Below are 111,936 nucleotides of genomic sequence, written 5' to 3' on the forward strand. Positions count from 1 at the left end.
CCGTACGCTGCCCGGCTTCTCCCCCGCCCTGCCCGACCGCGAGATCACCCCCGGCGAACTCCTCGACCTGCCCGGCCGCCGGCTGCGCGCGATCTGGACCCCGGGCCACACCCCGGGCCATGTCTGCCTCCACCTGGAGGAGAGCCACCCCGCCCAACTGCCGGGCCACGGCCGCCTGTTCTCCGGCGACCATGTCCTCCCCGGGATCACCCCGCACATCGGCCTCTACGAGGACCCCGACGACGCCACGGTCACCGATCCGCTCGGCGACTACCTCGACTCCCTCGAACGCGTCGGCCGCCTCGCCCCCGCCGAGATCCTCCCGGCCCACCAACACTCCTTCACCGACGCCCCGTCCCGGGTACGGGAGTTGCTCACCCACCACGAGGACCGTCTGACGGACCTGCTGTCCCTCCTGGCCGAGCCCCTCACCCCGTGGCAGCTCGCCGAACGCATGGAGTGGAACCGCCCCTGGCGGCAAATCCCCTACGGATCACGCAACATCGCGGTCTCCGAGGCCGAGGCCCATCTCCGGCGGCTCGTGAAACAGGGCCGGGCGGAAGCGGTGACGGGGAGCGATCCGGTGACGTACGCGGCGGTGTGATCCCCGGCGAACCTGGCCCGCTTCGTCGCGTACTGCGTGGCGACCTCGCTGGGCTGGGACCTCGGGCGGGCCGTCGTCACGGTCGTCCTCACCCTCGCCCTCGGCCCGGCGGTGCTCAAGGCGCTACGCAGAGCCACGCGCCGGGCGGCCTTCGAGGCCGCGGTCACATTCGAGGCCACTCAGCAGCCTCCCGATGGCCGTTGACCGGTGAACCGCCCCACATGACCCACATCACCTACTAACCGAACTAGTCGGGCATTTCGGACGGCACATGCGGGCTGCCGCGCCCCCCGACCTGCACATAGAGACCCAGGTCACACGGACGCCCGACTCCACCAAATACGACCACAACTAGCAAAAGGGGTCTTTGCGGACAGCCCTCGATCCTGCTTGTCTGGATGACGTCGCACGGCGCCGACGAGCCCCACAGGCCTCGGCGCCGACGCATGCAGAACACCACCGCACACCACGCGGTGTGGCCACGCACCACGTGGTGTGCGACATGCAGGCGACCGCCACCGTCCCCGAAGAAACAGGTTCTCCGTGTCCGTCTCCGTCATCCGCCGCATCGCCACCCCCAAGAAGGCCCTCACCGCCGTCGCCCTCGCCGCCGCAACCGCCGGCATGGCCCTGACCTCGGCTCCCGCCCAGGCCGCGACGACGTCCGTGGCCTCGGCCACCCAGGCCCAGGCGATCGCGCAGAAGATGATCCCGGACGCGGCTCAGTACAAGGCCTTCTCCAACATCGTCAAGCACGAGAGCGGCTGGGACGTCGACGCCACCAACGCCTCCTCCGGCGCCTACGGCCTCGTCCAGGCCCTCCCCGGCTCCAAGATGGCCTCGGCCGGCTCCGACTGGAAGACCAACGCCAAGACCCAGATCGAGTGGGGCCTCGACTACATGAACTCCCGCTACGGCAGCCCGGTCGCCGCCTGGAACTTCTGGCAGCTGAACGGCTGGTACTGAGCCACGCCGACTGTCTGACCCGCGTCTGACGCGCGCCTGACTCACCTCTGACACGCATCCGACTCGCGCCTCTGGCGCCTCGATACGCGCCGAAGGCGGCGGCCCCCGATCCCCGGGGCCGCCGCCTTCGGCGTTTCGTCACCCTGCCGTGCTGCACTGGGCGGATGACCGGCACTGAGCCCCCGCCCGAACGCCAGCCCGAGCCCCCGTCCAAACACCCGCCCGATCACCCTCAGGGTCCGGAAGCGCGCGGAGTGCGCCTGGTCCCCACCCTCCTCACCCTGACCGTGGTGAGCGGCCTGATCGACGCGGTCAGCTACCTCGGGCTCGGCCACGTCTTCACCGCCAACATGACCGGAAACGTGGTGGTACTCGGCTTCGCGGCCGTCGGCGCCCCCGGCTTCTCGGTCCCGCACACGGCGACCTCGCTGGCCTGCTTCCTGGCCGGCGCGGCGAGCGGCGGCCGGGTGGTCCGGCACCCCGGCAACGGCTCCCGTCGCAAGTCGGCCCGGGTGACGTTGGCGGCCGAGGCGGTCCTGCTCGCCGGGGCGTCCGCCGTGGCCTTCGCCACCTCCGAGCACGACAGGCACCGGATCTACGCGGTCATCGCCCTCACCGCCTTCGCGATGGGCCTGCGCAACGCGACCGTCCGCAAACTGGCCGTGCCCGACCTCACCACGACCACCGTCGTGACCATGACCCTGACCGGCCTGGCCTCCGACTCCCGCGCGGGCGGCGGCTCCGGCCACCGCTCACCCCGCCGCGCGGCGGCCGTCGTCGCGATGTTCACGGGCGCGGTCCTGGGCGCGGCACTGGTCCTCCACCACGACATCGCGGCCCCCCTGCTGCTGGCGGCGGTGATGTCGGCGGTTCTGGCGGTGACGGTGTCGGGACGGGAGTGAGGCCGGAGCGGCGAGGAGCCGGAACGGCGTGGACGGCGTGGACGGCGTGGACGGCCAAGCGCAGCCAGGGCAGGGACAGCCGAGGAGGACTCAGCCGCCCTGCGCCTGCTTGGCCGCGCCACCGAACTGGTCGGCGAACTGGTCGGCGAACTGGTCGCCGGGCTGGTCGCCGATCCCCTATGACTGTCCCGTCGGGTGACGTCACCCGGTGCTGACCTGCAACTCCTTCACCCCGTTGATCCAGGCGGACCGCAGCCGCCGCGGATCGCCCACCAGCCGCAACCCCGGCATGGCATCGGCGATCGCGTTGAAGATGAGGTTGATCTCGAGGACGGCGAGCGACTTGCCGAGACAGAAGTGCGGCCCGCCCCCGCCGAACCCGAGGTGCGGATTCGGATCCCGGGTGACGTCGAAGGAGTCGGGGCGGTCGAACACCTCGGGATCACGATTGGCGGAGGCGTAGAAGATCCCGACCCGGTCCCCCTTCCTGATCAGCTTCCCGCCGAGTTCGGTGTCCTGAGTGGCGGTCCGCTGGAAGGCCACGACGGGGGTCGCCCACCGCACGATCTCCTCGGCGGCGGTGCCGGGCCGCTGGGCCTTGTACAACTCCCACTGCTCGGGATGGGTGAGGAAGGCGTGCATCCCGTGAGTCGTCGCGTTGCGGGTCGTCTCGTTCCCGGCGACAGCGAGCATGAGCACGAAGAACCCGAACTCGTCGGAGCTGAGGTTGCCCTCGTTCTCGGCGGCCACCAGCGTGCTGACGATGTCGTGGGCGGGACACTGTTTGCGCTCGGCGGCGACGTTCATGGCGTACGCGAGGATCTCGGCGGCGGACTGCTGACCGACCTCGGCGGTGACGGCGAACTCGGGATCGTCGTACGCGATCATCCTGTTGGACCAGTCGAAGATCTTGGCGCGATCCTCCTGGGGTATGCCGATCAGCTCGGCGATGGCCTGGAGGGGAAGTTCCGAGGCGACGGCGGTGACGAAGTCGAAGGACCCGTCGCGCTCGCCGCTCTCGCGGGCCCGCTCGACGATGTCGACGGCGCGCGCCCGCAGCCGCTCCTCCAACGCCCGGATGGCCCGGGGTGTGAACCCGCGCTGCACGATCTGCCGCACGCGCGTGTGCTCGGGTGGATCCATGTTGAGCAGGATCAGCCGCTGCGCGTCGATCGAATCCCGTTCGATGTGTTCGTTGAACCGGATGATCGCGGTGTTGAGGTAGGAGGAAAAGATCTCGGGGTGGGTGGAGACGTACCGGACGTCGGCGTGCCGGGTCACCGCCCAGTACCCCTCGTCCTGGAACCCGGCGACATTGCCCGTCTGCGGGATCCAGCGGACCGGTTCGACCCGCCGCGACTCGGCGAACTCCGGGAGAGGCACGTGGTGTTGCAGCAGGTCGGGGTCGGTGAAGTCGAACCCGTCGGGAAGCGCTGGACAGGGCATCGGCGGCTCCAGCCATCTGACGATGCTAGCTACATCGGTATCTGACGAGTCATCAGAAATAGATGCCGTGAAGGTAGTTCAGGACCCTCGAGGCTGCAAGACCCTTGCGGTGACGCACGTCACGTAAGCAGACTACACAGAGCAGAACTAGAACACGTACTAGTTCCGAAGGGATCCGCACCCATGGCCGCCGAACCCGTGATCGTGGAAGCAGTCCGCACCCCCATCGGCAAGCGCGGCGGCGCGCTGGCCAACCTGCACCCCGCCTACCTCCTGGGCGAGACCTACCGCGAACTCCTCGGCCGCACCGGCATCCCAGCCGACGCGGTCGAGCAAATCGTCGGCGGCACGGTGACCCACGCCGGCGAACAGTCCATGAACCCCGCGAGGACGGCCTGGCTGACGATGGGCCTCCCGTACGAAACGGCAGCGACAACGGTCGACTGCCAGTGCGGCTCCTCGCAACAGGCCAGCCACATGGCGGCGAACATGATCGCGGCGGGCGTCATCGACGTCGGCATCAGCTGCGGCGTGGAAGCCATGTCGAGGGTGCCTCTCGGCTCAGGCTCGAAGCACGGCCCCGGAAAACCGTTCCCGGAGGAGTGGAACGTAGACCTCCCGAACCAGTTCGAGGCGGCCGAACGCATCGCCCGCAACAGGGAGTTGACGAGAGAGGAAGTCGACGCCCTGGGCCTGCTGTCCCAGACCCGCGCGGCGACGGCCTGGTCGGAGGAACGCTTCAAACGCGAGACCTTCGCCGTCCAGGTCCCCACGACGGAGGAGGAACAGGCGGCGGGCCAGGGCATGTGGCGCCTGGTGGACCGCGACGAGGGCCTACGGGACACCTCACCGGAGGCCCTGGCAGGCCTTAAGCCGGTGATGCCGAAGGCGATCCACACGGCAGGCAACTCGTCCCAGATATCGGACGGCGCCGCGGCGATCATGTGGTCGTCGAAGCGGATGGCCCGCGCCCTGAAACTGAAACCGAGGGCGCGGATCGTGGCCCAGGCACTCGTGGGAGCGAACCCGCACTACCACCTGGACGGCCCGATAGACGCGACGCGCGCCGTCCTGGGCAAAGCAGGCATGACCCTGAAGGACATAGACGTCGTAGAGATCAACGAGGCCTTCGCCTCAGTGGTGTTGAGCTGGGCAAAGGTCTTCGACCAGGACCTCACCAAGGTCAACGTCAACGGCGGCGCCATCGCTCTGGGCCACCCGGTCGGAGCGACAGGCGCCCGCCTCATCACGACGGCCCTGCACGAACTGGAACGCACGGACAAGGAGTTCGCCCTGATCACCATGTGCGCGGGGGGCGCGCTGGCTACGGGGACGATCATTCAGCGGCTGTAGTCCAGGCGAGGAACCGGGAGAACACGGCGGGCTTGAGCGTGAGCATCGGGCCCGCCGGGTTCTTGGAGTCACGGGTGGCGATGGCGGCGGGGTCTCGGCCCGCACACGTTGTGCACCAGGACCGGCGTGGCGTCCGCCAGCACATAGTACGTGTGCTACGCGGACCCCTCTACCTGCTTTTTCGCAGGTCAAGCGCAGTTTGCTGGTCCGGTGAAGTGCGTGGGCGTTCGTGGTTGTGCGGGGTTGTTGCCGTCGCTACTGCCGTCAGACGGTTCAGCCCAGGTACGGCTTTTCGCGCTGTTCCAGGAAGTGTTGGAGCCTGAGTCGTTGGGTGTGGTGCATCGGCAGCTGCTCGATCTCTTCCGGCGGCACGAACCGGAGCTCGGTGGACTCGTCGGAAATCTCCAGCCGGCCGCCGGTGATGCGGGCGGTGAAGCAGACGTTGAACTGTCGCCGGACCTCGCCGTCGGTGTAGGCGATGATGTGTTTCGGGTCGGTGTAGGTGCCGACCAGGCCGGTGATCTCGACGTCGAGGCCGGTCTCCTCTTTGACCTCGCGGACGGCTGTGCCTGGCAGGGAGTCGGTGAGGTCCATGCCGCCTCCGGGCAGGGCCCACAGGTCGTTGTCGCGGCGGCGCTGGAGGAGGATGCGCCCGTGGTCGTCGGTGACGACGGCGGAAGCGGCGACGACCATGCTGCTCGGCTTGGGCGCGTTGGGGTCGTCGTAGTACTCGGTGCGGGCCACGGTCAGTCTTCCTCTCGTACGGGGGTTGCGGTCGCCCACACGGCGTCGAAGCTGTCGGCGTAGGTGTCGAACATGCCGCTCTCCTGGTGTCGGCGAAGGTGCCACACGGGGGCTGCGTAGGCGTTGACGCCCCAGACGTGTGCGTTGACGAGTTGCTGGTCGTCGGCCCGGTAGAGGGAGTTGTAGAGCGTGGTGCCGTGGGTGCGGACTTCGATGCCGGGGGTGTCGGCGAGCGGCTTGTAGTGCATGAGCGCGAGGCGGCAGCGGGATTCGATGCCGTGGCCGAACCGCTCTTCCTGGCCGCGGGCTTGGACGTTGTCGCTGTCGGGGTCCCCGATCGCGATGCGGACGGTGCAGCCTTCGGCAGCGCGTTCGGTGAGGAGTTCGTTCAGCCGCGGGTACGCCTCGTGGAGGAAGACGGCCGCGTAGACGAGGATGTCGATCCGTTCACGGGCCTGGGCCATCAGGTCGGTGAAAGTCGAGACGGGGATGTCGGCCCGCTGCTCGTAGAGCGCGACCAGTTCGGGGCTGATGGCGCGGGCGGGGCGGGCCTGGCGGAGCGCCGGCCAGAGTGCGTGCACGTCTTCTCCCAGGGCCTTGGCCGCCTGGAGGGCGGTGGCACGACGTGGGATACGCCCGAGGTTCACCCAGCGCTCGACCGACTTGGGGTCGACCTCGACTTGCTGAGCGAGTGCGGCGTACGTCCAGCCTCCCGCCGCCATGACGGCTCGTAGTCTCTCGTTCGGCACGAGTCTCCCCCTTCGTCTCAGGACGGCACTAGGGACGTTCTACACGGTGCAGGACGTCCCGAAGTGGGGTTTGGTGGAGGTTCCTTCGTCCCGGTGACCGGCGTGAGGATCGGTGCCGACCCTGCGGCACCAACAGGCCCAAGGGCACGCATCAACGCCGCCGAGGAGCGTCACCGTGCGAATGAGTGCCACCCCACGTGTTCCCGCCCTGCGACTGGACGCCCGGTCCCGCGCCGCCTCGCCGGGGTGGTCACGATGACGGCCCCCACCCCTGATGCCGACGGGCACACCGTCTCGCCCGATGCCGGCGCCCTGGTGGTCGACCGGCGGAGCGGCAAGGTGGGCGTGGTGATGGGGCATGTGGGGACGTACGTGCAGCTTCGGCCGCCGCGCGGTGGTCGGGAGTGGGACGTGCCACCCGAGGACGTACGTTCGCCGACTCCGACGGAGGAGTTGAGCGCGAAGGTGGCCGTGGCCAACCGGAGGTGGGGACGGTGACCCCGCGCTCGGTCCTGCGCTACGAGACCTGGACGCTCCAGCCCGACCGCGAGCCGGACGCGGAGCCGGTCCTTTACGCGATGCAGTGCGCCGTGGACGGAGAGACCTCGCCGACAAGCGAGGACTTCGCCGAACCGCAGGACTGGGTCCTGCGGCACTGCGGCCAGAACCCGTCCCACCACACCTACCGGGAGATCATCACCCGCCCCTGGCGGACCTGGCGCCAGACGTGACCCGCCTCGCTCGCCCAGGCGCCGCACCGCGCTGACCCACCCGTCTCCCGTCCCTGCCGGGGCGAATCCGATTGAGGCTCCCCCTCCTCATCAGCCCCGGCAGGGACGGGCCCTCCGTGCGTGCCGTGCTCTTGGCTGTGGGGGTTCTGGCCTCTGCCACAGAAAGTCAGCCACGACGGCGGGCGCGCCGACCGACCACCCGCCACGTGTGTCTCGCTCAACCCCGCACCGGCATCAGCCCAGTTATCTCCATCGTCACGGCCCCCAGCCAGGCAGCAAGCATGGGCGTCCGGGACGGCGCGAGCCCGCCGGGCGGCCTCTCAGGTGCCCGGTCAGTCTGCTGCTGAGCGGTCGGACCGGGGCTTCCGATTGGTAGTCCGGCCTACGCTCCCGGGCTCTGCGCGCCGAGCGGTCGGCGGCCGTCGCCAGCGGGGCGGCAGACAGGAGCGGGCGGCGGTCGCCGACCGCCGGCGCGCGGCGGCCCGCGTCAGCGGGGCGCCCTTGATCAAGTAAAGAAACTCTGAACAGCTCACCTGCTGGTCGAGCTGCCCGGACGATGGTCAGGGCCGCTGCTGCCGGCGCAGAGCGAGCCACGACCGGCGGAGACGCTCCGGTCGACCATCAGGTCCAGCTCCGCCGGCCGCGAGGACCACGTGGTCGCGGACGAGATGTTGTTCGTGCGGACCAGATCCACCCAGCGCGGGTCGCACTGGAACGCCCACGGCTCGGTCACCCGGAACGTAGCGTCGAGAACCTTCTTGCCCTTCAGGCTCGCCGGCGAGAACTCGAAGTACAGCTTCTGCACGTATCCCGGACCGCAGTAATAGCCGTTCCAGGAACCGCACTTGCCGGCGCGGCCGTCGTCGCTCCCGTTCCCCTATGTCTGCCGCGTCTACGACGTCCGACCGTGTTTGCCCCACCCCGTGCGAACCGCACAGAACCCCGCCCCCAGAGTCATAAAATATTCAAGTAACCGCATTCAAACCCTCCTCTCACCTTGCGTCAAGGAAGTATCACCAGGCGCAGTCGTCCCTTGACGCTCTTCCCGCACGACGAAGGACCGGCTTTGACCTCCATCCCCACCCCCGGCCGCGACCGGCTGCCCTCGCTGACCGGGCTGCGTTTCTGGGCGGCTCTGCTCGTCGTGCTGTATCACCTGTCCCGGCAGGTGGGGGCCGTGCCGGGACTCAGTGAAGCCGTCTGGTACGGGCGTAGTGGGGTGACATTCTTCTTCGTGCTGTCGGGGGTTGTGCTCGCCTGGACCTACGACGGTGCCGGCGTCCCCGCCCGGGTTTTCCTGTGGCGGCGGTTCGCTCGTGTCTGGCCGTTGCTCGCCGTCAGCGTCGTGGGGTCTGTCGCCGTGTGGGGCGTCATGGGGCGTGCCGTGTCGCTCAAGGCCGTGGGCGCGACGTTGTTGCTGGTGCACGCGTGGTTCCCGGAACCTGTCATCTTCACCGGGGGCAACCCGGCGGCCTGGTCGCTCAGTGACGAGGCCTGGTTCTATGTGACCTTCCCGGTGCTGCTGGCGGTGCTCGCGGGACGGCGCTCCAGGGTCTGGGGGTGGACGGCGGTCGGTGTCAGCGTCGCCACCCTCGTGTTGTGGCCCGCCTTGTCCGGGCTGTCGCCCACCGACCGCACCTGGGCTCTCGACTATCTGCCGCTGACCCGGTTCCTGCAGTTCGCGCTCGGTGTGGTCGCGGGCCTGGCGCTCAAGCGCGGCTGGCGGGCTCCCGTGTCGCTGCCGGTGGCCCTCGGGCTCGTCGTCGCCTGGCACCTCGCCCTGATCCCCTGGTCGAACGCGGTGCCGGACGCCCTCTGGTACAGCCCCTACTCCGCCTCGCAACTGCTCTCCGCGCCCCTCTTCGCGGCCCTGATCTGCGCCGCCGCCCGCGCCGACCTGGACGGCGGGCGCACCGGTCTGGGCGGGGCCTGGATGATCAGGCTGGGGCACTGGTCGTTCGCCTGGTATCTCATCCACGAGATCGTGATCCGCGCGGCCGTCTTCCACTGGGGCAAGCCCGCCCCGGGCGGCGAGACGCTCGTGTTCTGGGCGGGAGTACTGGCCGCAAGCCTGGCTCTCGCCGCCCTCGCCTATCACTGCGTGGAACGTCCCGCCGAGCGGTGGCTGCGAGGCCGCGTGGGTCGCCGTCCCGCCCCGGACGGTGCGCGGCAGTCCGCCGCGGTCTGAACGGCCGGGGCCAGGCCCGGGGCCAGGGCCAGGGCGACAAGTGATCAGTTCGGCGCCGGGTCCTTCTCCGGGTCCTTTGACGTATCCCTTTCCGGAACCGGTGCCGGTGCCGTTACCGGTGCCGACTCGGCCACCGTCGCCGCCCCCGTCGCCATCACCGTAGCCGTGGCCATCGCCGTGGCGAACCGTGCCCGTGGCCCCATGAACAGGTACGACAGGCCGAAGCCGCCCGCCACCACCACAGCGCCGCCGGCCGCGTCCAGGATCCAGTGGTTGCCCGTTGCGACGATCGCCGAGACCGTGAAGAAGGGGTGGAGCAGGCCCAAGGCCTTCATCCACCACTTCGGGGCGACGATCGCGATGACGAGGCCGCACCACAGGGACCAGCCGAAGTGCAGGGACGGCATCGCCGCGTACTGGTTGGTGAGGGCCGTCAGGGTGCCGTAGTCCGGCTTGGAGAAGTCCTGGACGCCGTGGACCGTGTCGATGACGCCCAGGTTCGGCATCAGGCGGGGCGGGGCCAGCGGGTAGAGCCAGAAGCCGACCAGGGCCAGCAGGGTCGCGAAGCCCAGGGAGGCGCGGGCCCAGCGGTAGTCGACCGGGCGGCGCCAGTACAGGACCGCGAGGAGCGTGAGCGGGACCACGAAGTGGAAGGACTCGTAGTAGAAGTCGAAGAAGTCGCGCAGCCAGTCGACCTTGACCACCGCGTGGTTGGCCCAGTGCTCGATGTCGATGTGCAGGAAGCGTTCGAGGTCGAGGATCTGCTGGCCGTTGGCCTCCGCCCGGACCCGGCCGCCGGAGTTCGAGCCGCCCGTCGCCGCCAGCCTGACCTGCTGGTAGGCCGCGTACGTGACCCGGATGAGGAGGAGTTCCAGCAGCAGGTTCGGGCGGGTCAGGACTCGCTTCATGAACGGGAGCAGCGGGACGTGCTTCCAGCGTGTCGGGACGGGGGCCGCGTACTCCGTCGGGACCGGGGCCCGGTAGTACGGGGAGGTGCGCGGGAGGAACGGGACGACCGTCGCCGCGGCGATCGCGGCCAGCAGCACCACGTTGTCGCGCAGGGGGTACAGGGCCGGCATGTTCGGCAGCATCATCTTCGCCGGGAGGGTCATCACCAGGACCACCGCGACCGGCCAGACGTAGCGGTCCGACGCCCGCTTGCCGACCCTGCCGACGACCGCCAGCAGCACCCACAGGAGCTGGTGCTGCCAGGTCGTCGGGGAGACCGCGATCGCCGCGCAGCCGGTCAGGGCCACCGCCAGCAGCAGTTGGCCGTCGCGGGCGTAGCGGACCGCCCGGCGGATGCCGAGGACGGCCACGGCCGCGCCCAGCGACAGGAACAGGCCGATCTCCAGCGGGCCGGCGAGGCCGAGGCGCAGCAGCGCGCCGTGCAGGGACTGGTTGGCGAGCGCGTCCGCCGCGCCGCCGAGGCCGACGCCCGCCACATGGTGCACCCAGTAGGTGTACGAGTCGTGCGGCATCGCCGCCCAGGCGAGCGCGGTGCCCGCGGCGAACGTGGCGCCGGTGGCGGCCGCGGCGCGGCGGCGCCCGGTGAACCAGAGCAGGGCGGCGAAGAGCAGCACCGTCGGCTGGAGGGCGGCGGCCAGGCCGATCAGGACGCCGGCCGCCCGCCAGTCCCGGGCGACGAAGCAGCCGAGGAGGACGAGGAGGACGGGGATGATGCTGGTCTGGCCGAGCCAGAGCGTGTTGCGCACCGGCAGCGACAGCATGAGCAGGCTGATCGCGACCGGCGCGGCCAGCAGCGACGTCCGTCTGCTGATCGGCTGCGGCAGGGCGCGGGCGACGACCAGGCCGAGGGCGGCGACCAGCAGCAGGGTGCCGAAGGTCCAGCCCCAGCCGAGGGCCTGTTCGGCCGCCCGGGTGAGGGGTTTGAGGACGAGCCCGCCGAAGGGGGTGCCCGTGAACTGCGTGGAGTCGTAGAGCGAACCGTTGACGTGCAGTACGCCGTTGGGTCCGACCCACGTCTCGAGGTCTGTCAGCCGTTCTCCGCGTGGGGTGCCGAGGACCACGGCCACCTGGCGTACGGCCAGGACCGCCGCCACCAGCCAGAGGCCGAGGCGGGCCGCGCGCAGCCGCGCCCTCGCCGTGCCGGCCGCCGTCGACCCGAAGGCCTCCGCCGGCCGCCCGCTGTGCTCCGCATTCGCCACGCCTGGTCGGCCTCCGCCCCGTTCGTCCCACGCGTGCCGCGCGTGGGTTTTCTTAGCGCACCCTACGAGGGTCGCGCCTCCCCCGGACAGAGACGCAGGCCACCCCCACTTCACCTGACGTCCGCTCTCCTTTTGTCCGGAAGACGATAGTGGCCCTGAGGCACGGCCGCCTCCGCGGGGTCGGATCCCGGCCGGATCGGGGCGGGAATCGGATCACGGTGCGAACGGAACCCGTCCTTCCGCCGTACCGTCGTTGCCACCACACGCACGGCGGAGAGTGGCGAAGGGGATTCGAGGCATGGTCTGTTTCCTGCGGGGACAGCGAAAACGTTTACGTCAGCGTCTGCGTAGACGTTTACGTGGGCGGGTCGCGGCCGTTCTCCTGGCGCTGCTGGCGATCCAGCTCGGTTCGCTCGTCGCGCCGGCCTACGCCTGCGGCTGCGGCGCGCTGGTCCCGGGCGACGCGCGGCAGGTCGCGGTCGGCCGGGAGGTCTCCGTCGTGCGCTGGGACGGCGCGCAGGAGCAGATCGTCATGCGTCTGACGGTGGCCGGCGACGCCGAGCGGGCCGCCTGGATCATGCCGGTGCCGAACCGGGCGACCGTGCGGCTCGGCGACCCGGAGCTCTTCGACCAACTGGCCGGGGCGACCGCCCCCGAGCACCGCGCCCGCCGCCACTTCTGGCCGCAGGACGACGACTGGCCGCTGACCACCGGCGACGACATGGCGCCCCCGCCGCCGCCCGGCGCGGGGCCCGGCGGCGTCGGCGTGATCGGGCGCGAACGGCTCGGCCCGTTCGACGTGGCCCGGCTCACCGCCACCGACCCGGACGCCCTGGCCGACTGGCTGCGCACCAACGACTTCGCCCTCCCCGCCCGCCTCAAGACCGCCCTCCAGCCGTACGTCGACCGGCGCTGGGAGTACGTGGCGGTCCGGCTGGCCCCCGAGAACACCGGCACCGCGCTGCGCGGCGAGCTCGAACCGCTGCACCTCAGCTTCGCCGCCGACAGCCTCGTCTACCCGATGCGGCTGGCCCGGCTGGCGGCGTCGCCGCAGTCGCTGGGCCTGTACGTCCTCGCCGCCCACCGCATGGAACCGGCCTCCCGGATCGGCGGCGAGCGGCCCCGGGTGACCTTCGCGGGGCCGCTCGGGACGACGACGGGGCCGCTGGCCGAGCTGGCGAAGGGCATGCCGGACACCCCGTTCCTGACGGCCGTCGCCCAGGAGTTCCCGCGGCCCTCGGACATCTCCGGGGACCACGAACTGCGCCGGGCCCGGACCGACACCGCCTTCCGGCAGGTCGTCTACGAGGACCGGCTGCTCTCGGTGGCCGGGATCCCGGTGTGGCTGCTGACGGTGGTCGGCGGGCTGGCCGTCCTGAACACGGCCGCGGTCGTCCTGGGCGTGCGCTGGGGACGGGCCCGGCGCGCGAGCCTGTCGGGACCTCGCCATGCCGGGTCCCCCGCGCCGCACACGCCCCACACGCCCCACACGCCCCACACGCCCCGGGTGCCACCGGTGCCCTCGGCGCAACCGGGGCTCTCGGTGCAACCAGGGCCCTCGGTGCAACCAGGGCCCTCGGCGCCACCAGGGCCCTCGGCGCCGCCGACGCCGCCGAAGCCGTCCGCCCCACCCCGGACACCCCCCGTTCCGCCCCGGACACCCGCCGCGCCCTCCGCACCCCCCTCCGCGCCCACCTCCGCATCCCCCGCCCAACGCGCCGTCGCGCCCCGTGCGCCGAACGGCTGAATTCCTACCGTTGTCGTTAGCATTCCTAACGAGAAATGCCGCCCCTATCCCGTACGTCAGGCACACGAGAGGCAGAACGCATGAGCGAGTCCGAGTCGCAGGTCTGGGACGCCGTCGACGCCTACTTCACCGACCAGCTCTCCCCGGACGACGAGGTGACGGCGGCCGCGCTGCGCGACAGCGAGGCCGCCGGACTGCCGGCCATCAGCGTCACGGCGAACCAGGGCAAGCTGCTCCAGTTGTTCGCCGAGATCCAGGGCGCCCGGGCGATCCTGGAGATCGGCACGCTCGGCGGTTACAGCACGATCTGGATGGCCCGCGCGCTCCCCGCCGACGGCCGGCTGATCTCCCTGGAGTACGACCCCCGGCACGCGGAGGTCGCCGTCCGCAACATCGCCCGCGCCGGCCTCGACAAGGTGGTCGAGGTGCGGGTCGGGGCGGCCCTGGAGTCGCTGCCGCTGCTGGCCGACGAGAACCCGCCCCCGTTCGACCTCGTCTTCATCGACGCCGACAAGGCCAACAACCCCCACTACCTGGAGTGGGCGCTGAAGCTCACGAGCGTGGGCAGTCTGATCGTCGTCGACAACGTCGTACGGGGCGGCCGGGTCGTCGACGCGGACAGCGACGCGGGGGACGTGCTCGGCACCCGCGCCGCCGTCGAACTGATCGCCGCGCACCCGAGGTTGAGCGGCACGGCGATCCAGACGGTGGGGGCGAAGGGCTACGACGGTTTCGCGCTGGCACGCGTCCTGGCGTAGCAGCCTCCGCGAGGAAATGTGACACTCACCCCGGCGACTGTCACATTTCGTGATAGAAGCCCACGTTGACGCTGCGCGGCCCGGTGCGGTCGAGGACGATGATCTCGCCGGAGCCGCCGCGCGCCAGCGGCACGCTCCCGCCGTAGACGAGCGGCTGCGCGTACGCCCCGCTCACCAGCCGCACCTCGGAGGACGGCTCGTCCTGCGAGCCGCGCAGCCAGGACACCTGCCAGGTGCCCTCGGGCCCGCACAGGAACTCCAGGTGCACGCGGGAGACGAACAGCCAGTCGTCCGGGGTCGCGAGGCGGCACACGGACTTGTCCCGGCCCACCCGCAGCACGGCGCCCGGGTCACTGGGCGAGTCGGCCATCAGCATGCCGGCCGTGGCGCCTTCTTCCGTCCCGGAGACGGTGGCCATGGTCAGTTCGAGCACGTGCGCTCCCCTTGAGGTGTCTTTGACATGCCTGTCGGCGTCCTGAGTCCTAAGTGTGCTTGTACAGCGCCGCATGATAAATCGCCCGGGCCCACCGCGTCCGGCACAATGGACGCATGACCGAGCGAAGGCCACCGGGTATTCCGTTCGAGTCCTGGGTGGACAAGCAGATCCGTGACGCGGAGCGGCGCGGCGAGTTCGCCCGACTCCCGGGCGCGGGCAAGCCGTTGCCGCCGGGTACGGACACCTCGTACGACGAACTCTGGTGGATCAGACGCAAGATGGCCCGCGAGGGCCTCTCCGTCCTGCCGCCGACGCTCGCCCTGCGCAAGGAGGCGGAGGACGCGCTCGCGGCGGCGTACGCGGCGCCCTCGGAACGCATCGTCCGGAAGATCATCACAGACGTCAACGTCAAGCTCCGCGACATGATGTTCAAGCCGCCGCCCGGCCCCCCGCTGGGCATGAAGCCGTACGACGTCGAAGCGGTCGTACGGGAGTGGCGGGAGCACCGGGAGGACCGGGCGACGGCCGGGGAATCAGGTGCCTCAGGGGAGTCAGATGTGTAGCAGGCGCTCGGTCAGTTCGCGGTAGTCCCGCAGGGCCAGGCGGAGCTGCTCGGTGTCGACGGCCTCAGCGGACGTCGACGAGGTCGCGGACGATGCCGACGACCGGTCCTTGCCGCCCGCCGCCGTCGGCTGCTGCTGCTGCTGCTGCTGCTGCCAGGATCCGCGCAGGGTGCGGCGGCGCCGGTCCATGGCGTCGGTGAAGCGTGCGGCGAGTTCCTCCAGCACCTGGTCGGCCTCCGCGACGGCGTCCCGGGGCCCGTCGACGAACCCGACGACCGCGTCCCGCATGCGGGAGGCGAGACGGTCGTACTCGTCGTCCGGGAGGAGGGGCGCGCCGGGGGCGGTGGTTCCGGAAGTGGGTGTTCCGGAAGTGGGGGCCGTCCTGGTGGCCGTCGTGCGGTCCTTCTCCAGCGGCGTCGCGGCCCGCATCCGGTCCGTCCGGTCCGGCCTGTCGTCCGTCGGCCGATGCTTCTCCGGGGTCGTGCCCGGCTTGGGTGTGGTGCTCGGGGTCATGTCCGGTGTCGGGTTCGGCGTCACGTTCGGTGTCGTGTCCGGCATGGTGTTCAGCCCTCCTTCGCCTGGTGGCGGTGGAAGCCCCGGGGCAGGTGGCGGCCGGGGCGGGAGCGGTCCTGGGGCGCGGACTGCTGCGCGCGGTGGCGGCCCGAGTCCCGGTGGGCCCGGCCGACCAGGTCGTCGAAGAGGGCGCGGGCCTCGACCATGGCGGCCCGCATGTCCTCCGTACCGCCTGACGTGTCCTCCGCACCGCCGGTACCGCCCTCGCCGCCGGTCGGGCGGGCGCCTGCGGCGCGGTGGACGCGCCGGTAGCCGTGGACGTGGTCGGCGTGGTGGACGGAGAGCGCGCCGAGCTGTTCCTCGTACTGGCCGCCGTCCGGGAAGCCGCGGGCGCCGGCGACCTCCGCGAGCAGGCGGTCCGCCTCGGTGACCGCCTCCCGGGGCGAGTCGACGAACCGCTCCTGCGCGGCCGTCCAGCGGGCCGTGAACCGTTCGCGCTCGGCGGGCTCCAGGGGCCGTTCGCGCAGTCCGCCGTGCCGATGCACGAGCGCGTCGAGCTCCTGCTCGGCCGCGTCGACGTCTCCGCCGTGGCGGGCGACGGCCCGGTCGTACTCGGGCCCGAAGCGGTGCTTCAGGCCGCGTCCGCCGTGCGAGCCGCGGGCCCGCACGGCCAGGACTGCCGCGACGGCGACGATGGCCGCCACGACCACGATCAGAGCGATGATCACTCCTGTGGACATGCCTTGCCTTCCGGTGTGTCGGCCCCACGGGCCGGTTCCCGTGTCGGGTTGCCCGGACGGCCCCACCCAAACCGCGCGGCGCGGTGTGTCGATCCGGCGGCGGCCCGATCGACGCGACATTGAATCCTCCCCATCGTGAACGAGGGGGATTCCTGGCTCAGGCCGCCTCCGGAGGCAGCGCCTCCGGGGGTCTTCCGCCATCAGCACCAGCCGGGTCGAGACCAGCCCGGATGAGCATCACACGTGCGGAGTTCTTGTCCCTGGGGGAGGAGACTCCGCATGTGGTGCAGGTGTAGGTGCGCATCCCCAGCGGCAGTGCGTGCTTGGCTCTCGCATCGCAGTGCGCGCAGTCCATCGTGGTGTGCGCGGGGTGTACCAGGTACACGGCCCGGCCGTGCTTGCGGCCCATCCCGATCAGGGCCTGTTTGGTGGCGCCGATGGCGGCGTCAGCGGCCTTCTTGGCCATGGTGGACTTGGCGAGGAACTTCGGCTTGAAGTCCTCGACCGCGAGGGCGTCGTGGTCGCGGACAACCTTCTTGGCCCACTTGCGGCCGGTGTCCTCACGCTGCCGGGCGGCCTTCTTGTACGTCTTGGCCCGCAGCTTCTTCGCCTCGCGGTAGCCCTTCGAGGCGGCCTGCCCCTTCTTGGGCCTGCGCCGGGCCATCATCCGGTCATACCGGGTCAGTTCCGCCTGCGCCTTCCTGCCGTGCTCGGCGTGGGGGAGGTCGTGCGCGTCGGACGTGGTGGTCGCGGTCTCCTTCACGCCCCAGTCGATGCCGATCACCGAACCGGTCCCGGACAACGGCTGGACCTCGGCGGGAACAACGAAGGAGCAATACCAATGGCCGATACCGTCCCGGTACACCCGTACCGAACCGGGCGGCCTGGGCAGTTCCCGCGACCACACCACGGTCAGCGCGATGCCCCCGGCCAGGTACAGGAGCCCGTCCTTGAGGCGGAACCCGCGCTGTGTGTAGTTCAGGCTCGGGTCGGCCTCGCGCTTCTTCTTGCACTTCGGCATCCCCGCGCGCTGCCGCTGCGGCAGCCGGGCCTTGATGTCCTTCTGTGCTTTGGCGCGGGACTTGGCGAAGTCGCGGATGATCTGCTGCTGCGGGACCGAGCTGCCCTCACGCAGCCACGCGTTCGCGGTGCGGGCCTCGGTCAGCATCTTGTCGAGCTGAGCAGGGCCGCACGTTCGCCTGTCCGCACGTTCGGGGCGGCTCTTGTTCCACACGTGGGTCTGCTTGGACTTGGCGCAGCTCTCGTTCCAGATCCATCGGCAGCGCGCCCATTCCGCCTCAAGGGCGGCGAGCGCGGTGGACGACACGCGAAGCCGGAAAGTCCACCGGGCATACCCGGTGTCCTCGCCTTCCTTCACTGTCACCATGGCCCCATAATGGCCCTATTCTGGGGGTATGGTCAAACTGAACCTCAGGCTCCCCGACGCTCTTCATGCACGGCTGACCGCTCGCGCCGCTGCGGACCGGCGGTCCCTCAACGCCGAGATCCTGCACTTCATCGAGGTCGCCCTCGGCTCTCCCGTGGTGGACTCCGAATCGCCCGGCGGCGATTCGGCTTCTCCTGCCCCGCTACGCGGGAAGCCGGATTCCTCCCCGGCGTGAACGCCGGGGCATCCTCCAGTTTTCAGGGTGAAGGACCGCGGCAAGGAACAAGGGAACAGCGGTCCGGAACAGGAGGTTGTCATGGGTGAGGTCATCGCACGGCTGGCCGTGTCGCTCGACGGATACGTCGCGGGCCCGGAGTCGGGGCCCGAGCACCCGCTCGGCATCGGCGGGGAGCGCCTGCACGCGTGGGTGTACGGGCTGCGTACGTTCCGGCGGATGCAGGGGATGACGGGCGGGGAGACCGGGCCGGACGACGACCTGGTCGCCGAGCACGTCGCCCGGCCCGGCGCGGTGGTGATGGGCCACGGCATGTTCATGAACGGAGAGATCCCCTGGGGCGACGACCCGCCCTTCCACGCGCCGGTGTACGTCGTCACCCACCACCCGCGCACGTCCCTGGTGAAGCAGGGCGGCACCACCTTCCACTTCGTCACCGAGGGCCCCGGGCGGGCGCTGGAGCTGGCCCGGGAGGCGGCGGGCGACAAGGACGTCTCGCTGGCGGGTGGGGCCGACCTGGTGCAGCAGTTCATCCGCAACGGCTGGCTGGACGAGCTGCTGCTGCACGTCGTACCGGTGCTCGTGTGCGGCGGGCGGCGGCTGTTCGGCGACCGGGGCGAACTCGGCGACCAGCACATCGAGTGGCGGAAGACGCAGGTGCTGGACTCGCCGGAGGTCACGCATATCCGGTTGCGGGCCCCGCACACCGTCGCCGCAGAATGAGCGGATGACGCAGAGGCGCGGAGGGCACAGCGGGCCCCGGATGACGCAGAGGGCGCGGAAGACGAGAGGGCGCGGATGAGCTGGACCATTGCCCCGGAACCCGTCGACTCGCCGGTCGCCGTCGCGCTCTGGCGGGAGTACTACACGGAGGTCAGCGACCGCTGGTACCTGCTGCACGAGGGGCGCCGGACCGACCCGGACGAGCTGGAGCGGGAGATCGCCGCCCGGAACTGGGCCGAACTCACCCCGCCCGGCGGGCAGTTGGTGATCGGGCGGCATGACGGTGCGGCGGGCGGCTGTGCGGGCGTACGGCTGCTGGACGCGACGACGGCCGAGCTGAAGCGGGTGTTCGTACGGGAGGGGCTGCGGAGCAGGGGCGGCGCGCCGCTCCTCGTCCGGGCCGCCGAGGACGCCGCCCGCGCGCTCGGCGCCACGCGGATGGTCCTGGACACCCGCGGCGACCTGGTCGAGGCCCGTGCCCTGTACGCCCGGCTGGGCTACGCGGAGACCGGGCCGTACAACGACGACCCGTACGCCGAGCACTGGTTCGCGAAGCCGCTCGGCGAGCTCGGCGAGAACGTCAGGGAAGTCGGTGGTCTGGTACCACCCGGCCGTCGTACGGCTGTTCCCGGTCCGAGCCGCACAGTTCGGCGTTCAGCTCCTTGACCAGTTGGACGAGGTCGGTGGGCCGGTCCGGGCCCCACCAGTCGCCGAGCAGCTCGGCCAGCGACTCCTCGCGGGCCGCGGCGAGGCGTTCGGCGGCCTCACGGCCCTCGTCCGTCAGCACCATGTCGGGCCCGTCGCGCACGGCGAGCCGGCGCCCCTCGACCTGCCGGACGGCCTCGACGATCACCGACAGCGGGACGGTGCTGCGCTCGGCGAGCACGCTCGGCTCGACAGTGCCGTCCCGCTTGATGCGCAGCAGCAGCCAGCTCGCGGCCGGGAGGAGGTCGTAGCCGGACCGTGCGGTGATCGTCCGGTAGATCTCGCGGCGGCCCTCGCGGGTGCCGAGGACGGACAGCGCCCGGCACACCTCGTCGTACGAGGAGCGCTCCACCGGGTTGCTGGCCAGGGTCTCCGTCACATCGGGCGCGGTGACCGAGCCGCGCAGCGGGTCCTCCTTGAGGAACCACGCCAGGACGAAGCCGAGCAGCGCGACCGGGGCGGCGTACAGGAAGACGTCGGTGATGGAGGAGGCGTACGCGTGCAGGACGCGCGGGCGCAGGGCGGGCGGCAGGTCGGCGATGCCGCGCGGGTCGGACTCCAGTCCGCCGACCGAGACCCCGGACGCCCCGGACGGGAGTCTTACGCCGCGGAAGGCGTCCGTGAGCTTGTCGCCGAGGCGGCTCGCGAAGACCGTGCCGAAGATGGCGACGCCGAAGGAGGCGCCGATGGAGCGGAAGAAGGTCGCGCCGGAGGTGGCGACGCCGAGATCCTCGTAGCCGACCGCGTTCTGCACGATCAGCACCAGGACCTGCATGACCAGGCCCAGTCCGAGGCCGAAGACGAGGAAGCAGGCGCTCATCTCGCCGGTGGAGCTGTGCTCGTCGAGCTGGTGGAGGAGGAGCAGGCCGAAGGTGGTGACGGCGGTGCCCGCGATCGGGAACACCTTCCAGCGGCCGGTGCGGCTGACGATCTGGCCCGAGACCGTGGACGACAGGAGCAGGCCCCCCACCATCGGCAGCATGTGGACGCCGGACATGGTCGGCGAGACGCCGTGCACGACCTGGAGGAAAGTCGGCAGGTACGTCATCGCGCCGAACATCGCGAAGCCGACGATGAAGCTGATCACGGCGGAGAGGGTGAAGGTGCGGATGCCGAACAGCTTGAGGGGCAGGACGGGTTCGGCCGCCCGGCGTTCCACGGCCACGAACGCCACGGCGAGGAGCGCGCCCAGCACCGCGAGGCCGACGATCCGCGGCGAGCCCCAGTCCCAGGTGGTGCCGCCGAGGGAGGCCACCAGGACCAGGCAGGTGGCGACGGACGCGATGAGGAAGGTGCCGAGGTAGTCGATGACGTGCTTGGTCGACTTGCGCGGGATGCGCAGGACCGTCGCGATGACGGCGAGTGCGACGACGCCCACGGGCAGGTTGACGTAGAACACCCAGCGCCAGCTGAGGTGTTCGGTGAACAGGCCGCCCAGCAGCGGGCCGAGGACACTCGTGGCGCCGAACACCGCGCCGAACAGACCCTGGTAGCGGCCCCGGTCACGCGGCGGGACGATGTCGCCGACGATCGCCATCGACAGCACCATCAACCCGCCGCCGCCCAGGCCCTGGGCGGCCCGGAAGGCGATCAGCTGCGGCATGTTTTGCGCCATTCCGCACAGCGCCGAACCGATCAGGAAGAGGACGATCGCGGTCTGGAACAGTCTCTTGCGACCGTACTGGTCGCCCAGTTTGCCCCACAGCGGGGTCGCGGCCGTCGACGCCAGCATGTAGGCCGTGACCACCCACGACAGGTGTTCCATACCACCGAGGTCGCTGACGATCGTGGGCAGGGCGGTCGACACGATCGTCTGGTCGAGGGCGGCGAGGAACATGCCGAGCAGCAGGGCGCCGATCGAGACGAGGACGTTTCCGGACACGTGTTCCTGACGCGGATCCGCCGTCCTGCTGTGCGCGTCCAAGGCCATGGATGCCTCCTGAGGCTGGTGACCCTTTACATCGTGTTACGTCGCGATCGGACCATCTACATCGTGATCGGTGTGACGCGTTACGGCCTCTCGAGTCCCCCCGGATTTTGGCGGAAGCCGGCATTCCGGGGGCGGTGGGCAGCCGGTTGTGTGGAGGATCCGCATAATCTCGGGAGCTTGGATGGGGAGGGACGAACACGTGATCGATCCGACGGGGCAGCAGGGGCGACCGGAGCGGCACGGGCTGCTGTGCCCGGAGTGCGGAGCGCTCCGCGCGCCCGACAACACCCCGTCCTGCTCCTGCGCCCGGCGCGCCGCCGAGACCCTGCACGACACCCGCACGACGGAGGCGGCCGCGGCGGAGGACTTCAATCCGCTGCGGATACGGCCGTACGTGGAGCTGGACGGTGCGGGGGCGTCCGCGAAGGGGGCCGACAGGGGGGCGGCCGACAGTGGCGCCGGGGGCGGTGGCCCGTCGGGCTCCTCGTACTCGTCCCGCCCATCGGGCGCGTCCCGCTCGTCGGACGAGGCCGACGGTGAGCTGACCATGCCGTTGCAGGCGGTTCCGGCGGACGCGACGGCGGCGCTGCCCACTCCCTTCGCCCCGCCCGTCTCCGCGCCCAGCACCACCGACCTGCGCCTGTTCGAGGCGGCGGACGTCGGCCCCGCACGCCTCGGCCCCGCACACCTCGACGACGAGGAACCGCGACGCCCGCGTCGCCGCCGCCGGGCGCTGCTGGTGGCGTCGTCCGCCGCCGTCGTGGCCGTGGTGGCTGCGGCCGGGTTCGCGAGCGGGCTGTTCTCCTACGAGAAGCCGACGCGCGACGGGGCCGCCCCCAAGGACGTACGGGCCGCCGTGCCCGACACCTCGACCAGCAGCCCGGCCTCCGCGTCGCCGTCGGTGAGCCGTTCCGCGTCCCCGTCGGCCTCCGACGCCTCGCCGTCGCCCTCCGAGAGCGCGAGCCCGTCGCCCTCCGCGTCGGAGGAGAGCGCGTTGCCCTCCACGTCGCCGTCGGCCACGGCGAGCGAGACCGCGCCGACCGTCCGCGCCACCGGGTCCCTGGGGCCGCCCGAGAACGGGGCCGACAAGAACGGGAACGGAGGGAGCGCCGACGGCACGGTGCTGCGGCGCGGCGACACGGGTGCCGAGGTGATCGAACTCCAGTTGCGGCTGGGGCAGTTGTCCCTCTACACCGGCGAGGTCGACGGCACGTTCAGCGGTGAGGTCGAGGAGGCCCTGCGCGACTACCAGTCTTCCAAGGGGACGACGGCGGACGGGCCGGGCGTGTACGGGGCGTTGACGCGGGCGATCCTGGAGTCCGAGACCAAGGAGCCGTAGGGCGCTCTGGCCGGGCGTACCGGGGGCTGCCGCCGCCCCCCAGGCCCCCGCTTCGGCCCTTGAGGGGCCTCGTCCTCAATCGCCGGACGGGCTAGGTGATGCCCAGCCCTGAAGCGTCCTCACCCTGCGTGAATGCGTACCCCGTCCCCCACGACCTCCACCCGCACCCCCGACAGATCCCGCACCACCACATCCGGCCCGTGCGCAGCCGCCCGCGCCCCTACCCCCACGACCCGCATCCCGGCGGCGCGCCCCGCCGCGATGCCCGCGCCGGAGTCCTCGAACACCACGCAGTCCGCCGGGGCGACGCCCAGCTCGGCCGCGCCCTTGAGGAAGCCCTCGGGGTCCGGCTTGCTCGCGCCCACCGACTCGGCGGTGACGCGCACGCCGGGGAGTTCCAGTCCCGCCGCGGCCATCCGGGCGGTCGACAGGGGGACGTCCGCCGAGGTGACCAGCGCGTGCGGGACGCCCCGCAGGGCGGCGAGGAACTCGGGCGCTCCGGGCACCGGCACGACGCCCTCCAGGTCGGCGGTCTCCTCGGCGAGCATCCGCGCGTTGTCCGCGAGGTTCAGGTGCGTCGGCCGGCCGGGCAGCAGCACGGCCATCGAGGCGTGCCCCTGACGGCCGTGGACGACCTTCATGACCTCGTCCCCGTCGAGCCCGTGCGCGTCGGCCCAGCGGCGCCAGATCCGCTCGACGACGGCATCGGAGTTCACGAGGGTGCCGTCCATGTCGAGCAGGAGGGCGCGGGCGGCCAGGACCGGCATCAGCAGCTCCAGGTAGACGGAAACAAGGTGGTCCCGCCCGCCGGTCAGGGAAAACGGACGGGAGCCACTTTGTTTCCCCACGGTACAAAAAGAGCGGGCCCCGCCGCCACTCCCGCCGGAAACCTGCGCGAACCGTTCACCGGGCGTTCAGCTCAGCCCGCCCGTCGGCCCGCCCCTCAGCCCGCCCCTCGGCCCGCCCCGCACCCGGCCTCAGCCGGCGATCGCCTCCCACAGGCTCCACACCCCGAGCGCCAGCATCAGCAGCGCCGCGATCCGGGTGATCAGCTTCAGCGGCACCCGCTTCATCAGCGCCTTTCCGCCGACGATGCCGAGCCCTGCGACCGCCCACAGCGCGAGCACCGCGCCGAGCCCGACGGAGAGCGGGTCGTCGTAGCGGGCGGCGAGGTTGGCGGTCATGATCTGCGTGAGGTCCCCGAACTCGGCGACCAGGATCAGCATGAAGCCCGCGCCCGCGACCTTCCAGAAGGACTGGTCCTCGGGCCGCCGGATCTCCTCGTCGCCGTCGTCCTTCTTCAGCAGCAGCACCGCCGCGCCGCCCAGGAACAGCACGCCCGTCAGCGCCTGCACGAGCTGCTGCGGGAGCAGGGTCAGCACGCTGCCCGCCGCGACGGCCAGCGCGACATGCAGCGCGAAGGCGGCGGCGACACCTGCGAAGACGTACGAGGCGCGGTAGCGGGTGCCGAGGACGAGGCCGGCGAGCGCGGTCTTGTCGGGCAGCTCGGCCAGGAAGACGACGCCGAAGACGACCGCCGTCACGGTGATGCTGATCAAGGTTCCTCAATCGGTCGGGAGCCGCCCCACCGAGAGTCCCGGCCCTTCAGAACAGACGCCTCGGCACGGCAGCACACGTCACCCGTGCCGTACGGCACGGATGTGCACTGCTTGCCGAAGGTCTCGCTGGCCGACCCGTCACAACGGGTCCGCCTCCGGGCGCCGGCTCAGACGAGCTGAGCAGTATGTCGACGGTCCGGCGAAGAGCTACTCCCCTTCTGCGCTCCCCAGTGTACGAGATCGTTCTGCCGTAAACCTTGTCGTGTCATGCGCGCGTCACTAGCTTCTTACCCGCCGCACACTTCCCCGCAATGCGGTACCGCGAGCATTCCAACGCTCGCGCTCCAACACCCCCGCCTCCCCATGGAGTTCGCATGTCGAAGTTCTACGCGCGTGGACGGCTGAGCATAGTCGCCGCCCTCACCGGCCTCATAGCCTCGGCCGCGCTGTTCACCGCCCCGACCGCCTCCGCCGCTCTCCCCACCCCGGTCAGCGCCGCGACCGCCCGCACCTACCTCGCCTCGCTCACCGTGAAGGCCGAGGACCGCACCGGCTACGACCGCGACCTCTTCCCGCACTGGATCACCATCTCCGGCACCTGCAACACGCGCGAGACGGTCCTCAAGCGCGACGGTACGAACGTCGTCACCAGCTCCGCCTGCGCCGCCACCAGCGGTTCCTGGTACTCCCCCTACGACGGCGCCACCTGGACCGCCGCCGCCGACCTCGACATCGACCACCTGGTCCCGCTCGCCGAGGCCTGGGACTCGGGCGCGAGCGCCTGGACGACCGCCCAGCGCCAGGCCTTCGCCAACGACCTGACCCGCCCGCAGCTCATCGCCGTCACGGACAACGTGAACCAGCAGAAGAGCGACCAGGACCCGGCCGAGTGGATGCCGTCGCTCACCTCGTACCGCTGCACCTACGTCCGCGCCTGGGTCCAGGTGAAGTACTACTACGACCTGTCGGTCGACTCCGCCGAGAAGAGCGCGCTGACGAGCGACCTGGCTAGCTGCTGATCGATCCGGCCGCTGACCGGTCCGTGACCGCCGGGCACTCCCCGCGGACCTCCGTCGTTCCGTACTGTCCGTACCGTACGGGGCGACGGAGGAGGGCGATCACGTGGCCGGACTGCGGCTGGGACCACTGCTGAGATACGCCGACGGCTCGTCCGCGACCGTCTGGGTCGAGGCGAGCCGTCCGTGCGCCGCCGAGGTGCGCTGCGCGGACGGCGCCGGCGGCGCGGCCCGCACCTTCCAGGTGGCGGGCCATCACTACGCCCTGGTCCCGGTGACCGGCCTGACGGCGGGTACGGCGACGGCGTACGAGGTCCTCCTCGACGGCACCCGTGTGTGGCCGCTGCCCGACTCGCGTTTCCCGCCCTCCGAGATCCACGCCCCCGCCGCCGAGGACGACGGCCACGTGGTGCGGGTGTCGTTCGGTTCCTGCCGGTGGGCGGCGCCCGCGGCCGACGCGCACGACCCCGTGGGCCCCGACGCCCTGGACAGCCTGGCCGCCCGCCTCGCCGCCGACCCCGGACGCGAACGCCCCGACGTACTGCTCCTGTTGGGCGACCAGGTGTACGCCGACGAGGTCTCCGACGCGACCCGTGAACGGATCGCCGCCCGCCGCGGCCTCACCGACCCGCCGGGCGCCGAGGTCGCGGACTTCGAGGAGTACACCTGGCTGTACTACGAGTCCTGGCTCGACCCCGAGGTGCGCTGGCTGCTGTCCACGGTGCCGAGTTGCATGGTCTTCGACGATCACGACGTCATCGACGACTGGAACACCTCCGCCGCCTGGCTGGCCGACGTGCGGGCCACGCCCTGGTGGCACGAGCGGCTGCTCAGCGGCCTGATGTCGTACTGGGTGCACCAGCACCTCGGCAACCTCGCCCCGGCCGAGCTGGCCGCCGACCCGGTCTACGCCGCCGTACGCGCGGCCCCCGACGGCACCGACGTCCTGCGCGCCTTCGCCTGCCGCGCCGACGCCGACCCGGCGTCCGTACGGTGGAGCTACCGGCGGGACTTCGGGCGGGTGCGGCTGCTGATGGTCGACACCCGGGCCGCGCGGGTCCTGGCCGAGGACGAGCGGGCGATGCTCAACCCGGGCGAGGCCGAGTGGCTGCGCGACCAGGTCCTCGACGACCCCGGCTCCTACGACCACCTCCTGATCGGCACCTCCCTGCCCTGGCTGCTGCCGCACCTGGTGCACGACGCCGAGGAGTGGGACGCGGCCCTGTGCCGGGGTGAACGCGGGGCGCGCTGGGCCCGGTTCGGGGAGAAGCTGCGGCGGGCGGCGGATCTGGAGCACTGGGCGGCCTTCCCGACGTCCTTCACCGCACTGGCGGAACTGATCGCCGAGGCGGGGACGGGGTCGTCGGCTCCCGCGAGCGTCCTCGTGCTCTCCGGGGACGTACACCACGCGTACGTGGCGGAGGCCCGCTGGCCCGAGGGGAGCCGCAGCGATGCGGACGGCGGAACCGGGCCGGACGCGCGGGTGTTCCAGCTCACCTGCTCCCCCGTCCACAACTCCATCCCCCTGTCGATACGGGTGGGCTTCCGCTTCGGCTGGAGCGCCCTGGCCCGTGCGCTCGGCCGCCGCTTCCGCCGGCACGGGCACTGTCCGCGCCCGCCGGTCAACTGGCGCAGGACGGGCGGTCCGTGGTTCGGCAACCAGCTCATGTCCCTGACTCTGCACGGCCGTTCGGCCCGGTTGCGGTTGGAACAGGCGCGGGGGAACGGGGTGCTGGCGACCGTGAAGGAGTCCGACCTGACACCCTGAGGACAGCACTCGCGCATGGCCCGTCGGTTACGAGGCCGAAGTCACGTTCAAGGGAGAGGAGCGAGGAGACGATGCAGACGTCAGAGGTCCAGCGTGCGGTGGCCGCGGCCATGTCGACGGCCTCGTCGCTCGGCCTGGCAGTCGACGACGCGACCGTTCTCCACGACTCGAACAAGCTCACTCTGCGTCTGCTGCCCTGTGACGTCCTGGCCCGGGTGGCACCTGTGGCGGATCAGGTCGCGCAGTTCGAAGTAGACCTTGCTCAGCGGCTCGCCGAATCCGGGTGCCCGGTGGCGGCTCTCGACCCTCGAGTGGAGCCACGCGTCCATGAGCGCGACGGCTTCGTGCTCACGCTGTGGACCTACCACGAACCCGTGACCACTCGGGAGATCCCACCAGCCGACTACGCCCATGCGCTCGAGCGGCTGCACGCCGGCATGCGCGAGCTCGATGTCCCGACGACGCGATTCACGGATCGAGTCGAGCAGGCTCAACGACTCGTGGCGAACCGCGACCGCACTCCGGCGCTCGCCGACGCGGACCGGAAACTGCTCGGCGACACGCTACGAAACCTGAGACGAGCGATCGCCGAACGCGGCGCCCCCGAGCAACTGCTGCACGGCGAGCCGCACCCGGGCAACGTCCTCACCACGAAGAACGGGCTGCTGTTCATCGACCTTGAGACGTGTTGCCGTGGGCCCGTCGAATTCGACCTCGCCCATGCGCCCGAGGAAGTCGGCGAGCACTATCCGGGTGTCGATCAGGACTTGCTGCGCGAGTGCCGGATCCTCGTGCTGGCGATGATCACAGCCTGGCGCTGGGACCGAGCCGACCAACTCCCGAACGGCCGCCAACTGGGCACGGAGTGGCTCGGCCAGATCCGGGCAGCACTCGATCGCAACGGCTGAACTTCTCAGAAAGGTGACACTTCGGTGCGGGAGTGTCACCTTTCCGCACCGCAGGTACCGGGGACGCGGCGTGCCCGCATGCCGCCGGAGTCGCTGGATCGCTAGCCCGGCTCTCTGGGGTCGGGGAACAACTCCGGGTGTTCCTGGGCCAGTAGGGCGAGGATCGCCTCCTGGGTGGGGTCCACGACGTCCCGCGCGTGCCCGGACGGGTGACCGGTGAACAGTCCGCACGCGTCGCCGGTTCCGGCCTGTTGCTCCGGACACCATGCCAACTCGGTGATCCTCGCCCGGCGTTCGCCCCACCGAACCCACACGGCCCCGCCCTTCCTGTCCTCCTCCCACAACACGGACGCGTGATCGTCGTCATGCGCCTCGCCCAGTTCGCAGAGGACGTGTCCGGGTTCTGCGGGCCGTTCGGGGGTGGCCAGTTGGGTCACGCAATCCGGGGGCAGGAGCAGCGCCACGGCGGTGCACTGGTTCACAACACATCCCCCCGGCTCCGGGCGTTGCAGCGTGCGGTTTCGGCGCGAAGTCGCTCTATGGGGTCTGCGGGGCGGACGTGTTCGGGTTTCGCCTCCCACTCCCTCCCGCCGCAGACGGGGCGCAGCGACCAGTACGGGCCGGCGACTCCCCGGAACTCCCCCACCCGGTCACGGCTGGTGTCCACCACGAGCGTGCCGGATTCCGGGACGTGGACGGGGTCCTGCTCGTCCGTGGGAACGTTCTGCGCAGACACCGCCGCTCCTCTCCGTAGTCATTCCGCTACCAAGAGGGCTCAGCGTGGCCTAGAGTCAGGAAGCGTTCAACGTGTCAGTGACGAACGGAAGATTGGTGTTGAGCCTTTGAACATCAAGGAGTTGAACCCCGACAGCTCACCTCAGGCAGCCTTCGGTGCACGCCTGCGCGCCGCGCGTGAAGCGCTCGGCCTGACGCAAGAGGCCCTGGGCGAACAGATGGGCTATTCCGGCACGCATCTCTCGTCGGTTGAAACCGGTCGCAAATCTCCAACGTTGCGTCTCGCGCGCAGTGCTGACATGGCGTTGGGTACGGGCGACGCGTTCGAGCGGGCGTGGCGCGAGATCCGGCACGGCAGCCTGCTGGAAGGCTTCCCCGAGTACGTCGGGTACGAGGGCCGGGCGGTGGAGATCCGGCTGTACAACATCGGGATCATCCCCGGTCTGTTGCAGACACCTGAGTACGCAAGGGTGTTGGCGGACAGCGCTGTGCGGCGGGGGGCCATCACTCAAGAACACGCGGATGAACGCGTCTCGTTCCTGGCCGAACGGCAGTCGGCACTGGTGCGGACCCGGCCGCCCATGGTGTTCGTGACCATGGACGAGAGCTGCATCCGGCGGCCCATCGGCGGATCTGCCGTCATGGACGGCCAGTTGGCGCGTCTGGTCGAGTTCGCCGAACTGCCGAACACCCTGCTGCAGGTGGCACCGTTCGACATAGGCGAGCGTCGCACGTTCGACCTGCCCGTGAACCTCCTGACGCTGTCGGATCGGTCCGTGATCTGCTACGCCGAGTCCCAGGCCCAGGGGCATCTGGACCGCGAGAGCGTGTCCGTACTGCCCATGCTGACGGCCTACCATCAGCTACAGGCCGAAGCGCTGTCGCAGGCGGCATCGGTGGCCATGATCAACGAGGTACGAAAGGGCACCCCGTGACGACCGAATCCCCCCGCTGGTTCAAGTCCTCGTACAGCAACAACGGTGGTGACTGCGTCGAGGTCGCCGCGAATCTCACCGCCTCCCACGGCATGGTCCCCGTCCGTGACTCCAAGAACCCGGCCGGGCCGGTTCTGGATCTCCCCGCCGCCGCGTTCTCCTCGTTCGTGACGGGCGTCAAGACGGGCGAGTTCGGCACCGTCTGACCACTCGGGCGACCCGCACCGGCTCAGAGGCAGCCCCATCATGCGACGGCATGGTGGGGCTGCTCGCTGTTGAGCGGTGCGCGAGCACGCCCACCCCCCGGTAGGTGAGTTGCGGAAACGTGACACTCCCTCACCGAAGTGTCACATTCCTGCGCGGACCACCCCCAGGCAGGCACCGGACAGAGAGCCGCACCACCCATGTCCGAAGCCCCTCGAAACCAGCCAGCGCCGTCCTCACACGATGGACGGTTACATGACCGGGAAGCTGGACGTAACACAACTCCCCTACCATCTGATGGATCGTCAAGATTGGTTGCAGTCAACGGAGTTCACGTTCGAGGGTGCCCACAACGGGCGCGCCCGCCCAGGAGTGGATTCGGTCACACTTTCGGACGCGGACGCGGTGGCGAGAGCCGTTCTCCGCGCCGTCCACGTGCCACGTAGGCGGAAAACAGAGCCTCGAACGCGAGATAAGTCGTGGCTAAAAGTTGAACTTGCAACCATCTATTAGGTCCGCCTAACGTGACGCTCATTCGGTACCGCCGCCCCCACCGACCGGTCTCGTCCCCTATCCGGGACCGGTACAGACCGACACCGAAGGAGCACCCCCCACCATGTCCGCTCGCCTCAACTCCGCACAGCCCTATGCGGTCGCCCTCTTCCGCATCGTCGTAGGCCTGCTCTTCGCCTGCCACGGCGCGGCCTCGCTCTTCGGCGTCCTCGGCGGCGCCGCGGGCAGCAAGGGCGGCACCATCGACGCCGGCACCTGGCCCGGCTGGTACGCCGCCGTGATCCAGCTCGTCTGCGGCAGCCTGGTGCTGCTCGGCCTCGGCACCCGCGCCGCCGCGTTCCTCGCCTCGGGCTCCATGGCGTACGCCTACTTCAACGTGCACCAGTCCATGGGCCTGTTCCCGATGGAGAACGGCGGCGAGGCCTCGGCGATGTTCTGCTGGGCCTTCCTGCTGCTGGTCTTCACCGGTTCCGGCGCCCTCGGCCTGGACCGCCTGTTCGCAGGCCGTCGCACGGCCGACGAGCAGGAGCCCGCGGCGCAGAAGGCCCCGGTCGCCGCCTGACCGACTCCCGCACCAACGGCACAACGGCACTGCAACGGCGCTGTGTTGTACGACCGCCCGGGCTCCGACGGAGTCCGGGCGGTCGCGGTTCCCGGCACGTGGCACCGCGCGGAACGCCGCGTCGGTGAACATGGTGTGCCGAACACACGAGCCCCCCGTGAATCCCCTGTCACACCCCAGGCGTACGCTGTATGGCTGTCATGGCCGCACCTGCCGCTCCCCCGCGACACAGCGGCAACACACGGTCGGACGTCACGGGGGAGACACGGGGAGAGTCTGCGGTGTTCGAGAGTGTGGGGGCGTTGCTCGGCAGCCCCTGGATCTACGCGTTGGTGGGCCTGTCGGTCCTCCTCGACGTGTTCCTGCCGGTGCTGCCCAGCGGAGTGCTCGTCATCACGGCGGCGACGGCCGCGGCGGCGGGCTCGGGGGCGGCGGCAGCAGGCCAAGTCCCGCACGACGTCCCGGACATCATGGTCCTGATCCTCTCCGCGACGACGGCCTCGGTGCTCGGCGACCTGGTCGCCTACCGGCTGGCCTGGCGCGGCGGTGAGCGCCTGGACCGGGCGATCTCCCGCTCCCGCCGGCTGACCACCGCGCAGGAACGTCTCGGCGACGCGCTCGCGCGGGGCGGCGGCGCCCTGGTCGTGCTGGCCCGGTTCGCCCCGGCCGGCCGTTCCGTCGTCTCCCTCATCGCGGGCGCGGCCCACCGCCGCGCCCGTGACTTCCTCCCCTGGTCCGCGCTGGCCGGTCTGTCCTGGGCCGCCTACAGCGTCGCCCTCGGCTACTTCGGCGCGCACTGGCTGGGCACGACGTGGCTGGCGACGGGCGTGTCGGTGCTCGCGCTGTTCGGCGCGGGCGCGGGCGCGGGGTTCGTGATGCGGCGGCAGCCGGCGTAAGGCGCGCACCGGCCGCGGGCACCACACGTGCACCACTACGAAGGCGTCAGGCGTGCCTCACGCGGCCGGCGGCCGGTGCGCCCCGCGCACCTCCAGCCCGTCCAGCAGCTCCGCCGTGGCCGCGGCGATGACTTCGACCGCTCTGTCGAACACCTCCCGGTTGTGCTCGGCCGGCGCCCGGAACCCGGACACCTTGCGTACGTACTGCAGGGCTGCGGCACGAATCTCGTCCTCCGTGGCCTCTTCGGGCAGCACGGGCGGACGCAGCGTCTTGATACTCCGGCACATGTCCCCAGTCTCCCTCGGGACCCCGGCCGCGTGCCATGATCACGTCCGAGGCGGCCACCGCACCCCTGCGGGGCCGACCTGCGAGAGGAACACCTTCACATGACGAACGACGTGGCGAACGACGTACTCAGCGTGGCCGTGCTCGGCCCCGGCGGGGTGGGCGGCCTGCTCGCGGCCCTGCTGTCCCGGGCCGGACACCGGGTAACCTGCCTGGCCGGCGAGGACACGGCCACGGCCCTGCGCGCTCACGGCATCCGGGTCCGCAGCACCCCGTTCGGCGACTTCACGGCCCCCGTCGACGCGGACACCGAGCTGCGTGCCCCGGTCGACGCGGTCCTGATCGCCGTCAAGCACACCTCCCTCGACGCGGCCCTGACCCGCGTCCCCGCCCGGGCGCTCGGCGACGACACCCTCCTCGTCCCGTTCCTGAACGGCGTCGAGCACCCGGCCGCCCTCCGCGCCCACCATCGCCCGGACCGGGTCGCCCCGGCCGTGATCCGCGTCGAGTCGACCCGCCTCGCCCCGGGCGTGATCGAGCACGGGAGCCCCTTCGCGGAGATCGACCTGACCGGCGACACCGTGCCGCGCCCCCGCCTCGACGCGCTCGGGCGGGCGCTGACGGCGGCCGGCCCGACCGTCCGCGTCCTGCCGGACGAGACGGCCGCCCTGTGGGCGAAGATGGCGTTCCTCGCGCCCTTCGCCCTGCTCACCACCCGGCACGGCCTCCCGCTGGGCGAGGTCCGCACCCGGCACCGCGCGGAGCTGACCGCCCTGGTCGAGGAGACCGCCGCCGTCAGCCGCGCCTGCGGCGCCCCCGCCGACCCGGCGCAGGCACTCGCCCGGTACGACGCCTTCGCCCCCACCACCAAGTCCTCCATGCAGCGCGACGCCGAGGCGGGCCGCCCCCTCGAACTCGACGCGATCGGCGGCGCGTTGCTGCGCGCGGCCGAACGGCACGGGGTGCCGGTGCCCGTAACGGCGGGCCTGGTACGGGAGTTGGCGGACGCTACTCGCTAGTCCCGGTGCTCCGCAGGTCGACGTACCAGTCGTTGGACCGGATCGGGTTCCCCTTCGGGTACTCGGTGTCGACCTGCCCGAGCAGAGTGAACCCGGCCTTGCGGCACACCCCGTTGGACGCCGCGTTGTCGACCTTGGGGAAGGCGTGCAGGGCCGGGTGAGCACCCGGCGACTGCCTGACGACGTCCACGAGCGCGCGGGCCGCCAGCGCGGCGAGCCCTCTGCCCTGGAACTCGGGCAGGATCCCCCAGCCCGTCTCCCACACCGTCCCGCCCCGCCACTCGGTCTCCCAGTACCCGATCGACCCGACGCTCTCCCCGCCGTCCGCGAGCACGACCCGGTACATACAGCCGCGAGACAGCTCGACATACCGCCGGTGCCGGTCGGCGAGCTTCTCCTCGCTCTCCGGGCCACCGAGGTGCTCGGTCATCTCGGGACTGTTGGCCCGCCGCAGCAGCCAGAAGTCCCCCTCCGCCCAGCGCACCAGCCCCACCCGCTCCACACCGCTGAGATCCATACAAGCCACCGTAGAACGAGGGTCTGACATCGCGCGCCGCCCGGGCCCGTCACACTGTGATCGCCGCGGCCGTTGCGCCCAACTCGCCCCAGGCGACGGCCTCTTGCTCCTGACCGAACCGAAGGGGACTCCCCATGCCCGGCTCCGCGCCTCCCGTCCTCGCCCACGACGCGGTCTGCGGCTTCTGCCAGACCTCCGTCGCAATGCCGGTGCCGCGTGGGTGAGGACGCGGGTCGGGACCCGGCGACGCACGGGAGACCTCACGCGCCGCCTCGCCTCGCTCTTCGCCGGCGCGCTGCCCGACGGCGCCTGGGTGGTCGTCCACCGCCTCAACGCGGACCCGGACGGCACGGACGAGCTGGGCATCACGCTCCTCAGACAGAGCCGGCAGAGCGGACAGGGCGGACAGAACTGACTCGAACGCGCATGGTCGGGTGCCGCCCATCGGATTCGCCGGACCGCCGTCCCGTCGGCGGACTACCGTACGGATATGCCGCGCTACCCGCTGCGGTCGTATGCCGTATGCCGCATGAGGAGGAGTCTCCGTGTCGTTGTCGCCCTGTGACCCCAAGTACGCTCCCGTCGGCGAGGTGGGCGCAGCGCTCATGATGATCGACTCCCGGCTCAAGGCCATCTACGACGACAACACCGAGCCCGACCCCGAAGAGCAGGAGATGGTCGCGCAGTTCGCCGCGTCCCTGGGCCCCGAGGGAATCGATGCGCTGCTGGACGGCACGTGCACGCTCATCTACATGTACATGAAGTGGCTGCGGACGATGTGCGAGGAGCACGACAAGGACGTCATCGAGTACGTGGTGCCCACGCACGTGGCCACGATGCGCATGATGCCGAAGACCTTCAGTCCCGAGGTCATCCCCACCATGACCGGCCTGATCATCGCCGCAGGCACCGGACTGAGCCCCAATCTGTGGCGCGCGCAGTACGGGCCCTGGACCGACGCCGAGATGACTCCTCTGGAAGCCACGGCCGTTCTGCTCGCGGAGCGCATCAACCGGATCGCCGACGACACCGACTTCGCCACCCGCCTGATCACCGACGCCCTGTCCAGGTCGGACCAGAACCGACGCTGAAGATCACGGCCGTCGCGCGAGGAAGACTAACTCCCTTCCCGGCCGGTCAGGCGCGTCGCGCACGTCCTCCACCACGTAGCCGTGCGCGACCAGGTCCTTCCCGACCTCTTCGCGGCCCCGGAAGCGCACGGTCGAATCCGACGTCAGCGTCTGTCCGTCCACCGCGAACACGTAGGTCCAGCGGAACGTCACCAACGGCCAGGCCACGGGTTTCGCCGGGGAAGCGGCGCGCCGTCCTCCGTATGGCTCGGCACTTGAATTCGAACAGGCGTACCATTGCCGTGTGGCGACGACCTATGACTTTCCCAGCGACCTGCGCGCCGGTCAGGAGGAGCTGCATCAGGTCCGGGCCGAGCTGTCGGCCCTGCTGAAGCGGCTTCCCTGGTCGGTCGAGCCCCTGGACGGCTTCAGCGACGACGCGGGCTGGCGCAGGGCCGAGCGCCCCGCCTCCCCCGGCTGGACGGCCGACGAACAGGCCGAGGTGGAGAAGCTCCGGCGACGGGAGCACGACCTCGCGGTGTTCGTGTCCTGCCACCGCTTCTGGGCGGAGGTCGCCGCCGCGGACCGCGTGGAGGCCCGCATGAGCCTCAAACACACCCACCCCGACACCTGAACACGCCCACCCGGACACGGGAAAGGGCCCCCGGATCTCTCCGGGGGCCCTTCACTTCTCCTGGTGGGCGCGGACGGTTTCGAACCGCCGACATCCTGCTTGTAAGGCAGGCGCTCTACCCCTGAGCTACGCACCCAGGACGAGTCGACAGCCTACATTGCCGGGGGCCGTGCCCTGCAAACGCCGTGCACGTCACCGACTCCAGCGGGCCGCTGGACCTGCGCACCGACGACGGTTCCGTGCGCGCCGAGGTCTCCTCGCGCACGGTGACCGCCCACACCCAGGACGGCTCGGTCCGCCTCACCCTGAGCGCCGTACCGGACCGGGTCGAGTCGGTCAGCGACGACGGCTCGGTGACGATCGCGCTGCCCACGGCGACGTACCGGGTGACCGCGAAGACCGACGACGGCGGGGTGGACGTGTCCGTGCCGCGCGACGAGTCCAGCGCCCACGTCGTGAACGCGCGCAGCGCCGACGGCAAAGTCACCGTCAGGAACGCGAACTAACGGGCCCGTGTGTTCGTCCTTAACCGGTGGGAGAATGAGACCGGGCAGGGCGGATCACAGCACGGGAGAGGGATGTGACGGCGACACCAGCGCAGCCGAGTTCGCCGCCTGCGCCGCGCGCACGCCGTCGTCCCCCGCGCACGGCGCTCCGGGACGCCCTCACCCTCGTCGCCCTCCCCCTGGTGGTCGCCCTCGCGCTGCCCGCCGCGTACGCCGGCGGCGGCACCCGGCGCTGGTTCGGCGGGCGGGCGGAGGGGCAGCGGGCCGAGGCGCAGGCCGCGAAGGACGCCGCGGCGGCCGCGTTCTACGAACTGGACACCGCCCAGCGCGACCTGCGGATCTCGATCGAGACGATCATGGCGGTGGACGACTCGCCGGCCGCCCGGCGCGCGGTCGCCGACTTCGAGGCCGTCGGCCGGCGCATCGACGAGGCCAGTCACCAGTACATCGACGCCGTCGACGCCCATGACCTCGACCGGGACGACCTGGAGGCCTCGGTGGCCGCCCAGGCGCGCACCGAGCTGACCCGCGCCAAGGACGAGTTGGGGCGCGTCAAGCAGGAGCTGGACCGGTTCGCCGACGGACTCGGCCCGCTGCTCGGCAAGGCGGAGACGCAGCTCGCCCGGCTCGCGCCCGCCGTGGAGCGGGCCCGGCAGGCGCTGCTGGCCGCGTCCAACGCGCTGGACGCCGTACGCGAGAGCGGGCTGCGGGCGGACGATCTCGCGGCGCGGCTGGCGGCGCTCGCGCCCGAGCTGACGAAGCTCAACCAGGGCGCGGGGCAGCACGGGGTGCCACACACGCTGGAGCGCGCGGAGCGGGTCTCACGGGAGGCCGAGGCGGTCCGGGCGGAGGCCGGGAGGCTGCCGGAGCGGGCCGCCGAGATCGACCACCGGCTGGTGTCGCTGCGCACCCGCGCGCAGGCGCTGACGACCCGCTCGGGGCAGGTGGAGCCGATCCTCAGCGAGCTGCGGCGGCGGTTCTCGGCGGCCTGCTGGCAGGACCTCCAGCACGTGCCCGACCAGGCCGGGGAGCACGTCCGGCAGGCCGAGGCGAAGCTGAAGGAGGCGCAGGCCGCGCGGGACGCGCAGCGCTGGCCGGACGCCACCGCGCTGCTGTCGACGGCGCGGGCGCTGCTGAACACCACCGACGAGGCGGTCTCGGCCGCCGGTGACCGGCTGACCAGGCTGAACGCCGTGCAGAAGGATCCGCAGGCGGAGATCGACCGGACCCGGTTCGCGATCCGGGACGCCCAGCGGCTGGCCATGGCGGGCCGCAACACGCCCGATCCGCGGCACGCGCGCCCGCTGGACGACTCGGTGGCCCGGCTGGAGCGGGCGATCGCCACGCTGGAGGGCCGGCACCCCGACTACTGGCACTTCCTGACCGAGACGGAGGCCGTCCGGCGGGCGGTGGCCGACGTGGTGGCCGGCATCCGCGAGGAGCGCGGCACCGCGCACTGACGCCCGCGTACCCGTAGTACCTAGTACCCGCCGTACCCGTAGTACCCGTAGTACCCCGAGCGTCCCGGCATTGCCCCGGGCGCTCGGCGGGCGGATATTGAGAGGTACGTACGGCCTCCGTCAGTACCGTCCACCCTCAGGGAGGCGGAAATGGCCACACACGCGGTGCACAGCCGGTCCGGGCGGTCCGGGCGGTCCCGGCAGCGGATCAAGTTGGACGAGCATCTGCCCGTCGACCACCGGCTGAACCTGGTCTACCGGATCGGCGCCGGGCTGATGGGCCTGGGACTCGTCGTCTTCGGGGTCTTCGGCGTCGTCGACGCGATCGGTTTCTTCGACACCGGCGGGGACCAGGTGTGGAGCCTCAACACCAACGGCGCGCTGAGCTGGCTGTCGATCGGCGTCGGGCTGCTGCTCTTCGTGGGCATGGTGGTCGGCGGGAACTTCGCGTCCACCCTGAACATGACGCTCGGCGTCCTGTTCATCGCCAGCGGCTTCCTGAACATGGCGCTGCTGGAGACGGACTACAACTTCCTGGCCTTCAAGATCCAGAACTGCATGCTCAGCTTCGTGATCGGGATCCTGCTGATGGTCTTCGGGATGTACGGAAGGGTGGGTTCCGCCCTGCCGCACGACAACCCGTACTGGCGGGCCCGCCACCCCGAGGACGGGGTGACGGACCGGCCGACCCACCACAGCTAGGCCATCCGGGCCGGGAGGATCAGGTGCGGTACGCGTAGTAGTACGCGGTCGGGTACGACGCGACGAGGCTGTCCAGCGACCGGCGGAACGTGTTGTTCGAGTGGTACGTCAGGTACGGCACGCCGCCGCTCTTGGACGTGACGATCATCGTGTGGTCCTTGGACCCGTCGCGGTCGAAGTCCACCTGGAGGACGTCGCCGACCTCGAGCTGGTAGACGTTGGCGAGCGGCGTGGTCCGCTTGGAGTTCTGGGCGAACCAGGACCACTCGTTGACGCCGACGAACGAGTCGGACTGGATGTCGGCGTTGCCGAACCACTTGGTGTAGTCGTAGACATAGCCCGGGACGTGCTTCCAGCCGCCGGCCTTCAGGGACTGGCTGACGAAGTTGGTGCAGTCGCCGCCGGCCGTGTGGCTGTTGTAGTCCGGGTAGTCCTTGTTGTAGACGTTCCAGTACTTCTCGGCGTAGGTCGCCATCGCCTTGTAGTCGTAGGCGGTGCCCGTCTTCGGGACGGCGGCCGGGTTGCGGGTGGTCGCCGCGCGCGGGGCGTTCGGCATCGTGTCGTCGGCCGTGGCGGGCGCCTTGACGGGGGCCGGCTTGGAGAGCGTGTTGACCGCGAGACCGCCCTGGTCGGTGTCGCGGATGCCCGTGAGCTGCCAGTCGCCCCGCTGGTCGGCCTTGAACGTCAGCTCGTGCTTGGCCTGGAACCCGGTGCTCTTCGGCGCGTCGCCGCGGGCCTGCGCGTAGGTCAGGGTGGTGGTCTCGGTGACATCGGCCTTCGCCGTACGGCCCGTCACGCGCGTGGCGTTCAGGGTGACGGTGGTGGCGGCCTTGCTGTACTTCTCGCCGGCCTTCGCGAGCGTGTCCTTGCGCTGACCCAGCGAGGACAGGGTGGCGTCCTCGGTGCGGGCCGTGCCGGAGGACAGCTTGACGTCACCGGAGAAGCCGTTGGTCAGCGGCTTGACACGGTCGCCCTGCGCGCCGGTGACGAGGGCGTCCGTACGGTCGGTGAAGACCGCGTCCGCCAGCCGTTGGAAGGTGGCCTTGGTCCGCGCGTCGACGGTGGGGTCGTCGACGACCGCGGCACCGGCGGACCAGTTGGGCAGCAGCGCGACTCCGGCGGCGACCGAGGTCGCGGCTGCCCCGAGTATCGTGACGCGGCGGCGCGTCCCGCTCAATTTCCTTGACTTCACTGATGTTTCCCCTCTTGCCCCGGCGGAGGGATGCCGGGCACGGGCATCTTTGCATGGCGTGTGCAGCTCGTGTGAAGAGGGCCTACGGTTGAGGTTTGGTTACTTCACGACCGTCGACCAGTCCGGATTCTGGGCCGGATCCAGGGTGCGCAGCGCGGCCAGCGTGGCCGGCGTCTGCACGTCCATCCAGTCGGACAACTCCCTGAAGGACACGCACTTGACGTCCTTCTTGGTGCACACGTTCTCGATGACCTGGTCGACGGCCTTCATGTAGATGCCGCCGTTCCACTCCTCGAAGTGGTTGCCGATGAACAGCGGGGCCCGGCTGCCGTAGTACACCCGGTTGAAACCGGCCATGTAGGCGTCGAGGGTCTCCTGTTCCCACTGCGGGTACTTGGCGGGATCGCCCTCGGGCTGGCCGTCGGACTGGTTGGCCAGGAAGTTGAAGTCCATGGACAGGCCCTGGTACGAACCGCCGTCATAAGGGAGCGCCTGGAGCGGGAAGTTCCAGAGGCCGTTCTTCTTCGTGGGCCAGATCTGGAAGTCGCCCGCGGAGGACGCGTCGTAGCGCCAGCCGTAGCTCTTGGCGGCCTTCAGGAGGTTCGCCTGGCCCTCCAGGCAGGGCGCCCGGCCGCCGGTGACCTCCTTCTTGAAGTCGAAGGGCAGCGGGGGTATGTCCTTGTAGCCGGTGTTGGTCTTCCAGTTCTCCACGAACTCGTAGAACTGGTCGATCTCGCTCTTCCACTCGTCGACGCTCCAGTAGCCGCCGCCCTTCGCCCCGCAGAAGTGGCCGTTGAAGTGGGTGCCGATCTCGTTGCCCTCCTTCCACGCCTCGCCGAGCTGCTCCAGCGTGGTGCGGATGTGCTCGTCGGTGGGGAAGCTGATCGCGGACGAGCCCTTGGGGTGCTGCGGCGGGGAGTACAGGTCCTTCTTGCTCTTGGGCAACAGGTAGATGCCGGTGAGGAAGAACGTCATGTGGGCGTTGTACTTCTCGGCCATCTCGCGGTAGTGCTCGAAGAGGCCGTCGTCGCCCATCAGCGCGCCGTCCCAGGAGAAGACGACGAACTGGGGCGGTTTCTCACCGGGCTTGAGCGGCACCGGCTTCAACTCCCCCGTCTGCGGGCCGGTGTACGAGGTGGAGCCGTCCCCCAGGACGTGCGTCTTGCCGTCCCACTCCGGCTCCTTGGTGGCCGTCGCCGCAGCCTTCTTGCTGTCCCCCTCGGCCGCGGTCGGCTGGGTGTTGTCCGTGCGGTCGAGCACCAGGTAGCCGACCATCAGAGAGGCGACGACGAGGAGCGCCGCGACCGTCAGGAACCCCGGGTGCGTGGCGGCGGGGCGGGGCGGTGTTGTTGCCGGGGCCTTGCGGCGGCGGCCCGACGGTGACTTCATGTGCGGATCATTTCTCCGGTTTCGGTGGACGCGGGTGCCCGCGGTTCGGTGGTCAGCCGAGCGGGCTCATGGCACCTGACCAGATGCCGTACGGGACGCTGTCGTCGGTCGTGCCGGCGATGCCCTCCAGAGGAAGCGGTTCGAGGCTCTTGGTGAGGTCGATGCGGTAGACGACGACCGCCGTGGACACGGCCTTGGCCGTGCCGACGTACCAGGCGGCGGTGTCGCCCTCGGTGGTGCCCTTCTTCCCGGCCACCAGGCCGAGGGAGCCGGTGCGGGTGGACTCCCGCTGCGAGGACGGCACGTCGCCGGGGTGGGCGGTGCTGAAGGAGTCCGCCAGCGCGGAGTTGACCTCCTCGGCCACGTCGGCGCCGAACGCGCGCTCGGCGGCCGGCGTCTCCAGGGCGACCTTGGTGCCGTTCTTGGTGATCAGGCGCACCGAGTACGGCTCGGTGTGCTTGCCGCCCGCGGCGAACGTGGAGTAGCCGCTCGCCATGCGGATCGCGCTGGGCGTGGAGCTGCCCGTGGACAGCGCGGGCACCTGCGCCCCGAAACTGGAGGGCAGCAGCCCGGACTTCTCGGCGGTGGCGCGCACCATGTCCAGGCCGGTGTCCATGCCGAGCTGCATGAACGGCGTGTTCACCGACAGCGCCAGCGCCCGGTGCAGGGAGATCTGCCCGTACGACCGGCCGCCGTCGTTCTCGGCCGCCGCCTTCTTGCCGCTGCGGTCCCAGTACGGCCCCTCCGGCGTCGTCACCGGCACCAGGTCGTTGCCGTCGTAGAGCGACTGTCCGGTGACCGGTTCGGTGGCCCCGTCGCGGGTCTTGTGGATGCCGTGCTCCAGACCGGCCGCGTACACGAACGGCAGGAAGGCCGAACCGGCGGGCACCGTCGTCGCGTTGGACTCGTTGTAGCCCTGCGTACGGTGGTCGGGGCCGCCGTAGACGGCGAGGATCCGCCCGTCCGCGGCCACCGAGGAGGCGCCGTAGTGCGCGGCCGCCGCCTTCTTCGGGTCGTCCTTCAGGGCCTTCTTGCGGGCCTTGGCGACGGCGTCGGTGAGCTGCGTCTCGCGCTTCTTGTCGAAGGTCGTGTAGATCTGGTAGCCGCCCAGGTCGAAGTCCTTGTCGGAGATGTCCCCGGCCTTCTTGGCGTACTGGGTGGCGAGTTCGACCAGGTAGTCGCTCTGCTCACCGGTGTCGTACAGCGGGTTCGACTTCAGCGGCTCGGGGAACTTCTTGTAGGTCGCGCGCTCGGCCTTCGACAGCTTGCCGATGTCGACCATCCGGTCCAGGGTCCACGACCAGCGCTCGACGGCGCGGGCGCGGTTGGCGGAGTTCAGCGTCGGGTCGTAGAGGCCCGCGCCCTTGAGGAGGGAGGCGAGGAACGCGGCCTCGCTGGCGTTGAGATCGCCGACGTCCTTGCCGTAGTAGGCCTGGGCGGCGCGCTGGATGCCGTAGGTGCCGCGGCCGAACCAGCTGGTGTTGAGGTAGCCCTCGAGGATGTCGTCCTTGCTCATCTGGTTGTCGAGCTTGAGGGAGATCATCGCCTCGGTGAACTTGCGGCTGACCGTCTGGTTCTGGTTCAGGTAGACGTTCTTGACGTACTGCTGGGTGATCGTCGAGCCGCCCTGGGTGTCGCCCTGGCCGATCGTGCGGAACAGGGCGCGGCTGATGCCCTTGACGGAGATGCCGGGGTCGCTGTAAAAACTCGCGTTCTCCGCGGCGAGCACCGCCCAGCGGACGTCCTCGGGTATGTCCTTCAGCGGCATCGCCTGCCGCTGCACCCAGCCGGTGCGGGCCATCGGCGTCCCGTCGGCCCAGAAGTACACGTTGTCCTGCTGGGTGGCGTACGAGTTGATGTTGTCCGGAATGTCGGTGGCCGCGTAGGCGACGACCAGGAGCAGGCTGCTGAGCCCCATGGCCGCGAGGGCGCCGCCGAGCCACTGCCGCCAGGAGGGTATCCAGCGCCGCCAGTCGTAGCGGCCCGGGCGCGGGTACTGCGGGCGGAGCTTGCGGGCGTAGGGCGTGACACGAGCAACGTACGGCGCCAAAGCCCCGGCGAGCGGGGCGAGCGCGGGTCTCAGAACCCCGGAAATTCGGGCAAAAACGGAGGGACGGGGGGCTTTACGGCGGTTTTTCGACGAACGCGCTTTCTTTTTGCCGTGCGCCTCATTTACCGCCTCTTCACCCCCCTCGGATATGTCCGGCACGGCCGGAATATCGGACACCCGCAGTTGCATGGTCTCGTCCGCCCGGAAAGAGGCGGGCACCTTGAACTGCATGGTGGCATCCGGCTCCTGGGGCTCCTCCCCCTGCCCCGCCTGGGTCACGACGCGTCTCCCTCCGCACTCCGTATTGCTCGCAGGCAGACGTACAGACTGACGAGGGCCTGACATGGTTGCCGTTGACGCGGCCGCACATCTCGAACCCATCCGGCCTCGGGGTTCAAGACGGCGCTCTCAAATTACCAGCGCCCTTCGCAAATTCTCCACATAAGAAATCGACAGAAGTGAACAGAGGAGAAACCGCTGACACCGTGTCCGAGCTTAAGGGCCTAGCCTGGGGTCATGCCTCGCTACGAGTACCGCTGCCGGACCTGCGGCGACACCTTCGAACTGTCCCGTCCGATGGCGCAGTCCGCCGACCCCGCGGACTGCCCCGCAGGCCATGACGACACCGTCAAACTTCTCTCAACGGTAGCTGTAGGCGGCACCAAGTCCGCCCCCGCACCCGGTTCGGGCGGCGGGGGCGGAGGCGGTGGCGGCTGCTGCGGGGGCGGCTGCTGCGGCTGACGGGCGCCGAGCGACGGCCGCCGTCAGCCGGCTGACAGGCGACGGGTGACGGGTGATGACCGCCGGGCGGATTCTCAGGAGTTCTTCAGGAACTCCCGCAGGATGCGCTCGCCGGCCAGCACGCCCCGTTCGGGCAGGGCGGTGAGACCGGGAGCCGTGAACTCGGTGTCGGCCAGTTCGCCGTGCCCGGGGCGCCAGCTCCGGTCGGCGGCCAGCAGCAGGTCGGCGTCGAGCAGGGAGTCGCCCGCGGCCAGCGTCAGTTCGGCGCCGGTGCGGCGGGCCACCTCGCGCACGGCCGCGCTCTTGGTCAGCGGCTTGGGGACGGCGTACAGCTTGCGGCCCTGCACGGACACCGTCCAGCCGCGGTTCTCCGCCCAGGCCGCGAGCTCCTTCACCCACTCCTCGGGCAGCAGTTCGCGCTCCACGACGAGGTAGGCGAACAGGTCCTCGGCGACGCGCTGCTTGCGCAGCCAGAGCGGGTCCGCCGTCTCGGCCAGGTACTCCTGCACCTCGGCGAGCGGCGCGCACTCGTCGGCCAGCCGCGCCAGCACGCCCGCGTGCCAGTCCTGGTCGGTCACCCCGTCGACCAGCAGATGGCCGCCGTTCGCGCAGATCGCGAACTTCGGCGGCGGGCCGGGCAGGTTGATGCGCTGGTACTGCTTGCGGGTGCGGGTCGTCGTCGGCACGAAGACGGCCGTGTCACCGAGGTCGGTGAGCAGCCCCGCCGCCGTCTCGGTCATGAACGACAGCGGCCTCGCCTCGTGGACCTCCACGCACAGCAGGCGCGGCGCCCGCGCGTCCGGCATGGTCAGCGCCAGGGCGGCCGCCGAGTAGATGAGCGTACGGTCGAGATCGCTCGCCACCAGAACCGGCATCAGACCGTCACCGCCTTGCCGTCGGCGCCGGTCGCCCCGCGCGTGTACTGGGGGTGGATCAGCCCGACGCAGGTGTACGGCAGGTCGCCGACCTCCTCCACCGGGACTCCGCGCTGCTCCGCGAGGAGGCGTACGTGGTCCAGGTCGGCGCCCGCGCCGGCCCGCGCGAGGATCTTCCAGGGCACCCGGCGCAGCAGCACCCGGGTGGTCTCGCCGACGCCCGGCTTGACCAGGTTCACGTCGTGGATGCCGTACTCCTCGCTGATCCGCTCGACGGCGGCCCAGCCCTCCCAGCTCGGCGTGCGGTCGCCCGCGAGGAGCTCCTTCACCGCGCCGTCGACGGCGTCCGCGACCTCCGGGAAGCGGGCGGCGACGGCGTCCAGGAAGGCCACCGAGACGTCCGTGCCGGCGAGCTCGCGGTAGAACTTCGCGCCGTGGAAGTCGTCGGGGCCGACGAGGTCGGCGCGCAGGACGGTCCGCGAGATGAGCCCCGAGACGGTCGAGTTGAGGCAGGCGGACGGGATCAGGAAGTCCTCCCGGGTGCCGTACGTCCGCACGCACGAGCCCGGGTCGGCCAGCACCGCGATCTCCGCGTCGAAGCCGGCCGCACCGCCGCCCGCCTCGAACTCCTCGATGGCGGCGGCCAGTTCACGGGTGATCGCGCCCTTGCCGGTCCAGCCGTCGACGAAGACGACCTCCCGCGGGTCGTGGTGGGCGGCCAGCCAGCGCAGCGCGTTGGCGTCGATGCCCCGGCCGCGCACGATCGACACGGCATAGTGCGGCAGGTCGAGCCCGTGCCGGTACTGCGCCCAGCGCCGCATCAGCACACCGACCGGGGTGCCGGCGCGGGCCAGCGAGACGAGGACGGGCCGCGGCGACCGCTCGGCGAGCACGGCCTCCGTGACGACGCCGGTGGCCTGCGCGATGCGCGCCGCGGAGGTCTCCAGGGCCGCGTGGAACAGCTCCTGGTACTGCTCGCTCGGCTGGTACTCGACGGGCAGCGACTCGGCGTAGTGCGCGCCGCCGCTCTGGATGGCCTCCTCCCGCTCCTCGGTCGGCGCCTCCAGCGTCACGTCCGAGAGGTCCTGGAGCAGCCAGCCGACCTCCTCCGGCGGGTACGAGGAGAAGGCGGGGCCGCGGAGCGGTTCGGGCAGCATGGCGGGCCTTTCGGGTACGTACAGCGGCTCGGGGACGTACGACGGTACGACCGCGAGGACGACGTGCGGGGTGTGCGCGCCGAGCTGCGCGAGCAGCCCGTCGGGAGCGTGCAGGGCGGCGGTGTCGGCCACCGAGTCCACGACGGCGACGACGGCGTCGAAGCCGGCGCCCGCGACGTTGTAGGCGTAGCGCTCGCCGGGGCCGTCGGCCGGGTCGTCGTGCGCGGGGAAAACGATTCGGCTGCGTATCGCGTAGCCGGGGTCGTCGACCGCGAGGACGGGTGAGCGGGTGGTGGTCGAGTACCGCACCTCGGCGGCGACGCTCCGCTGGAGTTCCTGGGCGAGGCGGAGGGGGGCGTACATCAGCTCCTCGAAGCCGAGGACGTGCACGCGGCGGGTGCCTGCCGGCAGCGCGGCGGCGAGTTGTGCCGCCATCTCGGGGAGGGCGCTTTCCAGCCGTATTCGGTGTTGCGGGGTGAAGCCGTGCCGGCCGCCGTCGGGGAGGCGGTCGGGCCAGCCCAGTTCGACGCGGGTGAGGTGGCCTTGGGGCCGCGTCTGCCGGGTGCGGTCGCCTTCCGGGTGCGGGCCCGTTGTGGCTTGGCGCGCCCACGCGGCGGTAGCCGCAGATTCAACACAGCCCCGCGCCCCTAGGGGGGTGGCACTCCCGTCGGCTTCGGCGTCACCGGCCTGTTCTGGGGGCGCGGGGAACCGCTCGACCGGCCCCGACGCAGCCGCGGACGTCTGACGGCCTGTCGCGGCAGCCTCGTACCGCGCCACCAGCTCCTGGCCCTTCTCCAGTACACCCTCCGGGAGGCGTACGGTCCCCGAGGCCGTCGTGATCAGGTCGACCCTGGCGTTGATCTCGCGGGCGAAGTCCGCCAGGCGGCCCGCGTCGGACGCCGAGCGCATGTCGACCAGGGCGACGACCACGTACCGGCCTCGTGGGTAGCGCTCGTGGAGGGCGCGGATGGTGTTGAGGACCGTGTTGCCGGTGGAGAACTCGTCGTCGACCAGGACCAGGGGGCCGTCGCCGACCAGCAGCGTGGGGTCCTCCGGGAGGAGGAGGTGGGACGTGGCGTGGGAGTGGGACTCCTCGAAGCCGCCCGCCGCCGCGACGCCCGCGACCGGGCGGCGGGTGGAGTGCAGGTACGGGGCGCTGCCGAGGCCGTCGGCGACACAGTGGCCGAGCCCGGTCGCGGTCTCCGCGTAGCCGAGGACGACCGCCCGGGCCGCCTCCTGCTCGCCGAGCAGCTCCCGCACCCGGCGCCCGAGGGCGAACCCGTGGCCGTGGACGACGGACGGGGACTGCGGGACGTGCTTGCCCAGCACGTTGGACACCAGCAGATGCGCCCGCTTGGGGTTGCGCCGCAGGGCCAGCCCCAACAGGTCCGTCAGCGTGCCGTCGTCGCCCACGAGCTCGACACCGAGCCGCTCGGCGACCCAACTGCCGGACCAGACCCCGTTGTTCACTGCGTTGTTCATGCGTCCCTTGGTGGTGAGGTGAGTTCAGTGAGGTATCGCCGCGGCGAGCAGGTCGACGAAGCTGACGTCCTCGTGCGCGACGCCGAAGACCTCCGCGCGGAGCATCGTGCGCTCGGCCCAGGCGCGGTGCGGCTTCACCTCGTTCATCTTGTTCGTGTACTGCGACCGCAGTACACCCCCGCCGCCGCGTTCCGGCCGCAGGATGTCCGCCGCGTCGCTGTACTCCTCGTGACTGACGACGGACAGCGCGTGCACCGCCGGCACGTGCGAGGGGTGGATGCAGGTCTTGCCGAGCAGGCCGTTTGCGTGGTCGAGGGAGATCTCGCGCAGCAGCCCGTCCATGGCGTGCTCGATCAGCCGCTCGCGCAGCTCCACGGCCTGCCCCTCCAGGAAGGGGCTGTGCCGCAGCATCGGCTTGAACATGCGCTCGGGGACCCGGAAGTACTCCCACACCGGCCCGGTCACCGTGAACCCGGTGCCGTCGGCCCGCCCCAGCATGTTCACCACGTCGGCGATCACGGAGGCGACGATCTGGACGTCGTAGGCGGTCATGTCGGGCGCCCGGCGCAGCCCGTAGGAGGAGCAGAAGTCGGTCACACCGAGGCGCAGCGCGAGGACCCGGCTGCGGTACTTCTCGACGGCGCGGGCGATGCCCTCCAGGGCGTCCACCCGGGACTCCCGGTACATCAGCTCGGGCGTCTCCAGCACGGGCATGCCGAACAGCCGGCGGCCGCTCGCCGCCTCGGCGCCCGACAGCGCCTCCAGGAAGGGGATGCCCCGCTCCTCGGTGAACTTCGGGAACACGAACCCGCTGAGCAGCTCCGCGGTGGGCCCGAGCCGCCGGACCAGGTCGGGGATCTGCTCGGGCGTCCGCACCCGGATGAAGAGCAGCGGCAGCACTCCCCCTCGCTCGTCCTCGCGCGCCGCCAGGTCGGCGAACTGGCGGACGAGGTTCTCCTCGCCGGCCGCGACGTCCTCGTCGCCGATGGAGTCCTCCAGGCACAGCACCATCGACACCACGCCGCGCCCGGTCTGCTTGAGGACGTCGTCCGCCAGCCGGGGCCGGGTGGCCGGGCTGTAGAGCGTGGCGCCCAGGGCGGCGGAGAGCAGCCTGGCCGGGGAGTCCCGGTCGAAGACGCACGGCTCCCGGTGGAACAGGCGCTGCCGCACCTCAGGGGCGAGGTGCCCGAAGTGACGCATATATCTCCCCCGTGATGCAAGGTAAGTCTGTGGATTCGGCAAGAGGTGGCCGGTAATAGTACGTAGGGATCCGTGTCAGAGGTTCCCGTCGGGCATGAACTTCAGGTAACCCGCCCGTGAGAGTTGTCCGGACTCGCCATGCACCCCGCGTTGTCGTGAGCAGGACCGAGAAGGCAGGATGACCGCATGACGCACGCGATGCTGAAGGGGTCGAACGTCCCGCTGAGAACCACCACGGTACGCGCCGTGCTGCGCTGGACCCCCGGGCAGGGGGTCCCGGACGTCGACGCCTCCGCGCTGCTCCTCGGCCTCGACGGTCGGGTGCGCTCCGACGAGGACTTCGTCTTCTACAACCAGCCCCGGCATCCGTCCGGGAAGGTGTGGCGACTCGGCAAGAAGCGGGTCGCCGAGGGCCTCACGGACACCATCCAGACAGATCTCTCCGGTGTCGAGTCCGGCGTCGGCCAGATTCTGCTGGTCGCCTCGGCGGACGGCGTCCCGTTCGACCGCGTACGTTCCCTCACCATCCTGCTGTACGACGCGACGACCGACGGCGAGCCCCTGGCCACCTTCGACATCCGCCCCGAGACGGGCGAGGAGACGGCCCTGATCTGCGGCGAGCTGTACCGGCGCGGCGACGGCTGGAAGTTCCGCGCCCTGGGCGAGGGCTACTCCAACGGCCTCAAGGGCCTGGCCACCGACTTCGGCATCTCGGTCGACGAGTCGGAGGAGGCCCAGCCGACCCCGAGCCTCTCCCAGCCGCTGCCCCCCGAGCAGCCCACGGCCTCCGTCCCCCCACAGCAACCGGCCTACGGCTACCCCGCCAACCTCCCGACCCACGGCTACGGCTACCCGGACGGCGCGTTCCGGCTACCTCCGCAGGGCCCACAGTTCGTCGGACGGTGAGCGACCGGTTTGGCCTTCAGGGGCGCGGGGCTGTGTCAATATGCGGCTCCGCCGCGTGGGCGCGACCAGCCACAGCGGGCCAGCTGTCGCCACACAACAGAACCCCCACCCCCATAGGCGCAGGCCCTAAGACTTCTCAGCCTTCGCCTTGTACCCCCGCCCCCACTGCAACCCCCACCCGTACAACCGATCCAACTCGGCCTGAAACCCATACACGAACCGCACCTCACGCCGCACCATGAGCTCCCCCTTCACGTTCTCGATCATCACCACCGCACAGGACCGCGCCTGCGGGTGCCGCTCGTCGAGGCCTATCTCGATCCGCGGCCCGTTGCTCGGATACAGCGTGACGATCGCGTGGGTCCGGTCGAACGCCGGCGTCTGGTCGTAGATGTACACGAAGACCAGCAGCCGCTTGATCGCGTCCCGGTGGTCGAGGTTCACGTACATCGTCTCGCCGGACGCCGACCCGAACCGGTCGTCGCCGCTGAGCTTCACGAACGGCGCCTCGTTGATGTCCCCCAGCAGCCCGCCCAGCGGCTGTACGACGCCCTTCGTGCCGTCGGCCAGCTCGTAGAGGCAGCCGAGGTCGAGGTCGACGTTCACCATGCTCTGGCTGTGGCCGATGACCTCCGGGGGCCGCAGCGCCTTGAAGGGGTGGCGCAGCAGACTCTCGCGCTGCGGCCCGCCGATGTCGGACGTCCGCATCCGCCAGGTCAGGTTGACGCGCAGGTTGCCCGTCGCTGCCCCCTGCTTGGTGAGGGAGACCTGATGATGCCGCTTGGTCAGCTCGATCGCGTTGCTGGCCGCGCTGCCCGAGTCGAACTCGGCCGTGCGGCTGCCCAGGATCCCGTCGAAGAAGCCCATTCCCGCCCCCAACCTCCACACCGTCCGCCACGAAGTCCGGCGGGGCGGCCGCGGAGGACAGTTTCCTCACCGGCCGCCCCGCACAGAGCGTTCCTCACTCAGAAGGTGATCACACCCCGGACGAGACCTCAGTCTTCTCGTCCGAGCCCTGGGCTTTTCCCTCGGCGGCCGCGAGTGCCTTGTTGCGGCGCACGGAGGACCAGAAGGACCAGGCGATCAGGCAGACGCCGACGAGACCGGTGATGACCTCGTGGATCTGGTACTGGATGGTGACCATGAGGAGCACGGCCAGGGCGCCGATCGCGTAGTGGGCGCCGTGCTCCAGGTAGACGTAGTCGTCCAGGGTGCCCTGGCGGACCAGGTAGACGGTCAGCGAACGGACGTACATCGCGCCGATGCCCAGGCCCAGCGCCATCAGGACGATGTCGTTGGTGATGGCGAACGCGCCGATCACACCGTCGAAGGAGAAGGACGCGTCGAGGACCTCGAGGTAGAGGAACATGAAGAACGCGGCCTTGCCGGCGAGGGCGACCGCCGGGCGCTTCCTGCCGCTGCGCGCCGCCTCTTCCTCCTCCTCGTGCTCGCGTTCCTCCTCTTCCTCGAGTTTGTCCTCGAAGTAGCCGGAGAGACCGCCGACGACCATGTAGGTGATCAGGCCGGCGATGCCGGAGAGCAGGACCGTCTCCGCCTTGTCGGCGTGCCCGCCGCCGTGCTGGTGGGCGTGGGCGGCGAAGGTGAAGGAGGTGATCAGCAGGACGACCAGGGCGATGCAGACCGACAGCATGTCGACCTTGCCGAGCTTGGCGAGCGGGCGCTCGATCCAGCGCAGCCACTGGATGTCACGGTCCTCGAAGATGAAGTCCAGGAAGATCATCAGCAGGAACATGCCACCGAAGGCGGCGATCGACGGGTGGGCGTCGGTCACCAGTTCCTGGTACTGGTCCTTGTCGTTGAGTGCGAGGTCGACCGCGTCGATCGGGCCGATCTTGGCGCTGATGGCGACGATGACGACGGGGAAGACCAGCCGCATGCCGAAGACGGCGATGAGCACACCGACGGTGAGGAAGATCTTCTGCCAGAAGGCGTTCATCTTCTTCAGGATTCCGGCGTTGACCACCGCGTTGTCGAACGACAGCGAGATCTCGAGGACGGAGAGGATCGCCACGATGCCGAAGGCCTCCCACCCCCCGTAGAAGACCGCTGCGACCAGGCCGAGCGCGGTGACCGCGAACGACCAGCCGAAGGTTTTCAGAAGCACTGGCTACCCAATCCTGTCTGGGGGCACTCCCAGACGAAGTCTGGGGGAGGGTCTCCCCCGCGCCGTACTCGGCTTTACGAAAAGTTGACCTAGCTGAGCAAGTCTAGAGGCGGCTGCCCCGATGGGCACCGGCACCCCCATACCAGTCGGTAGCGGCACGCGCGCGGGGAGGTCCGGGGCCGGCTAGGAGACGTGGACGCCGAAGTCCAGAGCGATGCCGCGCAGACCGGACGCGTACCCCTGACCCACGGCCCTGAACTTCCACTCGCCCCCGTACCGGTACAGCTCGCCGAAGATCATCGCGGTCTCGGTCGAGGCGTCCTCGCTGAGGTCGTAGCGGGCGAGTTCCTGGCCGTCGGCCTGGTTGACGACGCGGATGAAGGCGTTGGCGACCTGGCCGAAGGTCTGGCCGCGCTCGTCCGCCTGATGGATGGAGACCGGGAAGACGATCTTGTCGCACCGGACCGGCACTTTGGCAAGATCGACCAGGAGCGATTCGTCGTCGCCGTCGCCCTCGCCGGTGAGGTTGTCGCCGGTGTGCTCCACCGAGCCGTCCGGACTCTTGAGCTGGTTGTAGAAGACGAACCACTCGTCCCCCATCACCCGCCCGCTGTCGCACAGCAGCGCGCTGGCGTCCAGGTCGAAGGGGGCTCCGGTGGTGGAGCGCGCGTCCCAGCCGAGTCCGACCATCACCTGAGTGAGGTTCGGCGCGGCCTTGGACAGGGAGACATTGCCCCCCTTGGCGAGTGTGACGCCCATTGCTGGTCCTCCCCTAGGTACTGCTTCTTCGGTTGTCCTGCACTCCCCCAGAGGGGGGACCCCCAGGCGCCGCCCGTAAACGGTGCGGCGCCTGACGATCAGACGTTCAGGTGGCTCGGATCCTCGAGGTGACTCGGATCCTTCGGGTGACTCAGACGTTGACGCCGAAGTCCTGCGCGATGCCGCGCAGGCCCGACGCGTAGCCCTGGCCGATGGCGCGGAACTTCCACTCCGCGCCGTGCCGGTAGAGCTCGCCGAAGACCATCGCGGTCTCGGTCGACGCGTCCTCACTGAGGTCGTAGCGGGCGATCTCGGCGCCGCCGGCCTGGTTCACGACGCGGATGAACGCGTTGCGGACCTGGCCGAAGGACTGCTGCCGGTTCTCGGCGTCGTAGATCGACACCGGGAAGACGATCTTGTCGACGTCGGCCGGGACCGTGGCGAGGTTGACCTTGATCGCCTCGTCGTCGCCCTCGCCCTCACCGGTGGTGTTGTCACCGGTGTGCTCCACGGAGCCGTCGGGGCTCTTGAGGTTGTTGAAGAAGACGAAGTTGGCGTCACTGGCGACCTTGCCGGCGTTGTTCACCAGCAGTGCGCTGGCGTCCAGGTCGAAGTCCGTGCCGGTCGTGGTGCGCACGTCCCACCCCAGACCGACGATGACCGCGGTCAGGCCCGGGGCCTCCTTGGTCAGCGATACGTTGCCGCCCTTGCTGAGGCTGACTCCCACGAGTCCTCCATTGGTGTCCTGGGGCGGGGAGCCCCGTGGTGCTCGGATATCGGATCTATCGGATCAACGACTCGATCCTAGTGAGGGGTTCCCGCGCCACGCAGGCCCTGGAACCGAACAATCACAGGGTGTCGAGTGCCGCGACGTACTCGCCGAGGTCGCGCGCGTCCGGCAGCGCGTTGACGACCGTCCAGCGCACGACGCCCTCCTTGTCGATGACGAAGGTGCCGCGCACCGCGCAGCCCTTGTCCTCGGCGAAGACGCCGTAGGCGCGGGAGACCTCGCCGTGCGGCCAGAAGTCGCTGAGCAGCGGGTACTCCAGGCCCTCCTGCTCGGCGAAGACGCGCAGGGTGTGGATGGAGTCGTTGGAGACGGCGAGCACCTGGGTGTCGCGGTCGGAGAACTTCGGCAGGTTGTCCCGCACCTCGCACAGCTCACCGGTGCACACGCCGGTGAAGGCGAAGGGGTAGAAGAGCAGGACGACGTTCTTGCTGCCCCGGAAGTCGGAGAGCCGCACGGCCCTGCCGTGGTTGTCCTTGAGCTCGAAGTCGGGGGCCTTGTCGCCGACCTGGATCGCCATCGCGTGGATGTCCCTTCGGGTGGGGCTGTCTGGGTGACAACACCCTACGCAGCGGGCCCCACAGGACGGCGGACGGGACGACCGGCAGCGCGGCGGCAGGACATGCCTGCGGGCCGGGCCGGATGCCGGACGGGCCGACCGGAGTCGGTCGGCCCGTCCGGTCTGAGACCGGATTACCTCGACGAGGTCACTTCTTGGACTTGGCGGCCTTGGGCGTCACCAGCCGACTGCCGCTCCAGTCCTTGCCCACGCTGACGCTCTTGCTGGCCGACAGGCCCGCGGTCGTCGAGGCTTCGGAGACGTCGCTCGGCTCCACGTATCCCGTCCGGCCGGTCTTCGGCGTCAGGAGGAGGATCGACCCGCCTTCTTCGATGTACGTGGTGGCGTCCACCAGCGCATCCGTCAGGTCTCCGTCATCGTCGCGGAACCACAGGACCACGGCGTCGGCGACGTCGTCGTAGTCCTCGTCCACCAGATCGCTGCCGATGACTTCCTCAATGGACTCGCGGAGCTCCTGGTCGACGTCGTCGTCGTAGCCGATCTCCTGGACCACCTGCCCGGGCTGGAAACCCAGCCTGACGGCAGGGCTGGTCCGCTCCTCCGCGTGGTCCGCGGTCGCGCTCACGGGTTGCCTCCTGATCATGATTCGGATGGGGGTGCCCCCGGGCCCGTCCAGGGCGTGGGGGAAACTCAGCCACGCGCGTGCGCGAAGCATTGGCCGTAGTCCACACGGGCGGGACGGATCGCGCAAGTACCCGGCGGTTCGGACCGCCGAAACGGTGACGATCCTGGCCGTGTCGACACAACTCCAGGGATGAGATCCAGACGGAAGGTGACATACACCACACCCATCTGCCCTGTTTGCGTATTTGAGAACCATCCAAGGGTACGAGATTCGAACGGGTGCCGGTTACCTCGGGGTAGAGATGACGTTTGCGGCCCCTAGGTACACGATGGGGGCTGTGCGGGTCCCCCTCGCCCCCACTGCCCCGCACGGCGCCCTACGGCCCCATACAACCCTCTGACAGGTAAGGAACAGCGTGGCTTCCGGATCCGATCGCAACCCGATCATCATTGGCGGCCTTCCGAGTCAGGTTCCTGACTTCGATCCCGAGGAAACCCAGGAGTGGCTCGACTCCCTCGACGCCGCGATCGACGAGCGCGGCCGGGAGCGTGCCCGCTACCTCATGCTGCGCCTGATCGAGCGGGCCCGCGAGAAGCGCGTGGCCGTGCCCGAGATGCGCAGCACGGACTACGTCAACACCATCCCCACCAGGGCCGAGCCGTTCTTCCCGGGCAACGAGGAGATCGAGCGCCGGATCCTGAACGCGACCCGCTGGAACGCGGCCGTGATGGTGTCCAGGGCGCAGCGCCCGGGCATCGGCGTGGGCGGCCACATCGCCACCTTCGCCTCCTCCGCGTCCCTCTACGACGTCGGCTTCAACCACTTCTTCCGCGGCAAGGACGAGGGCGACGGCGGCGACCAGGTCTTCTTCCAGGGCCACGCCTCGCCGGGCATCTACGCGCGCGCGTTCCTGCTCGACCGCCTCAGCGAGCAGAACATGGACGCGTTCCGCCAGGAGAAGTCCAAGGCGCCCAACGGCCTGTCCTCGTATCCGCACCCGCGTCTGATGCCGGACTTCTGGGAGTTCCCGACCGTGTCGATGGGCCTCGGCCCGATCGGCGCGATCTACCAGGCGCGGATGAACCGCTACATGCACGCGCGCGAGATCGCCGACACGTCGAAGTCGCATGTGTGGGCGTTCCTCGGCGACGGCGAGATGGACGAGCCGGAGTCGCTCGGCCAGCTCACCATCGCCGCCCGTGAGGGCCTGGACAACCTGACCTTCGTCGTCAACTGCAACCTCCAGCGGCTCGACGGGCCGGTGCGCGGCAACGGCAAGGTCATCCAGGAGCTGGAGTCGGTCTTCCGCGGCGCCGGCTGGAACGTGATCAAGCTGATCTGGGACCGCTCCTGGGACCCGCTGCTCGCCCAGGACCGCGACGGCACCCTGGTCAACCGGATGAACACGACCCCGGACGGCCAGTACCAGACCTACGCCACCGAGTCGGGCGCGTACATCCGCGACCACTTCTTCGGCGACGACCAGCGGCTGCGCGCGATGGTCGAGGGCATGACCGACGACCAGATCCTGCACCTGGGCCGCGGCGGGCACGACCACCGGAAGATCTACGCGGCGTTCAAGGCGGCCGTGGAGCACACCGGCCAGCCGACGGTCATCCTGGCCAAGACGGTCAAGGGCTGGACGCTCGGCCCGAACTTCGAGGGCCGCAACGCCACGCACCAGATGAAGAAGCTGACGGTCGCCGACCTCAAGGGCTTCCGCGACCGGCTGCACCTGCCGATCTCCGACAAGGAGCTGGAGGGCGGCCTCCCGCCGTACTTCCACCCGGGGCGGAACTCGGAAGAGATCCAGTACATGCACGACCGGCGCAAGGGCCTCGGCGGCTACGTCCCGACCCGCGTCGTCCGCTCGAAGCCGCTCGCGCTGCCGGACGAGAAGACGTACGCGAGTGTGAAGAAAGGTTCGGGTCAGCAGTCCATCGCCACGACCATGGCGTTCGTACGGCTACTCAAGGACCTGATGCGGGACAAGGAGCTCGGCAGGCGGTTCGTGCTGATCGCGCCGGACGAGTACCGCACGTTCGGCATGGACTCCTTCTTCCCGAGTGCGAAGATCTACAACCCGCTCGGCCAGCAGTACGAGGCCGTGGACCGGGATCTCCTGCTCGCCTACAAGGAGTCGCCGACCGGTCAGATGCTGCACGACGGCATCTCGGAAGCGGGCTGTACGGCGTCGCTGATCGCGGCGGGCTCGGCGTACGCCACGCACGGCGAGCCGCTCATCCCGGTCTACGTCTTCTACTCGATGTTCGGTTTCCAGCGCACCGGCGACCAGTTCTGGCAGATGTCGGACCAGTTGGCGCGCGGTTTCGTGCTGGGCGCGACCGCCGGCCGTACGACCCTGACCGGTGAGGGGCTCCAGCACGCGGACGGCCACTCGCAGTTGCTCGCCTCGACGAACCCGGGCTGTGTCGCCTACGACCCGGCGTACGGCTTCGAGATCGCGCACATCGTGCAGGACGGGCTGCGGCGGATGTACGGCAGTTCCGCCGAGCATCCGCACGGCGAGGACGTCTTCTACTACCTCACGGTCTACAACGAGCCGATCCAGCACCCGGCCGAGCCGGCGGACGTGGACGTCGAGGGCATCCTGAAGGGCATCCACCGCTTCAGCGCGGGCACGGCGGGCCGGATCCCCGCGCAGATCATCGCGTCCGGTGTGGCGGTCCCCTGGGCGGTCGAGGCGCAGAAGATCCTCGCCGAGGACTGGAACGTCAAGGCCGACGTCTGGTCGGCGACCTCCTGGAACGAGCTGCGGCGCGAGGCCGTCGAGGTCGAGCGGCACAACCTGCTGCACCCGGAGGAGGAGCAGCGGGTGCCGTACGTGACGCGGAAGCTGTCCGGGGCCGAGGGGCCGTTCGTGGCCGTCTCGGACTGGATGCGGTCGGTGCCGGACCAGATCGCGCGCTGGGTGCCGGGCACGTACCAGTCGCTGGGCGCGGACGGCTTCGGCTTCGCGGACACCCGGGGCGCGGCCCGCCGGTTCTTCCACATCGACGCCCAGTCGGTGGCGGTGGGCGTGCTGACCGAGCTGGCGCGGGACGGCAAGGTGGACCGGTCGGTGCTGAAGCAGGCCATCGACCGCTACCAGTTGCTGGACGTCTCGGCGGCCGACCCGGGGGCGGCGGGCGGCGACGCGTAGCGCGTACCGGTAGGGCGGACCCGTAGCACGGGGGTGAGGGCGGTGGGGCTCGTGGCCACACCGCCCTTACTGGTTCTTTACGATGCGACCATGCAAGAACAGTCGGCGCAGGGCCGGTGGGAGTCGCAGCGCCGGTGGGAGCTGTGGACGCAGCGGCCGTTGCTCGCCCTCGCCGTGGTGTTCGCCGTCGCCTACGCCGTACCGATCGTGGACACGTCGGCGGACCGCGCGGTGACGGCCGTGTGCACCGCGGTGGAGTGGGTGGTGTGGGGGGGCGTTCGCCGTGGACTACGTGGTCCGGCTGGCGCTGACGCCCGACCGGCGGCGGTTCGTCCGGACGCACTGGCTGGACCTGTTGGCGGTGGTGCTGCCGCTGGTGCAGCAGCTCAAGCTGTTGCGGCTGGTCTCGACGCTGCTGCTGGTGGGGCGGCGGGCGCGGATGGCCTCGCAGATCCGGATGACGACGTATGTCGTGGGGGCGGTCGTCGGGCTGCTGATGTTCGGTTCGCTCGCCGTGCTGTCGGTGGAGCGGGGCGCGCCGGAGGGGAACATCCGCACGCTGGATGACGCGCTGTGGTGGTCGTTCACGACGATGACGACGGTGGGGTACGGGGACCACTCGCCGACCACCGGGCTGGGCCGGATCATCGCCGTGGGCCTGATGCTGTCCGGGATCGCCCTGCTCGGTGTCGTCACCGCGAACATCGCGGCCTGGTTCATCGAGCGCTTCGAGAAGGACGACGTCGAGGAACGCGCCCAGACGCAGGCGATCCAGGCCCTGACGGAGGAAGTGCGGGCGCTGCGCCGCGAGGTGGCCGCGCTGCGGGAGCGGTCCCTCAACCGCTGACCGCAGTGGCGGTCGGACGGCAGCAGTCAGGGCCGCGGCGCGCTGTCCCCCTCCGGCAGCGCGCCGCGGCCCTGGCCGCCCTCCCATCCGGAGGGCTTGACTAACTGTGACCTGCGGCGCGTGCCGGATGCGAGGAACCTTTAGCCTTGTCACCCTGATAGGGGAAAGTTCTTGAAATCCCGTCAGATATGACCGACGCCCGCGCCCGCCTCCGCGTTCGCGCCCCGCTTGGTGAGCAGCGCGACGAACACGGCGACGACCGCCACCCCGGCGGCGACCAGCGACGCGAGGCTCATGCCGGAGATGAAGGTGTCGTGGGCGACGTCCGCGATCTTCGCGGCGACCGCCTCGGGCGTCCCCTTGGCCACCGGCGCCACGCCGACCTGGACCGCCTCGGAGGCCTGGTCCAGTTGGGCGGGGGTGAGCTCGGGCAGGCCCGCGCCCGTCCAGTTGCCGGGCAGGTCGCTGTCCACCTTGGACGCCATCACCCCGCCGAGCACGGCCGTACCGAGGCTGCCGCCGATCTGCATGGCCGCCTGCTGGAGACCGCCCGCCACACCCGACAGCTCCATGGGGGCGTTGCCCACGATGACCTCCGTCGCGCCGACCATGACCGGGGCGAGGCCGAAGCCCAGCAGCGCGAACCAGATGGACATGACACCGCTGCCGGTGTCCGTCTCCAGCGTGGACATGCCGTACATGGCGATCGCGGTGGCGGCCATGCCGCCGGCCAGCGGGATGCGCGGGCCGAGCTTGGTGATCGCCGCGCCCGCGAGCGGGGAGCCGACGATCATCATGCCGGTGAGCGGGAGCAGGTGCAGTCCCGCGTCGATCGGGCTCATGCCGTGCACGTTCTGGAGGTAGAACGTCACGAAGAACAGGCCGCCCATGAAGGCGATCGCCATCAGCACCATGAGGACCACACCAGCCGACAGCGGGACCGAGCGGAACAGTCCCAGCGGGATCAGCGGTTCCCCGACCTTCGTCTCCCAGAAGGCGAAGGCGGCGAAGAGGACGACGGAGGCGACGATGAACGTCCAGGTCAGGCCGTCGCCCCAGCCCCAGGTCGGGGCCTTGATGAGGGCCCAGACCAGGCTGAACATCGCGCCCGAGAGGAAGGCTATGCCCAGGAGGTCGAAGGAGCGCGGCGCGTTCTCGGCGCGGTGGTCGAGCAGGATCAGCACGCCCAGGACGAGGGCGAGCGCGCCGACCGGCACGTTGATGAAGAACACCGACTGCCAGTTGACGTGCTCGACGAGGACGCCGCCGAGGATCGGGCCGCCGGCGGTGGAGGCGCCGATGACCATGCCCCACAGGCCGATGGCCATGTTGAGCTTCTCGGCCGGGAAGGTCGCACGCAGCAGCCCGAGCGCGGCCGGCATCAGCAGCGCGCCGAACAGCCCCTGGAACACGCGGAAGGTGACGACGAAGGCGATGCTGTCGGACAGGCCGATCGCGCCGGACGCGGCGGCGAACCCGACGACGCCTATCAGGAACGTCTGGCGGTGGCCGAAGCGGTCACCGAGCTTGCCCGCGGTGATCAGGGAGACCGCGAGGGCGAGGAAGTAGGCGTTGGTGATCCACTGGACCTGGGCGAAGGTGGCGCCCAGGTCGCTGGCGATGGCCGGGTTGGCGATGGCGACGATGGTGCCGTCGAGGGCCACCATCATGACGCCGACGGCGACGGTGATGAGGGTGAACCACGGATGGCCGCGCAGCCCCTTGGCGGGCGGCCCGTCCGACGGATCCGCCGGTGCTGTGCCCCCCGGCCCCGCCGCGCTGATGGTGGTCTGACTAGTCATGCGTTCGAGGCTAGTGACAGCCACTGACAATTGACAAACCAGTTCACAAGTCGGTAACTGACACGTATGGAAACACTGCGCGAACGCAAGAAACAGCGCACCCGGGACGCGCTGCTGCGGGCCGCCGTGGAGCTGTTCACCTCGCAGGGGTACGAGGGGACGACCGTCGACGAGATCGCCGAGGCCGTCGACGTCTCGCAGCGCACCTTCTTCCGCTACTTCGCCGGCAAGGACGAGGCCGCGCTGGCCCTGGTGGAGATGACGGTGGCGCGGTTCGTGGCGGCGGTGCGCGAACGCCCGCCGCACGAGGCGCCGATGGAGGCGCTGCGGCACGCCGTCGTGGACGGCTGGGACGAGATCAACGACATCGTCGAGTCCGTCGTCCCGGTCGAGACCTACCTGCGGCTGTACCGGGTGATCGAGTCGACGCCGGTGCTGCTCGCCGCGCATCTGCGGCGCTCGGCGGCGGTCGAGGAGACCCTCGCGCGGGTGATCGCCGAGCGCGAGGGTCTCGACGTGGACGCCGATCCGCGGCCGCGGCTGGTGGTGGCCGTGTTCAGCGGGGTGATGCGGGTGACGGAACGGCAGTGGGGCACCGGCGGGGACTCCAGCCTGGCAGGCATCCGCACCCTGACGTCCCTGTACCTCGACGGGGTGGGCCCCGCGCTGCTGGGGAACTGGCGCGCATCCCGGGAAGAGACGGCCGGAAAAGCAACGGCCCGAGAAGAGACGGCCTGAAAAGTCAGGGCCTGAAGGGAAAGGGAGAGGCCTGAAGGGCTTTATGACCATTCCCACGTTCAGCGAAACGTGATCCCCGTCACTTGGGTCTCCCGAGACCCTCTCGTTCTCCTAGTGTGTCCTTTCAGTGACTTCCTTCGACACCTCCCCTCAACTCAGCGTCTGGCGCGCACTGGCCGCCCTGGCCGTGGTGTTCGTGATGCTGGCGACCACCGGCTGGACCGCGGTGCGCCACCACCGGGAGAGCACCGCCCTCCAGGTCTCGCGCACCGCGTGGGAGCAGGGCCGGCTCGACGGCCACCGGCTGCCGGATCCCGCGTCGGCCCCCGGCCGGCTCGCCCGCTTCTTCGCCTCGCTGACCGCCCAGCAGCGCACCGCCCTCGCGCGGGACTACCCGCTCGCGGTCGGCAACATGAACGGCGCCCCGGCCGAACTGCGCTACCGCGCCAACCGGGTCGCCCTGCGCCAGCAGATCCGCCTCGAACGCGCCCGCATGCACGACACCCGGCTCACGCCCTCCGGGCAGCAGTTGGCCGGCCGGCGCATGCAGCGCTACGAGTCGATGAGCGGCGCCGACCGGCAGATCCTCGCCTTCGACCCGGACGGCTCCGGCCGCGCCGCCGAGGTGCTCGGCAGCCTCGAGCAGGCCGAGCGGATCTCCGTCGTCGTCCCCGGCGTCGACACCGATCTGCTCACCTTCCAGCGCACCAACCGCAGATACTCCGCGCCCGTCGGCATGGCCGAGGCCCTCTACGCCGCCGAGCGCGAGGCGAGCCCCTCGACGCGTACGGCCGTGATCGCCTGGGCCGACTACACCTCGCCCGACGGTCTGGGCATCGACTCGGCCACCGCGATGCGCGCCGAGAGCGGCGCCGTCCGGCTGAACGCCCTGCTGGACGCCCTGCCGGGCAGCGCGCCCGTCTCGATGTTCTGCCACAGCTACGGCTCGGTGGTGTGCGGGGTCGCCGCGCACGCCATGCCGGGCCGGGTGACCGACATAGCGGTGGCCGCCAGCCCCGGGATGCGGGTGGAGAACGCGGCCCAACTGGGCACCGACGCCCGGGTGTGGGCGATGCGGGACGCCACCGACTGGGTGCAGGACGTGCCGCACCTGGAGGTCGGCGGCCTCGGGCACGGCGAGGACCCGATGGCTCAGGAGTTCGGCGCACGGCTGCTGTCGGCGCAGGAGGCCAAGGGCCACGGCGGCTACTTCGAACCGGGTACGGACAGCCTGCGCAACCTCGCCGGTATCGGCACCGGCGCGTACCGCTCGGTGGAGTGTGCCCACGACGATGACGCCTGCACGGCGGGTTTGTCCGACACGACGAAGGCCGGACGCGCGTAGAGACGCAGCAATTGCGGGGCGCGCGGGGAGGGGACGAAGAATGGGTGTCCCGCATACGATGAGCCGCATGGGTGACGTACTGGCCGGATTTCATGCCGCCTGGGAGTTCGATTCCGACTCCGTCCTCATCCGCTACGAACGGGGGCTGCGCACGCCCAAGCTGCTGTCGGCGCTGGGCGAGCGCCGGATTCCACTGGCGGCCATCGGCCGGGTGACGCTGGCCCCCGGCAAGCGGGGGACGGTCGTCCTGCACGCGCAGCCGCGGCCGGGAGCCGATCCGTTGACGGAGGCGGCGGCGGGGCAGCTCAAGGAAGGGTGCGACCCGTACCGGCTGGTGCTGCCCGCCGAACGGGAGACGCTCGCCGAGTACTACGCCGACGAGTTGCGGGACCGGCTGACCCACGCCGACGCCGGTCCGGCGGAACGTTTCCTGGTGGACGCTCCCGAGGTGCCGCTGTCGTTCAAGGCGTACGACGGGAAGGCCTCGTTCGACGGGAGCACGGTGCGTTTCCGGTGGTTCTGGACGGGGGCGTCGTCGGCGAAGTGGAAGGCGGGCGACCAGCGTTTCGCCGTGTCCGAGCTGACCGGCGTGGAGTGGCGGTCCCCGGAGGTCTTCGAGGGGCACCTGCGACTGCTCCGCCGAGACGGGGACGAGCAGCCCGCGCAGGCCGACCAGGATCCCGCGACGGTGGTGTTCGGCCTGGGGTACGGCCCCGTGCACGAGTCCCTGCCGTTCGCGGCGGCGGTCCTGGCCGCCGTACGCACCCGTGGGCCCGCGGCCGTGGTCACGGCCCCGAGCCCACGTCGTGATCCCGCCGACATCGCCGAACGCATCCGCCACCTCGGGGAACTGCACCGGTCCGGACTGGTCACCGACGAGGAGTTCTCCGTGAAGAAGGCGGAGCTGCTGTCGGAGCTGTGATCACTCGCGTCCGGCGGAGGTGAACCTCATGTCGGCGTAGCGGTCGCCGGCGACCTTGGCCGCGATCGGCTCCAGGACGGCCAGTTCCTCCTTCGTCAGGTGGAGGGCCGTGGACGCCGTGTTCTCCTCCACCCGGCTCGGCTTGCGGGTGCCCGGGATCGGGATCACCGGGAGGCCGTGGACCTCGGACTGCTGCTGGACCCAGGCCAGGGCGATCTGGCCCGGCGTCGCGTCGTGGGCCTTGGCCACCGCGCGGATCGGCTCCAGGAGCGCCCCGTTCGCGGCGGCGTTCTCGCCGGTGAAGCGGGGCTGCTGGCGGCGGAAGTCGTCGGCGGTGAGGTCCTGGTCGGCGTTGGCGAAGGAGCCGGTGAGGAAGCCCCGGCCGAGCGGGGAGTACGGGACCAGGGTCACGCCCAGTTCGCGGGCCGCGGGTACCACCTGCGCCTCGATGTCCCGGCTGAACAGCGACCACTCCGACTGCACGGCCGCGATGGGGTGCACGCCCTGTGCCGCGCGCAGTTCGGCGGCCGTCACCTCGCTGAGGCCCAGTTGCTTGACCTTGCCCTCGCGCACCAGCTCGGCCATCACGCCGACGGTCTCCTCGATCGGCGCGTCCAGATCGCGCCGGTGCATGTAGTAGAGGTCGATGACGTCGACGTCCAGCCGCCGCAGGCTCGCCTCGACGCAACTGCGGATGTAGGGCACGTCGTTGCGGATGATCCGCTTGGTCGGGTCGTCCGGGTGGACGGCCAGGCCGAACTTCGTGGCGATCACGAGCTCGTCGCGGTGCGCCTTGAAGAAGGGGGAGAGGAACTTCTCGTTCTCGCCCGCGCCGTACGCGTCCGCCGTGTCGTAGAACGTGACGCCGAGTTCCAGGGCGCGTTCCAGGGTGGCCCGGGACTCCTCCGCGTCCGCGGGGCCGTACGCGAAGCTCATGCCCATGCAGCCCAGGCCCTGGACGCCCACCTCTGGGCCGTTCTCGCCGAGTCGTGCCGTCGGGATCCTGCTGTCGGTCATCCGACCTTCTCCTTCTCGTACACGCGGCACGCGTCCGCGTAGAAACTGATCTTCCGGTCGAGCACGGCGAGCGTGTCCTGCAGTTCGGAGATCCGGGCCAGGACGTCCCGGCGGGTCGACACGAGGAGGTCGAAGCGCTCGGTGAACGTGCCGTCGCCCTCGCGCACCAGCTCCGCGTACCGCACCATGTCGGCGACCGGCATGCCGGTGAGCCGGAGCTTGCCGACGAACTCGAGCCAGTCCAGGTCGCGGTTGCTGTAGCGGCGCTGGCCGGTGTGCGAGCGGTCGACGTGCGGCATCAGGCCGATCCGCTCGTACCAGCGCAGGGTGTGGGCCGTCAGGCCCGTGAAGGCGACGACCTCACTGATCGTGTAGCTGTCCTGGCCGTCCGGTCGCCGATGCGGTTGCGGCGGGGCGGCACAGTTGTCGGTCCTGGTGCCCGTGGTCTCCATCACCGTCATGCCCCCAACGCTATGGCCTTGGAGTGCGCTCCAAGCAAGCCGAATCGGTAAGAAAGCCGGGGGCGCGCGGCTTGATCAGGCCGGTACCGGCGACGCCGGACCCCTTGACGGTGCCGCCGCCGTGCGCCGCATAGGCTCGGCGGCATGTCGTTGAAGAGCCTCGCGCTGATCGAGAACTGGCCGGTTCCCTCCGCCTCGGCGGGTGTCGTACGGGCCGACGGTGCGGTCCTGGGGACCCACGGACCCGTCGGGCGGCGTTTCCCGCTGGCCTCGGTCACCAAGCCGCTCGCCGCGTACGCCGTGCTCGTCGCGTACGAGGAGGGGGCGGTCGAGCTGGACGAGCCGGCCGGGCCGCCCGGGTCCACGGTCCGCCACCTCCTCGCCCACACCTCCGGGCTGGCCTTCGACGAGCACCGGGTGACCGCGCCCCCCGGGGAGCGGCGGCTGTACTCCAACGCCGGGTTCGAGCAGCTCGGCGACCATCTCGCGAAGGCGACGGACATCCCGTTCGCGGAGTATCTGCGGCAGGCGGTGCTGGAGCCGCTGGGGATGGCCGACACCGCCCTGGCGGGCGCGGGCTCGCCGGCCAGGGACGGCGTGTCGACCGTGACGGACCTGCTGCGGTTCGCGGCGGAGGTGCAGGCGCCGCGGCTGCTGGATCCGCGGACGGTGGCCGACGCGATGAGCGTGCAGTACCCGGGCACCAAGGGCGTCCTGCCGGGTTACGGGCACCAGAGCCCCAACGACTGGGGGCTCGGTTTCGAGATCCGCGACGCCAAGTCCCCGCACTGGACGGGGAGTTCCTCGTCGCCGCGCACCTTCGGGCACTTCGGGCAGTCCGGTACGTTCCTGTGGATCGATCCCGAAGCGGGCGTCGCCGGAGTCGCCCTGACGGACCGTCCGTTCGGGCCGTGGGCGGTCGAGGCGTGGCCGCCGTTCACGGACGCGGTGCTGGCGGAACTCCGGTAGCTAGCCGAGTGGTTGGCCGGCCGGCAGGCCGGCCATCTCCCACAGCAGCAGCTCCGCCCCCGTCACGCCCACCGCCTCCATGTCCTTCGCGTCGGTGATGCGCGCCGCGTCGCCCGGCCCCAACTCCACGCCGTCCAGCCGGACTTCGCCGCGCACGACCTGCGCGTACACGTACGGCCCGTCCGGCACCGCCGTCCGCTCCCCCGCGAGCAGCCGCCGTACGTGGAGCATCGCGCCCGCCTCCGGGACGGCGTACGGCGTCGAGTCGGCGATGCCGTGGACGATCTCGTACGACGGGTCGCCGCCGGGGTCCAGGGGGGCCAGCCACATCTGAAGGAACGTCAGGGGCGTGGGGCCGTCGTTGCGTTCGACGTGCCGGACGCCGGACGCCGAGCTGAGCCGCTGCACGTCCCCGGGGCGCACCAGCGTCTCGTGGCCGGCCGAGTCGCGGTGGGTCAGCTCGCCCTCGACGACCCAGGTGACGATCTCGGTGTGGCTGTGGGGGTGCTCGTCGAAACCGGCGCCGGGGGCGAGGCGTTCCTCGTTGCAGGCGATCAGCGGGCCGAAGCGGAGGTTGCCGGGGTCGTAGTGCGGGCCGAAGGAGAAGGCGTGCCACGACTCGATGCCGGCGGCCGGGTCGCCGCCTGGGTAGCGCTCGTCGGCGCGCCGTACGTCCATCACGCGACCACGGTAGACCCGCCGCCCCTACGATGACCGCCCCGACGGCCGCGCAACGGCCGTTGCCACGCCCGTGGGCCGTCCTCAACCTGCGACCCGGCGGCACACGGCCCCGTCCCGATAAGGCAGTCTTGTCCACGTGCCCGAACCCGAAACGAGTCGCCCCGACCCCGCGGCGCGCGCCGTCCACTCCCACCCCGCGACGCTGAAGCGGCTGGAGAAGTCCTCCGGAAGTCTCGCCGCCCAGGCCATCGCGCGGATGGACGAGACACTGTCGTGGTACCGGGCGATGCCCCCGGAGAACCGTTCCTGGATCGGGCTGGTCGCCCAGGCGGGTATCGCCGCCTTCACCGAGTGGTTCCGGCATCCGGACGCCCCGCAGGCCATCTCCACCGACGTGTTCGGCACGGCGCCGCGCGAGCTGACGCGGGCCATCACGCTGCGGCAGACCGTCGAGATGGTGCGGACCACCATCGAGGTCATGGAGTCCGCGATCGACGAGGTCGCGGCCCCCGGCGACGAGAACGTGCTGCGCGAGGCGCTCCTCGTGTACGCCCGGGAGATCGCCTTCGCCACCGCCCAGGTCTACGCCCAGGCCGCCGAGGCGCGCGGCGCGTGGGACGCCCGGCTGGAGTCGCTCGTCGTGAACGCCGTGCTGAGCGGCGAGGCCGACGAGGGGGCCGTGAGCCGGGCCGCCGCGCTCGGCTGGAACTCGCCGGAACACGTGTGCGTGATCCTCGGGACCGCGCCCGACGGGGACTCCGAGCTGACCGTGGAGGCCATCCGGCGGGCCTCGCGGCACGCCAAGCTCCAGGTGCTCACCGGGGTGCTCGGCACCCGGCTCGTGGTGATCGCGGGCGGCAGCGACAATCCGCTCGCCGTCGCCAAGTCGCTGATCGGGCCGTTCGCCGCGGGCCCCGTGGTGGCCGGGCCGGTCGTGCCCGACCTGCTCGCCGCGACCCGGTCCGCGCAGGCCGCCGCCGCCGGGCTCAAGGCCTGTTCCGCGTGGCAGGACGCGCCCCGGCCGGTGCTGGCGGACGATCTGCTTCCGGAACGCGCGATCGCCGGTGATCCCGGTGCGCGCGATCAGTTGGTGGAGGAGATCTACAGACCGCTGGAGGAGGCCGGGTCCGCGCTTCTGGAGACGCTGTCCGTCTATCTCGAACAGGCGTCCAGTCTCGAAGGGGCCGCACGGATGCTCTTCGTTCACCCGAACACCGTGCGCTACCGGCTTCGACGTGTGACTGACGTCACCGGATGGTCACCCTCGGATGTACGCTCCGCGTTCACGCTCCGGATCGCGTTGATCCTGGGGCGCCTGGTCGACGGCGATCCCCAGACCTAGGCATTTGTCGGGAGTCCACAAAACCCCCTGCCGTTCTTCGTCCCTGTCCTCACGGGCGGCTTTGGCCGTCCCCAAGAGAGAGTGTGAGAGTGCTCGTACTCGTCGCTCCCGGCCAGGGCGCCCAGACGCCCGGCTTCCTGACCCCCTGGCTCGAACTGCCCGGTGCCGCCGCCCGCGTCGCCGCGTGGTCGGACGCCATCGGCCTGGACCTCGCCCACTACGGCACGCAGGCCGACGCGGACGAGATCCGTGACACCGCGGTGGCCCAGCCGCTGCTGGTCGCCGCCGGCATCCTGTCCGCCACGGCTCTCGGCGACCTTTCCGACCTCGCGCCCGGCGCCGTCGCGGGCCACAGCGTCGGCGAGTTCACCGCCGCCGTCTTCGCCGGGGTCCTCGACGACACCGCCGCGCTGGGCCTCGTCCGCAGGCGCGGGCTGGCCATGGCCGACGCCGCCGCGATCACCGAGACCGGCATGTCGGCGCTGCTCGGCGGCGACCCCGACGTGTCCGTGGCGCATCTGGAGAAGCTGGGGCTGACCCCCGCGAACATCAACGGCGCGGGCCAGATCGTCGCGGCGGGCACGCTGGAGCAGCTCGCCGCGCTGGCCGAGGACAAGCCCGAGGGCGTCCGCAAGGTCGTCGCGCTGAAGGTCGCCGGCGCCTTCCACACGCCCCACATGGCGCCCGCCGTCGAGACCCTCGCCAAGGCCGCCGCGGAGCTCTCGCCGGCCGACCCGAAGATCCGTTACGTCTCCAACAAGGACGGCCGGGCCGTCACCGGCGGCGACGAGGTGCTGCAGCGGCTGGTCGGCCAGGTCGCCAACCCGGTCCGCTGGGACCTGTGCATGGAGACCTTCAAGGAGCTCGGCGCGACCGCGATCGTCGAGGTCTCCCCCGGCGGCACGCTGGTCGGCCTCGCCAAGCGCGCCCTGCCCGGCGTGCGGACGCTCGCCCTCAAGACCCCTGACGACCTCGACGCCGCTCGTGCGCTCATCGCCGAGCACGGCGTCGCCTGAGGAGCCGTGATGGCGAAGATCAAGCCCAGCAAGGGCCATCCGTACGCGCGCATCCTCGGTGTCGGCGGCTACCGGCCGGTCCGGGTCGTCCCCAACGAGGTCATCCTCGAGACGATCGACTCCTCCGACGAGTGGATCCGCTCGCGCTCCGGCATCGAGAGCCGGCACTGGGCGAACGACGAGGAGACCGTCGCCGCCATGTCCATCGAGGCGTCCGGCAAGGCGATCGCCGACGCCGGGATCAACGCCGGGCAGATCGGCGCCGTGGTCGTCTCGACCGTCTCGCACTTCAAGCAGACCCCGGCCGTGGCCACCGAGATCGCCGACCGGCTCGGCACGGACAGGGCCGCCGCCTTCGACATCTCGGCCGGCTGCGCGGGCTTCGGCTACGGCCTGACCCTGGCCAAGGGCATGGTCGTCGAGGGTTCGGCGGAGTACGTCCTCGTCATCGGCGTCGAGCGGCTGTCCGAGCTGACCGACCTGGAGGACCGTGCGACGGCCTTCCTGTTCGGCGACGGCGCGGGCGCGGTCGTCGTCGGCCCGTCCGCCGAGCCGGCGATCGGCCCGACGGTCTGGGGCTCCGAGGGCGACAAGTCGGACACCATCAAGCAGACCGTGCCGTGGACGGACTACCGCGACGGCGTGGTCGCCAGGTTCCCCGCGATCACGCAGGAGGGCCAGGCGGTCTTCCGCTGGGCCGTGTTCGAGATGGCGAAGGTCGCCAAGGAGGCCCTGGACGCCGCCGGCGTCACCGTCGACGAACTGGACGTCTTCATCCCGCACCAGGCCAACGAGCGGATCATCGACTCGATGGTGAAGACTCTCAAACTGCCGGAGTCCGTCACGGTCGCCCGTGACGTGCGCACCACCGGCAACACCTCGGCCGCCTCGATCCCGCTCGCCATGGAGCGGCTTCTGGCGACCGGCGAGGCGAAGAGCGGGGACACCGCGCTCGTCATCGGATTCGGGGCGGGTCTCGTCTACGCCGCCACTGTCGTTACCCTCCCCTAGGCACTCCGTGCCGGACCATCCGGTCCGGGGCGGGAAGCACCACTGCCACACCCTCTGGAAAACTACGAAGGAGCGCCCGAAATGGCCGCCACTCAGGAAGAGATCGTCGCCGGTCTCGCCGACATCGTGAACGAGATCGCCGGCATCCCGGTTGAGGACGTCCAGCTGGACAAGTCCTTCACCGACGACCTGGACGTCGACTCGCTGTCCATGGTCGAGGTCGTCGTCGCCGCCGAAGAGCGCTTCGACGTCAAGATCCCGGACGAGGACGTCAAGAACCTCAAGACGGTCGGCGACGCGACCGAGTACATCCTGAAGAACCAGGGCTGATCCACCCGGTCTCCCTGGACCGAACTGCCCCGCCACCCGGCGGTGGCGCCGCTCTCCCCGCACCGGCGGGGGAAGTCCTCCTCGCACCGTTGGAGAAAGAATCCGTGAGCCCGACCAATCGCACCGTGGTCGTCACCGGTATCGGCGCAACCACACCGCTGGGTGGCGACGCAGCCTCGACCTGGGAGGGTCTGGTCGCCGGTAAGTCCGGTGTCAAGGCCCTGCAGGAAGAGTGGGCGGCCGACCAGGCCGTCCGGATCGCGGCCCGTGTCGCGGTGGAGCCCCTCGAGGTCATCCCCCGGCCGCAGGCCCGCAAGCTGGACCGCTCGGCGCAGTTCGCGCTGATCGCGGCCAAGGAAGCCTGGAAGGACGCCGGTTTCTCCGGCAAGGCCGGTGAGGCCGACAGCGACGGCAAGGTCGACCCCGACCGGCTCGGCGCGGTCATCGCCTCCGGCATCGGCGGCGTGACCACCCTGCTCGACCAGTACGACGTGCTGAGGGAGAAGGGCGTCCGCCGCGTCTCCCCGCACACCGTGCCCATGCTGATGCCGAACAGCCCGTCCGCCAACGTGGGCCTGCTCGTGGGCGCCCGCGCGGGCGTGCACACGCCGGTGTCGGCGTGCGCGTCGGGCGCGGAGGCCATCGGCTACGCCATCGAGATGATCCGTACGGGCCGCGCCGACGTCGTCGTCGCCGGCGGTACGGAGGCGGCGATCCACCCGCTGCCCATCGCCGCCTTCGGCAACATGATGGCGATGTCCAAGAACAACGACGACCCGCAGGGCGCCTCGCGCCCCTACGACGTGGCCCGCGACGGCTTCGTGATGGGCGAGGGCTCCGGTGTGATCGTCCTGGAGTCCGCCGAGCACGCGGCGAAGCGCGGCGCCCGGGTCTACGCCGAGGCGGTCGGCCAGGGCATCTCCGCCGACAGCCACGACATCGTGCAGCCGGAGCCGGAGGGCCGCGGCATCGCGCACGCCCTGCAGAACCTGCTCGACAACACCGACCTGAACCCGGCGGAGATCGTGCACGTCAACGCGCACGCGACGTCGACCCCGGCCGGTGACGTGGCCGAACTGAAGGCGCTGCGCAAGGTCTTCGGCGACGACGCGGACCACTTCGCGGTGTCCGCGACCAAGTCGATGACCGGTCACCTGCTGGGCGGCGCGGGCGGTGTCGAGTCCGTCGCGGCGGTGCTCGCGCTGTACCACCGGATCGCTCCGCCGACCATCAACGTCGAGAACCTCGACCCCGAGGCCGAGGCGAACGCGGACATCGTGCGGGGCGAGGCGCGCAAGCTGCCCGTCGAGGGCCGTATCGCCGCCCTGAACGACTCGTTCGGCTTCGGCGGGCACAACGTGGTGCTGGCGTTCCGCAGCGTCTGAGCGGTTCACTGAACGGCGTGTGGCCCGAACCCCCTCCCGGGGTTCGGGCCACACGCCGTTCGATGAGCGGGGCGGTTCACACCACCTGGTGCAGCCAGCGCACGGGAGCGCCCTCTCCCGCGTACCGGAAGGGCTCCAACTCGTCGTCCCACGGCTTGCCCAGGAGCCTGGCGAGTTCGGCCTCGAGGTCCGTCTCGCCCCGCTGAGACCGTGTCAGCGCGGCGCGCAGCCGGTCCTCGGGGATCAGGATGTCGCCGTGGATGCCGGTGACGGCGTGGAAGATGCCGAGGTCGGGGGTGCAGCTGTAGCGCTCGCCCTCGGCGGTGGCGCAGGGTTCGGCGGTGACCTCGAAGCGGAGCAGTTGCCAGCCTCTCAGCGCCGACGCCAGCTTGGAGGCGGTCCCGGCCTCGCCCTTCCAGGAGAACTCCGAGCGCCAGGTGCCGGGCGCGGCGGGCTGCCGGATCCAGTCGAGGCTGACGCGGGTGCCGAGCACCCCGGCGATCGCCCACTCGACGTGCGGGCACAGCGCGCGCGGCGCGGAGTGCACGTACAGAACTCCACGTGTCGTCACCGGGACCTCCGGGCAGAGCGGGACAGTCTTGCAGGCTGGCATGGCGGCGATGGCAGGCAGCCGCGTTGATGGCGAGGCTACCCTGCGGCGGCGCGAGGAGTGTGACGTACCGTCGCCTCCGGTGCCGTGAACCTCCGCCATTCACCCGGCAGGACGCCTGTACGGGCGGGAGGCGTTCCATCTTGTGGGTGGTTGATTGGCCGGGAACTCCCGCACGTTGTCATGGGGGAGCGTTGTCGCGGGAGTACGTGGAGTTCGAGGAGCGAGGGGAACAGCAGCGGATGGGGAAGCGGAACCGGCGGGTGCGGGCCGTGCTCGCGGGCACGACGGCGGCCGTCCTGGGCCTGGCCGGCTGCGCCGCGTCGGGCGACGGCGACGGCACGAAGTCCTCGGGCGCGCGGGCGCGGCAGGTGAAACCGTCTCCGTCGCCGACCCCGGTGTGGGACTCCAGCCCCGCGTCGGTCGCGGCGGTGGGCGACTCGGTCACGCGCGGCTTCGACGCGTGTACGGTCCTCGCGGACTGCCCCGAGGTGTCCTGGGCGACCGGCAGCAGCGCCGAGGTGAACAGTCTCGCCGTACGGCTGCTGGGGGCGGCGAAGGCGGCCACGCACAGTTGGAACCACGCGGCGAGCGGGTCGCGGATGGCGGACCTGCCGGGCCAGATGGCGCGGGCGGCGGCCGACGAACCGCAGTTGGTGACGGTGATGGCGGGTGCGAACGACGCGTGCCGGGCCTCGACTGCGGCGATGACGCCGGTGGCCGACTTCCGCGCCCAGTTCGAGGACGCGATGGGCACGCTGCGCCGCGCGCTGCCGAAGACCCAGGTGTACGTGGCGAGCGTGCCGAACCTGAAGCGGCTGTGGTCGCAGGGGCGGACGAACGCGCTGGGCAAGCAGGTGTGGAAGCTGGGCATCTGCCCGTCGATGCTGGGCGACGCGGACGCGCTGGACTCGGCGGCGACCCTGCGGCGGGAGACGGTGCAGAAGCGGGTGGAGGACTACAACACGGTGCTGGCGGCGGTCTGCGCGAAGGACGTGCGGTGCCGGTTCGACGGCGGCGCGGTGTACGACTTCCGGTTCGGCACGGCCCAGTTGAGCCACTGGGACTGGTTCCATCCGAGCAAGGACGGGCAGGCGCGGCTCGCGGAGATCGCTTACCGAGCGATCACCGCGAAGGCCTCGTGACTTAGGGTTTCGGTCATGAGCGAACACTTCGGAACACTTTCCGACGGCACCCCGGTCCACCGCTGGACGCTGGAGCGGGCGGGCACGCGGGTGCGGGTTCTGTCGTACGGCGGCATCGTGCAGTCGGTCGAGGTCCCGGACCGGGACGGGCACGCGGCGAACGTGGTGCTGGGGTTCGCGGACCTGGACGGCTATCTCGCGCATCCGGAGCCCTACCTCGGCGCGCTGGTCGGGCGGTACGCCAACCGGATCGCGCACGCCCGCTTCCCGCTGGACGGGGTGACGTACGCGCTGGAGCCGAACAACGCGCCGAACTCCCTGCACGGCGGCGGGCGCGGATTCGACAAGTGGGTGTGGGACGTGGCGCCGGTGGCGCACGGGCTGCGGCTGAGCCGGGTCGCCGCGCACGGCGAGGAGGGTTTCCCGGGCCGGCTGGAGGTCTCGGCGACGTACACGCTCGACGCGTCGGGGGCGCTGCGGCTGGCGTACGAGGCGGTCACGGACGCGCCGACGGTGGTGAACCTGACCAACCACAGCTACTTCAACCTCGGCGGGCCGGGCAGCGGGGCGGCGAGCGGGCACGAGCTGCGGCTCGCGGCCGGCCACTACACGCCGGTCGACTCCGATCTGATCCCGGCGGGCGAGCCGGCCGCCGTGGCCGGCACCCGCTTCGACTTCCGCGGCACCCGCAAGATCGGCACCGACTACGACCACAACTTCGTGCTCGACAAGGGTGTCACCGGCGCACCGGAGGAGGTGGCCGAGCTGCACGATCCGGCGACCGGGCGGGTCCTGACCGTGGCGACGACCGAGCCGGGGCTCCAGGTGTACACGGCGGAACATCTGGGCGAGCCGTTCGTGCCCTGCGAGGGCGTCGCGCTGGAGACCCAGCACTTCCCCGACTCCCCGAACCGTCCGGATTTCCCGAGCACGGTGCTGCGGCCGGGGGACGTGTACCGGTCGGAGACGGTGTACGGCTTCTCGATGCGGTAAAGAGCCGTAGGGGTCCCGAGCCGTAAGCCCGAGCCGTAAAAAAGATGTTGCCCCGGTCCGGGGGTCAGGTCCCGGACCGGGGCTGTTCATGGGGGCGACGGGCGCCTGATCACACGTTAATCGTCGCGGTGATCCTACGGTCGGCGATCGAGCGGCCCACCTGGATTTCGTACGAACCCTTCACAAAGGACCACCGGCGGTCCGCCTCGTCCCAGATCTCGAAGGCGCGCCGCGGGAGGTCGACGGTGACGTCCACGGTCTCGCCCGGGCCGGCCTCGGCGCCGGCGAATCCGGCGAGCCAGCGGACGGGGCGGTCGGGGGCCGGGGCGGTGTCGGCGGGCGCCAGATACACCTGCACGACCTCGCGGCCGGTCCGCTCGCCGGTGTTGCGGATGCGCACGGTGAGCGTGGAGCCCTCGACGGCGACCGACTCGTACGCCCAGTCGGTGTAGCCGAGGCCGTGGCCGAAGGGGTGGACGGGGGTGCGGTTCGCCTTCTCCCAGGCGCGGTAGCCGATGAAGACGCCCTCGGTGTACGGGAGTTCGCCGTCGGCCGGGACGACCTGGGTGACCGGGGCGTCGGCCAGGGAGCCCCAGGTGGTGGGCAGCCGGCCGCCGGGCTCGTGGGCGCCGGTGAGGACGTCGGCGAGGGCGGCGCCGCCCTCCTGGCCGGGGAACCAGCTCAGCAGGACCGCGGCGACCTCGTCCCGCCAGGGCATCTCGACCGGGGAACCGGAGTTGACGACCACGACGGTGTTCGGGTTGGCGGCGGCGACGGCGTGCACGAGGTCGTCCTGACGGCCGGGCAGGCGCAGGTTCTTGCGGTCGAAGCCCTCGGACTCGACGCGCTCGGTGGTGGCGACCACGACGACGGCGGTGTCGGCGGCGCGGGCCGCGGCCACGGCCTCCGCGATCAGCTCGTCGGGGTCGTGCTGGGGTTCCTGGTAGGTGAGGGCGAAGACGACGGCCTTGAAGGGGATGCCCGCGGGGAGGGTGACGACGAAGGTGAGGGAGATCTCGACCGGCTGTCCGGCGGTGAGTTCGGTCTCGGCGTGGGGCTGCGGGGTCCCGAAGAACGACTCGAAGGGGTCGCCGTCGTCGGCGGGGCGCTGGACGTCGTCGAAGTACGTCGTGCCGTCCACGGTGAGGGTGAAGGCGCCGGTGCCCTTGATGCCGAAGACGTGCGGGCCGCTCTCGCGCGGGGTGAACGTGCCGGTCAGCTCCACGGTGTGGAGCGTGTCGTGGGTGACGCCGTCGGGGAGGTCGGAGCCCATCCAGTTGATCTCGCCGGTGGGGGCGGCGCCGGTCCCGATGAGGGTGCCCGCCTCGTCACGGCAGAGAGCGCGCAGCTCGAACCCCTTGTCGGCGACGGCGAGTTCGGTGTTCGGGTCGGCGCCGACGGCGTAGCTGAGGCTGCCGTCGGGGAGGGCGGCGGTGAGGCCGTCGAGCGGGGAGACGACCCGGGCCGGGAAGACGACGGCGGAGCCGCCGCCGAGGACGCGGGCGTCGCGGGCGGCGGCGCCGATCAGCGCGACCGTCGTGTCGGGGCGCAGGGGCAGGGCCCGGTCCTCGTTGCGGACAAGGACGAAGGCACGGCGGGCGATCTCGCGGGCGAGCGCCTCGCCGCCGACGGTGTCGGGGAGCTCGGTGACGGCGGGCCGCGCGCCCTCCAGGATGCCGACGCGGGCGGCGAGGCGCAGGACGTTGCGGACGGCCCCGTCGACCGTGGACTCCTCGGCCTTGCCGTCCCGTACGGCCTGGGCGAGGGCCTGGCCGAAGATGGTGCGGGGGCCGGGCATGGCGACGTCGAGGCCGCCCTCGACGGCGGCGACGGTGTCGCGGGCGGCCATCCAGTCGGAGACGTTGTAGCCGTCGAAGCCCCATTCGCCGCGCAGGACTTCGTTGACCAGGTAGCGGTGTTCGGTCATCGAGGTGCCGTTGACCGTGTTGTAGGCGGTCATGATGCCCCAGGGGTGGGCGTTCTCGACGATCGCCTCGAAGGGGGCCAGGTACAGCTCGCGCAGGGCGCGTTCGGAGACCAGGTTGTTCACCGTGAAGCGGTCGGTCTCGGCGTCGTTGGCGACGAAGTGCTTGACGGTGGTGCCGACGCCGCCGGACTGGACGCCCCGCACGTAACCGGTGCCGATCCGGCCGGTCAGGTACGGGTCCTCGCTGTAGGCCTCGAAGTGGCGGCCGCCGAGCGGGGAGCGGTGCAGGTTGACGGTGGGGGCGAGGAGGACGTGGACGCCCTTGCGGCGGGCCTCCTGGGCGAGCAACACCCCTGCCCTGCGGGCGAGTTCGGGGTCCCAGGTGGCGGCGAGGGCGGTCGGTGAGGGCAGCGCGACGGACGGGTCGCCGGAGGTCCAGCGCACGCCGCGGACGCCGATCGGGCCGTCGGACATGACGAGGGACTCCAGGCCGATCTCCGGCAGGGCGGGCAGGGACCACATGTCCTGACCGGCCAGGAGGCGGGCCTTGGCATCCAGGTCGAGCTTGCCGAGTGCCGCCTCGACGGCCGCTTCGAGGGCCGCGTCGCCGGCCGCGTCGAGGGCCGCGTCGAGGGCCGCGTCGCCGGCCGCTTCGGTTCCGGCCTCGGGTCCCGCCATGGGGGTGCCTCCTCGTTGAGCGTGAGTGCTGTTCCCCCATCGTGCACCGGTTGCCTGTAGAGCGGTAGGTTTCGTTATCCTGCCGTTACCTTTCCTGCCCGGATGCCGTACCGTGACGGCATGAGCGCCAGGACGACCAGGAGCGAGGAACGGCGGGCGGAGATCGTCCGGGCCGCCCTGGAGGTGATCGCCGAGCGCGGTTACCGGGGTGCGAGCCTGGCCGCGGTGGCGGAGCGGGTGGGCCTGACCCAGCAGGGGCTGCTGCACCACTTCCCGTCGAAGGAGGCGCTGCTGGTGGCGGTGCTCCAGGAACGGGACCAGTGGGACGCGCGGCCGGACTCACAGTGGCGGCTCGACCTGCTGCTCTCGCTCGTCGAGTACAACGCCATGCGGCCCGCGATCATCCAGACCTTCTCGGCGCTGCTCGGCGAGAGCGTCACCGAGGGGCATCCGGCGCGCGACTACTTCACCGACCGCTACCGCACCGTGCGCGAGAGCATGGCGGCGGTCCTGCGCGCGAAGTACGGCGACCGCGTCCCCAGCGGCCTTCCTCCCGAACGCGTGGCGCCCCTCCTCGTGGCCGTACTGGACGGCCTCCAGTACCAGTGGCTGCTGGACCCGGAGTCGGTGGACATGCCGGCGGCCTTCCGGGACTTCCTCATGCTGCTGGGCGAGCCCGTGGACTGAGAGGGCTGCGGGGGAGCAGGGCCTGCGGGGGAGCAGGGCCTGCGGGGGCTGAGGGGGAGCGGGGCTGAGGCATGGCGTGGACCACTTCCGGCACGGGATACTTCCGCCGTCCCACACCCACGCTCCCCCAGTCCCCCGCTCCCCCGCTCCCCCGCTCCCCACAGCGACGGAAGGACCCGAACCCCCGTGCATTCCATACGAGTTCGTGTCGGCGTTCTCAGCCTGGCCCTGCCGGCCGGCCTCTCCGCTCCCACGACCGCCACCGCCGCCGCAGCCAGCGAGGCGGCCCCAGGCGGCACCATTGAGGAACAACGGCTGGACAAGGCCGTCCCCCAAGAGATCCTGGCCCGTTCCGGATTCGACTCCGTGGCACCGGAGTTGGCCCGCGCGCTCGACTCCGCGCGCTCCTACGCCGAGGCCCGTCAGGTCGTCGCGCGCCAGGGGTCGGCGCTGTGGCGGCGGGCCGTCGACCGGGTGCAGGGTCGGGGGCCGGCCGGCGGTGATCTGAGCCGGGACGACGACCGGCCGCTGTACTGGGCGCGGTTGGGGATGACCCGGGAAGTGCGAACCTGCCACCCTCCTGCGCGACCGGCTGGGACTGCACGGCAGCCTGCCGGGCGGGCATGTGCACACGCCGGTGCTGCAGTTCGGGACCGGCAACACCGATCCGGCGACCGGGAAGGTGACCGACCCGGAGTTCGTACGGAACCGGCTGGACATCGTCGCCCAGGTGCGGGCGATCCTGGGCGTGGCGGCGGCCGGTGCGTAGGCGTGGTCGCGTAGGCGTCGCCTCGGTCAGGAGGCGGCGGTCTCGCCTTCCGGGGCGTCGGCGGGCTGCTCGTAGTCGTCCCGCGTCTCCTCGCCGAGCAGGTCGCGGGCCATCAGGGTCGCGCCCGCGACCGCGCCCGGCATCAGGAACACCGCGACGAACGGGACCAGGAAGGCGAGGCCCAGCGGGGTGCCGAAGCCCCAGACCAGGGTCTTGCGGGAGCGGAGCAGGGCGAGGCGGGCGCGCAGGTCGACGCCCCGGCGCTGGAGGGCGACGGCGGCGAGTTCCTCGGTGAGGAAGAAGCCGGTGACGAAGAAGCCGACCACCGGGACGACCGTCTGCCCGGCGACCGGGACGAACCCGAGGGCGAACAGCAGCACGCCCCACACCAGCGCGCGGGCCAGGATGCGGAGGCTGTCGCGGGCGGAGAGCCACAGTTCGCGCCAGAGCGGCAGCCCGGACTCGGGGGCCGTGCCGTCGGGCGAGACGTCCCGGTCGACCTTCTCGGAGAGGGCCTCGTAGAAGGGCTGGCCGAGCAGGAGGGTGACCGCGGTGAAGGTGAGGACGGCGAGGAGGAGGCCGAGGGCGAACAGCACGGCGGTGAGGAAGCCGCGGAAGAGGCCCTGCCAGGGGCTGGACCAGTCGTCGGCGAAGGGGGTGGTCCAGGCGACGAAGCCGCCGCCCCAGAGGGCGAGTGCGACGAAGGCGGCGATGTACAGGACGAGGGTGATGAGGCCGGGGATCAGGCCGAAGCTGTACTGCCTGCCGTGACGGGCCACCCACTTCTGGCCCTGTAGCAAGTAGTTGAAGCCCACCCCGAGATCGCGCATGGCCGGAACTTTACCGTGGGCGCTCCCGTACCCGTCCGGCGGTCCTCGCAGGCCACATCCCTAAGCCGTCCCCAGGCGATCCCTCGGCTGTCCCTAGGCCATCCATGGGTCGTCCCGGGGCCGTCCGGGGTGTCGAGGACACCAACACCCTCTTGTTGCAGTTGAGTCGAACAGGTACACCTCGCCGTACCGATCTCCGGAAGCAACGATCTCGGCAAGTCCAGAGGAGGTACGCGTGCGCACCACGAGCACCTGCCCTGCCCGGCCTGTTCTGATCACCGCCCTCGCCCGCACGCTGTCCTGTTCGGCACGGAGCCTCTCTTCCGGGATCATCCGAAGGGGGAGTTCCCGCAGGTCGCACAGGCATTGATCACCATGGCACACGCAGACGCACACGCACAGGCACACGCAAGCAGCGGGCTGGTTGAGGAGAGCGGATGACTCGGTTGCATCGGTCGGCCAAGGAGATCCACGGCACCGTCGCCGACGGTTTCGAAGCGGTGCGGGAGGAGTTCGCCGCGTTCGTCGCGGAGGAACGGCCCGACTACGAAGGCCAGTTGTGTGCGTACGTGCACGGCAAGCGGGTCGTCGACCTGTGGGTGCCCGGGGACGATGCCGACGTCGGCCCCGAGTCCCTCTACGGCGTCTACTCGTCGACCAAGGGCGCCGCCCATCTCGTGGTCGCACTCCTCGTGCAGGAGGGCACCCTGGAGCTGGACCGCAAAGTCACCTACTACTGGCCGGAGTTCAGCGCGGAGGGCAAGGGCGCGCTGACCCTGCGCGAGCTGCTCGCGCACCGGGCCGGGGTGGTCGGCACGGACAGCGGCTTCACGCGGCAGGAGCTGGCCGACGACCGTCAGATCGCCGAACGCCTCGCCGACCAGCGGCCGTACTGGCGTCCGGGCACCGCCTTCGGCTACCACGGGCTGGTCATCGGGGCGCTCACCGGCGAGGTCGTACGGCGCGCGACGGGCCGTACGCTCCAGGAGGTGTACGAGGAGCGGGTGCGCGCCCCGTACGGGCTGGACTTCTTCCTGGGTCTGCCGGCGGTGCACGAGCCGCGCTTCCGCACCGCGCAGCCGATGGCGCCGACCGCCGAACAGCGGGCACTGCTGGACGCCCGGCCCGGCGGGCCGCACACCCTCGCCGCCATCGCCTTCAACCGCCACACCGCCGAGCCGACCGACCTGGAACTCCTGCCCAACGACCCCCTGATCCGCGCCAAGGGGCCTGCCTCGGTGGGCGGGGTCGGCTCGGCGCGCGGGCTGGCCGGGCTGTACGCGGCGGCGATCAGCGAGGTCGACGGGAAGGCGCCGCTGCTGAAGGAGGACACGGCGGCGGAGTTCGGGCAGTTGCACTCCGTGGGGTACGACGTGGTGCTGCGCACGCACAAGGCGTTCGGGCTGGGTTTCCAGGCGACCGCGGACACCTGGTACCCGTTCCTGGGCGCCGGGGCGTTCGGGCACAGCGGGGCGGGCGGCTGCCAGGCGTTCGCGGACCCGCGCAGCGGGCTCGCCTACGGCTACACGCGCCGCCGGTACGCCTTCCCGGGCGCGGCGGCACCGGAGAATTACCGGCTGGCGGAGGCCGTCCACCGGGCGGCGACGGCATCGCGCTGAGGTACTGGCTGACACGGACTGACGCTGACTGGCACTGACTGATACGCAGGCGAAGGCCGCACCCCCCGCCGAGGGTGCGGCCTTCGGTCATGTGCGGACTGACGCGGGGAAGACGGTCAGAGCTTGACGATCATCTTTCCGGTGTTGTCGCCGCGCAGCACCCCGAGGAACGCCTCAAGGTTGTTCTCGATGCCCTCGACGACCGTCTCGCGGTACTTCAGCTCGCCGGAACGGATCCAGCCGCCGACCTCCTGGACGAACTGCGGCTGGAGGTCGTAGTGGTCGCCGACGAGGAGGCCCTCGATGCGGCCGCGGGTCTGGATGAGGCGGGCGAGGTTCTTGGGCCCGGGGGCGGCCTCGGTGTTGTTGTAGACCGAGATCATGCCGCAGATCGCGATCCGGCCGTGCAGGTTGAGGGAGCCTATGGCGGCCTCGAGGTGGTCGCCGCCGACGTTGTCGAAGTAGACGTCCACGCCGTCCGGGGCGGCCTCGCGGAGCTGCTCGGCGACCGGGCCGTTCTTGTAGTTGAAGGCCGCGTCGAAGCCGTACTCCTCGACGAGGACCTTGACCTTGTCGTCGGAGCCGGCCGAGCCGATGACCCGGGAGGCGCCCTTCAGCTTGGCGATCTGGCCGACCTGGCCGCCGACGGCACCGGCCGCGCCCGACACGAAGACGGAGTCGCCCTCCTTGAAGGAGGCGGTGCGCAGGAGACCGGCGTAGGCGGTGAGGCCGGTCATGCCGAGGACGCCGAGGTAGGTGGAGAGGGGCGCGGCCTCGGCGTCGACCTTGACGGCCTGCTTGGCGTCGAAGGTGGCGTACTCGCGCCAGCCGCCGAAGTGCAGGACGTGGTCGCCGGCCGCGATGCCCTCGGCGTTCGAGACGACGACCTCGCCGACCGCACCGCCCTGCATGGCCTTGCCCAGCTCGAAGGGGGCGGTGTACGACTTGGCGGCGCTCATGCGGCCGCGCATGTACGGGTCGACGGAGACGTAGGCGTTGCGGACCAGCACCTCACCCGGGCCGGGCTGCCGGATCTCCGCCTGGACCAGCTCGAAGTCCTCCGGCTTCGGCCAGCCGACGGGACGGCTGAGCAGACGCCATTCGCGGCTGGTGGTGGGGAGGGCGGAGTCGGTCATGGGGGGCTGCCTTTCACACGTCGCACGCTTCAAAAGCTTCACTGAGATGCTTCACCGAAATGCTTCACTACCTGAAACAACCATGCACCTTAATATTTCATGTTGTCAAGTAAAGGGGGTACCCTCGAACCATGGCCACCCCACATCCGACCCCCGTTACCGACCCTCTGACCATGGAGGTCGTGGAGCTGATCGGCGAGGTCGTGGACCGCTTCTACCAGGACTACGAGGAGGCCGCCGCAGGTCACGCGCTGACCGGCGCGCAGGCCCGGCTGCTGAGCCTGCTCTCGCTGGAGCCGCTGCCGATGCGCAAGCTGGCGCAGAAGCTGAAGTGCGAGCCGTCCAACGTGACCGGCATCGTCGACCGGCTGGAGTCCCGCGGCCTGGTCGAACGGCGGCCCGACCCGGCCGACCGGCGCGTGAAGCTGGCGGCGGCGACGGACGAGGGCCGGCGCATCGCCAAGGGGCTGCGCGAGTCGCTGCGGTTCGCACGGGCGCCGCTGGCGGGGCTGGGGGAAGAGGAGCGGGTGGTGTTGCGGGGGATGCTGCAACGGATGCTGGCGGTGTAGGGCACCCCTGGCTCCGGCGCCTGACTCCAGGGCTTGACCCCGTGGCTTGCCCCAGGGGCTTGACCCCGGCTTGACCCCGGGGCTTGATCCGCCCCCGCCGCCGGACAGGCCCTGGTCGGCCCTAGTCGTCCGAGTTCGACTGCTGGTTCCTGCGGCCTCCGCGGTCCGACTGGCGCAGCAGTTCGCCCGCCGCCAGGGTCGCGGTGGCCACGGCGCGTGCCCAGCGGGGGCCGCCTCGCGATGCCCACCAGACGCAGGCGCAGCCGCCGAGGACGAGGACGAGAATCACCGACAGGACGAGCACGATCACGCTCCTCCCTCTCTTTCTTCTGTGGCTTGTTCTGTCGCTTGTTCTGTCGCTTGTTCTGTCGCTTGTTCTGCGGCTGGTTCCGTGGGTTCCGCCGTGAACTCGTACTGGAGCTCGTAGAGATGACCCGCCTTCACCATCACGGTCACCTCGACGGGGCGGTCGTCGTCGCTGCGGACGACGCGCAGTGTACGCAGCACCGGCATGCCGCTGGTGAGGCGGAGAGCCTGGCACTGCCGTTGGGTGGGGACCCGGGCCGAGACGCCGTCCGTGCTGCGGCGGGGCGGGTGGCCGAGTTCGGTCAGCAGGGCGGGGGTGCCGCCTCTGATCCGGCGGCGGTCGGTCAGGGGCGTGCCCCGGGCGATGCCCAACGGGTAGTAGGACTCGACGAGTTCGGCGGGTTCGTCGTCGACGAGGAGGATCTGACGGCGCAGCAGGGCGGTGCCGTCGGGCGGCAGGCCGAGGACGGCGCGGACGTCGGCCGGCGGGCGGGTCTCCGTGACGTCGAGGAGCTCGCTGCGGGCGTGCGTGCCGTGCTTGGCCGCCTCGGTGAGCCAGCGGTAGGGCCCTCCGGGGCTGCCCGGGGCCATCAGGGCGGCGGGCCGGACGGTGCGCTGGCGGTGCTCGCGGACGGTGACGGAGGCGCCCGCCCGGCCGACCACCAGGCGTTCGTCCTTGAGGAGTCGCAGGGCCTTCTGGACCGTGGCGCCGGCCGCCGCGAAGCGTTCCTTGAGCTGGGCGGTGGTGGGCAGGCTGGCGCCGGGGGCGAGCTCTCCGGTCATGATGTCGTCGCGCAGATCGGCCGCGATCCGCTCGTGCAGGGATCGGCGGTCGACGGCTTCCGGTTCTGCCTTGGGCACGGTCATCCGATCCTGATCTGGTAGCGCAGCCGCTGCCGTAGGGCCGGCATCACCATACGGTCGACCTGGATCGGCCGGTCGTCACGGTCCAGCGTGAGCCGCAGGAGCCGCAGGACCGGCTCCTCGGGGGCGGTGCGCAGTGCGTGGCGCTCCTGTTCGTCGGGCATCCCGGCCGTCACGTCCTCCCGGACGAGGACGCCGACGTGGCCGAGTTCGGCGAGCAGGGTGAGCGCGCCGCCGGGGATCTTCGCGGTGCCGGCGAGACGGGTGCCGCCCGCTATGGCGGTCGGGTAGTAGGTGTCGGCGAGTTCGCTGGGCTCGTCGTCGAGGAGGATCAGGCGCCGGCGTACGACGACCGGGTCGCCCTGCGGGACGCCGAGCAGCTCCGCCACGTCGGCGGGGGCGGGGACCTCGCCGGCGTGCACGATGCGCTGGGTGCCGCGCCGGCCGCCGGCCGCGGCCTCGGCCGCCCAACGGTCGCCCTGGCCCGTCCCCGGGGGCGTCAGATACGGCAACGACGTGCTGACCCAACCGCTCGCACCCACGACGCCTCCCTGTGCCGGCCCACCGGTCGGACGGCCGACCGGCCGACCGTTCTTCCGACCCTGCCGCCCTACACGGTAGGCGACTTGCCTCATCCGCCAACCGCCACCCCGAGCCACCCTCAGCCACCCTGGACTACCTTGTTACCTTTCGCGAACAACAGTAAGGTATCGCCGCAGGACGCCCCAGAACCACCGGAGGTGGCCCCCGTGCCCTTGACACGGCAACGTCGTTTCCCCCGCTCGCGCGCCTCCGTACGGGCCGCCCGCACCTTCGTCCACGAGGCCCTCGCCGACTGGGGGTGCGTCGACCGGCTGGACGACATCACGCTGTGCGTGTCGGAACTCGCCACGAACGCCCTGCTGCACGGTGTCCCTCCGGGCAGGCAGTACTGCGTGACCCTCACCCTCGACGGCCCCCTGATCCGCCTGGCCGTACGCGACACCGGCGACCACCCCGCCCCCGCGTCCCCGCCCACCCCGGACGCCTGCTCGGGCCGGGGCCTCCACCTGGCCCGCAACGTGGCCGACGACTTCGGCATCACGCCCCACGTCGTGGGCAAAACCGTCTGGACCCTCTTCAAGACGGACGCCTGCGCGGCACGGGCCGACCGGGCTGGATCGGCCCTGCGGAACTGATCTACGTGGGCCAGGTCGCCCTACGTGCACCACCACAGGAAGCGGTTGCAGGTTTCCGACGGTGATGGTTCGGGGGTGGGGGAGGTGGTCGGGTCGGCGCTCGGGGCGGTGGTCTGGTCCGTCGGGGGCGTCACGTCGGACGTGGAGCCGGAGGAGCCCGGGCGGGTTGCGGACAGGGGGTCCTTGGCGGGGGTCGCCTCGGCGTCCCCGGAGGGCGTCGAGGACGCCGAGGCCGAGGGGGACGTGGAGGGTTCCGGGGAGGCGGAGGAGGTGCTCTTGCCGGTGGCCGTCTCGTCGTCCAGGGGCTGGGCCGTCCGGTCCGGGGACGGGGTTCCCTCGTCGACCTCCGAGGACTCGCCGCCGGCCGCCGCCGGGTTCGGGGAGCTGAAGCCCGGCGCGTCCATGCCGAGTTCGGCCAGGCTCAGGCCGGCGGCCGCCAGGACGAAGCCGGTGGTTATCAGCACGGCGCGACGGCGGCGCCTGCGGTGCACGGCGGCCTTGCGATCGCGACGACTCGCGTCGACGGCGCCCGGTCCCTCCTCGGCGTCGTCCACAGAGTCCTCGGCGTCGCCCGTCAGCGGCGCGGCCTGTCCGCGCCCGCGCCCCCGGCCACGCCCCTGCCCACGGCGACGAGCGGCCCGCCCCTGCGGCTCACCCTCACCGCCGCGGTCGACCTCGCCCTCAGCCACCGGACCGGCCTCGCCCTCAGCCGCCCGTCCTGTCTCGATCCCGCCGCTCCGGTCGGGCTCGAACGCGCCCTCCCCGGCGGTGCTGCTCGCGCCGCCCCAGTCCGCCGCCAAGGCGGCGTCCTGGGTGCCGTAGGGCGCCGGAGCCGACGGCGGGTATGCCGTCGCTTCCGCGGTGTACGCGCGTAGCTGATGGGCTGGGGCGCCGCACCCCGGGCAGGTGAGGGCGCCGTTGAGGTGCCGTCGGCACGGGTCGCAGTAGTCCATGACGCGGGAAGACTAAGTTGCCGGATGGTCACGTTCCTAGGTCAGCCTGTGAAAGTTGTGTGGGAAACCAGTCATCCTGGCACGGGGGCCCGACCGACCCGTTATCGAAAGCCGGGGCCGAAAGTGTCGAAACCGTTACGTGTTCGACCCATTGACACCCCCCTCACTCCGTCCTTACTGTCACGCCAGCATTTCGAACGAGTGACGAAATCTCGAACAGCCCTGAAAGGCAGCTTCCGTGCGCATCACCGGAATCAGCACACACGTGGTCGGGACGCCCTGGCGCAACCTGACCTACGTACTCGTGCACACCGACGAGGGCATCACGGGTGTCGGCGAGACCCGCATGCTGGGCCACACCGACGCGCTGATCGGCTACCTGAAGGAGGCCGAGGCCAACCACATTCTCGGCTCCGACCCGTTCGCTGTCGAGGACCTGGTGCGCCGGATGAAGTACGGCGACTACGGCCGCGCCGGCGAGATCGTGATGTCCGGTATCGCCGTCGTCGAGATGGCCTGCTGGGACATCAAGGGCAAGGCCCTCGGCGTGCCGGTCTGGCAGTTGCTCGGCGGCAAGGTCACCGACAAGGTCAAGGCGTACGCCAACGGCTGGTACACCACCGAGCGGACGCCCGAGGCGTACCACAAGGCGGCGCAGGGGGTCATGGAGCGCGGATACAAGGCGCTGAAGATCGACCCCTTCGGCACCGGCCACTTCGAGCTGGACCACGCGCAGACCCTGTACGCCGTCTCCCTCATCGAGGCCGTGCGCGACGCCATCGGGCCGGACTCCGAGCTGATGCTGGAGATGCACGGCCGCTTCTCCCCCGCCACCGCGATCCGCCTCGCCCACGAGCTCGCGCCCTTCAAGCCCGCCTGGCTGGAGGAGCCCTGCCCGCCGGAGAACCTGAAGGCGCTGGAGAAGGTCGCCGCCAAGGTCGACATCCCCGTCGCCACCGGTGAGCGCATCCACGACCGCATCGAGTTCCGTGAGCTCTTCGAGAGCCAGGCCGTCGACATCATCCAGCCGGACGTCGGCCACATCGGTGGAATCTGGGAGACGAGGAAGCTCGCCGCGACCGCCGAGGCGCACTACGTGCTCGTCGCCCCGCACAACGTCGGCGGCCCGGTCCTGACCGCCGCCTCGCTCCAGGTCGGGTTCACCTCCCCGAACTTCAAGATCCTCGAGCACTTCAACGACTTCGCGGACGCGGAGATCAAGAAGGTCGTCAAGGGCGCGCCCGAGGTGATCGACGGCTACTTCCACCTCTCCGACGCGCCCGGCCTCGGCGTCGAGCTGGACGTGGACGCCGCCGCCGAGTTCCCGCAGCAGCAGGCCCGCTTCGACCTGTGGGCCGACGGCTGGGAGCAGCGCAAGCCGAAGGGCGGCGACAAGTGAGCGGTGCCGCCGTCGTCGTCGACTCGCCGGGCAGGCACCGGCTCGTCCCGTACGAGCCCCGGCCGCCGGAGGCCGGTGAGGCGCTGGTGCGCGTCCACGCCACCGGCATCTGCGGCAGCGACCGCGAGGTGTACCAGGGCAACCGGCCCGAGGGGTACGTCCGCTACCCGCTGACCCCGGGCCACGAGTGGTCCGGGACGGTCGACACGGTCGGCGCCGGGGTCCCCTCGTCGCTGGTCGGGCGCAAGGTCGTCGGTGAGGGCTCCCGCAACTGTCAGGTCTGCGACCGCTGCCACGCGGGCGAGACCACGCTGTGCACGGACGGCTACGAGGAGACGGGCTTCACCCAGCCCGGGGCGATGGCCTCGACCCTCACCCTGCCGTCCCGCCTGCTGCACGTGCTCCCCGAGGACGCCGACCTCACCGCCGCCGCCCTCCTGGAGCCCGCCGCCTGCATCGCGGCCGCCGCGATCAAGGCCCGTGCGCTGCCCGGCGAGCGGGTGGCCGTGGTCGGCACCGGCACCCTGGGCATGCTCGCCGTCCAGTTCCTGAAGGCGGGTTCGCCGGCCGAGCTGCTCGTCGTGGGCACCCGAAACGACCGGGAGACGCTGTCCCGGCAATTCGGGGCCACCGACTTCCGCACCTGGGACCAGGAGCTGCCGGACGACTTCGACGTCGTCGTCGAGACCGCGGGTTCGGCCTCCGCCGCCCGGATGGCCACCTCGCTGCTCAGGCGCGGCGGACGGCTGGTCCTGACCGGGATCCCGGCGCCGGGCGCCGAGGGGCTCGACCCGACGGACCTGGTGGTGCGCCAGCTGGAGGTGCTCACCGTCTTCGGGGCGCCGCCGCAGGCCTGGTCGCACACCGTGCGGGTGTTCGGTGCCGGGCTGCTGGATCTGCTGTCGCTGGTCACCCACGAGCTGCCGCTCGCCGACTTCTCCGAGGCCATCGAGCTGGTGGGATCCGGCGATCCGAAGGTGGGCAAGGTGCTGCTCCGGCCTTAGAAGGCCCCCTAGTCGTACGCCGGTACGGGGGCAACCTGACGGTCTCCGTACCGGCGTACACCCAGACATCGCATCACGCACCCCGCATGCCTTGAGCCGCGAACCTCGTCCGAAATATCGAACATGAAGGACAGCTAGTGACGACCGACGCCTCCGACACGGCAGCCCGTCGACCCGGCGAGCAGACGCTCGCCGCGCTCGGCCTCGGCGCGCCCGCCCTCGACCCCGCCGACGCCTCCTCCCACGCCTTCCCGGGCGGCGGCCGCTGGCGCACCGAGGTCCCTTCGTGCGAGGGTCCCGAAGCGCTGGCCGTCATCCTCAAGGAAGCCTCGCTGCTCGACGTGCCGGTCCACCGGATCAGCCAGGGCAGCGGCGTGTGGATGCTCTCCGACGCCGAGATCACCGAGATGGTCCAGGCGACGGGCGAGCGTGACATCGAGCTCTGCCTGTTCACCGGTCCGCGCGGCACCTGGGACATCGGCGGCTCCACCCGGACCGACTCGCGCGGCGGGGGCCTGCGGGCTCGCGGGCACGACGCGGTCGCCGGATGTGTCGAAGACGCCGTCCGGGCCACGGAGCTGGGCGTCAAGTGCCTGCTCGTCGCCGACGAGGGCGTGCTGTGGACGCTGCACCGGGCACGACGGTCCGGCATCATCCCGGCCGACACGACGCTGAAGGTGTCGGCGCTCATCGGCCCCGTCAACCCGGCCGCGTACGCGGTGTACGAGCGGCTCGGCGCCGACTCGCTCAACGTGCCCAGCGACCTGACGCTCGATCACCTCACCGAGATCCGCCGGGTGTCGGGCGCCCCCATGGACATGTACATCGAGGCCCCCGACGATCTCGGCGGCTATATCCGGATGTACGAGGTCGCCGAGCTGATCCGGCGCGGCGCACCGCTGTATCTCAAGTTCGGCCTGTCCAAGGCCCCGGGGATCTACCCGTACGGCCACCACATGCGCGACCTGACGCTCTCCACGGCCCGGGAGCGGGTGCGGCGCGGAAGGCTCGCGCTGGACCTGCTCGCGCGGCACGGAGCGGACGGCGACATGGCCCCGCTCGGCTCGCGTCTGCCGGGTGAACTGAACCGCTTCGACATCCGGTCATAACGTTCCGGAAACCCCGCTTCACAGAAGCCGACACAGGCGCGCAGAATCCCACACACCCCCTTCTCGGTCTTCCCGGCGTCAGATCCGGGAGCGCCCTTCGCACCGCGAGACCGATCACTGCACACACATCAAGGATGATGACCATGCGTAACCGCAGAGCCGCCCTCGCCGCCATAGCCGGAGCCGCCTCCCTCGCCCTGACCCTGACCGCCTGCGGGCAGTCCGGGGAGGGCGGCAGCAAGACGGAGTCGGGCGACGCCAAGGGCGGGACGATCGGCATCGCGATGCCGACCAAGTCCTCCGAGCGCTGGATCACCGACGGCGCCAACGTCGAGAAGGACCTCAAGGCCAAGGGCTACAAGACCAAGCTGGTCTTCGGCGAGGACGACCCCGACCAGCAGGTCTCGCAGATCGAGAACCTGATCACCCAGGGCGTCAAGGCGCTGATCATCGCCGCCATCGACAACAAGTCCCTGAACAACGTCCTCCAGCAGGCCGCCGACGCCAAGATCCCGGTCATCTCCTACGACCGCCTGATCCTCGGCACGAAGAACGTCGACTACTACGCGTCCTTCGACAACGAGAAGGTCGGCAAGCTCCAGGCCGGCTACCTCGTCGACAAGCTGGGCCTGGCGGCCGGCAAGGGCCCGTTCAACATCGAGCTGTTCGCCGGCTCCAACGACGACAACAACACCAAGTACTTCTTCAACGGCGCGATGAGCGTGCTCCAGCCGTACATCGACAGCAAGAAGCTGGTCGTCAAGTCCGGCCAGACCAAGATGACCCAGGTCACCACCCTGCGCTGGGACGGCGCCACCGCCCAGAAGCGCATGGAGGACATGCTCACCTCGTCGTACACCACCGGCAGGGTCGACGCGGTGCTCTCGCCGTACGACGGCATCTCGATCGGCATCATCGCCGCGCTGAAGTCGGACGGCTACGGCACGGCCGGCAAGCCGCTGCCGGTGATCAGCGGTCAGGACGCCGAGCTGGCCTCCGTGAAGTCGATCATCGCGGGTGAGCAGTCGATGACCGTCTACAAGGACCTCCGCAAGCTCGCCCAGGTCGCCACGGACATGGTCGACGCCTCCCTCAACGGCAAGAAGCCCGAGGTCAACGACACCAAGTCGTACGACAACGGCACCAAGGTCGTCCCCGCCTACCTGCTGCAGCCGGTCAGCGTCGACAAGACGAACTACGAGAAGGAGCTCGTCCAGGGCGGCTACTACACCGCCGACCAGCTCAAGTAAGCGTCGAACCTCACGGATTGGAAGGCACGACCATGGCGGGACCCGTCCTGGAAATGCGCTCGATCGTCAAGACCTTTCCCGGCGTCAAAGCGCTGTCGGACGTCACACTGACCGTCCGGCAGGGCGAGGTCCATGCCATCTGCGGGGAGAACGGCGCCGGCAAGTCCACCTTGATGAAGGTGCTCTCCGGCGTCCATCCGCACGGCACCTACGAGGGGGAGATCCTCTTCGAGGGAGAGGTCTGCTCCTTCAGGGACATCCGGGCGAGCGAGCAGCTCGGCATCGTGATCATCCACCAGGAGCTGGCGCTGTCGCCGTATCTCTCCCTGGCGGAGAACATCTTCCTCGGCAACGAGCACGCCAAGGGCGGGTTCATCGACTGGCGGGAGACCCTGCGGCACGCCTCGCAACTGCTGCGCCGGGTCGGTCTCGACGACCACCCGGAGACCCGCGTCACCGACATCGGCGTGGGCAAGCAGCAGCTCGTGGAGATCGCGAAGGCGCTCTCCAAGAAGGTGAAGCTGCTCATCCTGGACGAGCCGACCGCGGCGCTGAACGACGAGGACAGCGGCAAACTCCTCGATCTCATCCTGGAGTTGAAGAACCAGGGCATCACCTCGATCATCATCTCGCACAAGCTGAACGAGATCCGCAAGGTCGCCGACTCGGTGACGATCCTGCGCGACGGGCGCTCCATCGAGACGCTCGACGTAGCGGCGGCGGAGACGACCGAGGACCGGATCATCAGCGGCATGGTCGGCCGCGACCTCGACCACCGCTTCCCCGAGCGCACCCCGCACCAGCCCGAGCAGGGCGCGGCCCCGGCCCTGGAGATCCGCGACTGGACCGTGCACCACCCGATCGACCAGCAGCGCAAGGTCGTCGACGACGTGTCGATCCAGGTGCGGCGCGGGGAGATCGTCGGCATCGCCGGCCTGATGGGCGCGGGCCGCACCGAGCTCGCGATGAGCGTCTTCGGCCGCGCCTACGGCCGCTACGCGGGCGGCACGGTCCTCAAGGACGGCAAGGAGATCCGTACCAGGTCGGTCGCCGAGGCGATCGGGCACGGGATCGCGTACGTCACCGAGGACCGCAAGCACTACGGCCTCAACCTCATCGACACGATCAACCGCAACATCTCGCTGACGGCCCTGAACAAGGTCGCCAAGCGGGGTGTGGTCGACGAGCAGGAGGAGCGGCAGGTCGCCGAGGGCTTCCGCAAGTCGATGAACATCAAGGCGCCCACGGTCTTCGAGTCGGTGGGCAAACTGTCCGGCGGCAACCAGCAGAAGGTCGTCCTCAGCAAGTGGATCTTCGCGGGTCCGGATGTGCTGATCCTGGACGAGCCGACGCGCGGGATCGACGTCGGCGCCAAGTTCGAGATCTACACGGTCATCGACCAACTGGCCGCCCAGGGCAAGGCGGTCGTCTTCATCTCCTCCGAGCTGCCCGAACTGCTCGGCATGTGCGACCGCATCTACACCATGGCCGCCGGGCGGCTCACGGGTGAGTTCCCGCGGGCCGAGGCCACGCAGGAAGTGCTGATGCGCCAGATGACGAAGGACAAAGAGGTAACGCGATGAGCACGGACGTGACCGACAAGAGCCCGGCGGCCGCGCCGCCCGGGAAGAGCGGGGGCTCGGCCTCCGGCGGCGGGCTGCTCCGGCTCGTGCTGGACGGGCTGCGTCGCAACATGCGCCAGTACGGCATGCTGATCGCGCTCGGCCTGCTCGTGATCCTGTTCCAGGTGTGGACGGGCGGCGACCTGCTGCTGCCGCGCAACGTCTCCAACCTGGTGCTGCAGAACAGCTACATCCTGATCCTCGCGATCGGCATGATGCTGGTGATCATCGCGGGCCACATCGACCTGTCGGTCGGTTCGCTGACGGCGTTCGTGGGCGCCTTCGCGGCCGTACTGACCGTGCAGCACGGTGTGCCGTGGCCGCTCGCGCTGGTGCTGTGCCTGGCCATGGGCGCGCTCGCCGGCGCGGCGCAGGGCTTCCTGATCGCCTACTTCGGCATACCCTCCTTCATCGTCACCCTCGCGGGCATGCTGATCTTCCGCGGTCTGACGGAGATGTTCCTGAAGGGCCAGACCCTCGGCCCGTTCCCCGACGGCCTGCAGAAGATGGGCAACGGCTTCCTGCCGGCGGTCGGCCCGAACACCAACTACCACAACCTCACGCTGCTGCTGGGCTTCGGCCTGCTGGCCTTCGTGGTCCTCCAGGAGGTCCGCGACCGCAAGCGGCAGCAGGAGTTCGCCCTCGAAGTGGCGCCCAGGAACCTGTTCCTGCTCAAGCTCGTCGCCATCGCCGCCGCGATCCTCGCCGTCACCATGCTGCTCGCCAGCTACAAGGGCGCGCCGATCATCCTGATCATCCTCGGCATGCTGGTGGTCGGTTACGGCTACGTCATGCGCAACGCCGTCTTCGGCCGCCACATCTACGCGATCGGCGGCAACCTCCCGGCGGCGAAGCTGTCCGGCGTCAAGGACAAGAAGGTCACCTTCCTTGTCTTCCTCAACATGGGCGTGCTCGCGGCCCTGGCGGGTCTGGTGGTCGCCTCCCGCCTGAACGCGGCCTCGCCGAAGGCGGGCCTCAGCTTCGAACTCGAGGCGATCGCCTCGTCGTTCATCGGTGGCGCGTCCATGAGCGGCGGTGTGGGAACCGTCCTCGGCGCGATCATCGGTGGTCTCGTCCTCGGCGTGCTGAACAACGGCATGAACCTCCTCAGCGTCGGCACCGACTGGCAGCAGGTGATCAAGGGCATGGCCCTGCTGCTGGCCGTCGGGTTCGACGTGTGGAACAAGCGCAAGTCCGGTTCGTAAGTCAGCTCGGGCCCCGCCGGAAGGCGGGGCCCGACCTTTGTCGGGGGCGCACGCACGGAACCGAACCGACGCACCGTCATCGCATCAGCCGCGGCCGCGGGAGCCGCCGCCACCACACTCGGCACCCTCACCGGCACCGGCGGCCGCACCTACCGCCAGGGCGACGCCCTCCGCCTGGAGACCCAGCACTTCCCGGACGCGCCGAACCAGCTGTCGTTCCCGTCGACGACACTGCGCCCGGGACAGACGTACAGGACGACGACGATCCACACGTTCGACGCCTGCCAGGTCCCCGACAGAAAACGGGGACGGGCAACTGGACAGATAACCAGACAGGCAACGCGCCTTCACAGGTGGGGCACAAGTTCTTACCGATTCCTCAGCGGTTGAACAGCCCCACCCCAGCCTCCGTATGTACGGGTGGCCCGCGCTCCCCCGCGCGGGCCACCCAATGACGACGGGCCCGGTCGTCCCCGCCGGCTCCGCCCCATACGGAGGTTCCATGGCCGACAACGTCTCCTCGTTGTTCCGCAACACCGCGGCGCACAGCCCGTCGATGGCGGCGCTGACTCGCGAGGGCGGCGAGGGGGTCGGCCCGGTGGACTTCTGCATCCCCTGCAACCCGTACTTCCCGACCCCGGCCATGTTCGACGAGATGGCCGCGCGGCTGCGCGACATCATCACGTACTACCCGAGCAGCGCCGACACGATCACCGCCGAACTGTGCAACCTGCTCCAACTCCCGCCGCAGGCCGTGGCGATGGGCAACGGCTCGACGGAACTCATCACCTGGATCGACCACCTGCTGGTCCGCGAGTCCCTCGCCATCCCCGTCCCCACCTTCGGCCGCTGGACCGACCAGCCCATGGAGACCGGCAAGCGGGTCGACATGTTCCCGCTCCAGGAGTCCAGCGGCTTCGCCCTGGACCTGGCCCAGTACGCCGAGTTCATCCGCGCACGCGGCACCCGGGCCGCCGTGATCTGCAACCCGAACAACCCCGACGGCGGCTTCCTGCACAAGCACGCGATCGTGCAGTTCATGGACGCGATGGCCGACCTGGACCTGATCGTCATCGACGAGTCGTTCCTGGAGTTCGCGGACGCGGAGGCCGAGCCGAGCGTCGTCCAGGAGGCCATGCTCCGCCCGAACGTGATCGTGCTGCGCAGCCTGGGCAAGAACTTCGGCCTGCACGGCATCCGCTTCGGCTACCTGGTCGCCAACCCGGCGCTCGCGGGCAAGGTCCGCTCGATGCTGCCGAAGTGGAACCTCAACTCCTTCGCCGAACACGTGGTGTTCATCCTCAAGCAGCACGGCCTCGAGTACGCGCAGAGCCTGATGCAGGTGCGCCGCGACCGCCTCGACATGGCGAGCCAGCTCAGCGCGCTGCCCGGCCTGACGGTCTATCCCTCCCAGGGGAACTTCCTCTTCGTGCGCCTGCCCGTCGGCGCCGAGGGCACCGTGGTCCGCGACCGGATGCTCGCCGACCACCGCATCCTGGTCCGCGAGTGCGGCAACAAGATCGGCTCCTCCAGCCGCTTCCTGAGGCTCGTGGTGCGCCCCCAGGTGGACGTCCGCCGCCTGGTGTCCGGCCTGGAGCAGGTGCTCTACGGGACCAGGAGGGGAGCCCCCGTGCCCGAGCTGAGCGCCGGCGTCGGCTACAGCTCGGGGATGGCGGCCGTGGACCGGCTCGTCACCAACGGTGCGGGCATGCCGGGCCTCGCCGCCCAGGCGATGAGCATGCCGGCACCGGGACTGGTGGCCGCGGCGGCACCGATGGCACCGGCGGCGGCGATGGCCCCGGCCGCGATGGCCCCCGCGATGGCTCCGGCGATGGCGCAGCCCACGCCCTCCGACGGCGCCGGAATGCCGCTCCCGGCGGCGGCCCAGATCTTCCCCCAGTCGGTGCCGACCCCGGCCCCGGCGCCGACTCCGTTCCCGACCCCCGTCCCGACTCCGTTCCCGACCCCGGCCCCGGCGCCGCCGATGGCTCCGGCGGCGGCGATGGCACCGGCTGCGATGGCACCCGCGATGGCACCGGCGGCGATGACTCCTCCGTCCATGGCCCCGCAGTCCATGGCTCCGCAGTCGATGGCCCCGGCGATGGCCCCCGCCATGGCCCCGGCGGCCATGGCTCCCCAGATGGCCCCGCCGATGGCCGCCCCGCCCATGGCCGCTCCGCCGATGGGTCCGACGCCCACCGGCGTCCCGGCCCGCGGCGGCCTCACCGCCGCCCAGGTCCGCGGCACCAACGGCCTCTCCCCCGCGGCGGCCACCGGCTGGCCCAACGCCCAGAGCTGGCCGAACGCGGCGGGCATGGGACAGGCGGGCTAGTCACTCCGCCGCGTCAGTAGGCGACGGGCCAACCTCCGTTCCAGTTCAGGAGGTTGATGCCCAGCTTGGGTGTGCCGTTGTCGTTGCCGTCGTGTTCGGCGGCCAGTTCATGACGAGCGTCGCAGGCCGCCTGAGCGGCGCGGGGGTCTTCGAACTTGGGTGGCGCGACTCTCTGCCCGGTGCCTGCCCCGGGGGTGGTCCGCACAGAAAGGTGACACTTCGGTGCGGGAGTGTCACCTTTCTGCACCTCACCTACCGGGGGCCCGGCATGGGCGCGTTCCGCTTCCGCCGTCTCGCGCATCCCCACGCCCGACGCGGCGAAGTTTCGCAGCACCTGCGAACGGTGCGGCTCCTTCACCACGACCGTACCGAACCCGGACCGACTCGTGTCCCTCCCAGCAGGAGGCTCACGTCCAGCGAGAGCATGCGAAAAACGGCATGAAGCGCCCCTCAACACGAACGGCTCCCCCGGAGGATTCTCCGGGGGAGCCGCTGGTGGCACGTTCGCCTCAGAGGGCAGTCGTCCCGAGGCTACGCAAGGATCGAGATCAGATCTCGCGCAGCCTTGGAGACCTCGTGGTCCGGATCATCCAGCAAGCGCCGGAACACCCCGGCGCCCGCTAGAACAGCGCCCTGGCTCGCGGCCTCCCAGGCGATCTTCTCCTGATACCCCTCCGCGTCCTTTCTGCGCCGCCCGCTTCACCTGCGACGGCTTCGGGCGCGACTTCGGCTGGGAGCGGGGCTTGGCTCGGGGCTTCGGGCGGGCCGCTGCCTTGCGGGCCACCGCACGACGGGCTGCCGCCTTCTTCGCCGCCGCCCGGGCCGCGCGGGCGCGGGCCTGGGATGCCGCCCTGCGCGCCGCCGCCTTCTTCGCCGCCGCGCGGGCCGCTGCCCGCTTGGCCGCCGCTCGCTTCGCCGCGGCCGCCTTACGGGCCGCTTCCCGCTTCGCCTTCGCCGCCGCTCGCTTCGCGGCCTCGAGGGCGCGCTTGCGGGCCAGTGCCGCCGCCCGGCAGGCCGCCGCCTGGGCCGCCTTGCGGGCCGCGATGATCGCCGCGCGGCGGGCTGCCGCGCGGATCGCCGCCTGGATGGCGATGCGGGCCGCGATGCCGATCAGGATCGGGAAGAACTCGCCCGACGGGTCGGAGAACGTGGCCGGGGCGTTGTTGCTGTAGGCGTACGGGTTCATCGTGGCCGGCCGGCCGTAGTCGACCATCGGGTCGACCGTGATGAACCGGCCCGTCGCCGGGTCGTAGTCACGGGCGCCGAGGCGGGTCAGGCCCGTGTCCTTGTCGACCGTGCCGCCGACGAAGCCGCGCTGTCCGGGCCAGGCCATGGGCGACCGACTCCAAGGGCGCGCAGGCGCGGATCACCGTGCCGAAGGCCCTGCTCGACCAGCACAAGGGCGCGAGCGGCGGGCAGTTCTCGTGGAAGGCGCAGGCCGAGGACACCGCCGACTCGGCGTTCGCCTCCGACTGGACGCCGACGGCGGGCGCGGCCGGCTGCCGGTTCGGCTTCGACCCGAACGCGCCGAAGGTGATGCCGACGGTCGGCTCCAAGGACGACGTGTATCCGGAGACGACGCCCGACATCGAGCCGGTCGAGGGCGCGTTGGCGCGCACCGAGGGCACGTTCGAGTTCGGCGCGAACGGCGTGTCGGACACCACCGAGTACCTCTACAGCCTCGACCGCACCCCGCCGAGCAGTTCGGCGAAGCCGACGGCCAAGGGCGGCCCGGCACAGGCGAAGGTCACCCCGCTGACGCCGGGACCGCACACGCTGTACGTGCGTCTGGTGGACGTGGGCGGCAATCCCGGCCCGATCTACCCGTACCGCTTCTACGTGAAGAGCCCTGGGGTCACGGACAAGCCCGGTGACGTCAACGGGGACGGCATGCCGGACCTGTTCGCCGTGGACGGCTCCAACAACCTGCGGCTGTACGGCGGGACGGGCGGCGGCAAGCTGGCGACGACGCTCCCGCTGTCCTCAGGCGGCGGCTGGAACGGCGCGCTGCTGACCCACCGCGGCGACTGGACCGAGGACTTCTACGAGGACCTGGTGGCCCGCCGCTCCGACGGCAAGCTGTGGCTGTACCCGAACAGCGGGCAGGGCGAGTTCACCGAGGACACCAAGCAGGAGGTGTACGTCTTCCCGGACCCGGAGACGGAGGTGGCGACGGACACCGCCGCCATCAAGCAGATCGTCTCGGTCGGTGACATCACGGCCGACGCCGAGGCGAGCCACCCCGACTTCGTGGCGGTCATCGGCGACCAACTCTGGTTCCTGCCGGGCAGCTTCAGCGGCACGCTCGACTCCGGTTACCTGATCGGGAACTCGGGCTGGAGCGGGATGCTGCTCGCCTCCCCCGGCGATGTGGACGGCGACGGCTTCACCGACCTGATCGCCCGCAACACGGCAGGCGGCGACGTGTGGCTGTACCACGGGCGCAGCCCGGGGGACGCGGACGGCGACGGGGTCTCCGACGGCGGCACCGACCCGGCGTCGCTGGGCACGGGTGCCAACAGGGCGGCGTACGCGACGGGTTGGACGACGGCGGCCCGACCGCTGATCACCGCCTCGGGCGACTCCGACGGTGACGGCGTCTGCGACCTGTGGACCACGACGGCCAACGCCTCGGCGGGCCTGGACTTCGTGCCGGGCCGGGCGAGCGGGCTCGTGGGCACTCCGGTCCCGGTCGGCACGACGGGCTGGCAGGCGATGAAGCTGCTGTCGTGACAGCCGCGCAGTAGGTGAAGAGGAGGCCGGTCGCCCAGCGGGCGGCCGGCCTTCACCATTCCCATCTTCCTTGTCCTGCAAGGAACTTGACGGATCGTCACTTTGCCTACCTGACAGCCTCTCAACAGGCTCCCGATAGGAACCGGCCCTACGGTGCCGTGTTCATGACAGACACCTCAGAAACGCGCACTCCCGTCGCGCGCCGAACCGTTCTCGTCGCCTCGGGTGCGACCGCAGCGGCCCTGGCCGTAGGCGCCGCTGCCACGTCCGAGGCCCCCACCGCCGAGGCGGTCGACGCGGCTCCGGTCGCCGCCGCGGCCGTCTGCACCCTCACGAAGGAGATGACCGAAGGCCCCTACTATCTCGACGGACAGTACGTCCGCGCCGACATCACCGAGGGCAAGGCGGGCATCCCGCTGAAGCTGGCCCTCACGGTCGTCGACGACGACACCTGCGTCCCGCTGAGCAACGCGCTGGTGGAGATCTGGCACGCCGACGCCCTCGGCGAGTACTCCGGCTTCGTCGGCAACAACGGCCACAGCGAGCCGGACAGCGGCACCTTCCTGCGCGGCGGCGTCCTCACCAACTCCAGCGGCGTCGCGTCGATCACCACGGTCTACCCCGGCTGGTACCGGGGCCGCTGCATCCACATCCACATCATGGTGCACACCGGCGTCACGCTCACCGCCGACGGCTCCTTCACCGGCGGCCAGGAGATCCACACCGGGCAGCTCTTCATCGACGAGACGATCACGACCGCCGTCGCGAGGATCTCGCCGTACTCGACCAACACGGTCACCCGCACCACCCTCGCCCAGGATTCCATCTACGACGAGGGAGGGGCCGCGTCCGGCCTCATGACCCTGACGGCACTGGGCAGTTCGACGTCCGCCGGGTACGCGGGAACGCTGACCCTCGGCGTCGAGAGGTGACCCCGCACCCGACCCCGCTCCAGACCCGCACCGCGTAACCCCCGCACCTACACCCATATCTGACTGGGCGTCACCATAGCTTCGGTGGCGCCCAGTCGGTATGTCGCCGCCCGCACGCCCGCACTCAAGCCCTGGAACGCGCCGATCACCTACTGGCTCGGATGCGTTGGTCACCGGTTCACCGACGCCCTTCACCCCTCCGCCCTCACTCAGTTCGATGAGACACATGTGCGACTGCGCAAGGTGGTCGAACCGGCCCGTCCAGTTTCGGTCATATCGTCCTCGCGACGCCTCCCACGTGCCCGGCGACGGCCCGCACGGCGCGTAGATCTCGCGGGCGGCCCCTATACAGGCCCCCCGTGGCGGCGAAATCGCGGCCACGCGCAAGACCGGACGCCCTGTCTCTTCCCGCCCGAAATGGCATGCTGCAGGGGCGGGTCGACACTGCTGTGAGTGGGCAGGACTGGAGAGCGGTTGCTGTTGTGGCCAGAACCAGCCATTCCCTGAAGCGGCCTGTTACCTCACCATAAGACGCATGAATAGCGACACTTCCACGCGGGAATTGTCAGTGCCGAGTGTGTTGTGCCCGTTTCCGGTCACATACGACGAGGCGGCGGCTCGCAAGGCGGACGATGAGATCGTCGCCTGGGCGCTGGACCTCGATCTCTTCCCGGGACAGCGGAACGAGCTCGGCGGGTACCGCTTCGGAACGTTCGCGGCGCTGACCCACCCTGACGCGGTCGACCACGATCACCTGATGCTCGCGGCCCGCAACATGACCGCCCTGTTCGCGGCGGACGACCACTACTGCGACGAGGGCGTCGAAGGCGTCCGGCTCGCGATGAGCGCCTCCCGGCTCGCGGGGGCGTTGACCGCGCTGGAGAACGGCCCCCGGCTGTCCGACTGCCCCTCGACCGAGGACTTCGTCGGCGGCGACCCGGTGACAAGGTCGCTGCGCCTGACCGCCGAACACATCACCCGCCTGGGCACGCCGACGCAAGTGGGCCGTCTGCGCCACGAGACGATCGCCACGTTCCTGGCGATGGCGGCGGAGAACTCCTGGCGCATCGCCGGGCACGTGCCCGACCCCGCGGAGTACATGGCGCATCGCAAGTACAACGGGGGCATGGCCTGTCTGGCGCTGATCGACGTCGTCGGCGGCTACGAACTGTCCGCCCGCGACTGGGAGGAGCCCGGCGTGCGGTCCCTGTCGCTCGCCGCCTCGCTCATGATCATGCTGGTGAACGACCTGTACTCGGTCGCCAAGGAGAGCGAGGACATCGGCAGCCACAGTCTGCCGACCGTGCTGTCCGCACGCCACGGCTGGTCCCTCGAACAGAGCATGCGCGCGACCGGTGAACTCCACGACCGTCTCATGTGCGCGTACCTGCGCATGGAGCCCGAGGTCGCGCGCGACGCCTCGCCCGAACTCACCCGCTATCTCACCGGACTTCGGCACTGGATGCGGGGGAACCTCGAATGGCACACCCTCACCGGTCGCCACAACAACCGCGAGGGACGCCCGACTCCGAAGACGGGACCGCTGGGTGCCACCCACGACCGCGCGGACGTACGCTCCGCTGCTGCCGCCGGCCTCTGCCCCCACTGCGGGGACGACCACCACCAGGACGCGGCCACAGCGGTGGCGTAGAAGGGTCGGAGTGGGTCAGGGGGCCTTCTTGGCGAGGGCGAGCCAGTTCGGTACGTCGACCTCGACCCGTACGGTCTTGCCGGGCGGCGGCTCCCGGTCCACGACCTCCCAGCGGGCGGCGAGCGCGTCGACGAGGACGAGCCCACGGCCGGCCTCGTCGAGGGGGCGCGGGACGGACACGGCACCGGGTCCGGGCGGCAGCGGCCCGCTTCGCGTGTCGGTGACCTCGACGCGGACGCTCCCGGGCGGGAAGGAGAGCCGCAGCTCGAAGTCCCGTCCGGGCACCCGTCCGTGGGTGACGGCGTTGGCGGCCAGCTCGGCGACGACGACAGCGACGTCGTCGGAGACGTCCGTGCCGTGCGGGATGCCCCAGACGTGGAGCTGGTGCAGCGCGAGATGCCGTGCCAGGCGGGCACCGCGCGGCGTCGCGCTGAAACGCTGCTTGAACACACGTACGGTAAGCAGCGGTTGGGGGGCGTGGCGTGCAGTCATGAGGCCAATGTGGCGCGCGCGGAGGGTGAATCTCCAGGTGACCACCGCGTACAGCGGAAAAGCGTACGCGGTCACGGACTGGACAGTACCGGTGACTGGCCGTGACCATGGGGCGCAGGAGGTGACCATGACGGTCGAAGGTGAGCCCGAGTCGTCGGACAGCATGCGGACGTTCGGGGCGGTGGTCCAGGCGTTGCGCATCTTTCACGGGCTGAGCAGGGAGGAGTTCGCCGGCCTCATCGGCTTCTCCAAACACACGGTGGCGTCAGTGGAGTTGGGGCGGCGACTGGCGGATGTGGACTTCGTCGAAGCGGCGGAGGCGGTGCTCGGCAACACAGGGGCCTTGAGGAAGGCGGCAGAGTGCCTTGAGCGCCAGCCGGGGTTGGCTTCTTGGTTCCGGCGGTGGGCCGGACTGGAGAAGACGGCGATCACGCTCTATACGTACGAGTGCAGGATGATCCCTGGGCTGCTTCAGACAGAGGCGTACCTGCGGGCACTGTCCGCCGATCAGCTTCCGCCACTGGACGACGAGCAGATCGAGGAACTGTGGGCCGCTCGGGCCGATCGGCAGCGACTGCTGCATGAGCGACCCAACACCGCGTTCAGCTTCATCCTCGAAGAGCACCTGTTCCTGCGGCGCACCGGCGGGGCGGAGGTCACACTCGGGGTCATCGACCACCTGCTGGACATCAGCAAGTTGCGGAACGTGGAGATCCAGATCATGCCGACGATCCAGGAGTCACATGCGGGACTTGCAGGCCCGCTACAGCTGCTGGAGACGCCAAAGAATAAGTGGTTCGGCTACGCCGAAGGGCAGGAGAGCGGCCAGTTGATCTCCGACCCCAAAGTGGTCAGCGTGCTCCAGGCACGGTATGCCAGGATGCGTTCACAGGCTCTCACCCTCGGAGACTCCGTGAGCCTGCTGCAACGGATGCGAGGAAACTTATGAGCACCTCCGAACTGGCCTGGTTCAAGAGCAGTTACAGCAGCAGCGCTTCCGGCGACTGCGTCGAGGTCGCGCTGACCTGGCACAAGTCCAGCTACAGCAGCGGCTCCGGCGATAACTGTGTCGAGGTTGCCCAGGCCTGGCACAAGTCGAGCCACAGCAGCGCGTCCGGCGACGACTGCGTCGAGGTTGCCACCTGCCCCGCCCGGATCCACGTCCGTGACTCCAAAGACAAGCGCGGCCCCCAACTCGCCGTCTCCCCCGCCGCGTGGGCCGACTTCGTGGTCCACGCGGCAGGGTGACTGTGACCCCAGCACTCCCAGGGCCCCTAGGGTCGAGGCCGGCTCACTTGGCCGACTTGGCGGGGCACTGCTGCCACGCCATGTGGTAGATGGTGCTGAGGTCGCCGTCGGTCGAGTCCATGGTCATGAAGCTGACCTTGTTCGACGGCGAGGTGCCCGCGTTCACCCGGAGTTCGGTGTTGATGTTGAAGTTGCGCTGAACTCCGCAGGGGGCCCAGACCAGTTGGGCCCACTCGGTGCTGTCGGTCGCCTGCCAGTTGTCGTTGTACGAGCCGGTGTAGTTGTGGTTCTTGAACACCGTCTGCGACGAGCCCTGGAAGTAGTACGAGGCCCGCTGCTGGGCGGTCGCGCCGCGCTGGAGCGAGGCGTAACCGCGGTAGTCCGCCTTGGCGATGGCGTAGGTGAAGCCCGAAGGGACATGGACGATCAGGTTGAGCTGGCAGTTCTTGCGGAACGCCGTCGGGTTGGAGCCCCCGCCGACCTGCGCGAGGTAGTCGCTGTAGGTCACGGTGAAGGCGGTGTTGTCCTCGGAGACGGCGACCGCCGCCGTACCCGCGGGACAGCCGGAGCCGTTCACCGTCGCGACGTTGATGACGATCTTGTCCGGGGGTGGGTCGACGAACCCGGTGGACGGGTTGTGCGCGGGAACCGCAGCGGTCAGCAGAGCGGCTACAGCGCCGCCCAGGAGCAGCCCACTTGCCATGGTCTCTCCCCTTCGTTCGGATCGGTGGGGGGTGGATGCGCCAAGGCTCCGCACAGCGACCTTGTGAAGGATCAATGGGGTTGCTGTGAAGAAAACAGGGCGATCGCATCGTAAGGAGCCCACCGGGAACCGCCCAGGTTGAAGTCCGGCCATTCACCCTGGCCCGTTCACACACTGCGGGTTCACACACTGCGGGTTCACACACTGCGGGTTCGCACACTGTGGGTTCGCACACTGCCGATGCGTGTCAGGACACCAAGGGCTGCTCTTCCGACTCGGCCAGTTTCACGGTGCACAGGCCGCCTCGCTCGGTCTTCACATCCACCACCTCGAGCTGCGTGCCCGGCAGCAGGATGAACTCCTCCTCGTCGGTGAACGCGGAGAAGCTGCGGATGCCTACGGCCCGACGGGGCTGCACCTCGAAGAGAGTCCGCTTGCCACGGCTGCCGAGGAACGCCCGTGCCACACTGAACTTGGACGTGCACGAGGACACGCCCCACCAGGTCACAGTCCGCCCGAGCGGGTACTGCGCACGCAGGTCCAGCGACACGCCACGCCACAACGACTCCGTGCGGGCGGGGAGTTGTGACACCGCCGAGAACAGCAGCCGCAGATACGGCAGGTAAGGGACGGCCTTGGTCCGGTCCGGTGAGCGCAGGATGGCGTTGATCTCCCGGTAGAACGCCGACTCGCAGGTGTAGAGGTAGAGGGCGGCGATCACGTCGGCGGACAGCCCGACGGCCGCCTCGTCCGCCCGCCGTTTGCCGAACTCGTGCGACTTCTGGACGTGCCGGTCGAGACCGGACAGCAGTGCGGCGACCGGCGAGACGGCGTCGCGGAAGTCCATGACCGGGGTGTCGAACACCCCGCTGATCGCGGGGAGCACGAGCCCCTCGTCCTTGACGCTGGAAAGCCGCTCCAGGTAGAGCTGGTGCAGTTCCATGGTGGACGCGATGAACGCGCCCATGCGTTCGGCGGTGCCGCCGTCCGTCCCGCCGGCCTCCGCCACGGACTTGTCCCAGCCCTTGCTCGGCAGCCAGTCGATCTCGTCGACGCCCATCGACGCGAGGGCCGCGTTCACCGTTCCGAAGTGCTCGCCCTCGCAGAAGACGTCGCCCTGCGCCGCGGGATTGGGGTGGTCGATGTGCCGGACCTCGACGTCCGGGTACTTCTGCTGAAGCCGGAGGACGACCTTCTTCAGACTGCGCGCGTGAGCGCCCCACCACGCGAAGACGACGGCACGGTCCTCCTCATCGGCGTTCTGCTTCGCCTTGAGGATCTCCTCGACGATCCGCTCGGCGACCGGACGCCAGAACGCGGTGTGCGGGTCGGCTCCCCTCGGCCCGTCGCTGCTGGCGGTGAGGGCCGCGTTCAGCAGCAGCACACCCTGGGTGAGCATCGCCTGGAACCACTCCGGCGGCTGCACGGTGTCCTGCTTCTTCAACAGCGCGCGTACGTCGGCGATCGGCGTCTTCTTGGGAATGCCGTACTTCCACATCGCCGCCGCCTTGATGATGCAGCGGATGCTGACGACCCTGCCGAACTGACTGTCCGTCCAGTCGTGGAAGGTGTTGTCGAACATGGCGATGCCGGTGGCGCTCTCCGGCCGCGGGTAGGGGTTCTGGCCGAAGACCACGACCTTCCACTTGTGCGGCAGGTTGGGCTTGAGCGCCTGGAAGGTCAGTTCGCGCACGGGAACGACCTCCGGGCTGCGGCCCGGGCCGATGAACGCGGCCGCGTCCGGCTGCGCCTCGATGACCGGCTTCAGCAGCGGAAGCCACGGTTCACCGCCGCCCTTGAACAGCTCGGCGAGAGCCAGCGGGTCGGTCGGATCGTGCTGGTCAGGGGTGTTGGCATCGCTCATGGCCGGGAGGCTAGCAGCGGGGTACGACAACGACTCGATCTTCGAACTCCGTTGTCAGTGGGGCGCGGTAGCGTCGTGAGTGGTGGAAAGACCGTTTCTCACGTGGGAGTGCACTATGACCGTGAACTGCGAACAGGCACCGCTGAAGGTCGTGTTGACCGACATCAACGCGGCCGTGGTGGAGGCCTGGCGGGCGGCGTTCGCCGACACCCCCGAGATAGAGATCCGCAAGGGCTCGATCCTCGACGAGGACGTCGACGCCTGGGTGAGCCCGACCAACTCGCGGGGCCGGATGGACGGCGGAGTCGACGCGGCCGTCAAGCGGCACCTCGGCGCGGGCATCCAACTGCGCGTGCAGCGGGCGATCCGCGACCGGTTCGAGGGGCGGCTCCCGGTGGGCAGCGCGGTGTGCGTCCCGTCCGGGGCGGTCAGCCCGAGGTTCCTGATCTCGACGCCGACGATGGAGACGTCCTCGCAGAACGTGAGCGAGACCTTGAACGTGGCCCTGGCCTGCGCCGCCGCGTTCCAGGCGATCCACCAGCAGAACCGGGAGTCGGCGGGCAGCATCGGGTCGGTGGCGCTGGTCGGCATGGGCGCCCACACCGGTCGGGTACCGGCCCGGGTGTGCGCCAACCTGATGTGGACCGGCTACACCCTGTTCAACGACCACCGCTTCGAGGACTACGACGACCTGCGCGCCACGATCGTCGCGCAACTCGACGACATAGAGAGCGCGCCCGCCGAGAAGCGGGTGCGCATCGCGCCGCCCAAGCGCCCGGCCGCCCGCCGCTGACCGGCACCCACTGACCGGTATCCACTGACCGGCACCTGCGGCGTGATGCCCGAACTCGTGAGTAAACAACGGCAGTTGACCGTTGGATCCCCAGGTCCCGCACAGCGCAACGTTAAGGATTTCCTCAGATACGCCCCTAACTTCCTCGGCATGACGGGAAACACCGAGCACCACCACGAGACCATCGGCTCCAACTCCGGCTCCGGCTCCGACGGCGACCGGTCCGGGAAACACCGGCTCGACAAGTCCATGAAGCGGCGGCGCGTGCTGATCGGCGGTACGGCGGTCGCCGCCGCGGGCGGCCTCGCCGTCGCCGGGTTCGCCTCGGCCGACACCCCGAGCGGGGACACGGAGGTGTCCGCCGAGGCCAAGGCCTCCACCAGCGCCTCCGCCACCAGCGGCATCTGCACCCTCAACGCCGAGGTCACCGAGGGCCCTTACTCCCTCGACGGCGCCCTCGTCCGCGAGGACATACGGGAGGACAAGGAGGGCTTCGAAGTCCAGTACACGTTCACCGTCGTCGACCAGGCCAACGACTGCGCGCCCCTCGCCGACGCCCTCGTGGAGATCTGGCACTGCGACGCCCTCGGCGAGTACTCCGGCTTCGTCGGCGGCAACGGACACGAGGAGGAGGACAACGGCACCTTCCTGCGCGGCGGGCAGATGACCGACGCGAACGGCGAGTGCAGCATCACGTCGATCTGGCCCGGCCACTACGTCTCGCGCGCCGTCCACGTCCACATGCGGGTCCACACGGAAGTGACGCTCACCGACGACTCGTACACCGGCGGCGAGGTCATTCACACCGGTCAGCTCTTCTTCGACGCCGACATCAACGAGGAGATCCAGGCGACCTCGCCGTACTCCGCGAACACCACCAAGGAGACGGCCCTCGCCGACGACAGCATCTACGACGACGGAGGCTCCTCCTCCGGCCTCCTCACCCTCACCGCCCTCGGCATCGGCGTGTCCGACGGCTACAAGGCGACGCTGACAGTCGGCGTCAACTCCACCTGATCAGACGGAACTTGATCAGAGGTGACCTGATCAGACGGGACCTGATCGGACGGAGGGAACGGCGGCCCGGTACCTCGTAGTGCACTACGGGTTCTCCCAGGCCGCCGGTTCCGCCGCCAGCTCCCGCACGGGGGCCGGGAGCGCGTCCGCCGCGATGTCGGCGATCGTGACGCCCTCCAGGACCCGGCGCACGTTCGCCCGCAGCGCGATCCACAGCGGAAGCAGGGGCTGCGCGGAGCCCGTGTACGTCAGGCCGGTCGGACGTTCGCCGCGTACGGAGACGATCGGGCCGTCCACCGCCCGGATCACGTCCGCGACCGTGATCGCGGCCGGGTCGCGGGCCAGCCGGTAGCCGCCGCCCCCGCCGCGCCGGCTGTCGACGATCCCGCCGCGCCGCAGGTCGCCGAGGATCCCCTCCAGGAACTTGTGCGGAATGTCCTGCTCGGCGGCGATCGACTCCGCCTTCACCGGGTCGCCGCCGCCGCTCCGTACGGCGAGCTCCAGAACCGCCCGTACCGCGTAGTCCGCCCGTGCCGAGATCCTCATGGCCCCATTGTGGGGTCCGCCGGTCGCGGGCTCCGTTCCTCCCGTTCCTCCCGCTCCTCCCGCTCCTCCCGCTTCTCCCGCTTCTCCCGCGCCCGCAGGGCCGCCCACAGCACGGCCCACGCGGGGACCAGGTACCAGGGCAGCGGCCAGGCCGTACGCCACCATCCGGCGCTCGGCGAGACGACGGCTTCGACGGCGGCGGACGCCATGGCTGCGGCCAAGGTCCAGCACAGCAGCCCGCCCGCCCACCGCGCCGCCCGGCCCGGACGGTTCATGCCGCCAGTGTGCGGCCGACGGCGCGATGATCGGAAGTGCCGGGAGTGACCCCGTGCAGGCCCTACCCGCAGGCCCTACGCCAGCCTGATCACGTTCCACGACAGCGGTTCCAGCGTCGCCGTGAGCGTGCCGCCGTCCGTCAGCGCCGTGCCCTCGGCCGCGTGCGGGGCGACCCGCTCGGGGTCGGCGAGGGTGTTACGGGCGTCCGGGTCGGCGTCGGCGAGCACGCTGTGCTCCACGACCGACGTCAAGTCGAGCCCGTTCAGGCCGACTTGGAGGGGCAGCGCGTCGGTGCGGCTGCGGTTGACGGCGAAGACGGTGACGGTGCCGTCCTCGGCGCGGACCGCGGTGGCGTGCAGCAGATCCGCCTCGCCGTACTTCAGCGTCTCGTACGTCGGCGAGTCCACGCGCACGTCGAGGACCGTGCCCCGCCCGTACTTCGAGGCCTGCGCGAACGGGAAGAACGTCGTCTGCCGCCACGCCGGGCCGCCCGGCTCGGTGAGGATCGGGGCGATCACGTTGACGAGCTGGGCGAGACAGGCGACCGTCACCCGGTCGGCGTGCCGCAGCAGCGCGATGAGGAGCGAGCCGAAGACGACGGCGTCCGTGACGCTGTAGTTGTCCTCCAGCAGCCGGGGGGCCTCCGCCCAGTCCCGCGCGGCGGAGTCCTCGATCGCGTGCCACTGCGAGATGTACCAGACGTTCCACTCGTCGAAGGAGAGGTTGATCTTCTTCTTGGACTTGAGCTTCGCGCCGACGTGGTCGCAGGTGGCGACGACGTTCTCGATGAACGACTCCATGTCGACGGCGGAGGCCAGGAAGGAGTCGACGTCGCCGTCCTGCGGCTGGTAGTAGGCGTGCAGGGAGATGTGGTCGACCAGGTCGTACGTCTCCGCGAGGACCGTCGCCTCCCACTCGGCGAAGGTCGGCATGGACTGGCTGGAGGAGCCGCAGGCGACCAGTTCCACGGACGGGTCCATCTGGCGCATGGCGCGGGCGGTCTCGGCGGTCAGGCGGCCGTACTCCCCGGCCGTCTTGTGGCCGGTCTGCCAGGGGCCGTCCATCTCGTTGCCCAGGCACCAGAGGCGGATGCCGAAGGGGGCCTTGTCGCCGTGCGCGACCCGGAGGTCCGAGAGGGCGGTGCCGGCGGGGTGGTTGGCGTACTCCTGGAGTTCCAGGGCCTCCGCGACGCCCCGCGTGCCGAGGTTGACCGCCATCATCGGCTCGGCCTGCGGGCCGATCTTGCGGAGGAAGGAGATGTACTCGGAGAGCCCGAAACGGTTCGTCTCCGTCGAGCGCCAGGCGAGGTCGAGGCGGCGGGGGCGGTCTTCGGCGGGGCCGACCGAGTCCTCCCACTTGTAGCCCGAGACGAAGTTTCCGCCGGGGTAGCGGATGGCGGTGACGCCGAGTTCGCGGACGAGATCGAGGACGTCCGTGCGCAGGCCTTCGGCGTCCGCTGTGGGGTGGTCCGGTTCGAAGATGCCCGTGTAGACGCAGCGGCCCAGGTGTTCCACGAAGCTGCCGAAGAGGCGGGGGTTCACTTCGCCGATGGTGAAGGCGGGGTCGAGGGTGAGACGTGCGGTTCGCATGGGCGCCTTTCCAAAGGGGATGCAAAGTTTCGTTGGCGGGTGCCGGCTCGTCGTGGCTGGTCGCGCAGTTCCCCGCGCCCCCAAGGGCGACTGGTCCGCCGGCTTGAAGATCGACTCGCCGCCCCTGCCAACGTATCGGCCGTGGCCTGCGGGCAGTAGGCCTCCTGATCCCTCAACTGGGCCTCACCGATTCGCGTACGGCCATCTCGTGACGCGGACACGACCGGCCGCGTAGGCTCGGGCGGCTGCCGACGGGTGGTCGAGGAGGGGGAGCGGAGGGGGAGCGGATGGATGTCGCGGGCGCGCGCGGGAGGGCGGCCCGGATCGCCTCGACGCTGCGGCGCGTGCGGACCGGACCGGCCATGCGTGAACTGACCGGCGAGCTCTCCGCCGCGTTGCGGGAACGTTCCGGGCGGCCGTCCGGGCAGCCCTCCGGGGTGCGGGACGTGTGCCGGGCGCTGTGCGAGGAGATGACCGCGCGGCGCGACGGGCGGCCCGTCGAGGTGCGGTTCGAGCGGTTCCCCGACGAGATCGAGGTGACCGGACTGTGGGTGGAGTTCCAGGACTTCGACCTGGTCATCGTCGAGGAGCGGGCCGAGGCGGTGCAGCAACTGGTCATCCTCGGCCATGAGTTGTGGCACCTGCACGCCGGACACCACCACCATCACGGGGCCGGCACGGCAGCCGCCGCGGCACGCGCGTTCGCCGACCGCCCCGGCTGGCGGGACGCGGCCGCCGCCCTCTCGGTCGCCGCCCGCAGCGGCTCCCGGGCGGACGAGGAGGCCGAGGCCGACGACTTCGGCCACCGGCTCGCCGCCCACTTCCGCCACTACCTGGCGGAAGGGGACCAATCCGGCACCGGGCCGTCCGGCACCGGGCCGTCCGGCGAGACGGCGGCGGTGCAGCGGACCCTCGGCTATCGCGGGCGGCGGGGTCCGGGACGGTGAGCGACGGAATGTACGTCTCCTTCTGGCTGCCCACCGTCGTCCTGGGCGCCGCCCTCGCCATCAAGCTGCCCAGCATCCTCAAACTCTGGCGGGACCCGCTGCTGCGCGCCGTCGGCGGCCTGCTGGTCTTCGCCTGCGCGGTGTTCGTGTTCGCCGCCCCGAAGACCATCGCCTGGACCAACCGGGTCACCGGGGTGCCGAACATCGCGGCGCCCTGGGTGTACTCCCTGCTCACCGCGCTGTCCGCGTCCTGGCTGCTGCTGGTCATCGCCTGGCGCAACAACCTCACCGAGCGCGGGGCCCAGACGCGGCGCGCGACCCGCTGGGTGGTCTCCGTCTACGCCGGTGTGGTGGCCCTGCTGTGGGTGCTCTTCGCGCTCGCCGACGTGCCCGTGGAGCGGATCCAGGACCTGGACACGTACTACGCCAACACGCCCTTCATGCGCGAGGAGATCCTGCTCTACCTGCTCGCACACACGGTGGCCTGCTCGGTCACGGCCCGGCTCGTCTGGAACTGGAGCCGCACCACGGGCCTGGACGCCTGGCTGCGCTGGGGACTGCGCTTCCTGGGCGCCGGCTACGTGACGAACCTGCTGTTCAGCGCGGCCAAACTCACGGCCGTCGGGGCCCGTTGGACCGGGCACGACCTGGACTGGCTGAACACCAGCATCGCCCCGTCGGCGGCCTGTATCGCCGCCACCCTGGTCGCGGTCGGCTTCATCGTGCCGCACGCCGGCCAGTACCTTCAGGAGCGGTGGCGGGTCCGCCGCCGGCACCGGAGCCTGCGGCCGCTGACCCGGCTGATGCGGACCGTCACGGGCGGCCGCGTGCCGTTCGACCTGCGCGCCACCCCGGAACTGCGGCTGATCCGCCGCGAGACGTTCATCCGCGACGCGCTCCTCCAACTGTCCCGGCACCTCGACGACGACCTGCGCGCCCGCTCCTACGACGCCGCCGTCGCCCTCGGCGTCGAACGCGGCCGGGCCCAGGCGCTGGCCGCCGCCGTGACACTGCTGGACGCGATCGAGACGCGGCGGCGCGAGCAGCAGCCCCCGTCCGCCGCATCGGCCACTCCGGACAGTCCGGCTACTGCGGCTACTCCGGACGCGGTGCGCCCGCCCAGCTCTGCCTCCGGCCCGTCCAGCCCCTCCGGCCCGGACACCACCTACCTCCTCCGGGAGATCCAGGACGTGTCCCGTGCCCTTCGGCACCCCGTCGACATCCAGGCGGTCCGCGCCCGCGCGGTCGCCCCGGCAGAGAGCTTGTCCACGCATGAGTGAACCCTCCAACCCCGCCAGAACCGCCGTAGTCCTGGGGGGATCCCATGCCGGCATGCTCGCGGCACGCGCCCTGACCGGTCTGGGCGGTCCGGCCGGCCTCGCCGACCGGGTCGACCGGGTCGTCGTCGTCGAGCGCGACGTACTGCCCGACGGCCCCGCCCCCCGCAAGGGCCTGCCCCAGGCCCGCCACGCCCACATGCTGTGGTCCGGCGGAGTGCGGGCGGTGTCGGACCTGCTGCCGGGCATCACCGAGGCGCTCCAGGACGCCGGGGCGCGCCGGACGCCGGTCACGACGGACATGGTCGTCCTGGGCACCCGGGGCTGGTTCCGCCGCTGGCCCGAGTCCCACCACGTGCTCCTGGCCGGCCGCGACCTCCTGGACGCGACGATCCGCACCCGGGTTCTCACCGACCCCCGGGTCGAACTCCTCACCGGCACCGAGGTGTTGGGGCTCGTGGGGGACACGGGGGCGATAACCGGGGTGACGGTCAGGTCGCGGGACGGCGACGACGTACGCGTCATCGAGGCCGATCTCGTCGTCGACGCGACCGGGCGGGGGTCCCGGGCGGGGCTGTGGCTGGTGGAGTTGGGGCTCGGGGCGGTGGAGCGGCGGGAGGTGGACTCCG

109 protein-coding genes, 1 tRNA gene and 8 pseudogenes (2 of these 118 cut by a window edge) are annotated in these 111,936 nt (G+C 70.6%); 67 read left to right on the forward strand and 51 right to left on the reverse strand.

The window, feature by feature from the left end; genetic code table 11:
• The 4 genes and pseudogenes from OG352_RS12515 to OG352_RS12530 form a co-directional block, all read left to right on the forward strand.
• Positions 1–604 carry the 3' portion of an MBL fold metallo-hydrolase gene (locus OG352_RS12515; protein WP_329216753.1) on the forward strand. It extends 422 nt beyond the left edge of the window, so only the last 604 of its 1,026 coding nucleotides appear in the window; its start codon lies off the left edge, out of view; its stop codon occupies positions 602–604.
• Positions 605–607: 3 nt separating this feature from the next.
• Positions 608–808, forward strand: a pseudogene (locus OG352_RS12520) (ECF transporter S component); the annotation flags it as partial.
• Between the two features lie 339 nt (positions 809–1,147).
• On the forward strand, positions 1,148–1,570 hold the full coding sequence (locus OG352_RS12525) for a transglycosylase SLT domain-containing protein (protein ID WP_329216757.1): 423 nt from the start codon (positions 1,148–1,150) through the stop codon (positions 1,568–1,570).
• A 164-nt stretch (positions 1,571–1,734) separates the two neighbouring features.
• Positions 1,735–2,472 carry a YoaK family protein gene (locus OG352_RS12530; protein ID WP_329216758.1) on the forward strand — a complete coding sequence of 246 codons (738 nt, stop codon included), beginning with the start codon at positions 1,735–1,737 and terminating at the stop codon, positions 2,470–2,472.
• Between the two features lie 201 nt (positions 2,473–2,673).
• On the opposite strand, the gene OG352_RS12535 is transcribed toward OG352_RS12530, so the two are convergent.
• Positions 2,674–3,918 carry a cytochrome P450 gene (locus OG352_RS12535; protein ID WP_329216760.1) on the reverse strand — a complete coding sequence of 415 codons (1,245 nt, stop codon included), beginning with the start codon at positions 3,916–3,918 and terminating at the stop codon, positions 2,674–2,676.
• Positions 3,919–4,101: 183 nt separating this feature from the next.
• On the opposite strand from OG352_RS12535, the gene OG352_RS12540 reads away from it, so the two are divergent.
• Positions 4,102–5,271 carry a steroid 3-ketoacyl-CoA thiolase gene (locus OG352_RS12540; protein ID WP_329216761.1) on the forward strand — a complete coding sequence of 390 codons (1,170 nt, stop codon included), beginning with the start codon at positions 4,102–4,104 and terminating at the stop codon, positions 5,269–5,271.
• Here the strand turns inward: OG352_RS12540 and OG352_RS12545 are convergent.
• The 3 genes from OG352_RS12545 to OG352_RS12555 all read right to left on the reverse strand — a co-directional run bounded on the left by OG352_RS12545 (position 5,255) and on the right by OG352_RS12555 (position 6,737).
• Positions 5,255–5,416, reverse strand: a complete 162-nt coding sequence (locus OG352_RS12545) for a DUF397 domain-containing protein (protein ID WP_329216763.1) — start codon at positions 5,414–5,416, stop codon at positions 5,255–5,257. The genes OG352_RS12540 and OG352_RS12545 overlap by 17 nt on opposite strands.
• Positions 5,417–5,544: 128 nt before the next feature.
• Positions 5,545–6,015, reverse strand: coding sequence for an NUDIX domain-containing protein (locus OG352_RS12550; RefSeq protein WP_329216765.1), 471 nt, complete (start codon positions 6,013–6,015; stop codon positions 5,545–5,547).
• 2 nt (positions 6,016–6,017) lie between these two features.
• Entirely contained in the window at positions 6,018–6,737 is a 720-nt protein-coding gene (locus OG352_RS12555) for an XRE family transcriptional regulator (RefSeq protein ID WP_329223804.1), read from the reverse strand.
• A gap of 273 nt (positions 6,738–7,010) precedes the next feature.
• Between OG352_RS12555 and OG352_RS12560 the strand changes: the two genes are divergently transcribed.
• Positions 7,011–7,262, forward strand: coding sequence for a hypothetical protein (locus OG352_RS12560; protein ID WP_329216767.1), 252 nt, complete (start codon positions 7,011–7,013; stop codon positions 7,260–7,262).
• Positions 7,250–7,495 (forward strand): DUF7848 domain-containing protein, encoded by a 246-nt coding sequence (locus tag OG352_RS12565; protein WP_004000830.1) that lies wholly within the window; start codon positions 7,250–7,252, stop codon positions 7,493–7,495. Before OG352_RS12560 ends, OG352_RS12565 begins: the two co-directional genes overlap by 13 nt.
• Positions 7,496–8,072: 577 nt before the next feature.
• Here the strand turns inward: OG352_RS12565 and OG352_RS12570 are convergent.
• A pseudogene (locus tag OG352_RS12570) lies at positions 8,073–8,372 on the reverse strand (hypothetical protein); the annotation flags it as partial.
• 189 nt (positions 8,373–8,561) lie between these two features.
• On the opposite strand from OG352_RS12570, the gene OG352_RS12575 reads away from it, so the two are divergent.
• Positions 8,562–9,683 (forward strand): acyltransferase family protein, encoded by a 1,122-nt coding sequence (locus tag OG352_RS12575; RefSeq protein WP_329216768.1) that lies wholly within the window; start codon positions 8,562–8,564, stop codon positions 9,681–9,683.
• A gap of 44 nt (positions 9,684–9,727) precedes the next feature.
• On the opposite strand, the gene OG352_RS12580 is transcribed toward OG352_RS12575, so the two are convergent.
• Positions 9,728–11,851: a bifunctional glycosyltransferase 87/phosphatase PAP2 family protein gene (locus OG352_RS12580; protein ID WP_329216770.1), complete on the reverse strand. Its 2,124-nt coding sequence runs from the start codon at positions 11,849–11,851 to the stop codon at positions 9,728–9,730.
• A 298-nt stretch (positions 11,852–12,149) separates the two neighbouring features.
• On the opposite strand from OG352_RS12580, the gene OG352_RS12585 reads away from it, so the two are divergent.
• Both OG352_RS12585 and OG352_RS12590 read left to right on the forward strand, forming a co-directional pair.
• Entirely contained in the window at positions 12,150–13,598 is a 1,449-nt protein-coding gene (locus OG352_RS12585; protein WP_329216772.1) for a DUF2330 domain-containing protein, read from the forward strand.
• Positions 13,599–13,678: 80 nt separating this feature from the next.
• Complete coding sequence (locus OG352_RS12590; RefSeq protein ID WP_329216773.1) at positions 13,679–14,356, forward strand: O-methyltransferase; 678 nt, start codon at positions 13,679–13,681, stop codon at positions 14,354–14,356.
• A gap of 40 nt (positions 14,357–14,396) precedes the next feature.
• Here the strand turns inward: OG352_RS12590 and OG352_RS12595 are convergent, their stop codons facing one another.
• A complete protein-coding gene (locus tag OG352_RS12595; RefSeq protein ID WP_329216774.1) occupies positions 14,397–14,789 on the reverse strand; it encodes a hypothetical protein in 393 nt (130 codons plus the stop codon).
• A gap of 116 nt (positions 14,790–14,905) precedes the next feature.
• On the opposite strand from OG352_RS12595, the gene OG352_RS12600 reads away from it, so the two are divergent.
• Positions 14,906–15,355, forward strand: coding sequence for a J-domain-containing protein (locus OG352_RS12600; protein ID WP_329216775.1), 450 nt, complete (start codon positions 14,906–14,908; stop codon positions 15,353–15,355).
• Here OG352_RS12600 and OG352_RS12605 read toward each other — a convergent pair.
• The 3 genes from OG352_RS12605 to OG352_RS12615 form a co-directional block, all read right to left on the reverse strand.
• Positions 15,344–15,913: a hypothetical protein gene (locus tag OG352_RS12605; protein ID WP_329216777.1), complete on the reverse strand. Its 570-nt coding sequence runs from the start codon at positions 15,911–15,913 to the stop codon at positions 15,344–15,346. The genes OG352_RS12600 and OG352_RS12605 overlap by 12 nt on opposite strands.
• Positions 15,914–15,918: 5 nt before the next feature.
• The gene (locus OG352_RS12610) at positions 15,919–16,608 is read right to left on the reverse strand and encodes a hypothetical protein (RefSeq protein WP_329216778.1); all 690 of its coding nucleotides are present in this window, start codon (positions 16,606–16,608) and stop codon (positions 15,919–15,921) included.
• Between the two features lie 157 nt (positions 16,609–16,765).
• Positions 16,766–17,995 carry an RNA-guided endonuclease InsQ/TnpB family protein gene (locus OG352_RS12615; RefSeq protein WP_329216779.1) on the reverse strand — a complete coding sequence of 410 codons (1,230 nt, stop codon included), beginning with the start codon at positions 17,993–17,995 and terminating at the stop codon, positions 16,766–16,768.
• A gap of 28 nt (positions 17,996–18,023) precedes the next feature.
• On the opposite strand from OG352_RS12615, the gene OG352_RS12620 reads away from it, so the two are divergent.
• From OG352_RS12620 to OG352_RS12630, 3 genes and pseudogenes are all read left to right on the forward strand, one after another.
• Positions 18,024–18,230, forward strand: coding sequence for a FitA-like ribbon-helix-helix domain-containing protein (locus OG352_RS12620; RefSeq protein ID WP_329216780.1), 207 nt, complete (start codon positions 18,024–18,026; stop codon positions 18,228–18,230).
• A gap of 81 nt (positions 18,231–18,311) precedes the next feature.
• Entirely contained in the window at positions 18,312–18,953 is a 642-nt protein-coding gene (locus OG352_RS12625) for a dihydrofolate reductase family protein (protein ID WP_329216782.1), read from the forward strand.
• A gap of 75 nt (positions 18,954–19,028) precedes the next feature.
• Positions 19,029–19,514 (forward strand): annotated as a pseudogene (locus OG352_RS12630) (GNAT family N-acetyltransferase); the annotation flags it as partial.
• Between the two features lie 19 nt (positions 19,515–19,533).
• Here OG352_RS12630 and OG352_RS12635 read toward each other — a convergent pair.
• Positions 19,534–21,588, reverse strand: a complete 2,055-nt coding sequence (locus tag OG352_RS12635) for an MDR family MFS transporter (protein WP_329216786.1) — start codon at positions 21,586–21,588, stop codon at positions 19,534–19,536.
• 199 nt (positions 21,589–21,787) lie between these two features.
• Here OG352_RS12635 and OG352_RS12640 point away from each other — a divergent pair, with 199 nt between their 5' ends.
• Positions 21,788–22,927 carry a peptidoglycan-binding domain-containing protein gene (locus OG352_RS12640; protein WP_329216788.1) on the forward strand — a complete coding sequence of 380 codons (1,140 nt, stop codon included), beginning with the start codon at positions 21,788–21,790 and terminating at the stop codon, positions 22,925–22,927.
• A 119-nt stretch (positions 22,928–23,046) separates the two neighbouring features.
• On the opposite strand, the gene OG352_RS12645 is transcribed toward OG352_RS12640, so the two are convergent.
• Together OG352_RS12645 and OG352_RS12650 are read right to left on the reverse strand one after the other, a co-directional pair.
• Complete coding sequence (locus tag OG352_RS12645; RefSeq protein WP_329223805.1) at positions 23,047–23,694, reverse strand: HAD-IA family hydrolase; 648 nt, start codon at positions 23,692–23,694, stop codon at positions 23,047–23,049.
• Positions 23,695–23,904: 210 nt separating this feature from the next.
• Positions 23,905–24,486, reverse strand: coding sequence for a TMEM165/GDT1 family protein (locus OG352_RS12650; protein WP_329216790.1), 582 nt, complete (start codon positions 24,484–24,486; stop codon positions 23,905–23,907).
• A gap of 374 nt (positions 24,487–24,860) precedes the next feature.
• Here OG352_RS12650 and OG352_RS12655 point away from each other — a divergent pair, with 374 nt between their 5' ends.
• The 3 genes from OG352_RS12655 (at position 24,861) to OG352_RS12665 (ending at position 28,178) form a co-directional block, all read left to right on the forward strand.
• A complete protein-coding gene (locus tag OG352_RS12655) occupies positions 24,861–25,505 on the forward strand; it encodes an HNH endonuclease family protein (protein WP_329216792.1) in 645 nt (214 codons plus the stop codon).
• Between the two features lie 103 nt (positions 25,506–25,608).
• On the forward strand, positions 25,609–27,270 hold the full coding sequence (locus OG352_RS12660; protein WP_329216794.1) for an alkaline phosphatase D family protein: 1,662 nt from the start codon (positions 25,609–25,611) through the stop codon (positions 27,268–27,270).
• A 71-nt stretch (positions 27,271–27,341) separates the two neighbouring features.
• Positions 27,342–28,178, forward strand: a complete 837-nt coding sequence (locus tag OG352_RS12665) for a phosphotransferase enzyme family protein (RefSeq protein ID WP_329216795.1) — start codon at positions 27,342–27,344, stop codon at positions 28,176–28,178.
• 101 nt (positions 28,179–28,279) lie between these two features.
• Here OG352_RS12665 and OG352_RS12670 read toward each other — a convergent pair whose 3' ends face one another.
• Both OG352_RS12670 and OG352_RS12675 read right to left on the reverse strand, forming a co-directional pair.
• A complete protein-coding gene (locus OG352_RS12670) occupies positions 28,280–28,660 on the reverse strand; it encodes a hypothetical protein (RefSeq protein WP_329216796.1) in 381 nt (126 codons plus the stop codon).
• Positions 28,657–28,914 (reverse strand): hypothetical protein, encoded by a 258-nt coding sequence (locus tag OG352_RS12675; protein ID WP_329216797.1) that lies wholly within the window; start codon positions 28,912–28,914, stop codon positions 28,657–28,659. Before OG352_RS12675 ends, OG352_RS12670 begins: the two co-directional genes overlap by 4 nt.
• A 106-nt stretch (positions 28,915–29,020) precedes the next feature.
• On the opposite strand from OG352_RS12675, the gene OG352_RS12680 reads away from it, so the two are divergent.
• The 4 genes from OG352_RS12680 to OG352_RS12700 all read left to right on the forward strand — a co-directional run bounded on the left by OG352_RS12680 (position 29,021) and on the right by OG352_RS12700 (position 32,023).
• Entirely contained in the window at positions 29,021–29,848 is an 828-nt protein-coding gene (locus OG352_RS12680; RefSeq protein WP_329216798.1) for a helix-turn-helix domain-containing protein, read from the forward strand.
• Positions 29,845–30,054 carry a DUF397 domain-containing protein gene (locus OG352_RS12685; RefSeq protein ID WP_329216799.1) on the forward strand — a complete coding sequence of 70 codons (210 nt, stop codon included), beginning with the start codon at positions 29,845–29,847 and terminating at the stop codon, positions 30,052–30,054. Before OG352_RS12680 ends, OG352_RS12685 begins: the two co-directional genes overlap by 4 nt.
• Positions 30,055–30,668: 614 nt before the next feature.
• A complete protein-coding gene (locus OG352_RS12695) occupies positions 30,669–31,127 on the forward strand; it encodes a DoxX family protein (protein WP_329216800.1) in 459 nt (152 codons plus the stop codon).
• 281 nt (positions 31,128–31,408) lie between these two features.
• Positions 31,409–32,023, forward strand: coding sequence for a DedA family protein (locus OG352_RS12700; protein ID WP_329216802.1), 615 nt, complete (start codon positions 31,409–31,411; stop codon positions 32,021–32,023).
• Between the two features lie 57 nt (positions 32,024–32,080).
• Here the strand turns inward: OG352_RS12700 and OG352_RS12705 are convergent, their stop codons facing one another.
• Positions 32,081–32,311 (reverse strand): DUF2277 domain-containing protein, encoded by a 231-nt coding sequence (locus OG352_RS12705; protein ID WP_329216803.1) that lies wholly within the window; start codon positions 32,309–32,311, stop codon positions 32,081–32,083.
• Positions 32,312–32,410: 99 nt separating this feature from the next.
• Between OG352_RS12705 and OG352_RS12710 the strand changes: the two genes are divergently transcribed.
• Positions 32,411–33,328 carry a ketopantoate reductase family protein gene (locus tag OG352_RS12710; RefSeq protein ID WP_329216805.1) on the forward strand — a complete coding sequence of 306 codons (918 nt, stop codon included), beginning with the start codon at positions 32,411–32,413 and terminating at the stop codon, positions 33,326–33,328.
• On the opposite strand, the gene OG352_RS12715 is transcribed toward OG352_RS12710, so the two are convergent.
• Positions 33,318–33,845 (reverse strand): GNAT family N-acetyltransferase, encoded by a 528-nt coding sequence (locus OG352_RS12715; RefSeq protein WP_329216806.1) that lies wholly within the window; start codon positions 33,843–33,845, stop codon positions 33,318–33,320. The two genes, OG352_RS12710 and OG352_RS12715, sit on opposite strands and share 11 nt — an antisense overlap.
• Before the next feature lie 220 nt (positions 33,846–34,065).
• On the opposite strand from OG352_RS12715, the gene OG352_RS12720 reads away from it, so the two are divergent.
• Together OG352_RS12720 and OG352_RS12725 are read left to right on the forward strand one after the other, a co-directional pair.
• Positions 34,066–34,260 carry a hypothetical protein gene (locus tag OG352_RS12720; protein WP_329216807.1) on the forward strand — a complete coding sequence of 65 codons (195 nt, stop codon included), beginning with the start codon at positions 34,066–34,068 and terminating at the stop codon, positions 34,258–34,260.
• A gap of 190 nt (positions 34,261–34,450) precedes the next feature.
• Positions 34,451–34,936: a hypothetical protein gene (locus tag OG352_RS12725; RefSeq protein ID WP_329223806.1), complete on the forward strand. Its 486-nt coding sequence runs from the start codon at positions 34,451–34,453 to the stop codon at positions 34,934–34,936.
• A 3-nt stretch (positions 34,937–34,939) separates the two neighbouring features.
• On the opposite strand, the pseudogene OG352_RS12730 reads toward OG352_RS12725, so the two are convergent.
• Positions 34,940–35,143 (reverse strand): annotated as a pseudogene (locus OG352_RS12730) (SAM-dependent methyltransferase); the annotation flags it as partial.
• A gap of 76 nt (positions 35,144–35,219) precedes the next feature.
• On the opposite strand from OG352_RS12730, the gene OG352_RS12735 reads away from it, so the two are divergent.
• On the forward strand, positions 35,220–35,549 hold the full coding sequence (locus tag OG352_RS12735; RefSeq protein ID WP_329216808.1) for a hypothetical protein: 330 nt from the start codon (positions 35,220–35,222) through the stop codon (positions 35,547–35,549).
• Positions 35,550–35,610: 61 nt separating this feature from the next.
• On the opposite strand, the gene OG352_RS12740 is transcribed toward OG352_RS12735, so the two are convergent.
• Positions 35,611–35,685 (reverse strand) — tRNA-Val (locus OG352_RS12740).
• Between the two features lie 46 nt (positions 35,686–35,731).
• Here OG352_RS12740 and OG352_RS12745 point away from each other — a divergent pair.
• The 3 genes and pseudogenes from OG352_RS12745 to OG352_RS12755 form a co-directional block, all read left to right on the forward strand.
• Positions 35,732–36,055: pseudogene (locus OG352_RS12745) on the forward strand (DUF4097 family beta strand repeat-containing protein); the annotation flags it as partial.
• 74 nt (positions 36,056–36,129) lie between these two features.
• Positions 36,130–37,515: a hypothetical protein gene (locus tag OG352_RS12750; RefSeq protein WP_329216810.1), complete on the forward strand. Its 1,386-nt coding sequence runs from the start codon at positions 36,130–36,132 to the stop codon at positions 37,513–37,515.
• 150 nt (positions 37,516–37,665) lie between these two features.
• Positions 37,666–38,217: a DUF4383 domain-containing protein gene (locus tag OG352_RS12755; RefSeq protein ID WP_329216811.1), complete on the forward strand. Its 552-nt coding sequence runs from the start codon at positions 37,666–37,668 to the stop codon at positions 38,215–38,217.
• 19 nt (positions 38,218–38,236) lie between these two features.
• On the opposite strand, the gene OG352_RS12760 is transcribed toward OG352_RS12755, so the two are convergent.
• The 3 genes from OG352_RS12760 to OG352_RS12770 form a co-directional block, all read right to left on the reverse strand.
• A complete protein-coding gene (locus OG352_RS12760; protein WP_329216812.1) occupies positions 38,237–39,394 on the reverse strand; it encodes an amidase domain-containing protein in 1,158 nt (385 codons plus the stop codon).
• Between the two features lie 114 nt (positions 39,395–39,508).
• Positions 39,509–40,798, reverse strand: a complete 1,290-nt coding sequence (locus OG352_RS12765; RefSeq protein ID WP_329216813.1) for a hypothetical protein — start codon at positions 40,796–40,798, stop codon at positions 39,509–39,511.
• A 52-nt stretch (positions 40,799–40,850) separates the two neighbouring features.
• Positions 40,851–43,079, reverse strand: coding sequence for a transglycosylase domain-containing protein (locus tag OG352_RS12770; protein ID WP_329223807.1), 2,229 nt, complete (start codon positions 43,077–43,079; stop codon positions 40,851–40,853).
• Between the two features lie 285 nt (positions 43,080–43,364).
• Between OG352_RS12770 and OG352_RS12775 the strand changes: the two genes are divergently transcribed.
• Positions 43,365–43,589 (forward strand): FmdB family zinc ribbon protein, encoded by a 225-nt coding sequence (locus OG352_RS12775; RefSeq protein WP_093778904.1) that lies wholly within the window; start codon positions 43,365–43,367, stop codon positions 43,587–43,589.
• A gap of 74 nt (positions 43,590–43,663) precedes the next feature.
• Here the strand turns inward: OG352_RS12775 and OG352_RS12780 are convergent, their stop codons facing one another.
• From OG352_RS12780 to OG352_RS12790, 3 genes are read right to left on the reverse strand one after another with little or no spacing between them, the layout of a single operon-like run.
• Entirely contained in the window at positions 43,664–44,464 is an 801-nt protein-coding gene (locus OG352_RS12780) for an HAD family hydrolase (protein ID WP_329216816.1), read from the reverse strand.
• A complete protein-coding gene (locus OG352_RS12785; protein WP_329216818.1) occupies positions 44,464–47,103 on the reverse strand; it encodes a phosphoribosyltransferase in 2,640 nt (879 codons plus the stop codon). The genes OG352_RS12780 and OG352_RS12785 overlap by 1 nt, the downstream gene beginning before the upstream one ends.
• 24 nt (positions 47,104–47,127) lie before the next feature.
• On the reverse strand, positions 47,128–48,303 hold the full coding sequence (locus OG352_RS12790) for an HpcH/HpaI aldolase/citrate lyase family protein (RefSeq protein WP_329216819.1): 1,176 nt from the start codon (positions 48,301–48,303) through the stop codon (positions 47,128–47,130).
• Positions 48,304–48,489: 186 nt separating this feature from the next.
• Here OG352_RS12790 and OG352_RS12795 point away from each other — a divergent pair, with 186 nt between their 5' ends.
• Positions 48,490–49,209: a TerD family protein gene (locus OG352_RS12795; RefSeq protein WP_329216820.1), complete on the forward strand. Its 720-nt coding sequence runs from the start codon at positions 48,490–48,492 to the stop codon at positions 49,207–49,209.
• A gap of 126 nt (positions 49,210–49,335) precedes the next feature.
• Here the strand turns inward: OG352_RS12795 and OG352_RS12800 are convergent, their stop codons facing one another.
• From OG352_RS12800 to OG352_RS12825, 6 genes are all read right to left on the reverse strand, one after another.
• On the reverse strand, positions 49,336–50,076 hold the full coding sequence (locus OG352_RS12800; RefSeq protein WP_329223808.1) for a TerD family protein: 741 nt from the start codon (positions 50,074–50,076) through the stop codon (positions 49,336–49,338).
• Positions 50,077–50,185: 109 nt separating this feature from the next.
• A complete protein-coding gene (locus OG352_RS12805) occupies positions 50,186–51,334 on the reverse strand; it encodes a DUF475 domain-containing protein (protein WP_329216821.1) in 1,149 nt (382 codons plus the stop codon).
• Positions 51,335–51,517: 183 nt separating this feature from the next.
• Positions 51,518–52,093, reverse strand: a complete 576-nt coding sequence (locus OG352_RS12810) for a TerD family protein (RefSeq protein ID WP_329216822.1) — start codon at positions 52,091–52,093, stop codon at positions 51,518–51,520.
• Between the two features lie 151 nt (positions 52,094–52,244).
• Positions 52,245–52,820, reverse strand: a complete 576-nt coding sequence (locus tag OG352_RS12815; RefSeq protein ID WP_057583419.1) for a TerD family protein — start codon at positions 52,818–52,820, stop codon at positions 52,245–52,247.
• A 121-nt stretch (positions 52,821–52,941) separates the two neighbouring features.
• A complete protein-coding gene (locus OG352_RS12820; protein ID WP_329216823.1) occupies positions 52,942–53,400 on the reverse strand; it encodes a peroxiredoxin in 459 nt (152 codons plus the stop codon).
• Positions 53,401–53,587: 187 nt separating this feature from the next.
• A complete protein-coding gene (locus tag OG352_RS12825) occupies positions 53,588–54,025 on the reverse strand; it encodes a DUF3052 domain-containing protein (RefSeq protein ID WP_329216824.1) in 438 nt (145 codons plus the stop codon).
• Positions 54,026–54,440: 415 nt separating this feature from the next.
• Between OG352_RS12825 and aceE the strand changes: the two genes are divergently transcribed.
• Both aceE and OG352_RS12835 read left to right on the forward strand, forming a co-directional pair.
• On the forward strand, positions 54,441–57,188 hold the full coding sequence (gene aceE / locus OG352_RS12830; protein ID WP_329216825.1) for a pyruvate dehydrogenase (acetyl-transferring), homodimeric type: 2,748 nt from the start codon (positions 54,441–54,443) through the stop codon (positions 57,186–57,188).
• A 90-nt stretch (positions 57,189–57,278) separates the two neighbouring features.
• A pseudogene (locus OG352_RS12835) lies at positions 57,279–58,035 on the forward strand (potassium channel family protein).
• 182 nt (positions 58,036–58,217) lie between these two features.
• Here the strand turns inward: OG352_RS12835 and OG352_RS12840 are convergent.
• Entirely contained in the window at positions 58,218–59,837 is a 1,620-nt protein-coding gene (locus OG352_RS12840; RefSeq protein ID WP_329216826.1) for an MFS transporter, read from the reverse strand.
• A 66-nt stretch (positions 59,838–59,903) separates the two neighbouring features.
• On the opposite strand from OG352_RS12840, the gene OG352_RS12845 reads away from it, so the two are divergent.
• The 3 genes from OG352_RS12845 to OG352_RS12855 all read left to right on the forward strand — a co-directional run bounded on the left by OG352_RS12845 (position 59,904) and on the right by OG352_RS12855 (position 62,842).
• Positions 59,904–60,575, forward strand: coding sequence for a TetR family transcriptional regulator (locus tag OG352_RS12845; RefSeq protein ID WP_329216827.1), 672 nt, complete (start codon positions 59,904–59,906; stop codon positions 60,573–60,575).
• 127 nt (positions 60,576–60,702) lie between these two features.
• Positions 60,703–61,920 carry an alpha/beta hydrolase gene (locus OG352_RS12850; RefSeq protein ID WP_329216828.1) on the forward strand — a complete coding sequence of 406 codons (1,218 nt, stop codon included), beginning with the start codon at positions 60,703–60,705 and terminating at the stop codon, positions 61,918–61,920.
• Positions 61,921–61,978: 58 nt separating this feature from the next.
• Positions 61,979–62,842 carry a DUF4429 domain-containing protein gene (locus tag OG352_RS12855; RefSeq protein WP_329223809.1) on the forward strand — a complete coding sequence of 288 codons (864 nt, stop codon included), beginning with the start codon at positions 61,979–61,981 and terminating at the stop codon, positions 62,840–62,842.
• Here the strand turns inward: OG352_RS12855 and OG352_RS12860 are convergent, their stop codons facing one another.
• A complete protein-coding gene (locus OG352_RS12860) occupies positions 62,843–63,859 on the reverse strand; it encodes an aldo/keto reductase (RefSeq protein WP_329216829.1) in 1,017 nt (338 codons plus the stop codon). It abuts the gene before it with no gap.
• Positions 63,856–64,320 carry a MerR family transcriptional regulator gene (locus OG352_RS12865; RefSeq protein ID WP_329216830.1) on the reverse strand — a complete coding sequence of 155 codons (465 nt, stop codon included), beginning with the start codon at positions 64,318–64,320 and terminating at the stop codon, positions 63,856–63,858. The genes OG352_RS12860 and OG352_RS12865 overlap by 4 nt, the downstream gene beginning before the upstream one ends.
• 144 nt (positions 64,321–64,464) lie before the next feature.
• On the opposite strand from OG352_RS12865, the gene OG352_RS12870 reads away from it, so the two are divergent.
• Positions 64,465–65,289, forward strand: coding sequence for a serine hydrolase domain-containing protein (locus tag OG352_RS12870; RefSeq protein WP_329216831.1), 825 nt, complete (start codon positions 64,465–64,467; stop codon positions 65,287–65,289).
• On the opposite strand, the gene OG352_RS12875 is transcribed toward OG352_RS12870, so the two are convergent.
• Entirely contained in the window at positions 65,290–65,970 is a 681-nt protein-coding gene (locus OG352_RS12875; protein ID WP_443072234.1) for a pirin family protein, read from the reverse strand.
• 136 nt (positions 65,971–66,106) lie between these two features.
• Between OG352_RS12875 and OG352_RS12880 the strand changes: the two genes are divergently transcribed.
• From OG352_RS12880 to OG352_RS12900, 5 genes are all read left to right on the forward strand, one after another.
• Positions 66,107–67,312 carry a PucR family transcriptional regulator gene (locus OG352_RS12880; protein WP_329216833.1) on the forward strand — a complete coding sequence of 402 codons (1,206 nt, stop codon included), beginning with the start codon at positions 66,107–66,109 and terminating at the stop codon, positions 67,310–67,312.
• Positions 67,313–67,401: 89 nt separating this feature from the next.
• The gene (locus OG352_RS12885; protein WP_329216834.1) at positions 67,402–68,328 is read left to right on the forward strand and encodes an ACP S-malonyltransferase; all 927 of its coding nucleotides are present in this window, start codon (positions 67,402–67,404) and stop codon (positions 68,326–68,328) included.
• Between the two features lie 9 nt (positions 68,329–68,337).
• Positions 68,338–69,339, forward strand: a complete 1,002-nt coding sequence (locus OG352_RS12890; RefSeq protein ID WP_329216836.1) for a ketoacyl-ACP synthase III — start codon at positions 68,338–68,340, stop codon at positions 69,337–69,339.
• A gap of 81 nt (positions 69,340–69,420) precedes the next feature.
• A complete protein-coding gene (locus OG352_RS12895; RefSeq protein WP_030796760.1) occupies positions 69,421–69,669 on the forward strand; it encodes an acyl carrier protein in 249 nt (82 codons plus the stop codon).
• Between the two features lie 104 nt (positions 69,670–69,773).
• Entirely contained in the window at positions 69,774–71,054 is a 1,281-nt protein-coding gene (locus tag OG352_RS12900; RefSeq protein ID WP_329216838.1) for a beta-ketoacyl-[acyl-carrier-protein] synthase family protein, read from the forward strand.
• 76 nt (positions 71,055–71,130) lie between these two features.
• Here the strand turns inward: OG352_RS12900 and OG352_RS12905 are convergent, their stop codons facing one another.
• Positions 71,131–71,625: a DUF3145 domain-containing protein gene (locus OG352_RS12905; RefSeq protein ID WP_329216840.1), complete on the reverse strand. Its 495-nt coding sequence runs from the start codon at positions 71,623–71,625 to the stop codon at positions 71,131–71,133.
• 281 nt (positions 71,626–71,906) lie between these two features.
• Between OG352_RS12905 and OG352_RS12910 the strand changes: the two genes are divergently transcribed.
• Together OG352_RS12910 and OG352_RS12915 are read left to right on the forward strand one after the other, a co-directional pair.
• On the forward strand, positions 71,907–72,809 hold the full coding sequence (locus OG352_RS12910; protein WP_329223811.1) for an SGNH/GDSL hydrolase family protein: 903 nt from the start codon (positions 71,907–71,909) through the stop codon (positions 72,807–72,809).
• 15 nt (positions 72,810–72,824) lie between these two features.
• A complete protein-coding gene (locus OG352_RS12915) occupies positions 72,825–73,802 on the forward strand; it encodes an aldose epimerase family protein (protein WP_329216842.1) in 978 nt (325 codons plus the stop codon).
• Positions 73,803–73,911: 109 nt separating this feature from the next.
• Here OG352_RS12915 and OG352_RS12920 read toward each other — a convergent pair whose 3' ends face one another.
• Positions 73,912–76,407 (reverse strand): beta-glucosidase, encoded by a 2,496-nt coding sequence (locus tag OG352_RS12920; RefSeq protein WP_329216843.1) that lies wholly within the window; start codon positions 76,405–76,407, stop codon positions 73,912–73,914.
• A 102-nt stretch (positions 76,408–76,509) separates the two neighbouring features.
• Here OG352_RS12920 and OG352_RS12925 point away from each other — a divergent pair, with 102 nt between their 5' ends.
• Together OG352_RS12925 and OG352_RS12930 are read left to right on the forward strand one after the other, a co-directional pair.
• Complete coding sequence (locus tag OG352_RS12925) at positions 76,510–77,094, forward strand: TetR/AcrR family transcriptional regulator (RefSeq protein ID WP_329216845.1); 585 nt, start codon at positions 76,510–76,512, stop codon at positions 77,092–77,094.
• A 186-nt stretch (positions 77,095–77,280) separates the two neighbouring features.
• A pseudogene (locus tag OG352_RS12930) lies at positions 77,281–77,863 on the forward strand (hypothetical protein).
• 26 nt (positions 77,864–77,889) lie between these two features.
• Here the strand turns inward: OG352_RS12930 and OG352_RS12935 are convergent.
• Positions 77,890–78,693, reverse strand: coding sequence for an EI24 domain-containing protein (locus OG352_RS12935; RefSeq protein WP_329216847.1), 804 nt, complete (start codon positions 78,691–78,693; stop codon positions 77,890–77,892).
• Between the two features lie 437 nt (positions 78,694–79,130).
• Here OG352_RS12935 and OG352_RS12940 point away from each other — a divergent pair, with 437 nt between their 5' ends.
• Positions 79,131–80,312 carry a serine hydrolase domain-containing protein gene (locus OG352_RS12940; RefSeq protein WP_329216848.1) on the forward strand — a complete coding sequence of 394 codons (1,182 nt, stop codon included), beginning with the start codon at positions 79,131–79,133 and terminating at the stop codon, positions 80,310–80,312.
• 116 nt (positions 80,313–80,428) lie between these two features.
• Here OG352_RS12940 and OG352_RS12945 read toward each other — a convergent pair whose 3' ends face one another.
• Positions 80,429–81,448: an NADP-dependent oxidoreductase gene (locus tag OG352_RS12945; RefSeq protein ID WP_329216849.1), complete on the reverse strand. Its 1,020-nt coding sequence runs from the start codon at positions 81,446–81,448 to the stop codon at positions 80,429–80,431.
• A gap of 131 nt (positions 81,449–81,579) precedes the next feature.
• Here OG352_RS12945 and OG352_RS12950 point away from each other — a divergent pair, with 131 nt between their 5' ends.
• Positions 81,580–82,017, forward strand: coding sequence for a MarR family winged helix-turn-helix transcriptional regulator (locus tag OG352_RS12950; RefSeq protein WP_329216851.1), 438 nt, complete (start codon positions 81,580–81,582; stop codon positions 82,015–82,017).
• 121 nt (positions 82,018–82,138) lie between these two features.
• On the opposite strand, the gene OG352_RS12955 is transcribed toward OG352_RS12950, so the two are convergent.
• Genes OG352_RS12955 through OG352_RS12965 form a run of 3 tightly spaced genes read right to left on the reverse strand, consistent with a single transcriptional unit; the run spans position 82,139 to position 83,729 of the window.
• A complete protein-coding gene (locus OG352_RS12955) occupies positions 82,139–82,327 on the reverse strand; it encodes a hypothetical protein (RefSeq protein WP_329216853.1) in 189 nt (62 codons plus the stop codon).
• Complete coding sequence (locus tag OG352_RS12960) at positions 82,324–83,190, reverse strand: GntR family transcriptional regulator (protein ID WP_329216855.1); 867 nt, start codon at positions 83,188–83,190, stop codon at positions 82,324–82,326. The genes OG352_RS12955 and OG352_RS12960 overlap by 4 nt, the downstream gene beginning before the upstream one ends.
• A complete protein-coding gene (locus OG352_RS12965; protein WP_329216856.1) occupies positions 83,187–83,729 on the reverse strand; it encodes a UTRA domain-containing protein in 543 nt (180 codons plus the stop codon). Before OG352_RS12965 ends, OG352_RS12960 begins: the two co-directional genes overlap by 4 nt.
• 207 nt (positions 83,730–83,936) lie before the next feature.
• On the opposite strand from OG352_RS12965, the gene OG352_RS12970 reads away from it, so the two are divergent.
• Positions 83,937–84,365 (forward strand): ATP-binding protein, encoded by a 429-nt coding sequence (locus tag OG352_RS12970; RefSeq protein ID WP_329216857.1) that lies wholly within the window; start codon positions 83,937–83,939, stop codon positions 84,363–84,365.
• A 20-nt stretch (positions 84,366–84,385) separates the two neighbouring features.
• Here the strand turns inward: OG352_RS12970 and OG352_RS12975 are convergent, their stop codons facing one another.
• The gene (locus OG352_RS12975) at positions 84,386–85,318 is read right to left on the reverse strand and encodes an SCO2400 family protein (protein WP_329216858.1); all 933 of its coding nucleotides are present in this window, start codon (positions 85,316–85,318) and stop codon (positions 84,386–84,388) included.
• A gap of 238 nt (positions 85,319–85,556) precedes the next feature.
• Between OG352_RS12975 and OG352_RS12980 the strand changes: the two genes are divergently transcribed.
• The 8 genes and pseudogenes from OG352_RS12980 (at position 85,557) to OG352_RS13015 (ending at position 95,239) form a co-directional block, all read left to right on the forward strand.
• Positions 85,557–86,717 (forward strand): mandelate racemase/muconate lactonizing enzyme family protein, encoded by a 1,161-nt coding sequence (locus OG352_RS12980; protein WP_329216860.1) that lies wholly within the window; start codon positions 85,557–85,559, stop codon positions 86,715–86,717.
• Entirely contained in the window at positions 86,714–87,721 is a 1,008-nt protein-coding gene (locus tag OG352_RS12985; protein ID WP_329216862.1) for a zinc-dependent alcohol dehydrogenase, read from the forward strand. Before OG352_RS12980 ends, OG352_RS12985 begins: the two co-directional genes overlap by 4 nt.
• 137 nt (positions 87,722–87,858) lie before the next feature.
• Positions 87,859–88,830 (forward strand): hypothetical protein, encoded by a 972-nt coding sequence (locus OG352_RS12990; RefSeq protein ID WP_329216864.1) that lies wholly within the window; start codon positions 87,859–87,861, stop codon positions 88,828–88,830.
• 143 nt (positions 88,831–88,973) lie between these two features.
• Positions 88,974–90,080 (forward strand): multiple monosaccharide ABC transporter substrate-binding protein, encoded by a 1,107-nt coding sequence (gene chvE / locus OG352_RS12995; RefSeq protein ID WP_329216866.1) that lies wholly within the window; start codon positions 88,974–88,976, stop codon positions 90,078–90,080.
• A gap of 32 nt (positions 90,081–90,112) precedes the next feature.
• Positions 90,113–91,663 carry a multiple monosaccharide ABC transporter ATP-binding protein gene (gene mmsA, locus OG352_RS13000; protein WP_329216867.1) on the forward strand — a complete coding sequence of 517 codons (1,551 nt, stop codon included), beginning with the start codon at positions 90,113–90,115 and terminating at the stop codon, positions 91,661–91,663.
• Complete coding sequence (gene mmsB, locus OG352_RS13005; RefSeq protein WP_329216868.1) at positions 91,660–92,907, forward strand: multiple monosaccharide ABC transporter permease; 1,248 nt, start codon at positions 91,660–91,662, stop codon at positions 92,905–92,907. The genes mmsA and mmsB overlap by 4 nt, the downstream gene beginning before the upstream one ends.
• A 120-nt stretch (positions 92,908–93,027) precedes the next feature.
• Positions 93,028–93,189, forward strand: a pseudogene (locus OG352_RS13010) (aldose epimerase family protein); the annotation flags it as partial.
• Between the two features lie 220 nt (positions 93,190–93,409).
• Entirely contained in the window at positions 93,410–95,239 is a 1,830-nt protein-coding gene (locus OG352_RS13015; protein WP_329216870.1) for a pyridoxal phosphate-dependent aminotransferase, read from the forward strand.
• A gap of 13 nt (positions 95,240–95,252) precedes the next feature.
• Here OG352_RS13015 and OG352_RS13020 read toward each other — a convergent pair whose 3' ends face one another.
• Both OG352_RS13020 and OG352_RS13025 read right to left on the reverse strand, forming a co-directional pair.
• Entirely contained in the window at positions 95,253–95,600 is a 348-nt protein-coding gene (locus tag OG352_RS13020; protein ID WP_329224187.1) for a hypothetical protein, read from the reverse strand.
• Positions 95,601–95,825: 225 nt separating this feature from the next.
• Positions 95,826–96,572 (reverse strand): RHS repeat-associated core domain-containing protein, encoded by a 747-nt coding sequence (locus tag OG352_RS13025; RefSeq protein ID WP_329216872.1) that lies wholly within the window; start codon positions 96,570–96,572, stop codon positions 95,826–95,828.
• Between the two features lie 38 nt (positions 96,573–96,610).
• On the opposite strand from OG352_RS13025, the gene OG352_RS13030 reads away from it, so the two are divergent.
• The 3 genes from OG352_RS13030 (at position 96,611) to OG352_RS13040 (ending at position 100,555) form a co-directional block, all read left to right on the forward strand.
• Positions 96,611–97,972, forward strand: coding sequence for an FG-GAP repeat domain-containing protein (locus tag OG352_RS13030; protein WP_329216874.1), 1,362 nt, complete (start codon positions 96,611–96,613; stop codon positions 97,970–97,972).
• Positions 97,973–98,136: 164 nt separating this feature from the next.
• The gene (locus OG352_RS13035; RefSeq protein ID WP_329216875.1) at positions 98,137–98,904 is read left to right on the forward strand and encodes an intradiol ring-cleavage dioxygenase; all 768 of its coding nucleotides are present in this window, start codon (positions 98,137–98,139) and stop codon (positions 98,902–98,904) included.
• A gap of 535 nt (positions 98,905–99,439) precedes the next feature.
• Complete coding sequence (locus OG352_RS13040) at positions 99,440–100,555, forward strand: terpene synthase family protein (protein ID WP_329216876.1); 1,116 nt, start codon at positions 99,440–99,442, stop codon at positions 100,553–100,555.
• 15 nt (positions 100,556–100,570) lie between these two features.
• Here the strand turns inward: OG352_RS13040 and OG352_RS13045 are convergent, their stop codons facing one another.
• The gene (locus OG352_RS13045; RefSeq protein WP_329216878.1) at positions 100,571–101,047 is read right to left on the reverse strand and encodes an ATP-binding protein; all 477 of its coding nucleotides are present in this window, start codon (positions 101,045–101,047) and stop codon (positions 100,571–100,573) included.
• Positions 101,048–101,174: 127 nt separating this feature from the next.
• Here OG352_RS13045 and OG352_RS13050 point away from each other — a divergent pair, with 127 nt between their 5' ends.
• Both OG352_RS13050 and OG352_RS13055 read left to right on the forward strand, forming a co-directional pair.
• Entirely contained in the window at positions 101,175–101,996 is an 822-nt protein-coding gene (locus OG352_RS13050) for a helix-turn-helix domain-containing protein (protein ID WP_329223812.1), read from the forward strand.
• Positions 101,993–102,295 carry a DUF397 domain-containing protein gene (locus tag OG352_RS13055; protein ID WP_329216880.1) on the forward strand — a complete coding sequence of 101 codons (303 nt, stop codon included), beginning with the start codon at positions 101,993–101,995 and terminating at the stop codon, positions 102,293–102,295. The genes OG352_RS13050 and OG352_RS13055 overlap by 4 nt, the downstream gene beginning before the upstream one ends.
• 43 nt (positions 102,296–102,338) lie before the next feature.
• Here OG352_RS13055 and OG352_RS13060 read toward each other — a convergent pair whose 3' ends face one another.
• Together OG352_RS13060 and OG352_RS13065 are read right to left on the reverse strand one after the other, a co-directional pair.
• A complete protein-coding gene (locus tag OG352_RS13060; RefSeq protein WP_329216881.1) occupies positions 102,339–102,998 on the reverse strand; it encodes a DUF4360 domain-containing protein in 660 nt (219 codons plus the stop codon).
• Positions 102,999–103,245: 247 nt separating this feature from the next.
• Entirely contained in the window at positions 103,246–104,862 is a 1,617-nt protein-coding gene (locus OG352_RS13065; RefSeq protein WP_329216882.1) for an ADP-ribosyltransferase domain-containing protein, read from the reverse strand.
• Between the two features lie 115 nt (positions 104,863–104,977).
• On the opposite strand from OG352_RS13065, the gene OG352_RS13070 reads away from it, so the two are divergent.
• On the forward strand, positions 104,978–105,655 hold the full coding sequence (locus OG352_RS13070; RefSeq protein ID WP_329216883.1) for a macro domain-containing protein: 678 nt from the start codon (positions 104,978–104,980) through the stop codon (positions 105,653–105,655).
• 150 nt (positions 105,656–105,805) lie between these two features.
• Positions 105,806–106,672: an intradiol ring-cleavage dioxygenase gene (locus OG352_RS13075; RefSeq protein ID WP_329216884.1), complete on the forward strand. Its 867-nt coding sequence runs from the start codon at positions 105,806–105,808 to the stop codon at positions 106,670–106,672.
• An 84-nt stretch (positions 106,673–106,756) separates the two neighbouring features.
• Here the strand turns inward: OG352_RS13075 and OG352_RS13080 are convergent, their stop codons facing one another.
• The 3 genes from OG352_RS13080 to arfA form a co-directional block, all read right to left on the reverse strand.
• A complete protein-coding gene (locus OG352_RS13080) occupies positions 106,757–107,218 on the reverse strand; it encodes an RrF2 family transcriptional regulator (RefSeq protein ID WP_329216886.1) in 462 nt (153 codons plus the stop codon).
• The gene (locus OG352_RS13085) at positions 107,215–107,493 is read right to left on the reverse strand and encodes a hypothetical protein (protein ID WP_329216888.1); all 279 of its coding nucleotides are present in this window, start codon (positions 107,491–107,493) and stop codon (positions 107,215–107,217) included. Before OG352_RS13085 ends, OG352_RS13080 begins: the two co-directional genes overlap by 4 nt.
• 75 nt (positions 107,494–107,568) lie before the next feature.
• Positions 107,569–109,083, reverse strand: a complete 1,515-nt coding sequence (gene arfA, locus OG352_RS13090; RefSeq protein ID WP_329216890.1) for an arabinosylfuranosidase ArfA — start codon at positions 109,081–109,083, stop codon at positions 107,569–107,571.
• Positions 109,084–109,370: 287 nt separating this feature from the next.
• On the opposite strand from arfA, the gene OG352_RS13095 reads away from it, so the two are divergent.
• The 3 genes in view from OG352_RS13095 to OG352_RS13105 are tightly spaced (at most 52 nt apart) and all read left to right on the forward strand, a layout consistent with a single transcriptional unit that may run on beyond the window.
• On the forward strand, positions 109,371–110,030 hold the full coding sequence (locus tag OG352_RS13095) for a toxin-antitoxin system, toxin component family protein (protein WP_329216892.1): 660 nt from the start codon (positions 109,371–109,373) through the stop codon (positions 110,028–110,030).
• 8 nt (positions 110,031–110,038) lie between these two features.
• Positions 110,039–111,310, forward strand: a complete 1,272-nt coding sequence (locus tag OG352_RS13100) for an MAB_1171c family putative transporter (RefSeq protein WP_329223813.1) — start codon at positions 110,039–110,041, stop codon at positions 111,308–111,310.
• A gap of 52 nt (positions 111,311–111,362) precedes the next feature.
• A protein-coding gene (locus OG352_RS13105) for an NAD(P)/FAD-dependent oxidoreductase (RefSeq protein WP_329216893.1) crosses the window boundary here: on the forward strand, positions 111,363–111,936 show its 5' end (the start). Its footprint extends 800 nt past the window's final position; 574 of the gene's 1,374 nt are visible here — the first part of the coding sequence; the start codon lies at positions 111,363–111,365; its stop codon lies off the right edge, out of view.

It is taken from the genome of Streptomyces sp. NBC_01485, from assembly GCF_036227125.1.
Classification (GTDB): domain Bacteria; phylum Actinomycetota; class Actinomycetes; order Streptomycetales; family Streptomycetaceae; genus Streptomyces.

Bases quoted from the DNA above. Each gene is read 5' to 3' on its own strand.
- OG352_RS12530 (WP_329216758.1), top strand. From the start codon at position 1,735: ATGACCGGCACTGAGCCCCCGCCCGAACGCCAGCCCGAGCCCCCGTCC.
- OG352_RS12535 (WP_329216760.1), bottom strand. From the start codon at position 3,918: ATGCCCTGTCCAGCGCTTCCCGACGGGTTCGACTTCACCGACCCCGAC.
- OG352_RS12540 (WP_329216761.1), top strand. From the start codon at position 4,102: ATGGCCGCCGAACCCGTGATCGTGGAAGCAGTCCGCACCCCCATCGGC.
- OG352_RS12545 (WP_329216763.1), bottom strand. From the start codon at position 5,416: ATGTGCTGGCGGACGCCACGCCGGTCCTGGTGCACAACGTGTGCGGGC.
- OG352_RS12555 (WP_329223804.1), bottom strand. From the start codon at position 6,737: ATGGCGGCGGGAGGCTGGACGTACGCCGCACTCGCTCAGCAAGTCGAG.
- OG352_RS12585 (WP_329216772.1), top strand. From the start codon at position 12,150: ATGGTCTGTTTCCTGCGGGGACAGCGAAAACGTTTACGTCAGCGTCTG.
- OG352_RS12590 (WP_329216773.1), top strand. From the start codon at position 13,679: ATGAGCGAGTCCGAGTCGCAGGTCTGGGACGCCGTCGACGCCTACTTC.
- OG352_RS12600 (WP_329216775.1), top strand. From the start codon at position 14,906: ATGACCGAGCGAAGGCCACCGGGTATTCCGTTCGAGTCCTGGGTGGAC.
- OG352_RS12605 (WP_329216777.1), bottom strand. From the start codon at position 15,913: ATGCCGGACACGACACCGAACGTGACGCCGAACCCGACACCGGACATG.
- OG352_RS12610 (WP_329216778.1), bottom strand. From the start codon at position 16,608: ATGTCCACAGGAGTGATCATCGCTCTGATCGTGGTCGTGGCGGCCATC.
- OG352_RS12615 (WP_329216779.1), bottom strand. From the start codon at position 17,995: ATGGTGACAGTGAAGGAAGGCGAGGACACCGGGTATGCCCGGTGGACT.
- OG352_RS12620 (WP_329216780.1), top strand. From the start codon at position 18,024: ATGGTCAAACTGAACCTCAGGCTCCCCGACGCTCTTCATGCACGGCTG.
- OG352_RS12625 (WP_329216782.1), top strand. From the start codon at position 18,312: ATGGGTGAGGTCATCGCACGGCTGGCCGTGTCGCTCGACGGATACGTC.
- OG352_RS12635 (WP_329216786.1), bottom strand. From the start codon at position 21,588: ATGGCCTTGGACGCGCACAGCAGGACGGCGGATCCGCGTCAGGAACAC.
- OG352_RS12645 (WP_329223805.1), bottom strand. From the start codon at position 23,694: ATGCCGGTCCTGGCCGCCCGCGCCCTCCTGCTCGACATGGACGGCACC.
- OG352_RS12655 (WP_329216792.1), top strand. From the start codon at position 24,861: ATGTCGAAGTTCTACGCGCGTGGACGGCTGAGCATAGTCGCCGCCCTC.
- OG352_RS12665 (WP_329216795.1), top strand. From the start codon at position 27,342: ATGCAGACGTCAGAGGTCCAGCGTGCGGTGGCCGCGGCCATGTCGACG.
- OG352_RS12695 (WP_329216800.1), top strand. From the start codon at position 30,669: ATGTCCGCTCGCCTCAACTCCGCACAGCCCTATGCGGTCGCCCTCTTC.
- OG352_RS12705 (WP_329216803.1), bottom strand. From the start codon at position 32,311: ATGTGCCGGAGTATCAAGACGCTGCGTCCGCCCGTGCTGCCCGAAGAG.
- OG352_RS12710 (WP_329216805.1), top strand. From the start codon at position 32,411: ATGACGAACGACGTGGCGAACGACGTACTCAGCGTGGCCGTGCTCGGC.
- OG352_RS12715 (WP_329216806.1), bottom strand. From the start codon at position 33,845: ATGGATCTCAGCGGTGTGGAGCGGGTGGGGCTGGTGCGCTGGGCGGAG.
- OG352_RS12725 (WP_329223806.1), top strand. From the start codon at position 34,451: ATGATGATCGACTCCCGGCTCAAGGCCATCTACGACGACAACACCGAG.
- OG352_RS12755 (WP_329216811.1), top strand. From the start codon at position 37,666: ATGGCCACACACGCGGTGCACAGCCGGTCCGGGCGGTCCGGGCGGTCC.
- OG352_RS12765 (WP_329216813.1), bottom strand. From the start codon at position 40,798: ATGAAGTCACCGTCGGGCCGCCGCCGCAAGGCCCCGGCAACAACACCG.
- OG352_RS12770 (WP_329223807.1), bottom strand. From the start codon at position 43,079: ATGCAGTTCAAGGTGCCCGCCTCTTTCCGGGCGGACGAGACCATGCAA.
- OG352_RS12775 (WP_093778904.1), top strand. From the start codon at position 43,365: ATGCCTCGCTACGAGTACCGCTGCCGGACCTGCGGCGACACCTTCGAA.
- OG352_RS12780 (WP_329216816.1), bottom strand. From the start codon at position 44,464: ATGCCGGTTCTGGTGGCGAGCGATCTCGACCGTACGCTCATCTACTCG.
- OG352_RS12785 (WP_329216818.1), bottom strand. From the start codon at position 47,103: ATGAACAACGCAGTGAACAACGGGGTCTGGTCCGGCAGTTGGGTCGCC.
- OG352_RS12790 (WP_329216819.1), bottom strand. From the start codon at position 48,303: ATGCGTCACTTCGGGCACCTCGCCCCTGAGGTGCGGCAGCGCCTGTTC.
- OG352_RS12795 (WP_329216820.1), top strand. From the start codon at position 48,490: ATGACGCACGCGATGCTGAAGGGGTCGAACGTCCCGCTGAGAACCACC.
- OG352_RS12800 (WP_329223808.1), bottom strand. From the start codon at position 50,076: ATGGGCTTCTTCGACGGGATCCTGGGCAGCCGCACGGCCGAGTTCGAC.
- OG352_RS12810 (WP_329216822.1), bottom strand. From the start codon at position 52,093: ATGGGCGTCACACTCGCCAAGGGGGGCAATGTCTCCCTGTCCAAGGCC.
- OG352_RS12820 (WP_329216823.1), bottom strand. From the start codon at position 53,400: ATGGCGATCCAGGTCGGCGACAAGGCCCCCGACTTCGAGCTCAAGGAC.
- OG352_RS12840 (WP_329216826.1), bottom strand. From the start codon at position 59,837: ATGACTAGTCAGACCACCATCAGCGCGGCGGGGCCGGGGGGCACAGCA.
- OG352_RS12845 (WP_329216827.1), top strand. From the start codon at position 59,904: ATGGAAACACTGCGCGAACGCAAGAAACAGCGCACCCGGGACGCGCTG.
- OG352_RS12855 (WP_329223809.1), top strand. From the start codon at position 61,979: ATGAGCCGCATGGGTGACGTACTGGCCGGATTTCATGCCGCCTGGGAG.
- OG352_RS12860 (WP_329216829.1), bottom strand. From the start codon at position 63,859: ATGACCGACAGCAGGATCCCGACGGCACGACTCGGCGAGAACGGCCCA.
- OG352_RS12865 (WP_329216830.1), bottom strand. From the start codon at position 64,320: ATGACGGTGATGGAGACCACGGGCACCAGGACCGACAACTGTGCCGCC.
- OG352_RS12870 (WP_329216831.1), top strand. From the start codon at position 64,465: ATGTCGTTGAAGAGCCTCGCGCTGATCGAGAACTGGCCGGTTCCCTCC.
- OG352_RS12890 (WP_329216836.1), top strand. From the start codon at position 68,338: ATGGCGAAGATCAAGCCCAGCAAGGGCCATCCGTACGCGCGCATCCTC.
- OG352_RS12895 (WP_030796760.1), top strand. From the start codon at position 69,421: ATGGCCGCCACTCAGGAAGAGATCGTCGCCGGTCTCGCCGACATCGTG.
- OG352_RS12910 (WP_329223811.1), top strand. From the start codon at position 71,907: ATGGGGAAGCGGAACCGGCGGGTGCGGGCCGTGCTCGCGGGCACGACG.
- OG352_RS12915 (WP_329216842.1), top strand. From the start codon at position 72,825: ATGAGCGAACACTTCGGAACACTTTCCGACGGCACCCCGGTCCACCGC.
- OG352_RS12920 (WP_329216843.1), bottom strand. From the start codon at position 76,407: ATGGCGGGACCCGAGGCCGGAACCGAAGCGGCCGGCGACGCGGCCCTC.
- OG352_RS12925 (WP_329216845.1), top strand. From the start codon at position 76,510: ATGCCGTACCGTGACGGCATGAGCGCCAGGACGACCAGGAGCGAGGAA.
- OG352_RS12935 (WP_329216847.1), bottom strand. From the start codon at position 78,693: ATGCGCGATCTCGGGGTGGGCTTCAACTACTTGCTACAGGGCCAGAAG.
- OG352_RS12940 (WP_329216848.1), top strand. From the start codon at position 79,131: ATGACTCGGTTGCATCGGTCGGCCAAGGAGATCCACGGCACCGTCGCC.
- OG352_RS12945 (WP_329216849.1), bottom strand. From the start codon at position 81,448: ATGACCGACTCCGCCCTCCCCACCACCAGCCGCGAATGGCGTCTGCTC.
- OG352_RS12950 (WP_329216851.1), top strand. From the start codon at position 81,580: ATGGCCACCCCACATCCGACCCCCGTTACCGACCCTCTGACCATGGAG.
- OG352_RS12960 (WP_329216855.1), bottom strand. From the start codon at position 83,190: ATGACCGTGCCCAAGGCAGAACCGGAAGCCGTCGACCGCCGATCCCTG.
- OG352_RS12975 (WP_329216858.1), bottom strand. From the start codon at position 85,318: ATGGACTACTGCGACCCGTGCCGACGGCACCTCAACGGCGCCCTCACC.
- chvE (WP_329216866.1), top strand. From the start codon at position 88,974: ATGCGTAACCGCAGAGCCGCCCTCGCCGCCATAGCCGGAGCCGCCTCC.
- mmsA (WP_329216867.1), top strand. From the start codon at position 90,113: ATGGCGGGACCCGTCCTGGAAATGCGCTCGATCGTCAAGACCTTTCCC.
- mmsB (WP_329216868.1), top strand. From the start codon at position 91,660: ATGAGCACGGACGTGACCGACAAGAGCCCGGCGGCCGCGCCGCCCGGG.
- OG352_RS13015 (WP_329216870.1), top strand. From the start codon at position 93,410: ATGGCCGACAACGTCTCCTCGTTGTTCCGCAACACCGCGGCGCACAGC.
- OG352_RS13025 (WP_329216872.1), bottom strand. From the start codon at position 96,572: ATGGCCTGGCCCGGACAGCGCGGCTTCGTCGGCGGCACGGTCGACAAG.
- OG352_RS13035 (WP_329216875.1), top strand. From the start codon at position 98,137: ATGACAGACACCTCAGAAACGCGCACTCCCGTCGCGCGCCGAACCGTT.
- OG352_RS13040 (WP_329216876.1), top strand. From the start codon at position 99,440: ATGAATAGCGACACTTCCACGCGGGAATTGTCAGTGCCGAGTGTGTTG.
- OG352_RS13045 (WP_329216878.1), bottom strand. From the start codon at position 101,047: ATGACTGCACGCCACGCCCCCCAACCGCTGCTTACCGTACGTGTGTTC.
- OG352_RS13050 (WP_329223812.1), top strand. From the start codon at position 101,175: ATGACGGTCGAAGGTGAGCCCGAGTCGTCGGACAGCATGCGGACGTTC.
- OG352_RS13055 (WP_329216880.1), top strand. From the start codon at position 101,993: ATGAGCACCTCCGAACTGGCCTGGTTCAAGAGCAGTTACAGCAGCAGC.
- OG352_RS13060 (WP_329216881.1), bottom strand. From the start codon at position 102,998: ATGGCAAGTGGGCTGCTCCTGGGCGGCGCTGTAGCCGCTCTGCTGACC.
- OG352_RS13065 (WP_329216882.1), bottom strand. From the start codon at position 104,862: ATGAGCGATGCCAACACCCCTGACCAGCACGATCCGACCGACCCGCTG.
- OG352_RS13070 (WP_329216883.1), top strand. From the start codon at position 104,978: ATGACCGTGAACTGCGAACAGGCACCGCTGAAGGTCGTGTTGACCGAC.
- OG352_RS13075 (WP_329216884.1), top strand. From the start codon at position 105,806: ATGACGGGAAACACCGAGCACCACCACGAGACCATCGGCTCCAACTCC.
- OG352_RS13080 (WP_329216886.1), bottom strand. From the start codon at position 107,218: ATGAGGATCTCGGCACGGGCGGACTACGCGGTACGGGCGGTTCTGGAG.
- OG352_RS13085 (WP_329216888.1), bottom strand. From the start codon at position 107,493: ATGAACCGTCCGGGCCGGGCGGCGCGGTGGGCGGGCGGGCTGCTGTGC.
- arfA (WP_329216890.1), bottom strand. From the start codon at position 109,083: ATGCGAACCGCACGTCTCACCCTCGACCCCGCCTTCACCATCGGCGAA.
- OG352_RS13095 (WP_329216892.1), top strand. From the start codon at position 109,371: ATGGATGTCGCGGGCGCGCGCGGGAGGGCGGCCCGGATCGCCTCGACG.
- OG352_RS13100 (WP_329223813.1), top strand. From the start codon at position 110,039: ATGTACGTCTCCTTCTGGCTGCCCACCGTCGTCCTGGGCGCCGCCCTC.